This window comes from Pantoea sp. UBA7232 (genome assembly GCF_002473195.1).
Classification (GTDB): Bacteria; Pseudomonadota; Gammaproteobacteria; order Enterobacterales; family Enterobacteriaceae; genus Pantoea; species Pantoea eucrina.
Genome location: NZ_DKTK01000009.1, coordinates 56,990 through 165,748 on the forward strand (window position 1 = coordinate 56,990; position 108,759 = coordinate 165,748).

The 108,759-nt window shown below is 54.6% G+C and carries 132 protein-coding genes and 7 tRNA genes (1 of these 139 running past the window's edge); 54 read left to right on the plus strand and 85 right to left on the minus strand.

Annotated elements, in window-relative coordinates:
- Positions 1-31: 31 nt before the first annotated feature.
- The 3 genes from fadJ to B4056_RS10045 all read right to left on the minus strand — a co-directional run bounded on the left by fadJ (position 32) and on the right by B4056_RS10045 (position 3,923).
- Positions 32-2,152: a fatty acid oxidation complex subunit alpha FadJ gene (gene fadJ / locus B4056_RS10035; RefSeq protein WP_288654586.1), complete on the minus strand. Its 2,121-nt coding sequence runs from the start codon at positions 2,150-2,152 to the stop codon at positions 32-34.
- Positions 2,152-3,462: an acetyl-CoA C-acyltransferase FadI gene (fadI, locus tag B4056_RS10040; protein WP_039379155.1), complete on the minus strand. Its 1,311-nt coding sequence runs from the start codon at positions 3,460-3,462 to the stop codon at positions 2,152-2,154. Before fadI ends, fadJ begins: the two co-directional genes overlap by 1 nt.
- A gap of 164 nt (positions 3,463-3,626) precedes the next feature.
- Entirely contained in the window at positions 3,627-3,923 is a 297-nt protein-coding gene (locus B4056_RS10045) for a YfcZ/YiiS family protein (RefSeq protein ID WP_288654588.1), read from the minus strand.
- A gap of 361 nt (positions 3,924-4,284) precedes the next feature.
- Between B4056_RS10045 and fadL the strand changes: the two genes are divergently transcribed.
- Entirely contained in the window at positions 4,285-5,535 is a 1,251-nt protein-coding gene (gene fadL, locus B4056_RS10050) for a long-chain fatty acid transporter FadL (RefSeq protein WP_071668097.1), read from the plus strand.
- A 50-nt stretch (positions 5,536-5,585) separates the two neighbouring features.
- Here the strand turns inward: fadL and mlaA are convergent, their stop codons facing one another.
- From mlaA to ccmA, 10 genes are read right to left on the minus strand one after another with little or no spacing between them, the layout of a single operon-like run.
- A complete protein-coding gene (gene mlaA, locus B4056_RS10055; protein WP_094112055.1) occupies positions 5,586-6,353 on the minus strand; it encodes a phospholipid-binding lipoprotein MlaA in 768 nt (255 codons plus the stop codon).
- Between the two features lie 35 nt (positions 6,354-6,388).
- On the minus strand, positions 6,389-7,600 hold the full coding sequence (ccmI, locus tag B4056_RS10060) for a c-type cytochrome biogenesis protein CcmI (protein ID WP_113655389.1): 1,212 nt from the start codon (positions 7,598-7,600) through the stop codon (positions 6,389-6,391).
- A complete protein-coding gene (locus tag B4056_RS10065; RefSeq protein ID WP_288654591.1) occupies positions 7,600-8,058 on the minus strand; it encodes a cytochrome c-type biogenesis protein in 459 nt (152 codons plus the stop codon). The genes ccmI and B4056_RS10065 overlap by 1 nt, the downstream gene beginning before the upstream one ends.
- Positions 8,055-8,612, minus strand: coding sequence for a DsbE family thiol:disulfide interchange protein (locus B4056_RS10070; protein ID WP_039379161.1), 558 nt, complete (start codon positions 8,610-8,612; stop codon positions 8,055-8,057). Before B4056_RS10070 ends, B4056_RS10065 begins: the two co-directional genes overlap by 4 nt.
- Positions 8,609-10,567 (minus strand): heme lyase CcmF/NrfE family subunit, encoded by a 1,959-nt coding sequence (locus B4056_RS10075; RefSeq protein ID WP_113655390.1) that lies wholly within the window; start codon positions 10,565-10,567, stop codon positions 8,609-8,611. Before B4056_RS10075 ends, B4056_RS10070 begins: the two co-directional genes overlap by 4 nt.
- A complete protein-coding gene (ccmE, locus tag B4056_RS10080; protein ID WP_039379164.1) occupies positions 10,564-11,049 on the minus strand; it encodes a cytochrome c maturation protein CcmE in 486 nt (161 codons plus the stop codon). Before ccmE ends, B4056_RS10075 begins: the two co-directional genes overlap by 4 nt.
- On the minus strand, positions 11,046-11,276 hold the full coding sequence (gene ccmD, locus B4056_RS10085; protein ID WP_039379165.1) for a heme exporter protein CcmD: 231 nt from the start codon (positions 11,274-11,276) through the stop codon (positions 11,046-11,048). The genes ccmE and ccmD overlap by 4 nt, the downstream gene beginning before the upstream one ends.
- Complete coding sequence (locus tag B4056_RS10090) at positions 11,273-12,013, minus strand: heme ABC transporter permease (protein ID WP_039379166.1); 741 nt, start codon at positions 12,011-12,013, stop codon at positions 11,273-11,275. Before B4056_RS10090 ends, ccmD begins: the two co-directional genes overlap by 4 nt.
- Before the next feature lie 53 nt (positions 12,014-12,066).
- On the minus strand, positions 12,067-12,726 hold the full coding sequence (ccmB, locus tag B4056_RS10095; RefSeq protein ID WP_039379167.1) for a heme exporter protein CcmB: 660 nt from the start codon (positions 12,724-12,726) through the stop codon (positions 12,067-12,069).
- The gene (gene ccmA, locus B4056_RS10100) at positions 12,726-13,334 is read right to left on the minus strand and encodes a cytochrome c biogenesis heme-transporting ATPase CcmA (protein WP_039379169.1); all 609 of its coding nucleotides are present in this window, start codon (positions 13,332-13,334) and stop codon (positions 12,726-12,728) included. Before ccmA ends, ccmB begins: the two co-directional genes overlap by 1 nt.
- A gap of 243 nt (positions 13,335-13,577) precedes the next feature.
- On the opposite strand from ccmA, the gene B4056_RS10105 reads away from it, so the two are divergent.
- From B4056_RS10105 to B4056_RS10125, 5 genes are all read left to right on the plus strand, one after another.
- Complete coding sequence (locus B4056_RS10105) at positions 13,578-14,516, plus strand: formate/nitrite transporter family protein (RefSeq protein WP_071668068.1); 939 nt, start codon at positions 13,578-13,580, stop codon at positions 14,514-14,516.
- Between the two features lie 96 nt (positions 14,517-14,612).
- Positions 14,613-14,687: transfer RNA gene (locus tag B4056_RS10110), tRNA-Arg, on the plus strand.
- A 162-nt stretch (positions 14,688-14,849) separates the two neighbouring features.
- A complete protein-coding gene (locus tag B4056_RS10115; RefSeq protein WP_288654594.1) occupies positions 14,850-16,001 on the plus strand; it encodes a tyrosine-type recombinase/integrase in 1,152 nt (383 codons plus the stop codon).
- 379 nt (positions 16,002-16,380) lie between these two features.
- Positions 16,381-16,764 carry a hypothetical protein gene (locus B4056_RS10120; RefSeq protein ID WP_288654596.1) on the plus strand — a complete coding sequence of 128 codons (384 nt, stop codon included), beginning with the start codon at positions 16,381-16,383 and terminating at the stop codon, positions 16,762-16,764.
- On the plus strand, positions 16,757-16,882 hold the full coding sequence (locus tag B4056_RS10125; protein WP_288654597.1) for a hypothetical protein: 126 nt from the start codon (positions 16,757-16,759) through the stop codon (positions 16,880-16,882). Before B4056_RS10120 ends, B4056_RS10125 begins: the two co-directional genes overlap by 8 nt.
- Before the next feature lie 173 nt (positions 16,883-17,055).
- Here B4056_RS10125 and B4056_RS10130 read toward each other — a convergent pair whose 3' ends face one another.
- The 10 genes from B4056_RS10130 to B4056_RS10175 form a co-directional block, all read right to left on the minus strand.
- Complete coding sequence (locus tag B4056_RS10130) at positions 17,056-18,405, minus strand: hypothetical protein (protein WP_288654599.1); 1,350 nt, start codon at positions 18,403-18,405, stop codon at positions 17,056-17,058.
- 59 nt (positions 18,406-18,464) lie between these two features.
- Positions 18,465-19,541, minus strand: a complete 1,077-nt coding sequence (locus tag B4056_RS10135) for a DUF6453 family protein (protein WP_288654600.1) — start codon at positions 19,539-19,541, stop codon at positions 18,465-18,467.
- Complete coding sequence (locus B4056_RS10140; RefSeq protein ID WP_288654602.1) at positions 19,541-22,678, minus strand: host specificity protein J; 3,138 nt, start codon at positions 22,676-22,678, stop codon at positions 19,541-19,543. The genes B4056_RS10135 and B4056_RS10140 overlap by 1 nt, the downstream gene beginning before the upstream one ends.
- A 9-nt stretch (positions 22,679-22,687) precedes the next feature.
- The gene (locus B4056_RS10145) at positions 22,688-23,212 is read right to left on the minus strand and encodes a tail assembly protein (protein WP_288654603.1); all 525 of its coding nucleotides are present in this window, start codon (positions 23,210-23,212) and stop codon (positions 22,688-22,690) included.
- Complete coding sequence (locus B4056_RS10150; RefSeq protein WP_288654604.1) at positions 23,155-23,880, minus strand: C40 family peptidase; 726 nt, start codon at positions 23,878-23,880, stop codon at positions 23,155-23,157. Before B4056_RS10150 ends, B4056_RS10145 begins: the two co-directional genes overlap by 58 nt.
- Positions 23,880-24,584: a phage minor tail protein L gene (locus tag B4056_RS10155; RefSeq protein ID WP_288654606.1), complete on the minus strand. Its 705-nt coding sequence runs from the start codon at positions 24,582-24,584 to the stop codon at positions 23,880-23,882. The genes B4056_RS10150 and B4056_RS10155 overlap by 1 nt, the downstream gene beginning before the upstream one ends.
- Positions 24,581-24,934, minus strand: coding sequence for a phage tail protein (locus B4056_RS10160; RefSeq protein ID WP_288654608.1), 354 nt, complete (start codon positions 24,932-24,934; stop codon positions 24,581-24,583). Before B4056_RS10160 ends, B4056_RS10155 begins: the two co-directional genes overlap by 4 nt.
- A gap of 8 nt (positions 24,935-24,942) precedes the next feature.
- Positions 24,943-28,383 (minus strand): tape measure protein, encoded by a 3,441-nt coding sequence (locus B4056_RS10165; protein ID WP_288654610.1) that lies wholly within the window; start codon positions 28,381-28,383, stop codon positions 24,943-24,945.
- A gap of 64 nt (positions 28,384-28,447) precedes the next feature.
- Positions 28,448-28,984: a hypothetical protein gene (locus B4056_RS10170; protein WP_288654612.1), complete on the minus strand. Its 537-nt coding sequence runs from the start codon at positions 28,982-28,984 to the stop codon at positions 28,448-28,450.
- Positions 28,985-28,986: 2 nt separating this feature from the next.
- The gene (locus B4056_RS10175) at positions 28,987-29,331 is read right to left on the minus strand and encodes a hypothetical protein (protein ID WP_288654614.1); all 345 of its coding nucleotides are present in this window, start codon (positions 29,329-29,331) and stop codon (positions 28,987-28,989) included.
- 159 nt (positions 29,332-29,490) lie between these two features.
- Between B4056_RS10175 and B4056_RS10180 the strand changes: the two genes are divergently transcribed.
- Positions 29,491-30,015, plus strand: coding sequence for a hypothetical protein (locus tag B4056_RS10180; RefSeq protein ID WP_288654616.1), 525 nt, complete (start codon positions 29,491-29,493; stop codon positions 30,013-30,015).
- Between the two features lie 115 nt (positions 30,016-30,130).
- Complete coding sequence (locus B4056_RS10185; protein ID WP_288654618.1) at positions 30,131-30,313, plus strand: hypothetical protein; 183 nt, start codon at positions 30,131-30,133, stop codon at positions 30,311-30,313.
- 41 nt (positions 30,314-30,354) lie between these two features.
- Here the strand turns inward: B4056_RS10185 and B4056_RS10190 are convergent, their stop codons facing one another.
- The 15 genes from B4056_RS10190 to B4056_RS10260 all read right to left on the minus strand — a co-directional run bounded on the left by B4056_RS10190 (position 30,355) and on the right by B4056_RS10260 (position 41,174).
- Complete coding sequence (locus B4056_RS10190; RefSeq protein ID WP_288654619.1) at positions 30,355-31,029, minus strand: DUF6246 family protein; 675 nt, start codon at positions 31,027-31,029, stop codon at positions 30,355-30,357.
- A gap of 53 nt (positions 31,030-31,082) precedes the next feature.
- Complete coding sequence (locus tag B4056_RS10195; protein WP_288654621.1) at positions 31,083-31,826, minus strand: Ig-like domain-containing protein; 744 nt, start codon at positions 31,824-31,826, stop codon at positions 31,083-31,085.
- Positions 31,827-31,848: 22 nt separating this feature from the next.
- Positions 31,849-32,232, minus strand: coding sequence for a phage tail termination protein (locus tag B4056_RS10200; protein ID WP_288654623.1), 384 nt, complete (start codon positions 32,230-32,232; stop codon positions 31,849-31,851).
- Positions 32,229-32,597: an HK97 gp10 family phage protein gene (locus B4056_RS10205; RefSeq protein WP_288654625.1), complete on the minus strand. Its 369-nt coding sequence runs from the start codon at positions 32,595-32,597 to the stop codon at positions 32,229-32,231. Before B4056_RS10205 ends, B4056_RS10200 begins: the two co-directional genes overlap by 4 nt.
- A 2-nt stretch (positions 32,598-32,599) precedes the next feature.
- Entirely contained in the window at positions 32,600-32,947 is a 348-nt protein-coding gene (locus tag B4056_RS10210; protein WP_286876689.1) for a hypothetical protein, read from the minus strand.
- A gap of 168 nt (positions 32,948-33,115) precedes the next feature.
- The gene (locus tag B4056_RS10215) at positions 33,116-33,493 is read right to left on the minus strand and encodes a DUF7370 family protein (RefSeq protein WP_288654627.1); all 378 of its coding nucleotides are present in this window, start codon (positions 33,491-33,493) and stop codon (positions 33,116-33,118) included.
- Positions 33,494-33,495: 2 nt separating this feature from the next.
- On the minus strand, positions 33,496-33,864 hold the full coding sequence (locus B4056_RS10220) for a hypothetical protein (RefSeq protein WP_288654628.1): 369 nt from the start codon (positions 33,862-33,864) through the stop codon (positions 33,496-33,498).
- A 10-nt stretch (positions 33,865-33,874) separates the two neighbouring features.
- On the minus strand, positions 33,875-34,942 hold the full coding sequence (locus tag B4056_RS10225; RefSeq protein ID WP_288654630.1) for a major capsid protein: 1,068 nt from the start codon (positions 34,940-34,942) through the stop codon (positions 33,875-33,877).
- A gap of 11 nt (positions 34,943-34,953) precedes the next feature.
- Positions 34,954-35,385 carry a hypothetical protein gene (locus tag B4056_RS10230; protein WP_288654632.1) on the minus strand — a complete coding sequence of 144 codons (432 nt, stop codon included), beginning with the start codon at positions 35,383-35,385 and terminating at the stop codon, positions 34,954-34,956.
- Positions 35,386-35,388: 3 nt separating this feature from the next.
- Positions 35,389-36,585 carry a DUF2213 domain-containing protein gene (locus tag B4056_RS10235; protein ID WP_288654634.1) on the minus strand — a complete coding sequence of 399 codons (1,197 nt, stop codon included), beginning with the start codon at positions 36,583-36,585 and terminating at the stop codon, positions 35,389-35,391.
- A gap of 24 nt (positions 36,586-36,609) precedes the next feature.
- Positions 36,610-37,569, minus strand: a complete 960-nt coding sequence (locus B4056_RS10240) for a phage minor head protein (RefSeq protein ID WP_288654806.1) — start codon at positions 37,567-37,569, stop codon at positions 36,610-36,612.
- A complete protein-coding gene (locus B4056_RS10245) occupies positions 37,517-38,974 on the minus strand; it encodes an anti-CBASS protein Acb1 family protein (RefSeq protein WP_288654636.1) in 1,458 nt (485 codons plus the stop codon). Before B4056_RS10245 ends, B4056_RS10240 begins: the two co-directional genes overlap by 53 nt.
- A gap of 11 nt (positions 38,975-38,985) precedes the next feature.
- Entirely contained in the window at positions 38,986-40,458 is a 1,473-nt protein-coding gene (locus tag B4056_RS10250) for a terminase (protein WP_288654637.1), read from the minus strand.
- Positions 40,458-40,976: a hypothetical protein gene (locus B4056_RS10255; protein ID WP_288654639.1), complete on the minus strand. Its 519-nt coding sequence runs from the start codon at positions 40,974-40,976 to the stop codon at positions 40,458-40,460. Before B4056_RS10255 ends, B4056_RS10250 begins: the two co-directional genes overlap by 1 nt.
- A 3-nt stretch (positions 40,977-40,979) precedes the next feature.
- Positions 40,980-41,174: a hypothetical protein gene (locus B4056_RS10260; RefSeq protein ID WP_288654641.1), complete on the minus strand. Its 195-nt coding sequence runs from the start codon at positions 41,172-41,174 to the stop codon at positions 40,980-40,982.
- 137 nt (positions 41,175-41,311) lie between these two features.
- Here B4056_RS10260 and B4056_RS10265 point away from each other — a divergent pair, with 137 nt between their 5' ends.
- Entirely contained in the window at positions 41,312-41,443 is a 132-nt protein-coding gene (locus tag B4056_RS10265) for a hypothetical protein (RefSeq protein WP_288654643.1), read from the plus strand.
- A gap of 131 nt (positions 41,444-41,574) precedes the next feature.
- Here B4056_RS10265 and B4056_RS10270 read toward each other — a convergent pair whose 3' ends face one another.
- The 23 genes from B4056_RS10270 to B4056_RS10380 all read right to left on the minus strand — a co-directional run bounded on the left by B4056_RS10270 (position 41,575) and on the right by B4056_RS10380 (position 52,884).
- Positions 41,575-42,096: a KilA-N domain-containing protein gene (locus tag B4056_RS10270; protein ID WP_288654645.1), complete on the minus strand. Its 522-nt coding sequence runs from the start codon at positions 42,094-42,096 to the stop codon at positions 41,575-41,577.
- Positions 42,097-42,279: 183 nt separating this feature from the next.
- On the minus strand, positions 42,280-42,450 hold the full coding sequence (locus B4056_RS10275; RefSeq protein WP_288654647.1) for a hypothetical protein: 171 nt from the start codon (positions 42,448-42,450) through the stop codon (positions 42,280-42,282).
- Complete coding sequence (locus B4056_RS10280; RefSeq protein WP_288654648.1) at positions 42,447-42,824, minus strand: hypothetical protein; 378 nt, start codon at positions 42,822-42,824, stop codon at positions 42,447-42,449. Before B4056_RS10280 ends, B4056_RS10275 begins: the two co-directional genes overlap by 4 nt.
- Positions 42,811-42,972: a hypothetical protein gene (locus B4056_RS10285; RefSeq protein WP_288654649.1), complete on the minus strand. Its 162-nt coding sequence runs from the start codon at positions 42,970-42,972 to the stop codon at positions 42,811-42,813. Before B4056_RS10285 ends, B4056_RS10280 begins: the two co-directional genes overlap by 14 nt.
- Before the next feature lie 4 nt (positions 42,973-42,976).
- On the minus strand, positions 42,977-43,249 hold the full coding sequence (locus tag B4056_RS10290; RefSeq protein WP_288654651.1) for a hypothetical protein: 273 nt from the start codon (positions 43,247-43,249) through the stop codon (positions 42,977-42,979).
- A complete protein-coding gene (locus tag B4056_RS10295; protein ID WP_288654652.1) occupies positions 43,246-43,500 on the minus strand; it encodes a hypothetical protein in 255 nt (84 codons plus the stop codon). Before B4056_RS10295 ends, B4056_RS10290 begins: the two co-directional genes overlap by 4 nt.
- The gene (locus tag B4056_RS10300; RefSeq protein ID WP_288654654.1) at positions 43,500-43,973 is read right to left on the minus strand and encodes a glycoside hydrolase family protein; all 474 of its coding nucleotides are present in this window, start codon (positions 43,971-43,973) and stop codon (positions 43,500-43,502) included. The genes B4056_RS10295 and B4056_RS10300 overlap by 1 nt, the downstream gene beginning before the upstream one ends.
- Positions 43,970-44,272, minus strand: coding sequence for a hypothetical protein (locus B4056_RS10305; protein WP_039379266.1), 303 nt, complete (start codon positions 44,270-44,272; stop codon positions 43,970-43,972). The genes B4056_RS10300 and B4056_RS10305 overlap by 4 nt, the downstream gene beginning before the upstream one ends.
- Positions 44,259-44,654, minus strand: a complete 396-nt coding sequence (locus tag B4056_RS10310) for a hypothetical protein (RefSeq protein ID WP_039379268.1) — start codon at positions 44,652-44,654, stop codon at positions 44,259-44,261. Before B4056_RS10310 ends, B4056_RS10305 begins: the two co-directional genes overlap by 14 nt.
- 370 nt (positions 44,655-45,024) lie before the next feature.
- Positions 45,025-45,846 (minus strand): antitermination protein, encoded by an 822-nt coding sequence (locus tag B4056_RS10315; protein WP_113655426.1) that lies wholly within the window; start codon positions 45,844-45,846, stop codon positions 45,025-45,027.
- Positions 45,846-46,253: a hypothetical protein gene (locus B4056_RS10320; protein ID WP_158530714.1), complete on the minus strand. Its 408-nt coding sequence runs from the start codon at positions 46,251-46,253 to the stop codon at positions 45,846-45,848. Before B4056_RS10320 ends, B4056_RS10315 begins: the two co-directional genes overlap by 1 nt.
- A complete protein-coding gene (locus tag B4056_RS17005; RefSeq protein ID WP_349681704.1) occupies positions 46,222-46,368 on the minus strand; it encodes a YlcG family protein in 147 nt (48 codons plus the stop codon). Before B4056_RS17005 ends, B4056_RS10320 begins: the two co-directional genes overlap by 32 nt.
- Entirely contained in the window at positions 46,365-46,526 is a 162-nt protein-coding gene (locus B4056_RS10325) for a hypothetical protein (RefSeq protein WP_158530715.1), read from the minus strand. The genes B4056_RS17005 and B4056_RS10325 overlap by 4 nt, the downstream gene beginning before the upstream one ends.
- Positions 46,523-47,107: a recombination protein NinG gene (locus tag B4056_RS10330; protein ID WP_288654658.1), complete on the minus strand. Its 585-nt coding sequence runs from the start codon at positions 47,105-47,107 to the stop codon at positions 46,523-46,525. Before B4056_RS10330 ends, B4056_RS10325 begins: the two co-directional genes overlap by 4 nt.
- Positions 47,108-47,211: 104 nt before the next feature.
- Positions 47,212-47,616 (minus strand): phage protein NinX family protein, encoded by a 405-nt coding sequence (locus B4056_RS10340; protein ID WP_288654662.1) that lies wholly within the window; start codon positions 47,614-47,616, stop codon positions 47,212-47,214.
- A 345-nt stretch (positions 47,617-47,961) separates the two neighbouring features.
- A complete protein-coding gene (locus tag B4056_RS10345; protein WP_094111415.1) occupies positions 47,962-48,411 on the minus strand; it encodes a recombination protein NinB in 450 nt (149 codons plus the stop codon).
- Positions 48,383-48,577, minus strand: coding sequence for a hypothetical protein (locus tag B4056_RS10350; RefSeq protein WP_288654664.1), 195 nt, complete (start codon positions 48,575-48,577; stop codon positions 48,383-48,385). Before B4056_RS10350 ends, B4056_RS10345 begins: the two co-directional genes overlap by 29 nt.
- Positions 48,574-48,768: a protein NinD gene (gene ninD, locus B4056_RS10355; protein ID WP_349681705.1), complete on the minus strand. Its 195-nt coding sequence runs from the start codon at positions 48,766-48,768 to the stop codon at positions 48,574-48,576. The genes B4056_RS10350 and ninD overlap by 4 nt, the downstream gene beginning before the upstream one ends.
- Positions 48,769-48,997: 229 nt before the next feature.
- Positions 48,998-49,264 (minus strand): hypothetical protein, encoded by a 267-nt coding sequence (locus B4056_RS10360; protein WP_288654667.1) that lies wholly within the window; start codon positions 49,262-49,264, stop codon positions 48,998-49,000.
- Entirely contained in the window at positions 49,261-51,144 is a 1,884-nt protein-coding gene (locus B4056_RS10365; RefSeq protein ID WP_224144760.1) for a toprim domain-containing protein, read from the minus strand. The genes B4056_RS10360 and B4056_RS10365 overlap by 4 nt, the downstream gene beginning before the upstream one ends.
- A gap of 108 nt (positions 51,145-51,252) precedes the next feature.
- A complete protein-coding gene (locus tag B4056_RS10370) occupies positions 51,253-52,125 on the minus strand; it encodes a replication protein (protein WP_288654670.1) in 873 nt (290 codons plus the stop codon).
- 173 nt (positions 52,126-52,298) lie between these two features.
- Entirely contained in the window at positions 52,299-52,571 is a 273-nt protein-coding gene (locus B4056_RS10375; RefSeq protein ID WP_288654672.1) for a CII family transcriptional regulator, read from the minus strand.
- Positions 52,572-52,686: 115 nt separating this feature from the next.
- Positions 52,687-52,884, minus strand: coding sequence for a Cro/CI family transcriptional regulator (locus B4056_RS10380; RefSeq protein WP_288654673.1), 198 nt, complete (start codon positions 52,882-52,884; stop codon positions 52,687-52,689).
- 107 nt (positions 52,885-52,991) lie between these two features.
- Between B4056_RS10380 and B4056_RS10385 the strand changes: the two genes are divergently transcribed.
- The 19 genes from B4056_RS10385 to B4056_RS10465 all read left to right on the plus strand — a co-directional run bounded on the left by B4056_RS10385 (position 52,992) and on the right by B4056_RS10465 (position 61,825).
- Complete coding sequence (locus B4056_RS10385; protein WP_288654674.1) at positions 52,992-53,705, plus strand: LexA family protein; 714 nt, start codon at positions 52,992-52,994, stop codon at positions 53,703-53,705.
- Positions 53,706-54,069: 364 nt separating this feature from the next.
- On the plus strand, positions 54,070-54,339 hold the full coding sequence (locus B4056_RS10390) for a hypothetical protein (protein WP_288654676.1): 270 nt from the start codon (positions 54,070-54,072) through the stop codon (positions 54,337-54,339).
- Between the two features lie 3 nt (positions 54,340-54,342).
- Positions 54,343-54,654 (plus strand): hypothetical protein, encoded by a 312-nt coding sequence (locus B4056_RS10395; protein WP_288654678.1) that lies wholly within the window; start codon positions 54,343-54,345, stop codon positions 54,652-54,654.
- Positions 54,655-54,874: 220 nt separating this feature from the next.
- Complete coding sequence (locus B4056_RS17030) at positions 54,875-55,174, plus strand: HNH endonuclease (RefSeq protein ID WP_376780644.1); 300 nt, start codon at positions 54,875-54,877, stop codon at positions 55,172-55,174.
- Positions 55,175-55,273: 99 nt separating this feature from the next.
- Positions 55,274-55,435, plus strand: coding sequence for a hypothetical protein (locus tag B4056_RS10400; RefSeq protein WP_158086440.1), 162 nt, complete (start codon positions 55,274-55,276; stop codon positions 55,433-55,435).
- A 20-nt stretch (positions 55,436-55,455) separates the two neighbouring features.
- Entirely contained in the window at positions 55,456-55,635 is a 180-nt protein-coding gene (locus B4056_RS10405) for a DUF551 domain-containing protein (protein ID WP_288654681.1), read from the plus strand.
- A 98-nt stretch (positions 55,636-55,733) separates the two neighbouring features.
- Positions 55,734-55,940: a protease FtsH-inhibitory lysogeny factor CIII gene (locus B4056_RS10410; RefSeq protein WP_288654683.1), complete on the plus strand. Its 207-nt coding sequence runs from the start codon at positions 55,734-55,736 to the stop codon at positions 55,938-55,940.
- Positions 55,937-56,500 carry an NUMOD4 motif-containing HNH endonuclease gene (locus B4056_RS17035; RefSeq protein WP_376780643.1) on the plus strand — a complete coding sequence of 188 codons (564 nt, stop codon included), beginning with the start codon at positions 55,937-55,939 and terminating at the stop codon, positions 56,498-56,500. The genes B4056_RS10410 and B4056_RS17035 overlap by 4 nt, the downstream gene beginning before the upstream one ends.
- 107 nt (positions 56,501-56,607) lie before the next feature.
- Positions 56,608-57,093 (plus strand): HNH endonuclease, encoded by a 486-nt coding sequence (locus tag B4056_RS10415; protein WP_288654685.1) that lies wholly within the window; start codon positions 56,608-56,610, stop codon positions 57,091-57,093.
- Positions 57,090-57,395, plus strand: a complete 306-nt coding sequence (locus tag B4056_RS10420) for a hypothetical protein (RefSeq protein ID WP_288654687.1) — start codon at positions 57,090-57,092, stop codon at positions 57,393-57,395. Before B4056_RS10415 ends, B4056_RS10420 begins: the two co-directional genes overlap by 4 nt.
- A complete protein-coding gene (locus tag B4056_RS10425) occupies positions 57,395-58,309 on the plus strand; it encodes a recombinase RecT (protein WP_288654689.1) in 915 nt (304 codons plus the stop codon). Before B4056_RS10420 ends, B4056_RS10425 begins: the two co-directional genes overlap by 1 nt.
- Positions 58,306-58,788 carry a siphovirus Gp157 family protein gene (locus tag B4056_RS10430; RefSeq protein ID WP_288654690.1) on the plus strand — a complete coding sequence of 161 codons (483 nt, stop codon included), beginning with the start codon at positions 58,306-58,308 and terminating at the stop codon, positions 58,786-58,788. The genes B4056_RS10425 and B4056_RS10430 overlap by 4 nt, the downstream gene beginning before the upstream one ends.
- Before the next feature lie 6 nt (positions 58,789-58,794).
- Entirely contained in the window at positions 58,795-58,950 is a 156-nt protein-coding gene (locus B4056_RS10435; protein WP_288654692.1) for a DUF1317 family protein, read from the plus strand.
- A gap of 44 nt (positions 58,951-58,994) precedes the next feature.
- Positions 58,995-59,522, plus strand: a complete 528-nt coding sequence (locus B4056_RS10440) for a hypothetical protein (protein ID WP_288654694.1) — start codon at positions 58,995-58,997, stop codon at positions 59,520-59,522.
- Positions 59,519-60,076: a hypothetical protein gene (locus tag B4056_RS10445; RefSeq protein WP_288654696.1), complete on the plus strand. Its 558-nt coding sequence runs from the start codon at positions 59,519-59,521 to the stop codon at positions 60,074-60,076. Before B4056_RS10440 ends, B4056_RS10445 begins: the two co-directional genes overlap by 4 nt.
- 394 nt (positions 60,077-60,470) lie before the next feature.
- Positions 60,471-60,734, plus strand: a complete 264-nt coding sequence (locus B4056_RS10450) for a hypothetical protein (protein ID WP_288654698.1) — start codon at positions 60,471-60,473, stop codon at positions 60,732-60,734.
- Between the two features lie 51 nt (positions 60,735-60,785).
- Complete coding sequence (locus B4056_RS10455; RefSeq protein WP_288654700.1) at positions 60,786-61,028, plus strand: DNA polymerase III subunit theta; 243 nt, start codon at positions 60,786-60,788, stop codon at positions 61,026-61,028.
- A gap of 8 nt (positions 61,029-61,036) precedes the next feature.
- On the plus strand, positions 61,037-61,213 hold the full coding sequence (locus B4056_RS10460; protein ID WP_288654701.1) for a hypothetical protein: 177 nt from the start codon (positions 61,037-61,039) through the stop codon (positions 61,211-61,213).
- 417 nt (positions 61,214-61,630) lie between these two features.
- Positions 61,631-61,825, plus strand: coding sequence for a helix-turn-helix transcriptional regulator (locus B4056_RS10465; RefSeq protein WP_039379359.1), 195 nt, complete (start codon positions 61,631-61,633; stop codon positions 61,823-61,825).
- A 65-nt stretch (positions 61,826-61,890) separates the two neighbouring features.
- Here the strand turns inward: B4056_RS10465 and B4056_RS10470 are convergent, their stop codons facing one another.
- On the minus strand, positions 61,891-63,738 hold the full coding sequence (locus tag B4056_RS10470) for a 3'-5' exonuclease (RefSeq protein WP_376780642.1): 1,848 nt from the start codon (positions 63,736-63,738) through the stop codon (positions 61,891-61,893).
- A 274-nt stretch (positions 63,739-64,012) separates the two neighbouring features.
- Between B4056_RS10470 and B4056_RS10475 the strand changes: the two genes are divergently transcribed.
- Positions 64,013-64,258 (plus strand): DUF2543 family protein, encoded by a 246-nt coding sequence (locus B4056_RS10475; protein WP_039385596.1) that lies wholly within the window; start codon positions 64,013-64,015, stop codon positions 64,256-64,258.
- A 52-nt stretch (positions 64,259-64,310) separates the two neighbouring features.
- Here the strand turns inward: B4056_RS10475 and B4056_RS10480 are convergent, their stop codons facing one another.
- Genes B4056_RS10480 through B4056_RS10500 form a run of 5 tightly spaced genes read right to left on the minus strand, consistent with a single transcriptional unit; the run spans position 64,311 to position 70,451 of the window.
- Positions 64,311-65,318: a substrate-binding domain-containing protein gene (locus tag B4056_RS10480; RefSeq protein ID WP_039379361.1), complete on the minus strand. Its 1,008-nt coding sequence runs from the start codon at positions 65,316-65,318 to the stop codon at positions 64,311-64,313.
- Between the two features lie 34 nt (positions 65,319-65,352).
- Positions 65,353-66,372 (minus strand): ABC transporter permease, encoded by a 1,020-nt coding sequence (locus B4056_RS10485; RefSeq protein ID WP_369826788.1) that lies wholly within the window; start codon positions 66,370-66,372, stop codon positions 65,353-65,355.
- Between the two features lie 33 nt (positions 66,373-66,405).
- Complete coding sequence (locus B4056_RS10490) at positions 66,406-67,878, minus strand: sugar ABC transporter ATP-binding protein (RefSeq protein WP_071668099.1); 1,473 nt, start codon at positions 67,876-67,878, stop codon at positions 66,406-66,408.
- A gap of 17 nt (positions 67,879-67,895) precedes the next feature.
- Positions 67,896-69,413, minus strand: coding sequence for a xylulokinase (gene xylB / locus B4056_RS10495; protein ID WP_094112059.1), 1,518 nt, complete (start codon positions 69,411-69,413; stop codon positions 67,896-67,898).
- Positions 69,414-69,416: 3 nt separating this feature from the next.
- Entirely contained in the window at positions 69,417-70,451 is a 1,035-nt protein-coding gene (locus tag B4056_RS10500) for an NAD(P)-dependent alcohol dehydrogenase (RefSeq protein WP_113655452.1), read from the minus strand.
- Positions 70,452-70,663: 212 nt separating this feature from the next.
- Here B4056_RS10500 and B4056_RS10505 point away from each other — a divergent pair, with 212 nt between their 5' ends.
- Both B4056_RS10505 and B4056_RS10510 read left to right on the plus strand, forming a co-directional pair.
- Positions 70,664-71,206, plus strand: coding sequence for a D-lyxose/D-mannose family sugar isomerase (locus tag B4056_RS10505; RefSeq protein WP_094112061.1), 543 nt, complete (start codon positions 70,664-70,666; stop codon positions 71,204-71,206).
- 82 nt (positions 71,207-71,288) lie between these two features.
- Entirely contained in the window at positions 71,289-72,290 is a 1,002-nt protein-coding gene (locus B4056_RS10510; protein WP_039379376.1) for a LacI family DNA-binding transcriptional regulator, read from the plus strand.
- An 11-nt stretch (positions 72,291-72,301) separates the two neighbouring features.
- Here the strand turns inward: B4056_RS10510 and B4056_RS10515 are convergent, their stop codons facing one another.
- The gene (locus B4056_RS10515) at positions 72,302-73,174 is read right to left on the minus strand and encodes a helix-turn-helix domain-containing protein (protein ID WP_288654706.1); all 873 of its coding nucleotides are present in this window, start codon (positions 73,172-73,174) and stop codon (positions 72,302-72,304) included.
- Between the two features lie 182 nt (positions 73,175-73,356).
- On the opposite strand from B4056_RS10515, the gene B4056_RS10520 reads away from it, so the two are divergent.
- On the plus strand, positions 73,357-74,256 hold the full coding sequence (locus B4056_RS10520) for a DMT family transporter (protein WP_113655453.1): 900 nt from the start codon (positions 73,357-73,359) through the stop codon (positions 74,254-74,256).
- A 37-nt stretch (positions 74,257-74,293) separates the two neighbouring features.
- Here the strand turns inward: B4056_RS10520 and B4056_RS10525 are convergent, their stop codons facing one another.
- The gene (locus B4056_RS10525) at positions 74,294-74,533 is read right to left on the minus strand and encodes a hypothetical protein (protein ID WP_094112063.1); all 240 of its coding nucleotides are present in this window, start codon (positions 74,531-74,533) and stop codon (positions 74,294-74,296) included.
- Positions 74,534-74,790: 257 nt separating this feature from the next.
- Between B4056_RS10525 and B4056_RS10530 the strand changes: the two genes are divergently transcribed.
- The gene (locus tag B4056_RS10530; RefSeq protein WP_039379382.1) at positions 74,791-76,008 is read left to right on the plus strand and encodes an L-lactate MFS transporter; all 1,218 of its coding nucleotides are present in this window, start codon (positions 74,791-74,793) and stop codon (positions 76,006-76,008) included.
- A gap of 474 nt (positions 76,009-76,482) precedes the next feature.
- Here the strand turns inward: B4056_RS10530 and B4056_RS10535 are convergent, their stop codons facing one another.
- The 4 genes from B4056_RS10535 to B4056_RS10550 form a co-directional block, all read right to left on the minus strand.
- Complete coding sequence (locus B4056_RS10535) at positions 76,483-76,764, minus strand: hypothetical protein (protein WP_039379385.1); 282 nt, start codon at positions 76,762-76,764, stop codon at positions 76,483-76,485.
- A gap of 255 nt (positions 76,765-77,019) precedes the next feature.
- Positions 77,020-77,823 carry a hypothetical protein gene (locus B4056_RS10540; protein ID WP_094111912.1) on the minus strand — a complete coding sequence of 268 codons (804 nt, stop codon included), beginning with the start codon at positions 77,821-77,823 and terminating at the stop codon, positions 77,020-77,022.
- Positions 77,824-77,832: 9 nt separating this feature from the next.
- A complete protein-coding gene (locus B4056_RS10545) occupies positions 77,833-78,285 on the minus strand; it encodes a universal stress protein (RefSeq protein ID WP_039379390.1) in 453 nt (150 codons plus the stop codon).
- 6 nt (positions 78,286-78,291) lie between these two features.
- The gene (locus B4056_RS10550) at positions 78,292-79,080 is read right to left on the minus strand and encodes an IclR family transcriptional regulator (protein WP_094111913.1); all 789 of its coding nucleotides are present in this window, start codon (positions 79,078-79,080) and stop codon (positions 78,292-78,294) included.
- A gap of 152 nt (positions 79,081-79,232) precedes the next feature.
- Here B4056_RS10550 and B4056_RS10555 point away from each other — a divergent pair, with 152 nt between their 5' ends.
- The 3 genes from B4056_RS10555 to ypdK all read left to right on the plus strand — a co-directional run bounded on the left by B4056_RS10555 (position 79,233) and on the right by ypdK (position 82,139).
- The gene (locus B4056_RS10555) at positions 79,233-80,837 is read left to right on the plus strand and encodes an MFS transporter (RefSeq protein WP_094111914.1); all 1,605 of its coding nucleotides are present in this window, start codon (positions 79,233-79,235) and stop codon (positions 80,835-80,837) included.
- A gap of 1 nt (position 80,838) precedes the next feature.
- Positions 80,839-81,867 carry an HlyD family secretion protein gene (locus B4056_RS10560; protein WP_094111915.1) on the plus strand — a complete coding sequence of 343 codons (1,029 nt, stop codon included), beginning with the start codon at positions 80,839-80,841 and terminating at the stop codon, positions 81,865-81,867.
- 200 nt (positions 81,868-82,067) lie between these two features.
- Complete coding sequence (gene ypdK / locus B4056_RS10565; protein ID WP_006120362.1) at positions 82,068-82,139, plus strand: membrane protein YpdK; 72 nt, start codon at positions 82,068-82,070, stop codon at positions 82,137-82,139.
- A gap of 41 nt (positions 82,140-82,180) precedes the next feature.
- Here the strand turns inward: ypdK and alaC are convergent, their stop codons facing one another.
- Together alaC and B4056_RS10575 are read right to left on the minus strand one after the other, a co-directional pair.
- Positions 82,181-83,416 carry an alanine transaminase gene (alaC, locus tag B4056_RS10570; protein ID WP_039379399.1) on the minus strand — a complete coding sequence of 412 codons (1,236 nt, stop codon included), beginning with the start codon at positions 83,414-83,416 and terminating at the stop codon, positions 82,181-82,183.
- A gap of 119 nt (positions 83,417-83,535) precedes the next feature.
- Positions 83,536-84,060 carry a GNAT family N-acetyltransferase gene (locus B4056_RS10575; protein ID WP_039379402.1) on the minus strand — a complete coding sequence of 175 codons (525 nt, stop codon included), beginning with the start codon at positions 84,058-84,060 and terminating at the stop codon, positions 83,536-83,538.
- A gap of 213 nt (positions 84,061-84,273) precedes the next feature.
- On the opposite strand from B4056_RS10575, the gene B4056_RS10580 reads away from it, so the two are divergent.
- Positions 84,274-85,965, plus strand: coding sequence for a sensor histidine kinase (locus B4056_RS10580; protein ID WP_094111917.1), 1,692 nt, complete (start codon positions 84,274-84,276; stop codon positions 85,963-85,965).
- Positions 85,962-86,684, plus strand: a complete 723-nt coding sequence (locus B4056_RS10585) for a LytR/AlgR family response regulator transcription factor (protein ID WP_039379407.1) — start codon at positions 85,962-85,964, stop codon at positions 86,682-86,684. Before B4056_RS10580 ends, B4056_RS10585 begins: the two co-directional genes overlap by 4 nt.
- 30 nt (positions 86,685-86,714) lie before the next feature.
- Here the strand turns inward: B4056_RS10585 and glk are convergent, their stop codons facing one another.
- Both glk and B4056_RS10595 read right to left on the minus strand, forming a co-directional pair.
- On the minus strand, positions 86,715-87,680 hold the full coding sequence (gene glk / locus B4056_RS10590; protein WP_039379409.1) for a glucokinase: 966 nt from the start codon (positions 87,678-87,680) through the stop codon (positions 86,715-86,717).
- A 152-nt stretch (positions 87,681-87,832) separates the two neighbouring features.
- The gene (locus B4056_RS10595; protein WP_094111918.1) at positions 87,833-89,488 is read right to left on the minus strand and encodes an alpha-keto acid decarboxylase family protein; all 1,656 of its coding nucleotides are present in this window, start codon (positions 89,486-89,488) and stop codon (positions 87,833-87,835) included.
- 215 nt (positions 89,489-89,703) lie between these two features.
- On the opposite strand from B4056_RS10595, the gene mgrA reads away from it, so the two are divergent.
- Together mgrA and B4056_RS10605 are read left to right on the plus strand one after the other, a co-directional pair.
- A complete protein-coding gene (mgrA, locus tag B4056_RS10600; RefSeq protein WP_094111919.1) occupies positions 89,704-90,693 on the plus strand; it encodes an L-glyceraldehyde 3-phosphate reductase in 990 nt (329 codons plus the stop codon).
- Between the two features lie 148 nt (positions 90,694-90,841).
- A complete protein-coding gene (locus B4056_RS10605) occupies positions 90,842-91,237 on the plus strand; it encodes a DUF2502 domain-containing protein (protein ID WP_150034161.1) in 396 nt (131 codons plus the stop codon).
- A 34-nt stretch (positions 91,238-91,271) separates the two neighbouring features.
- Here the strand turns inward: B4056_RS10605 and B4056_RS10610 are convergent, their stop codons facing one another.
- Entirely contained in the window at positions 91,272-92,513 is a 1,242-nt protein-coding gene (locus B4056_RS10610) for an Nramp family divalent metal transporter (RefSeq protein WP_094111921.1), read from the minus strand.
- Between the two features lie 366 nt (positions 92,514-92,879).
- Here B4056_RS10610 and B4056_RS10615 point away from each other — a divergent pair, with 366 nt between their 5' ends.
- Positions 92,880-94,070 carry a NupC/NupG family nucleoside CNT transporter gene (locus B4056_RS10615; RefSeq protein ID WP_039379419.1) on the plus strand — a complete coding sequence of 397 codons (1,191 nt, stop codon included), beginning with the start codon at positions 92,880-92,882 and terminating at the stop codon, positions 94,068-94,070.
- A 235-nt stretch (positions 94,071-94,305) separates the two neighbouring features.
- Here B4056_RS10615 and B4056_RS10620 read toward each other — a convergent pair.
- Positions 94,306-94,381 (minus strand) — tRNA-Ala (locus B4056_RS10620).
- Between the two features lie 43 nt (positions 94,382-94,424).
- Positions 94,425-94,500: transfer RNA gene (locus tag B4056_RS10625), tRNA-Ala, on the minus strand.
- Positions 94,501-94,843: 343 nt separating this feature from the next.
- On the opposite strand from B4056_RS10625, the gene B4056_RS10630 reads away from it, so the two are divergent.
- On the plus strand, positions 94,844-95,632 hold the full coding sequence (locus tag B4056_RS10630; RefSeq protein WP_094111922.1) for a formate/nitrite transporter family protein: 789 nt from the start codon (positions 94,844-94,846) through the stop codon (positions 95,630-95,632).
- Between the two features lie 110 nt (positions 95,633-95,742).
- Positions 95,743-96,096, plus strand: coding sequence for a YfeC-like transcriptional regulator (locus B4056_RS10635; protein ID WP_039379424.1), 354 nt, complete (start codon positions 95,743-95,745; stop codon positions 96,094-96,096).
- A 77-nt stretch (positions 96,097-96,173) separates the two neighbouring features.
- Here B4056_RS10635 and gltX read toward each other — a convergent pair whose 3' ends face one another.
- Positions 96,174-97,595 carry a glutamate--tRNA ligase gene (gene gltX, locus B4056_RS10640; protein WP_071668079.1) on the minus strand — a complete coding sequence of 474 codons (1,422 nt, stop codon included), beginning with the start codon at positions 97,593-97,595 and terminating at the stop codon, positions 96,174-96,176.
- A gap of 273 nt (positions 97,596-97,868) precedes the next feature.
- Between gltX and B4056_RS10645 the strand changes: the two genes are divergently transcribed.
- The 5 genes from B4056_RS10645 (at position 97,869) to B4056_RS10665 (ending at position 98,907) form a co-directional block, all read left to right on the plus strand.
- Positions 97,869-97,944, plus strand: a tRNA-Val gene (locus B4056_RS10645).
- 45 nt (positions 97,945-97,989) lie between these two features.
- Positions 97,990-98,065 (plus strand) — tRNA-Val (locus B4056_RS10650).
- 38 nt (positions 98,066-98,103) lie between these two features.
- Positions 98,104-98,179: transfer RNA gene (locus tag B4056_RS10655), tRNA-Val, on the plus strand.
- A 4-nt stretch (positions 98,180-98,183) separates the two neighbouring features.
- A tRNA-Lys gene (locus B4056_RS10660) sits at positions 98,184-98,259 on the plus strand.
- A 312-nt stretch (positions 98,260-98,571) separates the two neighbouring features.
- Positions 98,572-98,907, plus strand: a complete 336-nt coding sequence (locus B4056_RS10665; protein WP_113655455.1) for a FlxA-like family protein — start codon at positions 98,572-98,574, stop codon at positions 98,905-98,907.
- Here B4056_RS10665 and B4056_RS10670 read toward each other — a convergent pair.
- Entirely contained in the window at positions 98,904-99,824 is a 921-nt protein-coding gene (locus B4056_RS10670) for a LysR family transcriptional regulator (RefSeq protein WP_094111924.1), read from the minus strand. The two genes, B4056_RS10665 and B4056_RS10670, sit on opposite strands and share 4 nt — an antisense overlap.
- Positions 99,825-99,923: 99 nt before the next feature.
- Here B4056_RS10670 and B4056_RS10675 point away from each other — a divergent pair, with 99 nt between their 5' ends.
- The gene (locus B4056_RS10675) at positions 99,924-100,922 is read left to right on the plus strand and encodes a bile acid:sodium symporter family protein (RefSeq protein ID WP_094111925.1); all 999 of its coding nucleotides are present in this window, start codon (positions 99,924-99,926) and stop codon (positions 100,920-100,922) included.
- Positions 100,923-100,944: 22 nt separating this feature from the next.
- Here B4056_RS10675 and B4056_RS10680 read toward each other — a convergent pair whose 3' ends face one another.
- The 3 genes from B4056_RS10680 to zipA form a co-directional block, all read right to left on the minus strand.
- Positions 100,945-101,169, minus strand: a complete 225-nt coding sequence (locus tag B4056_RS10680) for a DUF3820 family protein (protein ID WP_094111926.1) — start codon at positions 101,167-101,169, stop codon at positions 100,945-100,947.
- 1 nt (position 101,170) lies between these two features.
- Positions 101,171-103,189 (minus strand): NAD-dependent DNA ligase LigA, encoded by a 2,019-nt coding sequence (gene ligA, locus B4056_RS10685; protein ID WP_150034155.1) that lies wholly within the window; start codon positions 103,187-103,189, stop codon positions 101,171-101,173.
- Between the two features lie 100 nt (positions 103,190-103,289).
- Positions 103,290-104,297, minus strand: a complete 1,008-nt coding sequence (gene zipA, locus B4056_RS10690) for a cell division protein ZipA (RefSeq protein ID WP_108569469.1) — start codon at positions 104,295-104,297, stop codon at positions 103,290-103,292.
- Positions 104,298-104,514: 217 nt separating this feature from the next.
- On the opposite strand from zipA, the gene cysZ reads away from it, so the two are divergent.
- From cysZ to ptsI, 5 genes are all read left to right on the plus strand, one after another.
- Positions 104,515-105,273, plus strand: a complete 759-nt coding sequence (gene cysZ, locus B4056_RS10695) for a sulfate transporter CysZ (RefSeq protein WP_039379442.1) — start codon at positions 104,515-104,517, stop codon at positions 105,271-105,273.
- Positions 105,274-105,415: 142 nt separating this feature from the next.
- Positions 105,416-106,387 (plus strand): cysteine synthase A, encoded by a 972-nt coding sequence (cysK, locus tag B4056_RS10700; RefSeq protein WP_039379445.1) that lies wholly within the window; start codon positions 105,416-105,418, stop codon positions 106,385-106,387.
- A 16-nt stretch (positions 106,388-106,403) separates the two neighbouring features.
- Positions 106,404-106,598 (plus strand): hypothetical protein, encoded by a 195-nt coding sequence (locus tag B4056_RS10705; RefSeq protein WP_039379447.1) that lies wholly within the window; start codon positions 106,404-106,406, stop codon positions 106,596-106,598.
- 180 nt (positions 106,599-106,778) lie between these two features.
- Positions 106,779-107,036 carry a phosphocarrier protein Hpr gene (gene ptsH, locus B4056_RS10710; RefSeq protein WP_007889063.1) on the plus strand — a complete coding sequence of 86 codons (258 nt, stop codon included), beginning with the start codon at positions 106,779-106,781 and terminating at the stop codon, positions 107,034-107,036.
- Between the two features lie 157 nt (positions 107,037-107,193).
- Positions 107,194-108,759: the 5' portion of a phosphoenolpyruvate-protein phosphotransferase PtsI gene (gene ptsI / locus B4056_RS10715; protein ID WP_288654720.1), read on the plus strand. It continues 162 nt past the right edge of the window; 1,566 of the gene's 1,728 nt are visible here — the first part of the coding sequence; its start codon is at positions 107,194-107,196; its stop codon lies off the right edge, out of view.

Genomic DNA, 108,759 nt, shown 5'->3' on the forward strand with positions numbered 1-108,759 from the left:
GCTGAATATGCACCGCTCTTGCTGAATGTGATTAAATGTAAAAATCCGCGCCGCTTTCTGCCCGCTTCAGCAGCGCCTCGCACGGGGCAAAGCGATCGCCATGCTGCTGGGCGAGGGCCGTAAGTCTCTCCACAAGCGCAGCGCTGCCGTATCGATCCATATAACGGAACGGTCCGCCAAGAAAAGGTGGAAAGCCGATGCCGAATACCGCAGCAACGTCGCCATCGCGTGCCGAACGGATCACCGACTCATCCAGACAGCGCGCGGCCTCATTTAACAGCATCAGCATGCAGCGTTCAGCAATCTGCTGCTCACTCTGACGCGCCTCAGGTTTCAGAGCGAGCAGCGTATAGAGGCTGCGATCCGCTTTACGCGCGCCGGGCCAGCGTCTCTTCTCATAGTGATAAAACCCTTTCCGGTTTTTTCGTCCTTTGCGATCGTCAGCGAGAATCGCATCAACCGCGGCCTGCGGTGCGGCAAAGCGCGCGCCATAAGCCTGCTCAAGCAGCGGGCTGATTTTACTGCCAGTGTCGATACCGACTTCATCAAGCAGCTGCAACGGCCCTACCGGAAAACCCGCTTTTACCAGAGCCTGGTCAATATGTTCGACCGGTTCTCCCTCCAGCAGACAGCGCAGCGCTTCGTTGATATAGGGGGCGAGAATACGGTTAACGTAGAAGCCTGGGCGATCCGCTACCACTACTGCAGTTTTACCCTGCTTTTGCGCCAGCCGCAGCGTGGTAGCCAGCGTTTCCGCTGACGTTGCCGCATGCGGGATCACCTCAACCAGCGGCATTTTATCTACCGGACTGAAGTAGTGCAGCCCGATGATATTTTGCGGCCGCTGCGCCTGCGCGGCGATAGCGCTGATAGCGAGCGAGGATGTATTCGAGGCGAAAATGGTGTCGGGCTGACAGTGCTGCTCCATTTCCGCCACCATCTGCTGCTTCAGTGCCAGATCTTCAAATACCGCTTCAATGACCACATCGCGCCGGCTGAAGCCCTGATAGTCGGTACCGCCGCTGATGCGCGCCATCTGCTGCTGACGCTCTGCGGGTTTCAGCTGACGCCGCCTGACTTTTTTTGTCAGCAGATCCCAGCTGTAGCGCAGCGCGTGATTGATTCCGCTGAGCTGGATATCTTTGATACGCACCGGCAGTTCCGCTTTCAGCGCCGTCACGCTGGCAATCCCTCCGCCCATCAGCCCACCACCCAGTACGCCCACCTGCTGCAGCGTGCGCACTTCGCCCTCTGCGGCGGCGGCTTTTTTCAGCGCGGTGGACGCGAAAAACAGGCTGCGCAGCGCTGCCGATTCCGGCGTTAGCGCCAGCTCGCCAAACGCCTGCGCTTCAGCCTCATGTCCCGCCTGGCTACCCTGCTCCAGCCCGATGCGCACCACCTGCAGAATGCGCCCGGTCGCCGGATAGTTACCCTGAGTTTTTTTATCCGTCTGACGCTTTGCCAGCGCAAACAGCAACGGGCGCCCCGCAAAGCTCTGCATCAGGCGCGCCCGCTGTGGCAACGTCCGCGCCGCGCCCTTTCCTTTATGAACGCGCGTCACCGCCGTTGCCAGTAAAATAGCCGGCGGCACCGCATCATCGACCAGGCCCAGCTTAAGCGCCTGCCGGGCGCGCAGGGCTTTACCGCTGAGTATCAGCGACAGCGCCTGCTCTGCGCCAATCAATTGCGGCAACCGCTGTGTGCCGCCGGAACCGGGCAGCAGGCCCAGCTGAACTTCAGGCAGACCAAGCCGGGTCTTCTCATCCAGCGAACAGATGCGGGCGTCGCACGCCAGCGCCAGCTCCAGACCGCCCCCCAGACAGGCGCCGTGTATCGCCGCCACAACCGGAAACGGCAGCGCTGCAATCTCCGCCATCACCTCCTGCCCCTGCTTCGCCAGCGCCTGCGCTTCAGCTGATGAGTGGCAGCGGTCGATCATGCTGATATCAGCACCCGCAATAAAATTGTCCGCTTTGCCGGAAATCAGTACCAGACCCGCCAGCTGCGGATGCTGACGGGCTGCGGCGATCACCGCGCGGATCTGCGCGGCAAACTCAGCGCGCAGCGTATTCATTTTTTCACCCGGCACATCAATGGTGATCACACCAACATGATCCGGGCGCAGGGTTAACTCAAACGCGGTGTGCTGCATTATTCAGCCTCCAGAACCATTGCAGTGCCCAAACCGCCCGCCGCGCAGGCGGTTACCAGTCCCAGTCCGCCACCGCGCCGCCGCAGTTCATGCAGCGTCTGGGCGATCATGCGGGCACCGGTGGCGGCAAACGGATGCCCGTAGGCGATGGAGCCACCCAGCACATTAAAGCGGTCATCATCAACCTCGCCCAGCGCCTGCGGCCGGTTGAGCACCTCACGCGCAAAGCGCGCATCGCTGAACAGCTTCAGGTTGGCTAACGTCTGGGCGGCAAAGGCTTCATGCATGTCAATCAGCGTTAAATCACCCAGCGTGACGCCAGCGCGATCCAGCGCCAGCGGCGAGGCGTAAGCCGGGCCCAGCAGCATGTCGGTCTGCACATCAATGGCGGTAAACGCGTAGCTGCGCAGGTAGCCCAACGGCGCTATTCCCAGTTCGCGGGCGCGCCCTTCTCGCATCAGGATGAGGGCTGCCGCGCCGTCCGTCAGCGGCGTACTGTTTGCTGCGGTTACCGAGCCGTGACGCCGGTCAAACGCAGGCCGCAGTCGGGCATAATCGGCCGCGCTGGCGTTAAAGCGGATGGTGTTGTCCTGCTCAACCGGCGCTTTCCACGGCGGCACAAAGGCGGGCATGACCTCCTGCTGCAGTACGCCGCTCTGCCACGCCTGTGCGGCACGCTGATGTGAGCGCAGGGCAAGCGCATCCTGCTGCTCACGCGTAATACCCCAGGTTTTAGCCATCTGCTCAGCCGTATCTCCCATGCGCAGTCCGGTTGAATACTCCGCCACGGCAGGCGGCACCGGCAGCAGATCGCGCGGGCGCAGACGCCGCAGGATCTGCAGCTTTTTGCCCACTGTCCGCGCACGGTTAAGATCGACCAGCGCACGCGCCAGCGTTTTGCTGACGCCAATCGGTAACACGGAGGAGGAGTCTGCGCCGCCGGCAATTCCGGCATCGATGGTGCCCGCCATCAGGCTCTCCGCTACGTTAGCGACGGCCTGAAAGCTGGTTGCACAGGCGCGACTGACGCTGTAGGCGTCCGTGTGCACGCTCAGCCCGCTGCTCAGCACAATTTCGCGCGCAATATTTGGCGCTTCCGGCATCTGTATCACCTGACCAAACACCAGCTGATCGATCACCTCAACCGGCAGTTCGCTGCGCACCAGCAGTTCGCTGACCACCATACGCCCCAGCTCCAGCGCCGGAATGCCGTGGAAATCGCTCGCCTGCCGGACAAAAGGCGTACGCAGCCCGTGAGTAATAGCGATACGTTCGCCCTGACGCGTCAGCAACGGCTGCGCTCTGCTCATGCTTTTCCCCCTGTAACCGACGATCTGACACCATTGCCAGAGAGGTCTGACCTGATCGTCAGTGTTAACCATCCGGCGACGGCTCGCCAATAGCAAAGAGAAAAAAGTGCGAGGAAAAACACGAAAATAGCGATTCGCCGTCGCGGATTGACGGCGATGCAGAATTAACGCAGGGCGAGCTGAAAAATCAGCGCTTCAGCCTGACAGGCAAAGGTAAATTCAGCGTTCAGGCGTATACCTTTCGGCTCTGAGGTAAATTGCGACGTAATCTCACAGGGTTCAGAGGCAGTTTGCTGCGCTTTCTCCGTCAGCGTTAACAGCATCGCTTCGGCAGCTGCGCGATCGGGAAACAGCGCTGACCAGCGGGCACTGCAGTCGCTGTTATCAATCACAATGCCCGTATCCAAACAGCAGCAGGCAGCGGTCTCGCGGGCACTGCATTTATTAATGGTCTGACTCATGAGGTTTCTCCGGCTAAAAAAGCGGGCGTTATAAGGAGAGTTTTCTGTCAGAAAGTGTACGCCTGCGGGCCAATTTCCTCTATCATTGCGTCGCTAAGTGACGAATATCACAATAAAATTTGATCCAAAACAAACCTGAGCCGGTATGCTGACGGCGCAGTATAAAGAAATTGTTAAGCAGATCTGATTTTACCGATCAAGTCTGTAATATTTGAAAAACATTATTGCAACTTATACACAGGTCAGACCTATACTCGTCGCACTGGTCTGATATGTCTGTTTAATCTCAGTCCCTACAATCCGCCGTCCTTTGTTACGCGACGTGACAACGTTTAATAATAATTTTGATGAGGTTGTGGTCATGAACCATAAGAACCTGTTTGCAAAGTCAGCTGTGGCAGCTGCAGTGGCGCTCGTCTCCTCCCAGGTTTACGCCGCAGGCTTTCAACTTAACGAATTCTCAGCAATTGGATTAGGTCGCGCTTATTCAGGCGAAGGCGCGATGGGTGACACAGCAGCATCGGCCAGTCGCAACCCCGCTACCATGGCACTGATGGATAGCCCGATGTTCTCCATCGGCGCAGTCTATATCGATCCTGAAGTAGATATTAGCGGACGCAGTCCGCTCACCGGCAACAGCCTGGACGCGAATAACATTGCGCCTAATCAGTGGGTGCCAAATATTCACTACGTTCAGCCGCTTACCGATCGGTGGTGGGTGGGCGCATCCGCGACCTCAAACTATGGCCTGGCCACTGAATTTAATAATGGTTATGCCGCAGGAGGCTATGGCGGTAAAACCGATCTGATGACCGCTAACCTTAATCTCAGCACCGCCTATCGTCTGAACGAGCACCTGAGCGTTGGCGTTGGCTTTGATGCGGTTTATGCCCGCGCCAAAATTGAGCGTTATGCCGGTGAAGCTGGCCCGGCAGTGGGCTTCCCGTCCGATCTGCAGGTCGCACACCTTAAGGGCAATGAGTGGGGCTATGGCTGGAACGCCGGCGTGCTGTATGAAGTGGATAAAAATAACCGTTTCGGCTTTACCTACCGCTCTGAGGTAAAAGTCGACTTTGACGGCAATTATAAAAACGATATCCCGGCGGCGTTTGGCGGTACCGGCGGCTCAACGGTGCCCGGCTACCTGACACTGAACCTGCCGGAAATGTGGGAAGTGTCCGGCTGGCATAAAGTTGCGCCGCAGTGGGCAGTGCACTACAGCCTTGCCTATACCAGCTGGAGCCAGTTCCAGGAGCTGAAAGCGACTGGCAGCCGCGGCCAGACGCTGTTCCAGAAAGATGAGAGCTTTAAAGATGCCTATCGCATTGCGCTGGGTACCACCTACTTCTATGACGATCGCTGGACCTTCCGTACCGGTATCGCCTTCGATGACAGCCCGGTTCCGGCCGATAAACGCTCTATCTCTATTCCGGATCAGGATCGTCTGTGGCTGAGCGCCGGTGCGTCTTACGCCTTTACGCCTGAAGCGTCAGTGGATGTCGGCGTATCTTATATGCATGGTCAGCACGTTACCGTTAATGAAGCCCCTTATACCTTCAACTCAGAAGGCAAAGCCTGGCTTTACGGCGCAAGCTTTAACTATAAGTTCTGATCGCGCCTGCCGCACAAGTAATAAGGGCAACCCGGTGGGTTGCCCTTTTTTTACGGCGCGTCGATATCCTGCAAATCGTTTTGTATCGCGCTGGCGTTTGGATTCTCTTCCGGCTTCAGCTTGCCGCCGTTAGCCAGAAAATCGTTACGCTGGAAATAGGCATTGCGGATAAAAGAGTAAGGATCCTGCTGCTGTTTCAGCAGCCCGTCAGAGTCCAGCAGCTGAGCACGCGTCTCTACTCCCTCCAGCGCCCACTTACCGATCGACATCGGCCAGGTCAGCCAGCTGAGTACCGGATAGAGCGTATCCACATAGTCACCGCCATCCTGCCGTACGGTGAAGCTGCCATAGCCAGGCAGTACGACATACGGGCCGTAGCCAACGCCATAACGTCCCAGCGTGCTGCCAAAGCGATGCGGTACCTCGCGCGCCAGCACCGGATTCGCTTTGCCTGCAACATCGATAAAACCGCCCAGGCCCAGCACGGTATTCAGGAAGAAACGCGTGAAGTGGATCCCGGCCTGACGCGGCTCGCCCACCAGAATGGAGTTAACCATGCTGGCAGGTTCATTCAGGTTGCCGAGAAAATTACTCACGCCGGTACGCGCCGGTACAGGTACATAGTCGCGCCAGGCTACCGCCACCGGGCGCACCACATAAGGATCAAGTACGTTGTAATTAAAATTGAACATCGTACGGTTAAAACCTTCCAGCGGATCGCTGCGCTGCGCCGGGGCGGCGTCATCCGCCGGTTTTGAGCTGGCGCATCCCACCAGAAGTAAACTGGCCAGTGCCAGACTGGTCAGGCGGTTATTCATGTTCTTCTCCCTGTGCGGATGATAAATGTAGCGCTTCAGGGCTGCTGCTGATCGATCTCAACAGTCAGCGGCTGGTGACCCTCCCACGAGGTAATAGCACTGAGCCCGAACCAGTCCCCGGCCTGAGGATTTGCGCTGCCGTCGCGGGCAATACGCACTCTGACCTGAACCTGATGCTGCGCCGAAAGCAGGCGATCGGGCATCATAGCGTTGCTGTCATCCAGCGTAAGCGATAGCGGAAAGTGGCTAAGCGGCAGGCGCTTAACGGCCACGGGCACCGGTGAAACACCGTCAGATACAGAAATATACAACACTCCGTCCGGCGGCAACATTTTTTCTGCCTGTGGCGACAGCTTGACCCTCAGGCTCAGCGCGACCGCCTGCTGTCCGGCAGCGGTTTTTGCCTGTTCAATGCTGCGCTGAATCAGCGTGATGCGCGGATCGCCGGCAGGCAGTAATGCCAGCATGGCACGCCACGCGTCGAGCGCTTCAGTATAGTTCTGCTGCCCGGACGCGTTGAATGCCAGCAGGCTAAGCGTACGCAGATTCGCGCTGTCGCGCTTCAGCAGCGCATGCAGCAGCAGTCCCGCCTGCCGGTTATCCTGCGGATCGCCGGAGCGTGTCAGGACTTCGGCGTAATCCTGCTGCAGCTCCAGGCTGTCAGGCGCACGCTGCAGCGCGCGCTCAAACGCCTGTCCGGCAGCGGTAGCATTGTTCAGCACCATACCAAGCCGCCCCAGCATCGCCCACTCATCGGCGCTGCCGGGTGTCTGCTGCAGCGCCGTGCGCAGTCCCAGCTGCAGGCGCGCCAGCTCCTCCATCGTCAGCGGCTGCGCATCCGGATCCATTACGCGGGCGCGCAGCGCCGGATAGTCACGCTGAACGGCGAGCCAGCCCGCGAGCTGTGCGTAGCCGCCGGTTTGCAGATAGACCACGGTTGTCACCAGCAGCAGCAGGATCACGCCCGGCAGCAGGATCCAGCGGCTGCTCTGCCGCGCCGGAAGAGTCTGCCCGTCGGGTACGTCCGTCAGCAGCATCTGCTGCAGATCGCGCTCCATCTCTGCGCGGTCTGCCACCACGCCTTCCGTTTCATCACGCTGCAGCTCGCGCAGGCGTTGCTGGTAAAAGGCGGTGTTAAGCCGGTCGCGTTCGCCAGCATGGTGTTCACGCTGACGCCATCCCGCAGCCAGAAACAGCGCTACCGCAGCCGCCAGTAAGACGATCAGAGTCGTGCAAAATACAATCATTACGGCTTCCCGTTACGTTCCAGAATCGCCTCCAGGCGCTGTTGTTCATCGTCATTCAGTTCAGTCGTTTCACGCGCGCGGCGGTTACGCAGCAGGATCACCCCGCCGCCCAGCAGCACAAACAGCGCCGGACCGGCCCATAAAATCAGCGTCGCGGGCGTCAGCGGCGGATCGTAAGTGACAAAGTGACCGTAGCGCGCCACCATGTAATCCACTATCTGCTGCCGGCTCTTGCCCTGCTGCATCAGCTCATAGACTTTCAGGCGCATGTCAGCGGCAATCATGGCGTTTGAATCTGCAATGCTGTTGTTCTGGCATTTCGGGCAGCGCAGTGAGGCGGTGATCGCCCGGTACTGATCCTCCTGCTGCAGCGAGGTAAACTGCAGGCTATCTGTGGTGGTGGCCCGGACGCTGAGCGTAAGCAGCAGCGCCGTCAGCGCAATAAGCAGCCTGCTCATGCCCCCGCCTCCCGGCTATATTTTTCCCACAGCGGTTTAACCTCTTCATTCCAGACGCGCTCGTTCATATCACCGGCGTGGCGATAACGAATGATGCCGTGGCCATCAATGAGAAAGGTTTCCGGCGCACCGTAGACACCGAGGTCAAGCCCCAGCATGCCGCTGCCGTCGTAGAGGCTCAGCGCGTAAGGGTTGCCCAGCGTATTAAGCCAGTTTATCGCTTTCGTACGGTCATCTTTATAGTTGAGGCCAACCACGCGCACGCCCTGCTCCGCCAGCCGGTTCAGATAGTGATGCTCAGCGCGGCAGGTCGGACACCAGGTTGCCCAGACGTTGAGCAGCAGCGGCTGACCATCGGTAAGGATCTGCTGGCTGTAGATTTTGCCTGGCTGATCCAGCGCTTCCAGTCTGAACTGTGGCACCGGTTTGCCCGTCAGGGCTGACTCAAGCCGGGAGGGATCGTCACCCTGTGCATTACGCGACAGCTGCCACAGCAGCGCTGCCGCCAGCAGCAGAAACAGCGCCAGGGGAATAAAGAGAATTTTTTTGCTCATGCCCGCTCCTCACGCGCAACTTTTTTCCGCGCGCGATAACGCGGATCCAGCAGGCAGAGCAGGCCGCCTGCCGCCATAAACAGGCCGCCAAACCAGATCCAGCGGACAAAGGGTTTGTAGTAGAGGCGTACGGCCCAGGCGCCGTTATCCAGCTCCTCGCCGAGTGCGGCATAGAGATCGCGGGTAAATCCGCCGCTGATCGCCGCTTCGGTCATCATGGTGCGGGCAGCGGTATAAAAGCGTTTTTCCGCCCGCAGTACCGCTTCCGGTTTGCCATCGCGGGTGACATCGATGATCGCCACGCCGCCGCTGTAGTTAGGCCCCTGCAGGTTATGCACGTCGCGGAACACAAAGTGATAGCGATGAATATCGATGCTGTCGCCCGCCTTCATGCGCACATCGCGCTCAACGCTGTACTGGGTGCTGAACGCGATGCCTACTACCGTTACCGCTACGCCCAGATGCCCCAGCACCATGCCCCAGTGGCTGCGCGACAGATGCCACAGCCCTTTCAGCAGGCTATGCCGGTGAGTCGCGCGCTCATGCAGCTCCATCAGCGTCAGCAGCGTGACCCAGATCGCCATCAGCAGCCCGGTTACCGTCATCGCTTCAATGCGATCTTCCAGCAGCCACGGCAGCAGAACAGAGAGCAGCAGGGTAACCACCAGCCCGGCACTCAGCCGCTTCCACAGCTTTTGCGGCTCATCACGCCGCCAGCGCACCAGCGGACCAATACCGAGCAGCAGCGCAAACGGCGCCATCAGCCAGCTGAACAGCGTATTAAAGAAAGGTTCTCCCACTGAGATACTGCCCAGCCCCAGCTGCTTGTGCACCAGCGGCAGCAGCGTACCGAGCAGGACCACCAGCATTGCCGCAATCAGCAGCACGTTATTGCCCAGCAGAAACGATTCCCGCGACCAGATTTCACTCTGCACGCGGCTGCGTACCTGACCGCCGCGCAGCGCATAGAGCAGCAGCGAGCTGCCAATCACGATGATCAGAAAAGCGAGAATAAACATCCCGCGCGCCGGATCGGAGGCAAAGGCGTGCACCGAGACCAGCACGCCGGAGCGCACCAGAAAGGTGCCGAGCAGGCTGAGCGAAAACGTCGCGATCGCCAGCAGCACGGTCCAGGCTTTGAAGCTGCCGCGCTTTTCCGTTACCGCCAGCGAGTGCATCAGCGCGGTTCCGGCCAGCCACGGCATAAACGAGGCGTTTTCCACCGGGTCCCAGAACCACCAGCCGCCCCAGCCCAGCTCATAATAGGCCCACGCCGATCCCAGCACGATACCGATGGTCAGAAACACCCATGCGGCGGTGGTCCAGGGGCGCGACCAGCGCGCCCAGGCGGTATCCAGCCGTCCGGTCATCAGCGAGGCGATGGCAAAGGCAAAGGCGACCGAAAAACCGACATAGCCCATATAGAGCAGCGGCGGATGGAAGATCAGGCCGATATCCTGCAGCATCGGGTTAAGATCGCCGCCGTCGATGGGGAAATCAGGCAGCGTGCGGGCAAACGGGTTGGAGGTCAGCAGGATAAACAGCAGAAAGCCGGCGTTGATCATCCCCATTACCGCCAGCACGCGCGCCAGCGCATCGCGCGGCATCTCGCGGCTGAAAATTGCCACCGCCAGCGACCAGCTGCTGAGCAGCAGTACCCACAGCAGCAGCGATCCTTCATGCGCACCCCAGGTCGCGGCGACGCGGTAATAGACCGGCAGCAGCGTATTTGAATTTGTCGCGACGTAGGCAACGGTGAAATCGTTCACCACAAATGCGTGCACCAGCACCATAAAGGCGGCGGCAATGGCTAAAAACATGCCCCAGGTCAGCGGTCGCGCGAGCGTCATCAGCCGCGCATCCTGACGCGCGGCGCCCCACAGCGGGTAAACACTCAGCAGCAGCGCCAGGCCCAGCGCCAGACAGAGCAGAAAAGTTCCGATTTCCGGCATCATGGCTGATTACCCGCCGGCTGATAGCGCACTGCGGCGCGGGTATGATTGGTATTCATTGCGTCCTGAATTTCCGGCGGCGTATATTTTTCGTCGTGCTTGGCCAGCACTTCCCGGGCGCTGATAACATTACCCGCCTGCAGTACGCCCTGCGCCACAACCCCCTGCCCTTCGCGGAAGAGATCGGGCAGGATGCCGTTATAGCTGACGCTGACCACGCCTCTGGCGTCATACAGGCTGAAGGTTACCGCCAGCGACTGCGGATCGCGCCTCACGCTGCCTGGCATCACCATGCCACCCACGCGCAGACGCTGTCCCGCTTCCGGCTTCAGCTGCGCGTCGCCTTTGCCGTTGATAATCTCGCCCGGCGTATAGAACAGATCGATGTTTGAGCGCAGGGCATACATCACCAGCGCGGTCGCCAGGCCAAGGCCGGTAAGAATAGCCAGCACCACCAAAAGGCGGTTGCGACGACGGAGATTCATCCTGCCTCCCCGGCAGCGCGCGCGCGCTGTTTAGTCTGTGCCGCACGTACACGCTGCTCCCGCGCCTGACGCTGACGGATCTCCGCCAGCAGACGCCGCCGCTGCAGCAGCGTATGCAGCACCAGGCCCAGTAGCGGGATCAGGGTGCAGGCAACCGACAGCCAGACAAAAAAGGCGTAGCCGCCCATAGCAAAGAATTCACTCCATGAGGTGAAGGCCGGACTCATGCTTTTGCTCCCTGCTGTGCCAGCGCGATAGCCCACGGACGATGCCGTTCGGTCAGTAAAATCAGGTTACGCAGCCGCATCAGCGTCAGCGTGATAAACAGCAGCAGATAGCCGAGAATCGACCAGCGCAGCGGCGTGCGCATAGAGGGATCGATTGCCTGCTGCAGCAGACCGGATGAGCCCTGATGCAGCGTGTTCCACCACTGCACAGAAAAATGAATAATCGGCAGGTTCACCACGCCGACGAGGATCAGGATACCGGCGGCACGGCCCGCCGTGCGGCGATCGTCAAAGGCGAGCCAGAGCGCCATCGCGCCCATATAAAGGAACAGCAGCACCAGCTCTGAGGTGAGGCGCGCATCCCAGATCCACCAGGTTCCCCACATCGGTTTGCCCCATGCGGAGCCGGTAATCAGCGCAATAAAGGTAAAGGCGGCTCCCACCGGCGCCATCGCGGCGGCGGCCAGGTCAGCCATCTTCAGCTGCCACACCAGACCGGTAAAGGCGGCAATCGCCATGGCGGCGTAGATCCCCATTGACCACATGGCAGCGGGTACGTGCAGGTACATAATCCGGAAGCTATTGCCCTGCTGGTAATCAGCCGGAGCGAAGCCAAATCCCCATCCCCAGCCAAGCAGCAGCGCGCCGGCTGCGGCAATCGCCATGCCGGGAATAAGTCGCCCGCATAGCTGGTAAAGGCGTTCCGGCCTTGCCCACTGATGTATCCATTTCCACATTTGCATTGCTCACACTAATAATAAAGAGGGAACGGCTTCTCTGAGGAAGCGCGCTATTGCAGGCTGATCCGCAGCGCCGCAGCGGTGGCAAACGGCGACAGCGTCGCACTTACCGCCAGCATCGCGCCCAGAACCGCCAGATAGCCGCCAACTGGCAGCCCCTGCCCGGCGGCGTCGATAGCCGCACTGGCAAAAATCAGAACCGGAATGGTCAGCGGCAGCACCAGCAGGCTGAGCAGCACGCCGCCACGCCGCAATCCCGTTGTCAGGCCGGTGCCGATAGCACCAAGAAAGCTCAGCGTCGGCGTACCCAGCAGCAGCGTCAGCGCCAGCGCGCGCCAGCCGGCCATATCCAGCGACAGCAGCAGCGCCGCCAGCGGTGACAGCAGGATCAGCGGCAGGCCGGTGACCAGCCAGTGAGCAATCACTTTACCCAGCACCGTGACCGGCAGCGGCGCCGGCAACAGCAGCAGCTGCTCCAGCGATCCATCAAGGAAATCGTCGCGGAACAGGCGCTCCAGCGCCAGCAGCGAAGCCAGCAGAGCGGCGACCCAGACCACGCCGGGCGCAATGCGCGCCAGCTGCTGCGGCTCCGGACCGATGCCGAGCGGAAACAGCGTAATGACGATGAGAAAGAACCACAGCGGGTTGATCACTTCAGCCCCGCTGCGAAACGCAATTTTCAGTTCACGCCGGAGAATACGCAGCAGCATTATTGCCACTCCCCGCTCAGGCGTATTTTACGCAGCGCGGCGGCGGGCAGTTCCTGATGCGTGGTGAGGATCACCGCCCCGCCCTGGCTGGCGTGCTGGTTAAAACGCGCCATGAGTGCTTCCACACCGGCTTTATCAATGGCGGTCAGCGGTTCATCCAGGATCCACAGTCGGGCTGAGCTGAGCCAGAGGCGTGCCAGCGCGACGCGCCGCTGCTGACCCGCAGAGAGCTGCGCCACCGGCACCTCTTCATAGCCGGTCAGGCTGACCTGCTCCAGCGCCGCATACAGCGCCGTCTGGCTGCTGTCGCCGTGCCAGAAACGCAGATTTTCCAGCGGAGAGAGTACCGCTTTTACGCCAGGCTGATGGCCAAGATAAAGCAGGTTTTGTTGCCATATTTCACGCTGACGCTGCAGCGTTTCGCCCTGCCAGCGCACTTCGCCCTCTTCTGCCCGGCTAAGCCCGGCCAGCAGACGCAGCAGTGAAGTTTTACCGGCGCCGTTCGGCCCTTCTATCTGCACGAGGTCACCCGGCCGGACATGGAAGCTCAGCCCATGGAACAGCATTCGCTCATCGCGAACGCATGAGAGATTAATGACTTCGAACATAGAGGGGCGCATCACCGCAAAAAATGAGGCGGCGATAATACCACACTGTTGCAGTGCGCCGAAGAGTGTGACCGTGCTCTCATTTCGCTGCGCACCGCTGTTTCACGCCTTCAGATCCGAAAACTGTATAAAAAAGCCGCGCGGTTAAAATTTTGTTACGCTTAAAGAAATCCTTCGTAACATTTCAGGCTTGCTAAAACCGTCTACGCTTATTACGCATTGGCACTATCACCAGGAGCAAACATGAAGCCATCGCCATCAAATGCTGAACACGACAATGACGTAGACAGCGAAGAAAAAGAGCAAGGCACTGAGATTGAAGTTGATGAAGAGGCCCTGCCCTCGCGGGCAGCGGCGATTCATGAAGAGATACGGCAGGACGGGGAGAAAGAGTTAGAGCGTGACGGCATGGCGCTGCTGTGGTCAGCCATCGCCGCAGGCCTCTCAATGGGCGCGTCGCTGATGGCGAAAGGGATTTTTCAGGTTCACCTTGAAGGGGTCCCTGGCGCCTTTCTGCTGGAGAATCTCGGCTACACCTTTGGCTTTGTGATTGTGATCCTCGCGCGGCAGCAGCTGTTTACCGAGAACACCGTGACGGCGGTCCTGCCGGTCATGCATAAGCCCACCGGCAGCAATTTTATGCTGCTGCTGCGCCTGTGGGGGCTGGTGCTGCTGGGCAATCTGATTGGTACCGGGCTGGCGGCGCTGGCCTTTAACTACATGCCCATTTTTGATGAGGCGACGCGCCAGGCGTTTACGGCCATCAGTGAAAAGGTGATGGAAAATTCGCCGGGCGAGATGTTCGCTAATGCCGTGATCTCCGGCTGGATCATCGCCACTATGGTCTGGATGATCCCGCATGCGGAGAATGCCAAACTGCTGATTATCATTATGATGACGTGGCTGGTGGCGCTGGGCGATCTGGCGCATATCGTGGTCGGCTCGGTCGAAGTACTCTATCTGGTCTTTGCGGGAACGGTGCCGTGGCAGGAGTTTTTCTGGCCGTTTGCGCTGCCCACGCTGCTCGGTAACATCACCGGCGGCACGCTGATTTTTGCCCTGATCAGCCATGCGCAGATCCGCAACGACATGAGCGAAGAGGCCAAAGCGAAGGCGCGGGCAGATCACAAACGCCGTGAGAAAGCAGAAGCGAAGAACGCTGCCGGAGAGCAGACGGAGTAACCCGCTCTTCCGGGCGCGGCGCTGCTGACAGAATGAGCAATCACGCCGCGCCCGGTTAACATCCGGGAGACATACGGGTATACTGCGTTTCCGGATGTCTCCTTAGTTAAATGGATATAACGAGCCCCTCCTAAGGGCTAGTTGCAGGTTCGATTCCTGCAGGGGACGCCATATAGCAGTTCGCCACCCTCCTTACCCGTTCGCAAAACTCCCTTATATTCAGGCATCCGCTTAATCCTGCGTTCGCTGTCGTTCGCCATAGTTCGTTGACAGCCAGTTAATTGCCTGGGTAAATTCTGGGTAAATAAATTTTACCCATCCGGATTTTACCCAATGCTTACCATCAAGCAGATTGACGCTGCTAAACCCAAAGAAAAACCCTATCGCGTGGCTGACGGTAGCGGGCTATTCCTTTATGTGCCTGCATCGGGGAAAAAGGTCTGGCAGGTGCGCTATCAGTTCGACGGCAAAGAGAAAGTGCACACCATCGGTAAGTATCCGGAGATTGGGCCGGCCGATGCCCGCAACATGGCGTTTGAGCTAAAGCGCGATCTGGCGATTGGAGTGAACCCGGCAATTAAGAAGAAGCATAAAGAGAAAGAGCCGGACTCGTTCGCCACAATTTTTGAGGAATGGTACAAGCACAAGCGTCAGGTCTGGTCGGAAAACTACGCAACAGAACTTAAGCGCATGTTTGAGGCTGACATTCTCCCCTATCTGGGAAAGCTGCAGATGGATGAGATCGAGCCGATGACGCTGCTCAAGGTGCTGCGCAGGTTTGAAGAGCGTGGAGCCATGGAGCGAGCCAACAAGGCCCGCCGGCGCTGCGGTGAGGTATTCAGGTACGCCGTGGTAACCGGCCGCGCTAAATATAACCCGGCGCCCGACCTGGCTGATGCAATGAAGGGATACAGGAAGCAGAACTATCCTTTTCTGCCGGCCGAGCAGATACCGGCGTTCAACGCGGCGCTGGCCACGTACTCAGGCAGTGTTATTTCCCGGGTTGCCACGCAGGTGCTGCAGTATACCGCCATGCGCACAAAGGAAATGCGTAGCATGCAATGGGCAGACATCGATTTTGAAAACGACATGATCACCATTGCTGCCGAGGTAATGAAGAACCGCAAAATTCACGTCGTGCCGATGTCCCGCCAGGTGAAAGAGCTGCTGATGTTCCTGAAGCCTATTACCTCAATGTCATCCTTCGTTTTCCCCGGGCGCAACGATAAATCAAAGTCGATCAGCGACGCGGCTGTTCTGCTTGTGATCCGCCAGATAGGTTATGAGGGACTGGCGAGCGGCCACGGATTCCGGCACCAGTTCAGCACGGTGCTTAATGAGCATGGCTGGCCGCATGATGCTATTGAACGGCAGTTGGCGCACGTTGACCGGAACAACATCCGTGGCATCTACAACCATGCTCAGTACCTCGATAAGCGCCGAGAGATGATGCAGTGGTGGGCTGACTATATAGATGGTGTGTGATGTTAAGTGCTGCCCTGAGCGAAAGAACCTTTCTCTTTTGCAGAAGTGAGCTTTTTGCAAAAGATGAGGCCTAGAAATTTTCGGTTTTTCACTTATCGATGAAATCAGAAAAAGCGCGGATGGATTTTCCTATAAAATAGCTATACTCACTTTAGGAAAATTTTTCTGAAAGATTCTTGTAGTTTGTGATGATTCGAAAATTTCATCATAAAGTTCCTGTTCAGGGTGCCGTTATACTTGGTATAAAATGTTCATCTGAATGGTACTTCTTGGCGTGATTCGATCGCTCGGCTTTTAGCAATTAGTGCCTATCTGTTCATAAAAGATACAGCACAGATTGTAAATCGTGTTGATCGACCACACATAAGGAGTATGATTGATGTCCCATGATTTCCGAGATGCTGTAAAGTTGCCTGGAGTTGAAGCTTCTCTAGAAGAAAAGCACCTCTACAACGTGCAGCTGGCAGTTAAAGCGACAATCGATTTCGTAGTGACGAGTTTTGAACAGCTTGGCATTGACAAGTTCCATGAGCTGGTTGACCCCTCTCTTGGCGAAATTGAAGAGATTATTACAATGCTTGATACTGAAGCGAAGCGCATCGGGCAAGTAAACCTGCAGCAAATTTTGCTGGGCGCACAAATCATGATTAACGATATCAAGCAAAAGAATCCCGAGCTTTGCGCACAAGGCGCGAAGTTCCTGAAAAACGCACAAATATTCAGTTCGTTCACCACGAGCACTGAGGAGAATCCAGATGACTGATCGCCAAAAATCTATCCAGACCATGATCAAGCTAGCAAGCCGCTTAAATGCTATCGTTGCAGAGATGCAAGCGCGTAAAGATATCATGCTGGCAGAACAAGCGCGCAAAGCTGCTTAATCTGCAGAAAAGCCTAGCCTAAGCAGCTGGGCTTTTTTATGTCCCTGAAATCAAGAGCCCGCCATTCAGCGGGCTTTTTTGTGCCTGCAGCCCCCAGCGACTACCCTTACCTTACCCACCCCGTAGCCTGCTCAGATCGGCGCGGTACTGAATGCCCCGACGCCGGGGCTTTTTTAACTGCCTGACTCAGGCTCTGCATTTTCGGCAGCTTCCAGCATGGCTTTCTGCCTCAGGTTAAATATTGAGTCCTCGGGCATATCCAGGCGAACATCAATCCAGCTGCTTACCGGGACGTCAATAAGGTCTCCTTTCGCAACCTCAATATCACCATTCTCATCATTCAGCCGGTAACGTCGTTTGTAGAGGCTTATTTTCAGCCCGCCACTTTCTGTTTCTTCAGCTTCGACAATGCCCAAATCGCCTGAACCTTGGGGATCACGAGGAGGAAGAAGCTGCCAGCCTTCTTTAGCCAGTCCGGCAGAGCCTGTAAGGATATAAATGCCGGTATCAAATCGCTTAATGCTGATGCCTTCAGCCTCTGCATTCGCTGTTCCGCAGCCGCACCAATCGAAACCAGTCTCATCCACGTCAGCACGTTGAGTTGTTTCTTTGCTGGCAACGATGCGCGCTATAGGTGATGCTGCTTTGAGCGTTCCATCAGAAGCTTTAGTAGTGTTGGCAGTACTATAAACCTTATCATTTACACCCAAGACCATTGCAGTATTGCCAACCTGATCACACGCTAAAACCAGACTGCCACCATCCTGTCGGCCCATTCGCCATCCATTGAGACCTTCAGCGCGATACCAGTTTATCCAAACATTCTGAGTATTAGATGTTGTATTCCATAATGTTATAGCGTTTTGAGACAGGCTGGGAATTAGTAAATTCCCTTCTATTCGGTTGATTGTGTTGGGATCAAGTTTATTAAATGTGCCGCTAACAGTGCCGCCAGTTTTACCATCAATAGTACTTAGGCGGGCATCATCTCCACGAGCAGCTGTATCGGAGGTAACGCCATACCTTGCGATGTTTTTCCAGGCTTCAGCCTTATCTGAAACATCACTCAGATTTTTAGCCTTATCCAGCCTATTACCGATTTGAGTGTTGATGCTACTGAACTGATTTGCTATATATCCCCAGCTGGGGCCGGTATATGTCGATAAGTCCGGAAGAGTTACAGTCACCGATACTTTGTTGCTGTAAATTCCCTGCCAATTAGCCTTATCAAGGTTGTAACCGCGAATGGCTTTAGCAACGTCAGCAGCAACCTGAGCAGTGATGCCAACCAGCGCAGCATTAGGAACCGGAGTCCATGCCGAACCAGTGACTGCCGGGCCATCATATTTGGTTATCAGAGTTACATCTGAATTAGAGTTAACAGATTTGACGCCGAGGGTATAAGTCACGCCACCGACCACGGCAACGATAAAATCATTTTCCTTTAGCTCTGATGTAAAAGCGGTCCCATTTCCACTTACCGTAGTTGAGTTGTTAGTTAACGCAATAGTTCCTGCTGGCATAGCTTTCTCCGGACAATAAAAAACCCGGCTCTCTGGCCGGGCTTATAATAAGGTTAATTTCAGAAGTAGTAACTGGCATCTATGCAGGGAAGCTGACAGCCTGCCTGCACGGCTTTCGGATAGTCATATTTGGCACACTCCCACCCCGTTGTTTTGGCCCGGGCGGTCGATACTGCGTTACCGTTCATCTTCATTCCGGCATACAGCGCCTTACGGAACGTGAAGCCATCGGTACTGCGGTTATAGTCACCGGTCTGCGTCCCGATACTGCATAGCGGCACCATTGGCTGCGATACAGTGCCGGTGGGATTAACCCAGCTGAGCACCTCACCGTTTGAGCCATCGAAATTTTCGTAGGCAGCGAAGTTGTAATAAGCATCGGGCCACATGACCGGCGGGTATTTGCTGGAGTAGGTTATCTGACCTGCAGCATTACGTATCACCATGCCGTATCCGGATGCCGGCAAACCCGGCGAAAATCCACAGGAGACAATGACAATCTGGATATTTGATACCGTGCCGCCCTGCTGTGATCCGTCGATATTCCCAAACGCGGTATAGGTACGAATAGTGTTCGTGTCGCGATCAAGAAATAGCGGAACAGACGTATTCGACCACCTGGCAAATACAATGTAACTGCCCAGCGAGGTAATGCCTGAGGGAATGGTCCATGCTCCACTGACAGTGATTACTGCGCGGTATGTTACGAACCCGCAATAGCTCACGTCGCCAATCTGCATGAAGTCAGAGCCGTTACGGATGTTCACGCCATAGGTTACTGACGGGTCTGCGGCGCCAGCCACACTGAACACATCCACGTTTCCACACGCCATCTTATATCCGCCTCCAGGGCTGATGGCTCTGGAGTCGAACGTCAGCCTGTTTCCTGCGTACTGCATGGACCTGACGTATGCAATAGCCGGACCCGCAGCGTTATTACTGTCTTCAAAACTGACCAGATTGCGTGGAACAATGAGGGGTCTCGCTCCTGCCGGCAGCGCCTTCATTGTCGGTGCGGCCACAGTGTGAGTGAGCCTTGCGCTACCCAGTGAAGAGGCGTAGCGCATAGAGGCATCCAGAATGATTGCCTTTCCTCCGTCATCAGGAATGATGCGGACTCCATAAACGTCTGCCATCAGTTGAGTTTCCCTGCTTTGAAGCGCTGAACGCCATTAGCATCATAAACAGCTAGCCCGTCAGCATTAAGCACGGATCCGCCTGCGGTGCCGTTATTCCCATTTATCTGCAGCCCTCCTGATTTATCGAGTCGCCAGCCATATCGGTTTGCAGCATAGTTATTAGATTCAATGAAGTTGCCGATTTTTGCATTGTCTATAGAGCCATCCTGGATAAAAGCAGACCTGATAAATACTTGCCCGTTTACCGCAGCAAAGGCTAGCTGATAGTTCCCCGCATCGCTTCCGGTATAGATACCGAACTGGTCTGCGTTGAATGCGATTGTGGATTTATATGAGCTCCCTGATGGTTCGATGCCAATAGCCATGCCAGCACCATAGTAAACGCCACTGCGGTTTATGCCGGCACGAAGCGTATATGAGGCTTTTGCTGTCCCGTTGTCCGTGACTGTTGCTGTCAGCTTTTCATTCACTGCAGCACTGAGATCACCTATCTGGGCTTGAACCTGTATTTCGAGTTGTGCCAATGATTCTGACACCGTAGCAATTGTCGTTTTAACAATAAGGATGTCCGCTCTTACCTCTCCGTTAATGGCGAACTGATGGTCAACGATAGCGTTATTGTTGAGAGCATTCTGCAGCATTCCCTCAATGTTCGTATCGATGTTGCCAGTGAGATTTTCAAAAGCTTCTGAGTCCCGGATGGCGTCGTCAATCAGATCAATCATGCCGGGTATATCAAACGATGCTTTGCCTGAGGCCTCCACGAATGGTGAAACTCCGAAGGCGTTTCTGGTTCTGACATACATATAGTAAGTCGTATCAGCCTTCAGTCCGTGTAGGGTCCATTGTGAAGACCTGCCGAGGAATTGAGCCTCATCCTCTACCGCAGAAATGCTGCTGGCCTGTACTTCACCCGTATACCAAAACTCAAAAGAGGTATCAGTTGTAGCAGTGACATTCATTACCGGAACGATATCAGCTGAAAAGATGCCTGGCGTCCACTGAATGAAGGATGGCGCGGACGGCGCGCCGATTACCAGGCTTACCTGCATCTCTGCGCCCTTCATTCCATTCTCGTTACGGCCGCGAACTCCCAGCATGTAAATGCCGGAATTAAGTCCGTAGAAGTCATAACGGAACTGATCTGTTTCGTATTGTGCTACAACCTTGCCATCCATACTGTAGACATAGAGCTCAAAAACAATCTTTTTGGTAAGGGTCGCAGTTTCCCATGTGGCAGTAACCTGAACGGTTTCACTATTAACGTTTATAATGCGCAGGTTTTCTATATTTGGTACGCGGTAACCGTTTTGCGTGTCACCCGGCATTTCAAACACGGCGCCATTATCAACAATCGCCTGTTTATTCGGATCATGAAGTGTCGCTGAAATGCTATATACCGAATTATTCTCGTCTTCGGAAATGCCCATAATGCGAAAAAGTCGGGGGGCAACCTCATCGGTAGAAATCACAAATACCGTCCCGTCGCGCACCCATGCAGGCGTTACTTTCAAAGTAATAACCCGACCTGCCACGCTTGCGATGTCGTACTTAACGAATTTACCAGCCGCTCCCGTCAGCGATAACTTATCGCCGCTTCCTACAAGCTCTGAAACATCGGCATCCACAGTGATGCTTCTTCCGGCGTGGGTAATAATTCGCCCACCAAGCCGTGTTGCAGCGTACTGATTATCCATTACTTCAACAATGTCGCCGGGCATAAAGCGAATAGCCTCACGCGCCATTTTGAATGTGATTTTCTTTGTTTCCCGCTTGCAGGTTTCCAGCATCCATTTACCGGTTCTGAAAGCTTGTCCGCGCGACGTGCAGCCAAACGCCTCAAGCGTCGTTTCGTTGTAGCCGTAACGATCTATCATCCCATCGTCAGAGACATATTCTTTAACCTGAGACCATCCGTTATTTGGATCTGTCCATGAGACAATGACCGCATTAAATCGCTCAGAGCGCTTCATTGATGCTGATGTAAACAGGCCATCTACTACATTGGCATTAGTGATGGATGCGACTGGGTCTTGTGGGTTATCCAGCATTACAGAGAACCGCATGCCGTCCCATAACGCTATGCCACGGAACATACCTGCTATATCGTCCAGCAGATCGCGAGCACTCTTCTGCTCTGTTATATAGGCATTAAGCGTAAAGCGAGGTTCTTTACCACCAAAACCATCATCGACCAGCTGATCGCAAAACTGCGACAGCGTATACAGGCTGCCATCATCAACATCTACATAACCTGCATGCTTAGCAAGGCCATAGCGTGTGTTTTTAACCAGCGCGCGGAACAGCCAGGCAGGGTTATTGGTCCATGCAGACTTAAAGCCACCCGTCCAGATTCCGGAGTAAGTCCGCTTTATCGGGTCATAATTATCAGGAACATCCACAATAAGGCCGCGCAGGTGGTAAGTCCTCGCAGGCGTATCTGTGTACTGGTCCCGGTCAACAACACAACCAGCTACTGCGGCATACGGATAAGACAGGTTGTCATCTGTAATCTCAGTGAAGCTGTTCCAGATGGTACCGTTATTCAGCAAATCACTTGCGCTGTCGGGCGTAAGCCGGCGAAGACGGATATCAAAGGGTTTTGTCTCCGGCGCGTCAAAAAGATGCGCTTCAAGATACTCTCCAGACTGCTTGCCGGTAATCGTAACGCTTTTCTGAATCTGCCAGCCACCTGACCCTACACGCGTTTCAATGACCATGGAGACCGACGTCTGTTTCTGATTTCCTTTCTGATCCTGCAGTACCAGCGCAGAAACACCAATATTCATCCTGACTCGGTCTACATCTGTATCTGAAACTGTACGCACAAGCGGCGTGGCCTGAGTTACAGCCGCATTTACCACTGTGGTAGCTTCGATAGTGTTAAAGCCGTTTATCGGCGTCTGTGTAGCCGATCCCGGTCGCCACGCAACACTTACGCCATTAATGGTGGCTCTGCCTGACGCATCAGTAACCGGCGTTTTATTCAGCATGAAAGATGAAAGGTGAGACTGATCCACAGGGCCATAAATGGGGCCTTCGCTGATAAGGTCCAGAACCCGGAGGAATTGCTTTGATTTGAGGTTGTCGTCTATCAGTTTAGGGGTGCTGCCACCGCCGCCGCCTGAGCCCATGCTTTCACCTTAGCTAATTGAAATATTCCAGTCCTGGTTATTTGAGGTATCAATGCCAAGACTGATTACATTCGATCCAACAACCATCTCACCCAGAAGTAATGGCACTGGTCGCCCCTGACCTATGCGGTTCTCAGCGCTAGTGAATGAGTTGTTGGTAATCGAGTTAGCACTCTGGTCTGCTGCAGAGGCTGTTTTCATATGTGAGGTCATGTAGAGAGAGTAAGCGACGGATGCGACCGTTACTGCAACCATGACCCACGCGGCTGCCACGGCAGTAATAGCCCCCTCCACTAACGGAACAAATAGCACCGTGGCGCCATCGCTGATGTGGCGATTCATATGAAATTCGAGATTGTCACCAGAAATATCGCTGCCATCGATACGCAGCCGGAGCCGTGCCTGATAAAAGTCGCGCTTGAATTCAGGGCACTGAGCCAGCAACAGGCGCAAACCCTGCGAAGGGGTATCAACGTTTAAAGTGATTTGGCGGAAATGTCGTCGTAAATTCCCTGCAAATCTAAAGATGAGCATTTTTCATGCCTCCAGACTGAGTGAATAAGCGGCACATGAATTTGCCGCAATTGCTCCCGGCGGCTGAGCCGACCGTGGACTTCGTGATGCAGAACGATGTTTTCACCAAGCCAGACCATGGCGTGGCATGGGTCACACTCGGGAAATGCACGCCGGATAATCACATCGCCTGGTTGAATAGCCTTGAAGTCAACCTCGCGAAATCCATTGGAATCCATGTTCTTCAGGTAGAGGTTTTCACCGCGCACCCACCAGCCGCTTGTTCTCTCAAAATCGGGCAAATCAATGCCGCACAAGTGGTAGGCGTCGCGGAAAAGCGTGTAGCAGTCCATTACGCCATGCTCGAACCTGCGCCCCAGCAGATGCGGTACAGGCCGGAACTTGCGCAGTTCCCCCGCGCTCGCCAGCCACCAGTGGATGCTGGTTGCCAGCTGCGCAGTGCGATCAGCAGCTGACAGCACCAGTTTTGGCGCTGGATGGGAATGAAAAACGGCGGTGATTTCTCCCGCCGCTTCTGCATTTAGCCAGTCTTTTTCATCAATCCGGAAATTGCATCCCGGATCAGGGTGAGTGTTGCTGCAGCGCCATAACTGCCTCCCGTCGATTATTAATCCGCATACTTCATCGCTGGATGTGCTGGCATAAGCCAGGCATTCGGATTCAATCATCAGGACACCTTAGAAGAGCCAGGGTAACCGCCGTATGGCAACGGTTTGGGCTTGGGGAAGCGCATGCGACATCCGCTGCGATGCTTTGAGCATTTGTCTCGTGACATATCAGATGTGGGATTGTCTTTCTCATCTGCCACTGGCCCGCCTGAGTAACCACAGCCATCGCCGCGGTAAACCCACTGGCACACATCCGCGAGAATGGTGCGAGCCGGTATAATCGCGTTATCACAGTCAACCGGCGTAGCGAGGTTGTACGTGACAGTCTCGAAAGTCTCTTCGACCATCTCTTCGATAACATAGCGCGACACCGCTTCCATAGTGGGATCTGCATCAGCGTTGCCATTCGGGAAGTTCACCGCATCCAGATGCTTAACCAGCACCTGGCGGCGCGTCACTACCGCACCAAGCGCATCTTCGAAATCGTGGTTAATGCCGGTAATCAGGCCAGTGATGTTCGCTACCTTCATCGTTGGCCGTGAATACGTTCCCTCTGACTTCACCTCGAACCCTTCAACGGCAATGGGATAGGCCGAATAGGCTCTTCCCTGCCAGATAACATTGTTGTAATAACCATTGGTGCCTGCGTGGAAGCGGATGACATCACCGCCGAATGACTGCAGGTCTACTTCAAACAGGTCGAGCATCGCCCCGACACCGGAATCAACGCTTTCGATTATGAGTTCTGCTGGTATATCTCTCATCGCGGCACCTGTTCAAACGTCGCTGTTAGCTGGCTAAGGCTTCCCGTTTTCTGCAGTGACCATGATCGGCACACATACAGTCCCTGAACGGCTGTATCAGATGGCGTCCAGTAAAAAGACTCAACTGCCATGCGTGCCTTAAGGAATGCATCGGCGGCTTTGGCCACGTTTGGACGACTGCACTTCGAGTCGTCATAGCCAATAAATGTCAGCGAGTATTTGCCCATGAGCGGGTTGATACCTTTAACTTGGCGCTGTTCGTAACCATCGCCCAACTTCACGACAGCTACATCAGGCGTACGCTCGCCCGTGAATCCCGCCTGCGGGCTCCATTTGAAAGTTTCTGGCATGGGATGACCTATTTAGTTTTGCTGAGAAGACCGCGTGGGCGCTGCTGGTCCTGAATGGTTCGAATAGCTACGGTCTGCATCATTCGAGCCATCTGCTTCTGCGTGGCTTCATCAATGCCGCCAGTCGTCTGAATATCGAACTGGAACGTCATTGATATCCCGCCAGCGCCAGAGCTCATCCCGCCCAAATCGCTATTACTGATAACCTTGCCATTATCGCCAGGGATCATGTACTGACTGCCGTTGCTGGCTTTGAAGATTTCAGGCTTGCCGCCTTCACCTACCCGGTACATAGAGCTGCCGCTTACAGGGCCTCCATGCTCGCGCCCACCACCATAGGAGATACTGCCTATAGTGGACAGCAATGAGCCGCCGGCCGCAGCAATCTGCGCATAGCCAGCAATCTTCTGGCCTGTGGTGAGTTTTGTCGGGTCAGCCAGCGCCTGAGAGAGCGCCAGCTGCAGGTTGAGGCCTGCCTGCGCCACTGCGAATCCCTTACTCAGTGCGAACATGGCCTGATAGGCGCCGCTGCTTCTTCCTGCCGCGCCGGCCGCCAGATTGGCTAGGCCATCAAAACCCTGAGATACAGAGCCGACTATCGAGGATATCGCCTGCGCCTGCATGTTGGCTTCGTTCACTGCAATCTGCTTGCGCTCGTTAGCTGCCTGTCGCTGAATGGCTGTTTTGGCCTCTTCATACAGCTGCGCGTTCTGAAGATCGAGCGCCTGATATTTTGCCAGTGCATCCAGCTTCTGCTTCTCACGCAGATTAATTTCTGCCTCAGGGTCCTCCACGGCGCCGCTCAGTGCATCAGGCATTACCTTAGCCGCGGCGATCTCCTGCGTGGCGTACTTCCTGCCCTGCTCTGCTTGCGCCAAATCACGCACGGCTTTCGCTGTATCAAAGATTTTTGCACCATACTCGCCAGCCAGCCGGATCTGCTCCTCAGTTGCGCTCTTTCCGAGGGACTCCTGCGCACGAAGGATTGCCTTTTCTCTGGTAAGCTCCTGCGTGGACTCCGCAACAAGGTCTGATTGCTCTTTGAGCTTAGCAAGTTTTTGAGCCACTGACTCAGATGATGTTGCCGAACGCTTAGCTTGCGACTCAGCTTCTGAGGCTGCTTTCTTCCTGGCATCCTCAGACTTCTGCAGGTCATAGTTCTCACCGGCTAAGCGCTTAGCTGCTTCAATCTGATTAGGGTTGCTTGTTACCTTGGCTTGTTCCATGCCGGCTTTAGTAACAGCTCTTAAGCGCTCATCCTGAATTTTAAGCAGCTCATTTTGCTGCTCAAGGTTCAGGATCGCCTCGTCACCTTTAGGCGTGGCAGGTGAAACCTGCATTGATTTGGGGTTATAGCCCTGACCGGCCTGATTGGCACGGTTTATCTCATCCGCAGTAGTTCCAAATGCCTTTGCAACTGCGCCCTGCACCCGCTCCAGCGTCGTTCCACGCTCTATTAATTTGTCATGAATTCCCATGGCCGCGAGCATATTGTTGCTTAACGTCACCTGCGCGTCATCGCGCAGTTTTGTAGTATTTTCGAGCTTGCTCTCAGTGGACTCCAGATCGCGTTGCTTTTGGTTGATCTGGTCAGTTAGCTGCGCGGCACGCTGTAGTAGTCCATTCCCTTGTTCAATTGTTGTGCCGTACTTTCTGCCGCTAGCTTCGGCCTCATCTCGCTCTTTAGTCAGCGCAGCTATCTCACTTTTAAGATCTGAAACAACATCCTGCTGCCCTCGAAGCGCGGTATTGGCATCTGCGATAGTGCCTCGTAATGAAGTGTTACTCATAGCCTTAAGCGAGTCAGTCAGGCGATCTACGCCATCAGCAAATGATACCGCTTCTTGTTTGGCTTGCTGCGCTTGTTGCCAGAAATAGAAAATTGCAGCGCCGGCGATCATCGCCACGCCAGCAGGACCGCCTACAAGGCCCATTGCGCTTCGTAGCAATCCAAGGGACGTAGATGCGGCGCGGGTCGCTATTACAGTTGCCTCTTGGGACGCCTTATAAGCACCGTTAGCAGCAGTTGCTATCCCAGTGGCGTCTGCTGTTGCAAGCCTTGCTGAGCTGACCTGCGCTTCGGCTGTAGTTATAGCAGTAGCACGAGCCTGAGCGGTCGCAACTTCTGCCGATGCTAAACGCTGATTCAATACGACTGAAGCTTGTTGCAGCTGCGCCATTCGGGTTGCAGTAGCGATGCGACCTTGTTCTGTTATTTGCGATTTCATTCTTTGCACTTCCAGAGCCTTTTCTGACTCTATCTGTGCAACCGTTGTTCTAATTGAAGACGCCTCTGCTTCGGCTAATCGCACCTCAGAAACGACTGAAGCATTAGTAGCCTTAAGCGTTGCCAGCCTTCCTTGTGCAAGCTGCAAGGTTTGGACTGCGGCTGCCTTTTCTACCTCTGCCAAACGAAGTTTCGAACCTGCCTCTAATTCTGCATCTTTCGCTGCTACTGCTGATGCCTTTGCTGAGGCAATTGTGGCTGCCGTGTCTTTAATCTTTGCTGCGGTAGACATTGCCAGAGCGCCCGCAAAGCGGCTACCCATCACAGCTGTTAGAGCGACCAAGGCTGTGCTGATGATGTCCAGATTTTGCGACAGTGAAATAATGCCTGTATTGAATGCTTTGATGCCAGTCGAGACAGTTGAGCTTTCACCGACAAACTTGACGATGTTGTTTGTCGCGATGTTCACCGCCTGGCCCATTGTCATGGCGGTGTTAGAGAATTCCTTCGCGATCTTATCGCTCTGTTGCAGCAACCCATTCACAACCACTTCGGTTGTCAGCTTACCCTGCGCAGCCATCGCGCGAAGTTGACCAATTGTCACGCCGAGAGAGTCAGCCAGTGCTACAGCAAGGCGGCTACCGTTTTCGGAAATAGAGTTAAATTCTTCGCCACGCAGAACTCCAGAGGCGAGAGCCTGCGACAGCTGAATCATCGTCGAGCTGGCTTCTTCAGTCGTCGCGCCGGAAACAACCAGTCCTTTGTTAATTGTGGATGTCAGCTTTATCAGGTCTTCTGTGCTGGTACCGGCGCTGCGGGTTGCGCGCTCCAGTCGGCCATATAACGTGGCCGTTGCCTGCAGACCGCTCATAGTATTCTGGGAGATATCGAATACGCGCTGAGTGACGTCTGCCAGTTGCTCGGTAGACCGCACTGAGTTAGCGAGCTTATTGTTTACAGTTACCCACTCATTTCCCCACTCTGTAACCTGCTGGATCGACAAAGCAGCCGCAAGGCCTTTTGCAACGCCTGTCAGGCTGGAAAAACTGCTTTGCATTGAATTAACAGACCGCTCAGTGCGAGTCACGCTGGCTTCAAGCCTACCCATATTTCCAGACAGGCCATTGAGAGCAGCATCCACTTCACGGCGTGCTGCCAGAAGTTTAGTGGTGTCCATATCAACTTCATAAATGATGCTACCAGCGTTAAGATTGCCTGCCATTTCTTATCTCCGGGCGAAAAAAAACCCGCATTAAGCGGGCTATCTTTAATTCTTCCTCTGAATTTTATTGCTTCAGAGCTTCCTTTATTTCGTCAGTGTCAAACATTAGAGTAGTGGTGCCATCACCAGATGAGACCATCGCGCTCACATTATTTTTCCTGAATACCGAGTACTTTTGTGTAGGGCATGAGCTTTGCTTAACGCATCCGTACGGGATTTTGTTAACCGCTGATGAGTCAGAAATACCTTCATTGGTGGCAACAGGATCACCAAGTTTAGATTTAGCGTACTCAACTGCCCCTTTGTAAAGTGAACTCTGGGAATCATCAATACTTCCTCGAACTCCGATCACCTTACCGTTTGCCGAGTTCACTGTGTAGTCAGCTGCATCACCCAGCGCTGGGTCTGGCGCTTTAGTGAGCTGAAGCTCCAGGAAGTGCTGCTTGGAAGGAATAAGATTTGCTCGTTTAACCAAATCATCTTTTTTCAACTGCTCGGATTTACTATCAAGTTTGATACCAAATGCATCCACAGCATCGTTACACCCAGTTAGCAGGCTAGCAATGAATAGCCCAAATATGATTTTCTTCAACTCACTCATCCTCATGATTCAGCCCAACCTTCAGAACGTTTTTTCATTTCGATTCTCTCCAACTCATCAAAAGATTTTTGCCGCTTGAGAATAATTGAGTATTGCCGATAACCGTGGTGCGCTGGCGCATGGAACTCACCATTAGAATACATATGAGGGTTTTGTTTCATTGCCTGCATGGCAAGCGGGGCTAAAGCAATTTGCTGCTCACAAAGGGCTATCGCTTTCTTTAAATGCTTAGGGTCAGCACGGAGTTTATAGTGTTTTTTTATCTGTTCCTGTAGGCCAAAGTGAGACTGCAGTATTTGATCGTGGCTGAGATGGCGCAGGCCATCAAGCCATTCCTCTTCGGTCATATCCCTATCCCCACCAGCAATTGATGGGATTAATCCTAACATGGAGCGGGCGCAAGATGGTGCAAAGAATTTAGCTAAAGTATAAGTAAATCTTGCCGATGCTATGTACTGAGGATGAGGTCATGATATTCTTTCGCCCTCACAAACCGGAGGCTGCAAATGAATTTGGAACAGATAGGTAGCTCAGTTTTAGCTAACCTTCAGCTACTGATTGATAGTGCGGGCATACCGTTGGCGGTAGGCGCTATCACTGATGAGGATTATCAGTGGCTCTCTTCTCAATTTGTTGAGCTAAACTGGGATTTCGCGTTTGCTGAATTTGGTAATCATGACAATAAGTTTGAGATGACAGTTAAGCTGGTCTCATCGGAAAGCGGAATTCCAGCGGGTGCGGCAATTTGCACCTACAATACAGAAGCGAAGAGTTTTGACATCCAGTTTGTAGAGAGCTTTGTCAGGCATGTTCCGGAGCATCCCTTGCATGGCAAAATGCTCAAAATAACGTTAATTGCCGCATATCTCTTTTGCTCGGCTGTTGAATGTTCTACCGTCAATGTGATAGAACCTGATACCCAAGACCTCATGAATCTATACGGTTCTTTTGGATTCAGTGGCGATGACACGCTAATGACCGCATCTATCGCTGAGATAGAGCATGTGATTATGTCTATACTTGATGTCTAGGTAGACAATCACAATATTAAAAGTATAATCCTTGGCCCATCACGGTCGTGGTTTGTGAAATGGTCCACCGCGTGTTCCGTAGATATTGCCTGTAGTTGCAGGCACAGGAGAGCTCATGAAACATATCCATCAAAGTAAAGCTGCAGAAGTTCAAATCCGTACGTCTGATGCGTTTGCACGCATGGGTGTAGCCATGGAGAACATGCTTGCCGCTGCACCTAAGTTTCTGGCTGCAAACACTATTGATGGTACTAAAGAGTGTCATGGTAAGAGAAAGAGCGCCAAGCAAGCCGCTTAACTCCCTTGCACTTTCCAAGCCCGGCTCAGATGCCGGGTTTTTTATTTCTGTTTTCCCTGCTTTCTCGCCTGCTTAGCAAGGAAAGCATCTTCTGCAGCTTCGTACTCTTCTCTGGTGAAGCCTTTCTGCTCAGGATATTTAGCTGCTAACAGGAGCTGGAAATCAGTCATCGTCAGCTGCTCAGCCTCTTCACGGCTCATCCCTAGGTGAGTGCGTGCTGCACTGATGTACTCGAAAGCATTGAACTCAGTAGATGCTTCTGCGCCTTCGTGGCGCTGAAGCCTGCGGACTTTAGCTTTGCCGACAATACCGTGCGCCATCAGCGACCGCGATACGATAATCATCTCTTCGGGTGTCATGTGCCCTTTGCGGTAGACGAAGGTCCACTTGCCTGAGCGCCCTGGGACTACTTCACCGGTCAGGCTAGTGACGTTCTGATCAGAGCACGCCTGTAACACTGTCATCGCAGCCACAGTAGCCTTTTTGCTGTACTGCGGTGATATACAGTGATCTGCAATCCACGCAGGAAGATAGCCCAAGGCAACAGTAGCCTTTCTCATCAACTCGGCTGCCTCGTCGTTATGCAGATCATACAGCGCTTGTACGATTTCCTCTGGCTCGCCAATCCGTGTCATGTTAATGAACGATGGCCGGAAAAAATAATCTTCCTCACCCACCGTAATCAGCACTTCTCCTATCTCTTTAAGTGGCGTCATATCTCCTCCATAACCATTATCGAGGGGCTGTTAATGCTGCCCCTCTGTAATGGTTACGCTGAAGTCACAGTCACTGCAGTGGTGCCGGTAAAGCCGCCATCAGTTGAAGTGAATGTGATGGTTGCTGAGCCTGCCGCCACACCTGTAACAAGCCCGGTGCTGCTTACTGTCGCTTTAGTTGCATCGGAAGTTGTCCATGCACCTGTGCGGTCAGTTGCATCGGAAGGCTGCACCGCACCAGTAAGCTGACGTGTCGCGCCTACAGCGATAGATGCAGTGGCCGGAGTAACGGTTACGCCAGTGGCGCGCACTGCTTCTTCGGTATCCAGCACCTGAATGGTAGAGGCATCACCAACCTTGAACTCGGTGGTAACAGTGACGATATCGTTAGTCCCTCCATCCGAGCTCAGTGCGGTGACAACCATGTACCCCATGAAGGTAATTTCGCCGTACTCCATGCGAACCCAGATACCCGGCTGACGTCGGGCTTTAAGTTCGCCAGCGAAGTATTTTATGAAGCGGCCGATGCCATACTGGTCCAGCTTACCTCTTTTGCGCACTTCACCTTCAAAGCTGATAGTGAAGTCAGAGTTAGTGATGATGCTTTCGACAAAGCCGCCACCATCATCTGCGTCAGAGGTCACTGTGTTAGGCGAGAAGTCCCACCCCTTACTGGTGCCGGCGGCCAGAGCTTTCCACTCAGACTCCTGCGGCACCTGATCCGGGCAACCGTCGGCTACTTCAAGCACGACGGCGCCACCGAACAAACGTTCGTTGCTGTTCTGGCATTCAGCCATATTTAATTCCCCTTTGAGTTTTCTATGCGCCGAATGTGGCGACAAACTGGAGTCGATAGACCAGGCGGCCTTCGCTTGTCAGAACGGGGGCGGGAATGCCACCGAGGTTTTCCAGATAACCTACGCACTCGTCGGTCATCGGGTTTTGCTGGACGTAATCAATAATGCTCTGAACCCGCTCATCGACCGCTCCGTTTCCTGATTTGGCACCTATTACATCCAGCAGAATGTAATATTCTCCACCCAGCTGATTTCGGATCGAGCCTCCACCGTTCGGGCGAAAAACCATAAACCGCTCGCTTAGGTTGCCAGTGTCACTCCACATGAGTAGCTGGGTCGTAAAACCTGCAGTAAGGTTGGCGCCATTGAAATAATTACGTACTCGCGTATGCATAGGAGGTGTCAAAGCGTCATCTCCCTATGTATCACGCGCTCAATCGCATCCCGGCTTTCTTCAAATCCTTTCGTCAGGAACTCTTTCTGTGCGGTGGACCGGCGGAAGCGCTGAGGAATGGCCGGGTCATGCACGTAAGCGGCATAACTCGCCGTGTAGCCTACTCTGCCAGTTATAAGCGCGCCATTGACGACAATCTCCCGGAACTGGCTGTTAAGCAGATACGAGGTATCGATTGGGGTATAAAGTGCCGCCTGCGCCGCACCAACAATCATCGCCCCTGTCAGTGCACGAATGACGCGTCGGTCCTGAATGCTGTCGATAGCCCGATTAACGCTCCTGCTGACCTTGCTCACGCCCTTTACTTTCACGCCCATGGTTATGCTCCGGTTATGATGGCAAAGTCGTCAGCAAGCCGCTCAAAGGTGTCCGCATAGCGAATAGCCTGCATTACCTCATCCGCACCTGCGGCGATCGGGTCAGGCTCAGCAGAAACTCCTATCAGAATGTAATCGCCTGTATCCGCCAGCGCATACTCGGTCCAGATCGTGTTTTTGACCACCCGCTCCGTACCAATGTCACCCAGCCGTTTTGCCAGCCCGCCCTGATAATCACAGGCGATAACGACAGGCGCATCAAACACCGGGTCACCGTAATCATTGCTGGCCCCGGAGCGCCTCCAGACCGTCGCCTGCGCGGTGTATGACCAGTTAGCAAGTGACGACATATCAGACCCTCCAGCCGATTACAGCAGGCTTCTCAGCCGCTATGCGCTTGCAGTTAAACACCCATTCACTGCTGCTGTTGACGTAGCCGGTTGTCTGCCGACCATCTGAGGTTTTCAGCCAGACGCGCTCAAATGCCTTTGGCTTCGTTTCGGGTGATTGCCAGTTCATCAGCAGCCTCCCACGACGTCAAAGAAGCCAACAGTCAGGCCAGATATCGGCAGACTGCCAAGACAGCCATTGGTATCCCACGCCAGAATCTGCTTATACAGATGATCTGTGCCGGCACTGTCATAGGTGAACGAGCGGGACGCGCCAGAAGGAGCAGACTGTGATGATATTTTACGGGCGCCGGACAGGGCGGCTAATCGCGCGGCTGCATAGATGAGCAATAGCTTTTGCAGGCTTTCGGAGTAGCCCGCCCCGTCCATACAGGCCGAAGCAGCACTGACCTGTTCAATCAACAGCTGCAGAACGGCGTCAGGAACCGTGAAGCCCAACTCAGCCATCAGCGGCTTTACGTCATCCAGCGTGATTTGGGCTGCCATGATTACTTATCCTTTTTGGTTGCCGCCGCCAGCGCTGCCTCTGCATCATCAGCGCGCTTGTTAGCCGCCGCCAGTGCATCAGCGTGCTCTTTGTCTTTCGCTTCAGCCGCATCCTGCGAGGCTTTCAGCTGCTCCAGCGCATCATTCAGTTTCGACTCCAGCACAGAGTTGTCTTTGCTGACCGGAGCAGACGGCGTTGCCACTTCAAATGACAGCTTCTCGCCGCCCTTCTCTTTGGATGTTTCAGCCTTACCCTGCTCAACCCACTTCTCAGCGATCGCGCTGTCAACGTCATAAACTTTACCAACCTCCAGTTTCTGGAAGTTGGCACCGGCAAAGAGGTTTGAAGCCATAATCTTTACGAGTGCCATTAGCTGCTCCTTAAGAGGCGTGGATGACGGAGTATTTGTTATTGATGTCCTGCTTAACCATCAGGCCCATCGCACCCCATGTGCGCCAGATGTAATCGCTGTTGTAGAACGGGCGCGGATCCGCAACGGTGCCAATTGCCTGGCCAACAACCGGCGCGATAACACCCGCGGTCAGCGGAACAATCAGGATTTCATTACCGGAAAGCTGCGCATCTTCTTTGATGGCCGCGATGCCTGACAGCTTAAGGAGCTCTTCCAGCACAGTGCGGGTCGCGTTCACGTCGAAATAACGCTCAAGATTCGACATAATCTCAGCAGAGACATACCAGGTTTGCGGCGCATACTGGCTGTTAGTTACACGAACCACGTCGCGCAGCGCGATAGCATTGGTGCGCAGCGCAACCGGATCGGTACTGGTAGCAAAGTTGAAGGTCAGCGTTACCTGAGCCACGCGCTCATCTTCCTTCAGGCCTTTCCATGTCAGGCCGTCGAACTTAACGTAATTGCCCTCTGAGTCACGGAAGCCGTTGAACATGTAGTCAACGTACTGACGCTGCACATCCTCTACAGAGCCGCGCTGTGCATCAGCCTGCGACTGAAGCGCTGACAGACTGTTGAAGATCGGATCACGCCAGGTGAACTTGAAGCCGGAGTCATGGATAGGAACCATGGTGCCGTCGAAGGTGTAGGACTTCGCATCCAGCGCCGCGCCAATCTGGCCGCTCATGGATGTGTGAGCCCAGCCACGACCGCCGGTGCGAGCGTAGTCGTAGCGCGACTGCTCGATGCGCACAGAGCGAGCCAGTGGCATCAGGTCATTCAGCAGAGTGAACTGAGTGGTTGGCTCAAACTGAGCCAGAACGGTGGTATCAAATGCGCGATACAGGCGGCGGATATCGTCAACGGCGTTGACAGCATCCAGTCGGCCGGCATCTTCACGAATGCCACGAACGCGACCGAGAAAATCGGCGGCGGCCTGAGCACCTTCGTTACGCGCCATCTGCAGCTCAGCGAATTGCGCCTGGTTAACTTCAAGGTTTCCGGTGCGCTCGCCAATGGAACGAGAAAATACAAACATTCAGGTGCTCCTTACTTGATCACGACACGCAGCAGATCGCCTGCAGCAGTGGTGTACGCTTTATCTTCTTCGACGAAGCAGCGGATTGATTCGCCGTCGGCCTGTGCTTTCACCTGTCCGTCAGCGATTGAAAGTGGCTGGCCTTTTTTATAGGTCCCTGCCGCTGCGCGTACGTTCAGGAACATGCCCTGCATTGGCTGAATGCCAACGACCAGCTCGCCAGCAGGAATGCTGTCATCTACCGTCAGGCAGCGCAGATAGTCGTAGTTGGCGACATAAAGAATCGCTTCTTCATTACCATCAGCCGATGCAGTGAACTTTCCTGCATCAAAGAAGCCGATGGTGCCGGGCTTAGTTGCAGCGGCTGCTGCGCCTTCACGGTTGAGCAGCGGATTAGGGAACACGCCGCCAGCGTGAATTACATGCTTTCCATCTTTAGCCATTATTTACTCCGGCATTTCGCTGAGGGATTGGGTATTTACCTGATGACGCATGCCGCCATTCAGGCCTACAGATGACTGACATTGTGCGTACATGCCATCCAGCGCCGCGCCGTCCAGGCCGTTAACCACCAGATCGCCCAGGCCAAACTTCGCCTTAACTGCAGCGCGTTTTTCGCCCTTCTCTTTGTCAGCGTTTACCGCTAGGCCGCTTTCAATGGTGTTCAGCTTGTCAGCAAACGGCTTAAACCATGCTGGCGCTTCTTCACTGTTGGTCGCGGTCTCCTTGGCCTTCTTATCAGCCTCTTCTTTCTCTTTTTTGGCCTTCTCATCGGCATCAGCTTTCGCCTTCGCTTCATCGGCTGCCATCTGGTTATAAGCGTCCATCAGCTCAGCATCAGACTTGCCTTCAACGTCGATGCCTTTCGCTTTCAGCGCATTGGTGATGAGTTCTTTCATCTGGTTTGCTTCCTCTTTGACGGGATTGCTGTTGGCGCTGAAAAACGCCTTTAGCTGTGAAAAAAATGATTTGAGTACGGGGTCTTGCGGTGATTCCTCATCCGGAGACGAGCTATCTGACAGGTTTACAACTTCGAGTTCCTGCTCTTCACCATCAGAGTTAACGAAGATGCCAACGCCTTCATCTGGTGTTCCGGCGCCCGGCTCATCCAGAAGCACCGCCACATGGTCAAACATCATGTTGGTGGCGATCTCGTTGTACTTTTTCCCTTTCGACTCGCCGTTTGCAGCGATGCCGGAATACAACAGGCCGGTTGAGATGTGGATCGGCTCGGCGTTGGTGCCGGCGGCCATTTCATCCAGGCGGTTAATCAGGCGCTTACCCTTGTCGCTGGATTCGGCGTATCGGCGGTCAACGTACATGTCGCCGGTTACCTTGCCGTCGGTGTGACTCACGTTCTGCAGCCATGCCCCGACGTGATAGTTGTTTACTGCCCTGACATCGCGCGCCGATACGTGCTTGCCGTCTACCTTTGGATGGCCCAGCGGCATCGGATTGCGCTCCAGCGTGTTATACGCTTTGCCGATTTCTGCTGCCGGGTACAACTTCCGGTTCATCACAATATCGTCGACGACAGGCGTGATGCCGCGAACCACGATATGTGGCTTGCCGTCGATGGTTTCAGTGGTGATGTTTGAAGCGGAGTTGACGACGGTCAGCACGTTAACGCGATTGCGTTTCATGCTCTGTCCTCATGGGATGGATAGTTAAGCGGCCTGCTGCCACTCTCTGCGCTCTGCGGCTAATCTCTCTGCGAGTCCGGGATTAACGATCTGGCTTTTTTCATCAAGAATCACGGGGATTTGACTACAGTAGCAGTGGTACCGGTTGCCGCTCACCGAATAGAAAGCCTCAACCTCTTCAGTGGTGTAAACCCGGCCATGGCGCGCCGCGTGCCATGCCCTGGTTGTAGGCTTAAGCGCTGACAGCCACATCACGGCCGTATTGAGCCCAAGCCTTTCGCGTGCCCAGTCTGTTTCCAGCCACTGGGCTTTCCGCAAAGCGCCAACCTGCTCGGTCTGAGCGATGTTCTTTGCCTGCGCCATCGACACATCAAGCCGCTTGCTGATGATGCGAGCCGTTTCACGCGGGTTAACGCCACGACCTATTGAATCGGATATGACGTTAGCCAGGTCAGCACGGGCAGCATCACTGATGCCCTTCCAGTCGCTGTAGGTGGAGACGTAAGCCGCGGCGATCTGATTCTGATATGCCGGACTGCTCAGCAGCTGCGCCAGCGTAGTCTGCTGCTCATACACAGCCGATTGCACTGACAGATTGGTGAATGCCTGGCGAGTGCCGCGCTCATATTCAGCAGCAACGTAGGTCAGCGCCCATAGATTCTGGCTGCCACCGTCAAGAAGATGATCGTCGAGAATCAACTGTACGCGTTGCAGCAGGTCCGCCAGCTGTGCGGCTGTCATGTCGTAGATGTAGGTGCCGGCATTCACCTGGTAAATAACATCGCCGTATACAGCATGCGATGCGTTACCAATGCGCTCAGTGCCGCTCATCCGCTCATCGAGCAACTGCTTCAGATGCAGCTTTATCCGGTAGTAGCGGTCATCAATATCGCGATACATCCGACCCACCTGCCGGGCAGATTGCGTCGGATCAGCTTTGTTGCGGGGTATTATTGGCGTCCCGATCCGGGTTCTCGCTGGCATCGTCGTCATTCAGCGGGTCCTTATCGTTTAGCTTTTTGTTCGGGTCTGGAGTGGATGGAGCCTTGCGTGGCTCAAGCTCTCCCACGGTACGCACTTCGTTTTCATCAACGGCCGATGTTCCAAATGCCTGCTGCGTGTCTTTGGCTACAGAGGCCATTGCCTGCATGTTGGCAATTTTGTCCTTCTCGCTTGGTGCGAGCAGGTCAGACCATGCCAGTGTGACCTCACCCGACTGTGGGGCATCGATAACCCCCAGCGTCCAGAAACGCTCCAGAACGGATTTAATTGCAGCCGTCATGAATCCCCACCGACGACCGTTACAGCGCTTCGCCCAGTCTGCTTTATCCTCATCGGATGCCAGGCGGCCGGTTTGCTGTCCAAACAGGATGGTGAACGGGCACTGAATCGACGATGAAAACTCATTCGCAGTTACCGTCCATGAGGGGGACGGGTCAGCCGCAGCCACAGACAGCACAGAAGGCGTGCCGGCCTGCATGACCAGCGCAGCATCGGTACCACGGTTCATCCTGGCGATTTTATCGTTCATCGCCTCGCCGATATTGGCGTAACCGGCCTCTTTAGCCTGAGCAGCAATGGTGGCCATGTCTGTCGTTGAGTCGAAGGCGATCCCCAGCTGGCGACTGGCGTTTTTCAGAAACCCTTCAGCGCTGCCGCCGGAAATCTTCTCAAGGTCGAGCAACTTGTTGTAGCCGGCGCGCAGATAAGGGACGCCAGACAGCATGTTTTCATCCTCTGAGCCTTCACACAGAATGATGACCCGATCGGGATGCACTGTAACGCTACGAACGGGCCCGTATGTGCCGTCGTCACCAACAGGTTGCTCGTTGAACTGGTAACTCACCGGTTCACCGTAGGTTTCCGACATGGTGTCTGTGTCGAAATTGCCGGGCTTAATCTGCGACTCCCATGCCGGGATGAGCTTAACAACCGCCCGGTCACCCAGCCGCTTAATCACGGTGCTGTCTACGGCCTCTTTCCACTCTCGCCCATCACGGAACTGAATCAGCAGCGCGGAGTATTTACCGATCAGGTTGCGCCTGTCAGCGTCTTTAATCTTCGGCCAGTGCCGCGCCAGCAGCTTTGTTGCCGCAGCCTCCCATGCCGTTGTGGTAGTCGATTCTTTTTTCTCGTCACCGTCGATTATGACAGGCCGGTCCACCCAGCAGGAGTCCAGCAACTTATGCACGGCAGCGTAAGCTACCGGGTTGCGCTCATAGGCACGGTAGTAGCGGTCAAAATCCAGATCGTTGGGGTAACCGAACTCTTCATAAAGCTTTGTTCGCTTGGTGTTGCCCTGATGACCACCATACAAAATGCGCTGACGGCCCATAGCATCAGCAAGGGCATTAACGAGGAATGTGACCTCGTTGCTTTGTTCACTCACTGATGAGCTCCTTAAAAGAAGATTGCGCCGGTCTGTTTGTGGTTCGTTTTCGCTACGGCGAAGTAGCGGAAGGCATCAGCACCGTGCGATGTAAAGTCGTGCAGGGGTTTATCTTTCCAGCAGCCGCGCTTGTCGTCCCACTCTTTGCGGTAACCTTCAAGATGAGAGATGCCCAGCTCGCATTTAGCAGAGTCAAAGGCGCATCGCGGGAGGATTTCACGCACTGAATCGATACCGGTATCAACGCCCAGCTTTGGCGCAACCTTGAATCTGATGGAGTAGACCTGCCCGTCTATCTCAAAGCCTTCAGCTGCTATCTGCTTACGGCTTTTGCCGTCGCCAGCAAACTCCCGGTTGTCGATATCGTGTGGCGCCCAGTGATCGCCATATTCATAGCCGCGGTCTTTCAGCACCTTCATGTAATGGCGGAGGCCTTCGCCGCTGTTCTCGTAGTAGTCGATAACGTGGAATTCATCGCCCACCTCACGAACAAACCAGATTGCAGTGGAGTCGCCCACGCCGATATCCCAGAAGGTGTGAACGAGCTGATGTGAATTGTCCGGCAGCTCTCCAACGCGCTTGTTGGTGTAAAGCCAGCGGAATTGCTTGGCATAGTAGGCACCTTCAACAGACTGCTCAAAGGCTTCAGCCGGTATCGATGGATACTCGCGCTTCATGTCGTCGCCGAGTGTTTTCTCTTTAGCGTAATACCAGGCTTTCTGACGCTCACTAAGGCTTACACCATGCTTGGCCTCAATGTCGTAGAAATAATCCATCAGGCGCTGCGGCAGAGCTTCTACCGGGTCGATTGCGTAGAGTGGGTTCTTCCACCACGAGAAGAAGAAGAACTTCCAGTCGAGGTTAGACAGCGGCTTGCCCTGCAGCTGCGCTTTCTCAGCTGTCTGGCAGTAGTCAAAGAAGTAACTGGCGCGACCCTCAGCAGTGCTCTCAATTGTGGTAAAGCAGTCGCTTGATACCGCCTCAAACGCACCAGTGACAATCTCACGGGCTTTATCGGGGAACTTAGCGCATATCTTCCCGAACTCGGAAACGTGCAGGAAACGCAGTGTGCCGCCACGGAATGATGTGCTGACGTAGATTGATCCGCCCTTTCTGAAAACCAGCTCACCTGCAGAATCATTGCTCGCCGGGTTGGCCGCTCTGATTTCTGCCGGCAGCCGGTCATAGGCGTATTTCACCTTTTCGCGGAACAGACGTTTGGCATCGTTCAGGGTGTGGGCTATCAGGGCGCATTTTGCTGACTCGAACAAAGCGGCGTCCAGCTGGATAATGCAGACCTCGGTGGTGAATCCCAACTGGCGAGCCTTGAGAATGATATTGCGGGTATGCATGCCCTCGAAGTATTCGAGCTGCTCCGGCGTCATCCTGAATCTTACAGGCTTGCCCTCTTTGTCGGTGATCCAGTATAGGTTGTTCAGGCGCCAGAGCTTGTCAGCCAGCAGTTTAAAATGCTCAGGTTTCATCAAGCCCCCTGAGACAATGAATCCATGAGATCAGAAATACTGTCGGTGACGTTGTTCTTCTCACCACTGTCGATGTTAAACGCCTCGCGCTCAGCTTTGATGATCTTCACCTGCGCATCGACACCGGCAACCAGAGAACGGGAAAGAGATGCATGGTTATCTTCGGTAAACTCAACGTCATCCAGAAAGTCACCGAGCTTGTTTGCTATTCGGCGCCAGCGAGCCAAGTCTACTCTGTGCTCAATAACAACGCCGGCAGCTTCATCTGCAGCTTCGTCGACAATCTCTTCATCGGTTCGCACATGTTCGCGCGAACTGTCATTGCGAACTTCTTTGCGAACTAACTTCTGCCTAGTGGCTTTTTGCACCTGCTCAGTCAGGTCTCGCTGCCACCCGTTCTGTGTTGCACGTTTACGGATAGCGGTATCACTTACGCCATGCTTATCAGCTATAGCGCGGATAGACAACGAACCAGCCCGGTAAGCCGATTCGATGGCCTCCCAATCTGGTTTCGCCATGTTTTATTCCTTTTGTGTTCCCGCCTCTGGCACGTACTCCATCTTGAGCACATCATCAGGCGCCAGATAGACCCAGCCACCATCTTCACGGGCAATGCCGATGAAGCCGTTAACGATTTCAGGCTGCGATCGGTTCATCAGGCCTTCATGCGTCTCGCCGGATTTGGTGGTAACTGTGATTCGATAGGTGTCTGGCATGATCGCTCCCTTCAATAAAATTTATCGGAACCATAAACAGGCATCCGCGAATGAAATATCGATGTAACTCACTAAAGGGGAAGCGATCTGTCCCCTATTACAGCTAGATACACATCAATTCATCAACGGAGGCTCTTATGAATCACGCAGACATTATTCTGCTCGCTATCGCTTACTCTGATTCGGTCAACCATATCGTTGGCATGATCTGCGCTATAACTGCTGCCTATGTTAACAAGCGGATTCGCAACGCTTCACAGCGTGGCTAACCGTTATCCCTTGTCGGAGAGATTCATCATCAGGCGCTCTGGTTAGAAAGCGCCTTGTGATGAAAGCCGTTGTGAAAGTGACTTTCTTTAACTTCCTGTTTTCCCAGCAAAGCGCAAAATTGCGCCTGGCATCAAACGGCAATGTCCAGTGTCAGCTGAAGTTGCTCTCTCCAGTATTCGACATTAGCTTCAACCATCTGCTTATCCCATCTCCAGCGAGCCATCTCTCTGGCTCCGTTACTGGCTTTCGATTTCCGGTCATCGCGGATACGGCAAGCCTGCTCAAATTTCTGCTGCTCGGTCAGCTCACCACGAAGCAGGCTATCAATATGGAGGTCGCACCAGACAGCAAATCGGGCATCACACCAACGGGCGAACGCAACTGAAAGCTTTGGATGCAGCCAGGTTCCGCCGCCCCTGTCCTTACGGGCTCGGCTTGTTTTTACATACCTCGATTGTGAGGGATGTAAAATCTGTGACTCTTCGCCGGTTAGCGCTTCGTCTAATGCCCGGATGTATTCAAGAGTTTCTGCCAGGCGCATCCAGTTATCGATGCGCTTGCTAAATCGCTCTGCTACTCCAGTAACGTTGATCCATCCTTCGGTATTAAAGCGGACAGCTTCGCCTTTGTAGTTCAATGGGACAATGTTCATATGGTAGTTACCTTATAGAAACGAGCCTTGTTGCCCAGAAACGCCAGCGCATAGAGACGGCTACCGGCCTAAACCAGCATTTCTCCAAGGCTTGTTTCTGTAAGACTCTATGCTTTTGAATGCGCCGGGCATGGCGCGGGATTTACTGCAGGTACAAAAAAGCCCCGCTATTGCGAGGCTCTGTTACTTCCTGATGCTCTGCTTTACTTCGGCTACGATTCGTTCCTGCAGCCTGGTTAGTTCACTGCGGTGCCGGCGCTCCTGCCGCTGGTGAATCCAGAATCCGACCCACGTTGCGATGAGGGCGCCGATGCAGATACCTGAGAAGATGTTGTAAATCTGATAGGCGCTCATTTCGCTTCCTGCTGGATATGTGGCAGAAAAGCGCTAAACATTCTGTCCAGCAGGTAACAGTAAGTTTCGTTTGGCTGGTCCGTTCGTATTGAAACACCTACATCGCTGCAACAATAAAACGTGGCATGCGCACACTCGTGGACCAGAGTTGATATAGATTGATCAAATACACCAATCAGATAGAGGTTTTCACCGGTCGACTCATTGCAAAAATGCATCGTGCGCCCGTTAGAAAATGAAAGATTTTGCTCAGGCTGATTGAGGTTGGAGATAGCCTGCTGCCATTCATCTTTAGTGACACACAGGTAAATGTTCGCGCAGTGAAAAAGCGGAACAAAAAATCGAGGAAGCTTGGGCCACTTAGTTTTTGCCATTATTTGCCGCCTTACCAGTCTGGCTGTCGCAGTTGGCTTTCCATGTCTTGTTATGCGTCAGGATGGCCCGCTTGGTGCGCTCATCCATCGTCATGATGTCCGCCTCAGTCACCAGGATAGGCTTTACCCAGTTACAGGCGGTGTCCACGACTTCAATTCTTGTTAAGCCAGTCTGTGCGCAGCTCGTCGTCAACAGCGCTGCCAGGCATACGGGAAACGCTTTCCTGAACATCTGCAGCTCCTTTTGAGGTTTCTGTCTGACGCTGTGAGGCGGCCTGCTGGGAATCGATAGCAGCTTTGGTTTCGCGATCGGCAGCTGCCTGCTCTGCTTTGGCTTTACCCTTGGAGTGACCAATGCCGAATGCGCCAGCCACTGCAGCGATTGCCACACCGATTACAGTGAACATCAGTTCGATGGTCGTCATGGCCTATTCTCCGGATCAAGACCAGCGTCAATCTTCTTCCCTTCAATATCTTTATCAGTGGCGATTTTCTTTGCCCCGATATAACCCGCAGTGGCGAAGCCGAAGAACAGACCGAATGTGACATCTGACAGCGTCCCTTTGTAGGCCTGCCAGCCAACTACGCCGCAGCAGACGAGAAATGCGAGAGCGGCCTGCGTGCGGCTCAGAGAGATATTGCCGCTGCTGCCACGGAGAACGCTGAACATGTCCATCAGATGAGGCCCCGGTAAATGTCATAGCTGCCGGTGCGCATTACATCTGCATGGCGTTTGGCGCGGTTGGGCGTTTGCTTCGCCCACAGGCTGTTGAGCATGCCATCAGCTGCAGCGCTGAAGTTACCGTCTGCAATCAGCTTCAGAGTGTTCTTGAATCCTGCCAGCCCGTCAGCACCCATCTGGTAGGCCATGCTAATCAGGATGTCCCGGCGCGGTGGGTTACAGGCTGCCAGAGCCGCTGCAATGCTTGGCCGCTGGCTCATCTCGTTAACTTTCTGGTCAACGATAACCTGCTTCCATACATCGCCCACTGTACGCGGTACGCGGAAGGTATAATTACTCAGGCTGGCGCCCTTTGGCCCAATGCGGATACCGCCGGCAACGGTCGGATATCCCTGCGTATCGAGGTAGGGCGCCTCTTTGTACCCCTCCTCTACATTCAGGATCGGGATGATTTTACTTTCGGTCATTTGCTCTCATCCTCTTTCACAACCTGCTTAACCTTGTCGGCTGTTTTGTTTGCTGTGCGGTCCGGTATGTTGTCCACTTTCTTCTGCAGCTCTCCGACCTGTTCAGCCAGGCGAACAACTTTTGCATCACGACGATCGGCAATCCTGCGGTAGTCATCGCGGATGACATCAATCTTCTGGTTAGCGTCATTGCTGACGTAAACGAACATGCAGGTCATGGCGATGCAGATAAGCGTCAGTACGGTAAGAACGCCGCCAATAATCAGGCTTCGTTTGTGATTCGGTTTAGTTGGTGCCATCGCTGTCGGTCTCCAGATTGGCGATCAGCCTGTTTACTTCGGTTCTGAATCGCTCATTGCCCACAGCGTTACTGGCCTCTGACATAGCCAACAGGATTCCCAGCGCGTTTTTAATCAGCTTGAGGTCCGTCTCCAGTGTGGATATCCGGCGAAGATTCTTATCGTGCCTCTCCCGAAGCTCGTCGTTCTCTTCACGAAGCAGGTTATTGCTCTCCTTCAGCAGCTGAACCTGCTCCTTGTAGTTGGAGATGATCTCACCGCCCGCCCTGTTGCTGATGCCCAGCGAAAGGAGGCTTGCTGCTAATGGCTTCCAGAGAACTGCGACTGCCCCGCCGCCAAATATGAGGCCGAGAACGCCAGTGATGATGCTGTTTTCACCCATGCTTAACCTCACGGGCGCTGTTTGATGTGCTGTTCATAGCCGTCTCCGGCATTGCCCGGAGGTATCCGGCCGTTTGCTGTGAAAAGTCGCCTGCTGCCACATAGGGGAAATCCATGAGGTCGCTTTGATTGGCAGAGGCGAAAACGAGAAAACCCAGCTCTGCGGCTGGGCTTTTTAATTGGGTGCAGAAATGCAAAAAGCCCTCGCGGATGGTGAGTCCGGAGGGCTTTCTAATTATCACAGAGTGATGGAACTTGTGTTTTTCAGCGCACCTAACAACAGCGCGCAACTTCAACTGTTGGAAATCATATCCCCAGATTCCTGAAAAGTAAATAGCTCACGATAAAATAATGAGCTATTTAACTTGTTTCTACGCAGTTACCTTATTCAGCGCAGCGTTCGCCCATGACTCCTCGGTTTCAAGCTTCCCGATCAGCTGGTCGTAGAATGGCTTGCCGCTACGATCCCACGTTGCCAGACTCACGCTCTCCGTAACTGCGGAGATAGCACGATAAGCCTCCGCTGCCGGAATGCGCTCATACCCGCGCCCGCAGCAGCGCTTGCAGTCACCCATCACCGGCACGCCCTGCTTTTCCGTCTCTGCTTTCATCACTGCCCGCCCGCGACCGCTGCAGTCACGGCACGCAGTCGAAACCACACCCCTGCCGCAACAATGCTTACACAGTACACGCTCCGTCTCACGTACCTGATAGCTGACGTTATCCGGTAGAGCTTCATCAAGGCGTTTGATGTCAGCCACCGCCATCGGCCTTTGCGTGCCAAATCGTGACTTCGTGGTAAACACATCAGCCTCAATAAACCCTTTAGCTCCACAGCAATCGCAGGGCTTCACACTGGCGGCGCTGCGGCAGTAATCCATATAGGCATAAGTTGCGAGTGTTTGCATAACGGCTGGTTTAATATCAGCGCCAAGTTTGCGAAAGGCTGGAACCCTGTCGCAGGTTTGAAGTGCATATTCAGTTAACAGGGATACGGCGCGTGCGGCGTCGTTCTCACTTACTCCCACCTTTCCCATGAAAGCGCTGTAGCCAAGCGGAGCACGACTCTGCGTCATTCCCATAGCAGCGATATAATCAGTGCCTGTGAGCGTGTCAGGCGACGTCTGCGGCGCTGTTCCGCTGAAGTTCTGCCCTTTCGGAAAATGAAATTTTACTGTGGCTTCTAAGCTCATTACCAAACCTCCGAGATATCCAGATCTTTCCCTGTACGGCGATACACTTCATGCCGCTTCATTTGTGCAAAGTGCATGCACTCCCTGCAGGCATCAAACATGGCATTAGGGTTCGTTTCGATGCTCTTGATGGCTTTGGAGCTCCTGACGGTGTATGTACCACATACGCAGCGGACCACCCATTTGCCCTTTCCTTCTGCCATGAGGCCTATAACCTTCAGTCGTCCTTTTTGCCTGCCAGTGAGGTCGATAAAGCTGGGTGACTTGGGCAAAAGGTGCCGGGGTATCATCTTCGGCGGTCCGATAAACTCTGGCGTCTGTATTTTGCAGTTCATTTCATAGTGAACGCCTTTAGATACGACCAGCGCCGCTGTTTTATTGACTGGCGATAACGCTGCTACTGGCATGCTTAACCCCCATGATTTTGGCTGTGTGCTTGATGATCCGATAATCGACCGGGAAGGTATTGCGTGTGCGGTACATACGCAGGTGTAGCCATTTCCGTTTGAGGTATTCAGTCATGCTAACCACCAATTCAGGATGCGCTGGCTCAATGGCAGTCGGCGCGGAGGTTGATACTGGACGCGCTCAATCTTGGCGTTCACTTCATCAAGGCGCTGCTGCAGCAGGTTTCTGGTATGCAGATACATCGATAATCGGTAGTGATCGAGTGGCTTCATGCTGCTTCTCTCTCTTTAACCAATGCACGCAGCAAAGCCCTGTAACACGCTCTGATGCGCTCCAGTTCCTCTCTGGTGTATCGGTGTGGTTGATTGCTAGATTCGAGCGCCTCGACGCGCTGAAGGCCAATTTTGGTGATGAGGTTGATGCGGTATGGTCCGATGTTGCCGGAGTGGTGTGTATTACAGGATGCACACTGGCTATGTACGTTGTCCTCGTTGAAGCGTAACTGTGATGCCGCCGCTGTTGTCCTGTAGTGTCCGGCGTGGTAGCTGACCGCCGTTGTGCTGCCGCAGCTGATGCAGATATCCCCGTCCCGCGCCCTGATGTAGTCATTGAATGCCCGCTGGGTCATGTTCATCCAGTGGCTTAACGGCTTCACATCTGCTTTGCGCTTATTCCAGGCTGCACGCTGCTCTTTCTCCTGACGCTTTTGCTTGCGCTCGGCTAGCAGGGTTGCGAGTTGGATTGCACATCTGGGAGAGCAGACTGTCTGGAGGCTATTGCGGGGGATAAACTTCTCAGGACAACATTTGCACTTCTTCGGTTTCGGCGGCTTGGGCTTGGTGCCTTTAGCCATCGCTATCCTCCATTGCTCCGTTAGGATCGCACTCTATGAAGAACTCATCGAGGCAGCTGGCGCAGCAGTAAACCTCATCAGGTTTGAGTGGTTCGCCGCAGTTGTTACACATTGCTGGCCTCCTGCATCATCAGGAATGCAATCATGGCTGCGCGAAGAGGGTTTCGATTTGTCTCCCCGCTAATTTGCCACTCAGCGCCATCAACAAAGTACGCATCTGAGTCAGCAACCCACTCACTCCCGTCAAATGCAATTGTGATTCTTTCTTTCTCAATAATCGGCCCGGCATCAGCCCATGAGTTGCAGGGATTAAAGCAGTTGCCATTAGATACCCGATAGCCATTTACCATGTGTTTCTCGGACTGCCAGATTGGTCCTCTATCGCTAGGCTCAATGCCCTCGCAGAAATCACCTTCCGACTTTGAAAAGAAAAATGCATGTGACATGCCCATAGCCCGTGCCACTGCGCAGTTAATTTCAAAATCTGTCATTTCGCTGTAATTCATCATCTGCTCCAGATTGGTTGTTCGTATTGCCGGCTGGGTTTAGGTTCGTATCTGCTTTCTGGTAGCAGCGCTGATACCGTCCAGAATTTTGGGTCGAATGCCAGCGTCTTTTTTGCTGTGACCTGCCGTGCGGCATATAGGGACAGCAGGCTGTCAGCTGTGATGGAGTCCATGGGCTCCGGGTGAGTGAACCAGGTAGTTTTCATCGCGCCCTCTTCGCAAGGTTTTGGCACGTTCCGGTAGGCAACCCGGTTCGTGCACTGATGATGGACCATGCCAGTCCCTGACTGCGGAGGTGTGCAATGCGGTTACAGAATTCCTGTGAGTGAGAAAAGTGTCTGCCATGTTTCATGATTGACTCCCGTACATTTGGGCCCATTCGATTTCACGCCGGGCTTCGTCGCTGAATTTCACGTTCTGCTCTGTGCCAAACCAGTAAATCGCCTCGATGACCTCGACCATTTCGCTCACCCGCATTTTGCTTGTCCGGGATCCGAACATGACGACGCCGCCGCCGATACCGGGTGCGGTGCGTTGCTGTTCGTTTTTGGATTTCGCAACGAGTGCGGTGATAAGGTCTTTCCAGTCGTCTGGGCTGTACTTCTGCCCGTACCATTCAACCTGCCGGGACAGGTCGTGCAAAAGCGGCCACATACGGCGGTTCTGATCCGCGCTGCGCTTGCGTTCCTGAATGACTATTTCGACTGGCTTGTTGCTATCGGTGGGGAGTTGCTGGATGGCGGTGATGCAGTTCTGTCTGATGCTGTTGTCACGCAACAGGTAGCGTTGTGTCTCCATTGGGTTTATCTCGCTTTAAAGCGTCATTAACGCGCTTGCTGATAACCTCTCGCAGGCAGCCGAAGTCATGATATTTACGGGAAATATCTGCGAGGTCGTTTACCAGTTCGCGGAGTTCATGCTCGGGGATAAGATGCTTTGGCCTGAGGGGGATTACGTTGTTCATGGTTTCCTCCGGTGTTCATCTGTTTCCGGAATCGGGAACTGCCCTACAGGAGATGCTTCGCAGCGAATGCACCACTTGTTCCACCATGACTGCCCTTCTCGGTATCTCTCAGGTGGCTTCTTCATTCCGCAGCGATCACAGCGGTAATGTCGCTCATGATTCATCCCCCCTCCTTGCCGAGATACATCCATTCAGCGTGACGACGCTTGAGATTCTCCCAGTGATATCGCATAACGTGCTCATTGAAGAAATCACTCATCTTTCACCCCAGCGTTATCGACACGACCATCAGTGCCATTCTCCTTCTGCTCCAGTACTGGCAGCGCAATCTCAAGGGCTTGCATGTATAGCTCTGAATCCATAGCCAGTCCAAATACACGCCGATTGCGTTTAAGTGACGCGATGCGGTCACGGCATCTGTCAGCGGTTAGCTTGTTCATTGGTGGCTCCTTTTGCTTCTGGTGGCAGGCTTTCGCAGTAAGCCATGATGCCGAAGTGCGTAATGACATAACCCTTGAAAGTGATGCCTCTGTCAGTGAATTCGACATATTCCAGATAGCCATCATCAGCCAGTTTCTGTGCCACCTTCGAGCTGGTCTGGATTATTGGGTAAGGCGTCTCTCTCAGTGCATGGTCTATCTCTGCTCCCCACGCACGCTCAAGGATATCCAGTTGCTTTTTGTTCATGCATACTCCGTAACGTTTTCACTTGCCCATGCCTGGTCGTATTCGTCTGACGGCATATTGGCGATGTAGTTGTAAGGTGTCGCACCTTCCATCATCAGAAACTGGTGCGACTGTTCGTGCAGGTAAAGCGGGATCCCACCTTCCCAGCCCTCTCCGTTTCGCTGCTTCTCAAGCATTAGCACAGACGCTGGCGATGACAGCGCGGCCTGCTCTTTGTCACTGAGATGCTCTCCTGCGTGCTGCTTCTGCAGGGCCCTCTCCCTGACCTTATTGCGCCAGATGATGAACAGGTTATCGGTCAGGTCGGTGATGGCACTGGTACCCTTGACGTCCATCTTTCCGGTAGGCTTCTCTTCGCTTTCTGCCTTGCGGCTGTGAGTAACCATGATGACGTGGCTGTTGGTGCGGTTTTTGAAGTCGCAGATTGCGTCAACAAATGCTTTCTGGCTGTTGTAATCGTCCTCGCCAATGCCGCATTTCATCAAACTGTCGATGATGAACAGCTGGATACCGTACCGGCGATTTGCATACTCAAATATCTCCAGAAGCCTGTCTGCTTTCGCCGTACCCGTCAGACCGAAAAGCCAGAGCCGGTCGTCGTAGAAATTGAAAGCTGCTTCTATTTCCAGTGCTGGCGGCAGCTTCAGGCAGGTTGCCTGCCGGGTGAGCCGCTTCAGTAAGCCGCCGGGTTTAAGCTCCAGAGATGCCACACACGCCCGGACTCCCTGCCTCATAGCCTCAAGAACCATGTGACCAACCACTTCGGTTTTACCGTGCCCGTTCACCCCATTCACTATGGTCAGCTCTGCGTCTCTGAAAGCAAAGTTGTGGTTCAGCATTTCCCACGGGCTGCGAAACATACATTGCTCTTTGCCGTAGAAGGCGTTGATGGTGTCCTGATAAAACTCGCGGGCACTGTAAAGCTCCTCCGGATCGAAGTAAGCAGCACGCTCAAGTACATCAATCACCTGGTCGCTGGTCATGCCTGCCTGCAGGCACTCGTTGATATCCTTGTGAGGTAGGTTAACCAGCCGGCAGCGGTGCTCCCCCAGCCGGGATGCGATTTCTTTTGCGGCAGCCTGGCCTACTTCGTCTGAGTCCATGGAAATCCAGATTTCGTCGAAGCGGTCAAGGTTGTGATACTCAAACTCTATCCACTGCTGCTTGGCACCTTTGCCACCACCAAACGGGACGGACAGCGCCGGCAGTCCGTACTGGTGATAGGTCATGCAGTCAATCTCACCTTCGCACAGCACAACAATCCGGATGTTTTTTGGCATTGCCTGCCAGCCGAACAAGCACGGCTCACAGTCTCCCTCAGCCATAATCGCCTTTTTTCCGCCCGGACGTTCAGTGCTGATGCGTTTCACCTGCAGCAGCTCACCATCACGCTTGTAAGGGAACGCCAGCGCGTCAAGCTCTCGCTCTCCGTTCCAGACCTTTGCAGCAGCAACCTCGAATGTCTTTGCTGTCTCAGCGGTGATGCCTCGGGTAGCGAGGTACTCTATGTGCTTTTCAGTTTTGGTGAGGTACTTACTGACTTTTTTCCGGTCGGGGCGGGAAAATTTTTTCTGCTGCTTCGATGCAAAGTGATGGTCGTTATCTTTGATTCCGAGAAACTCTTTCGCTTCGGTCATTGCCTGATGCAGGCTGCAGTCCTTCACGCCGACCCATAAATCCAGCAAATCACCCCCGATCCCCTCTGCAAAATCTGACCAGACTTTTTTACCTGCGAGGTTTATTTTCAGAGACTTACCTGACTCACCATGCAGGGATCCGGCTACCCACTCGTGCGATTCTTTTTTGCCGTTCGGCAACAGGTATTTCGCTACCCTGTCAACATGGTTCCAGAGCATGTCGCTCAGTTCAGATGGTGTCATGATTCCCTCAGATGCAGTGTTTCAAACCAGTACCGCACAAAACCATCGCTCAACAGACCGTGGTTATATCCGGCAATCAGCAGCGTTTTAATTCGTGGTTTCATGCAGTCACCTGTCGATAAACACGTAGCCGGATTTGGATGCCGTTACGGGCGATCGGTGTCCGCCAGAAGATGGCTGTGGGGCGGAAGGCTTATCATCCAGCCAGCGCTGACCGTTCAGGTACGTAGCCGGAAGCAGGCGATCAAAACCGAACTGACCACCGCCTATGCGGGCTGCGATGTCTTCTGCCAGCATGACTGCAAATTGCTCTGCGGTTCCCTTTGTCACTGACCGCCACTCTTTGAACTGAGTCCGGAAAGCTGATGCAGCGCTTTTCTTGCCGCCCTTGCGCATTCCTGCACACCAGAAAATTGACTCGAAGGCTTGGTCTGTTTCCTGATTTTTATTTGCAGGCTGAGAGGACTTTTCACACTTCGTCTGAACCTGTTCGGACAAAGTGTTTTTAATGTCTTTCTTGTCTTTTGTAATATTGTCTTTTGTGGTTACCTGATTCGGGTAAGAGCGATTACCTGATTCGGGTAAACATTCCTTACCTGATTCGGGTAAATTTACCTGATTCGGGTTACCTGCTTTTTCCCAGTCTCCAATCGCCTTGTTGATGCCTGTAAGACGACCGTTCTGACTGAGAATTTTGCGCTTAACGAGAGCGCTTTTTGCTGCTGAGCATTTATGCGGCAACATCCCTGTCAGCTTTGACAGCTGCTCATTGCTGATCCAGTCAACCTTCTTGTTGAAGCCGTATGTTTTGCGCATGACGGCCATGAATACCAGAAGCTGGTGCTGGGTTAGTCCTGCAAGCATGACAGCCTCCAGTAGCTCATTGGCGATGCGCGTAAACCCATCTTCAATTTCTGCCACGCGACGCTCTCTTGCCTCAATATGAGGCTGTAGATCATGAACTTCTGCGAGATTACTCATTGCCCTTCTCCCTCGACTTATGCGTTTCCAGAATCTCCCTCAGCTTCGGCGCGATTGCCGGATTGCACTTGGTGAGAAAGTCGAGCCGGAGAAGGTTTTTATGCACACCAGTGTGGCGATAAGACTGCTTTTTCATGTATAATTACTCCGTTGAAATTGCTTACATTTCGATATCAGGCCGAGAATGAGTTCCCGCTCATCTCGGTCTTTTCTTTTCCCATCGCAGCAGCTACCGCTTGTCTGGCCACCTCTGCAATCAGGCTCGTTTCCCAGACCTTTTCCAGCAGCACAAACACTGTCGCCATGTCGCGCAGGTTTAAGCGGCTTACCTTCGATTCATGCCATCCGGCTTCATTAGCCAGAACGCGTTGCCCTTTATGGGTCAGGCGGGATCGGAGTTCTGTTTCCACTTCATTGATTAACTTGCTATTTCTTGCGTGCTGCATTGCGTATATTTCCTGTCATTAAAAAATTGCGTGACGTTGCGATCGGCAACTCACCGTGTGTTTTGCTCCAGCATTGCGGCGGGAGCGGAGTAAGATTTTTAAAGAGCGATGCCGCTTATGCTGCGGCAGTTTTACTGCTTGGGAATGGGCGGTGTTCTTCTGCTACTACACGGCCATCTGGCAGCGTGGTGATGAAGATTTTCCGGCCAACCCTTACTGCTTTACTGATTGCCGTCTGGTGAACCCCGAGAATGTCGGCGGCTTTTGCCTGTCCGTTCTCCGTGACGTAATCAGCGAGAGTTACCTTTTTCATCGGTTTCCTCCGAGTGATTACCGATACAACAATAATACTACGAGTATTAATTTAATCAATACCTGCGGTATTTCATTTTTTAATAACTGAGGTATTAGAATCAGGGAATGAAAAACACGAAGCTGTTGACGCCGGATCAGCTGGAAGACGCAAAGCGCCTGAAGGCCCTGTACGAGTCTAAAAAGAAAGAGCTGAGGATTACTCAGCAAGATATTGCGGACGCTCTGGACATCACACAGGGCGCGGTAGGCCATTACCTTAACGGGAGAAACGCGCTAAACCTCAGCGCTGCCTTAACATTTTCTCGTCTTTTGAAAGCACCAGTATCAGACTTTAGTCCCACGTTAGCCAAAGAAGTAGACAGCGCTTCAGCACCCCGGCTCGATAAAAACGTGACTTATGATGGACCATATGAGCCAAAAGGAAGGTATCCTATGTTAAGTTGGGTTAGCGCCGGACTTTGGGATGAAGCGATGGAACCCTATTCGATCAGTGAGATAAATGAATGGTATGAGTCTGATGTCCCAATTCAGGGCAGCGGATTCTGGTTGCGCGTGGAAGGAGATTCCATGACTGCGCCCGCTGGACCTAGCATTCCGGAAGGTCATCATGTCTTGGTAGACACCGGCAGAGAGCCAAAGAATGGATCTCTTGTTGTCGCAAAGTTGACTGATGCAAACGAAGCCACGTTTAAGAAACTCATAATAGACGGCGGGCAGAAATACCTTAAAGGGCTCAACCCAGCATGGCCGATGGTGCCAATCAACGGCAACTGCCGCATCATCGGAGTCGTAGTAGAAGCAAAGATAAGATTTGTGTGATAACCCCCTCAAATGAGCCGCCATCGAGCGGCTTTTTTATTACCTGCAAAAAATAAATTCCCTTCCCAATCATCAATATAATACTTTTCGTATTATTTTTAATACTTGGGGTATTGCCTGATATTAATACCTAGAGTATTGTTTATCCCATCAGCACGAAGCACAGCAACAAACGGCAGGATGCCGACGCTCTTTAACATTGATGGGGTTTTTCTCCGCAGAGATGCGGGGAACCAAAGAGAAGTTGGCTTTGGGGTGAATTGTCTAGCCAAGGACGTAACGAGCAGGTTCGCGAAAGCACCGCTGCTGCCAGTGTGATGTCGGAATTCAATTCACCACCTAAGCCAATTACCGGAGGTACACCATGACAGTAGTCATCACAATTCTGGCTTCCGATAACGCCAGAAATCGCCGCAGAGCACGCCGTGCCGCTCAGCAGGAACAGCAGCAAGCCGATACCCGCTTAGCGAGAAAGATTGCCGTAGCGAGCGCCGGGTGCAGCTTAAACGTAGCCCGCGCCACATCAGCGCCCAGTCTGCGTGAGAAGCATGAGAGCACAGCTATGTGCTTACCACAGGTAGCCATCTTCAGTGCGGGCTATCGCAAATCTAAAGACATCGTAACGGCGAGGTAACTTATGGCGCTGGACCACGGTACGTTAAATATCCCGCTGGATAAGCGTGGCAATTTCCATAAGGAACTGGATGAGCACCTGGCAGCCGAGAAGCGCAGGAAAGAGGATGAACTCTTCGTCCGGAAGACTGCTTTCAACGATGCCAAATCACGGGCGCAGCAGCTTTACCTACAGCTGGACAATGCCTTAGTGAAGGCCGAAGCAAAGCGGCGCGGCATGAAGATTGGAGAGTTTAGAGAGGTTCTGAAAGACATCAGAGATTTCAGACCAAAGCAGGCGACAGTGGCGTTTGCACCATTTATCAAGGCTGCCTAACCCGCAGCCTTTTTTATTGGGGGGATTATGTCCGTAATCCATGAAGTAATTGCAGTTCTAAATTATGACCCTTCTTCAGGGCTATTAACATGGAAAAAAGACATAAGGGGAGGAAAGAAAGCGGGCCAGATCGCAGGATGTGCGGACAAGCTTGGGTACTTAGTTGTCAAGGTTGGTGGGAGGAGCTTCAAGGGACACCGACTGGCATGGATGATTCATTATGGAGTTGAGGCCCCCCCAATTCATCGACCACATAAATGGTGACCCATCGGACAATAGAATTAAAAACCTTAGAGCCTCAACGCATCAGCAAAATATGTGTAATCGAAAGATTAGAAAGGATAACAGTTCAGGCTTCCCTGGAGTGTGTGCTCATCGGTCTACAGGAAAATGGCAAGCCAGCATTAGGGTCAATGGTAAGAGGATGCACCTGGGTACCTATAAAACACCGGAAGAAGCTCACCAAAAATACGCTGAAGCAGCAAGGCTCTATCACGGTGAGTTTGTTCGTGAATTTTGAAAACATCTGGAGGCACCATGATAAGAGACGTTGATTACTACTGCGGTTGGTTAGTGTTTATCGTGCTGATGGTGCTGGGGTTTATAGCAGGAGGTTGAGATGAGTGAAGATTTAAAAATTAAGCCAGAAGAAGCCGAAGTGCTCGTGCAGTTTATCGACGATACCGGAATTGAATACTTGGCCGAAAGCTGCGAAGACCGCGGACTGAGTGTGCAGGAGTTGATAGAAAAGTTAGTCCGCATCGCCCATCGGGGCCAGTAACCACTACAGGAGAGAGAAGGATGGAGTGGATTAAGTGCAGTGAGCGGATGCCAGATGATTATCAGGATGTTTTGGTAACCAATGGCACGGAGATAGATTTGCAGTTTACGGTCAAGGGCGACTGGATTTTGCCAGGCTTCGGATATAAAGACGTGAAGATATCTCACTGGATGCCCCTGCCTGCTCCGCCTGCTGAGTGACACCGCAATGCCGTTACGTGTGACGGCATGACGATGCATTCTGCATCACCGCTTGAAAGGTTACGAATAACCAGAACGTTTCACCCTTAGGCGCCGCAATGGCGCCTTTCTTTTTAACACCAGTAAACAACCATATTTTAGGAGCAATACCCATGATGAGCTTTTCCATCGCGGGCGGCGTCAGCATGGGCGCTGCTCAATTAAACGAGTCACAACTCGACCGCATTATCGGTTTCATCCGTACCAGTGTTAAGAAAATCTGGCGCTCTACTGTCCACACCCTGAATCAAGGGGGTGCACTGTGATTGAGACTTGGCTACCGGTTAAAGGATATGAAGGCATAGCTGAAGTTTCCAATTTTGGCTCAGTGCGAACAGTTGACAGGGTTATTAGTTCAGGGCGCAGGCTCAAGGGAAAGTTGTTGGCTCTGCAAATAAACAAGTGCGGATATCCGACTGTTAGCCTGTGTCGCGAATGCAAGCCAAAAACATTTCAGGTTCATCGCCTTGTTGCTCTGGCATTCGTGGCTGGCAGTGGCCCACAGGTAAATCACATCAATGGTATTAAAACTGACAATCGCCCTGAAAATCTCGAATGGTGTAGCGCTTCGCATAACCAAAAGCACGCCTTCAGGATTGGACTTAATAAGTCTCGGCCCAGCCCTAAGTTTGGAAGCGAACACGGCAAGTTTGGAGGATTCATTATTGCCACTGAAATTGCCACAGGGTTAGAGCAGGTGCTGGAGGGTAGATCAGATATGGAATCGAAAGGATTCACTCAGACCTGCGTAACAAGATGCCTTCGAGGAGAGAGCCCCGCCCATAGAGGTCACACTTTCAGGCTTATGAAGGGAATATGTCCATGAAATCACGCTACTTCACGAAAGCACAGGAGCTTTCCAGAGAGGCCCATCTCTACAGCGACAAAGCGAAGTGGGCTATGGCAATGCGGTTACTACGGAGGGCACTTTAAATGAGCGAATTAACTCAAGCAGATGTAAAAAGACGATATTTTTATGACCCCGCATGCGGACACCTTTTCCATTTAATAGGCAGAAGGAAGGGTAAGCAAGTCGGGTATATAAAACATCAGGGCTACATCCAAGTATCAATTGGCAACAAAAAATACCAAGAACATCGTTTGATATGGCTCTATTTCAATGGATATCTGCCTGATTTGCTTGACCATATAAACTGCTGCAAGAGCGATAACCGCATTGAAAATCTACGTCCAGCCAGCCATCAACAAAACGCCGCAAATAGAAACCTGACGATAAAAAACAGTAGTGGATATAAGGGTGTAACTCAACTCCCAAATGGCAGGTACCAAGCACAAGCAATGGTGAATGGTACTTATTACTACTTAGGAGTGCATGAGTCGCCTGAAATCGCGCATGAGGCATTCAAAAAGGTTTCAAAACCACTGAACGGTGAGTTTTTCAATGGAGGCATAAAATGAGCCGATTCACACTGAAAGCACGCGACAGAGAAGAGGTTCAGAGCATTGCAGACGCACTGCCTGATAGCGAGCAGCGTGCCGTGGCTGATTACGTGGACGACTGGCAGCGCCGGAACCACGTTAACCCGCTGATGATGGCCGCCCTCGCCTTTCTGAATCAGCACTATGACGGTCAGGCTGTTGCCATGCTCGACCATGACGACGACTGGCACATAAAGCTGGATGAGGTGCTGCGGGAGCTGATGATAGATACCGGCACCCGTGAGCGCGGCGTAAACGTGATTATCAACAAGGTGGCGTGATGAGCTTTGACCTGGTCGAATTCGTAAAGCAGCAGGAACCGCTGTTCGTGGGAGCACTGACGGACCCGTCAGTGACGTGGGCAAAGGAATGCCAGTTTGCCATCCAGCACTTTCAGAAGAATGACTTTCTGGCAAAAACGGCTATCGGCAATCCCATCAGCGCACAGAACGCGATCGTCAACGTAGCCGCCATTGGCATCAGCCTAAACCCGGCGAGCAAGCTGGCCTATCTGGTGCCGCGTGACGGCCTTGTGTGCCTTGATATCAGTTATATGGGCCTACTCCATATCGCACAGGCTTCAGGCGTAATCAGGTGGGGCCAGTGCAAGCTGGTTCACGCCAACGATACGTATGAAAGCAACGGGCTGGATAAAGCCCCCATTCACAAATACAGCCCTTTCGTAACGCCTGATGAACGAGGCGCGGTTATTGGCGGTTACTGCACAGTCAAGACTGCAGACGGCGACTATCTCACTGAAGAAATGAGCCTGGCAGAAATTGAGGACATCAGGAAGGTCAGTAAGGCTGGCACTTCACCAAAAGGCCCGTGGGTTAATTTCTGGTCTGAAATGGCTCGCAAAACGATTGTGAAGCGTGCCAGTAAGTACTGGCCCCGGGCTGAGCGGCTCGATAACGCAACTGAAATGCTCAATGAAACAGAGGGCGTATTCACAGAGCCTGTCATGCCTTACACACCTGAAAGCGAGGTGATCGCTGCAGAGCATAAGCAGAAAGAAGAACTGCATCAGAAGGTCAGCGCCCTGTGCGACAGCATGGAGGCATCTGAAAGCATGGATGACCTGAAGCAGCACTTTGCCGAAGCATTCAAGCTGACGCGAGGCATGAAGCTGCAGCAAAACGTCCAGGCCATTTACGCAGAGTGCAAAGCCAAATTTGATGAGGTGCCGCAATGACCGCCCTTTACAAAATAGCGAATGAGTTTGCAGCGCTTAGTGAGTCCGGTATGGAGCCGGACATGATTGCCGATACTCTGGACGGCATCCAGTGGGAGCTGGAAAGCAAGGTTGAGCAGTGTCTGGCTATCTGCAAAAACGAGCAGGCATACGCTGAGGCTTTACGTGAAGAAAGCAACCGCCTGTTAGAACGCGCCCGGGCTGCTGAGAATCGCGTCATGCGCATAAAGGAGTATGTGGCTACTTCACTGGAAACCACCGGCAAGAAAACGCTTCAGGCAGGCATACATCAGGTGACGGTGAGAGAGCCAGCCAAATCAGTCGAGATTACCGACGCGGGTTCTATACCCCCTCAGTTTGTCGATTACGAGACAACCATCAAGCCGAACAAGCTGGAAATTCGCCAGCAGATAGAGGCTGGAATTCCCATCCCCGGGGCGCATTTAAAGCTCGGGAAGCCATCACTGATTATCAGGTAGGCAACCATGAAAGCACCAGACGATCCCATTACTGTCGGCCGCATAACGCTCCCATACAGCCACATGCGGAAAGGCTGGAAGCACCCTGACGGCACACTGATTAAAAACCCACTCAAGGCTCAGCGAATTGCTGAGCTTTTGAATAATGAGAAGCATAACTGACAGTGCTGGCCTGTACCCGGCTGGCATTGCATAAGGGGAAAGAGATGGAACATAGCGATATCGAACACATGGCGCAGGGGTTACCACCCTCGCATATTGGCAAAGATCATGAAGAGGTTGCCACTGAACTGGCAAAGCACGCCTTAGAACTGCAGCAAAAGCTGGATGCGGTGGTGGCGGAGAATGCGGCATTATTGATTCAAATAAGCCGTATTATCGACATTGTTAGCAAAGCAGATAATAGCTACTGCATGTGCGGGGAAAGCATGGAAAGCCATGTTATTGGTGGTTGCGGCTCACCAACAGGAATGCTTGACTACCATTTCGGAAAATTGACTGAAGAAAAAGCGCAAACCCCAGCCACTGATGCCCTGTTGAACGCGGTGCGGGCGGAGGGCATTGAGATTCTGACGAGTAGGCTACAACAGCTAATTGATGAAGGAGTGTTTGACGCCAAAGAAATTGGCGTGGCTGCCGGAGCCGTTTATGAAGGGGCTCAAATCGCCTCCCAACTCCGCGCCGAAACCGACACCACCCCTTCCCAATATGAATCACTGGCAGGTGGCAAATGAAAGAGCTGAATGAGCTGATCGATCGATATGACGTTAGTTGTCACTGCGGCGCTGTATACGTAAGGCCTAAGCAAGATGGGCATCTGGTTATGTATTCGGACTATGCATCGCTGGCGCAGCGGGCCGAAGCAGCAGAGGCGGCGCTGGAAGAAGAAAAGCGCATTAACTCAAAGCTGCGTGAGGACCGTGCTGGCCTGGCACGTGAATGCAATGATTTAGAGGCGAAGCTGGCAGAGCTGAATAAGCAGGAGCCAGTGGCGTACACAGATGCAGAAGAGCTGGAGAGTATGCGGAAAGCTACATATGCCGATATGTTTACGCCGAACGATTACTACAAAGCCGATCATCAATGGATACCGCTATTCACCCGCCCCGTGCCCGCCGTCAGCCTGTCGGATCTGGTGCCACATATCGGGTCCAGTCAGGTTAATGATGCCGCGTGGGTGCTACACGACCGTCTGGGTGAATACGGGGCACTGACAGGCGGGCAATTCAACAACATTAAGGGCTGCTTTTACGATGCGCTGAAAGTATGCATGGGGGTGAAGCCATGAGCACTCGCGGCAAGATGTGGGCTGTTATGTGGGTAGCGTGCACAATCTTCTGGACGGGGATGGCTTATGCAATATGAGATGCCGGCCATCTCTCCGGAACTGCAGGCGCAGGTGTTGCGATACCTAAAAATGAAGCCGGGTAAGCGTGAGAAACTGCACGAGGTGGAGCGGACGCTGATGCAGGCTCTAACAGAGCGCATAACTCTATCCGTACTGACAAGCTGGCCGGAGGCACCATGCTTATCGGCTTCGTCATCGTAATAGTTTCTGCCCTTCCCGCTCCGGTGTCGGAGCGAATCTACCCAACCATTGAAGCCTGCGAGCAGGTAAAGGCCCGACTGCATGAGCGCCGGCCTTTGGCTCATCTTGTGTGTGGTGAGGTAAGGAGATAAATATGAAGCAACAGGTTCTTTTTGATGGCGGGAAAGCGTCAATTGCCATGGTATGCGATAGCAAAGGTAAAGACCATTATTTCCGGCTTGATGAAGTGAGTGCAATTTCTCAACGTCTCTATTCACTTGAAGATAATCTTGAGGCTGTAGAGGTTGTGTGTGGCGGTGTATCACATAGCTTCTGTCTTAACTGCGACCTGTGTGATGACCTTCTGCGGGCATGGTTTTTCGCTAGCGGCGATAATCGACCATCCAGTAAATTCTGACCAATAGAGACCCGCCCGAATAGGCGTATACTCCAGTCAGGAGGTATCGCTATGTCACACAATCTCGCAGCACGCAGTAAAGAAGAGCGCGATAAGGTTAATGTCGATCTGGCCGCATCAGGCGTCGCCTACAAAGAGCGCATGAACATGCCGGTTATCGCCATGGAAGTAGAGTTGCAGCAGCCGGAGAGCCAGCGGGAGTATTTCCGCGAGCGCCTGCAGCATTACAGGAACGCCGCCCTGCAGTTCCCGCGCGGTACAGACCCGGTTTATCAAAAGGAGGAGGGTAAGTGAGTAGATTCATGCAAATTGACCGCGCCATAACTGTTAATGGTAAACACTACGTAGTTCGTGTTCAGGAGTATCCTGGTGGCAAGTGGCGGGTGTTTGATTTAGAGCATGAAATTCATATCTCCGATGTTGATAAAGAGACAGCCTTCGATAGATGGAAAGAGAAAGCCGAGCAAATTTTTAAGTGAAGCAAGAATATCTAAGCAACCTCGCCCCGGCGGGGTTTTTTATTGCCTGTTATCTGGAGAATCACTATGTGCGACATTGCAGACGATGCGTCAGACCTTGAGATACTCAATACAGAAATCGCCCTGGCTAACCGGCCTCGCCCGGAGCCGCGGTCGCCAATCTGCCGTAATGGCGATTGCGGGGAACCTTCCCGCGATGGATGCAGTTACTGCAGCTGCGAGTGCAGAGAAGACCATGAAAAGGTTATCTGGGCAGAGAAGAACCGGAGGACGGCATAGTCGGCCGGCAGACACCGCATGATCACCCCACTCCACCTAATCATCACCATCGCAGCAATCATCGTAATCAAAATTATCTTCAGCTACCTGTGAAGTGACAGCGTCATGTCACAGGTAAACCATCGCCCGGAGGCAACCATGGAAATTCGCGAGGATACGCTCGTTGACCTGAAGTTCATCATGGCCGATACTGGTTTCGGCAAGACCTACATCTACGACCGCATCAAAGACGGCACCCTATGCCAGCCCATCAAAATAAGCGGACGTTCCCGCTGGAAATATCGTGACCACCTAGAATTCAAAAACAAGCTGATTTCCGGCTGCAATGGGTAAATTGCTGGGTAAAATTTTAACCCACTACAGTAAAAGCTATATGGCGCAACAACTTGAATGCCATGTTAGACGTTTGCAGGGGACGCCACAGACATCTCTCCCTCATCCTGCAGATCCATACCGGCAAATTTCGACAGCTGCTGACTGATGCTATTTTCTTTGTAGCAGGTGACCAGTAACGCCTGGGTTGCGCGCGTAAACGCCACATACAGCGCCGGGATAGCTTCAGACTCATCTTCAGCCCCTTTATGAACAAATGATGCATTGATCACGGCAACGTAAGGGAATTCAAGCCCTTTGCTGCTCTGAAAGGTCAGCAGATGAACCACATCCTCCCGATGCGAATAGCGTTTTTTATCTTCCGTGGTGAAGCTGACGGCGGCGGGGATCGCATGCTGCTGCAGCAGGTCGATGAGTTTGTCTGCTGAAAAATGCGTAGGACAAAGCACCGCCATGTCGCCCCAGCGGCCCGCAGCCGCATATTTCTCTCGCAGCCAGGCCACAACGCGCCGGGCTTCATCGACCGCAGAGTGACACTGTTCGATATCGGGAATGTCGCTGTTCTCTTCGCCGCAGGCTTCCGGCAGCACCAGCGGAAGCTCCTGATTATGGTGCCGGTCAAAGTAGTCGCGTGAAAAAGCGTAGGCAAAATTGAGAATGCGCCGCGGATTGCGATAATTCACCCGAAGAATAGAGGTGCGCCCCTGAGCCTGAATACCCACGCTCGCCAGCGAAAAGTTCAGCGCTTTCTCGCGCCGGTACAGAGACTGGGCGTCGTCGTACATCAGCAGCAGCGAGCGGCGGGTGTTATCAAACAGCCGGGCTATCAGTGAAAGCCAGCGCCGGTCGAAGTCATGTCCTTCATCCACCAGCACCGCATCATACCCCGCATCCCCGACAGTGCCGCTATCAACCGCATTTTCCAGCGCCGCAAAGCAGTTATCATAATAGCGCCCTTCCCCGCTCATCTTCAGCTTAAAGGTCCGGGCTGCCGTCGCGCACCAGTCATGAAAATGATAGACGTGTACTTTATGCGATAGTCCTCTGGCCGCGATGCATTCACGGATATAGTTAGCCAGAATGATATTAAAACAGAGCACCAGCACAGGGCGTGTGGTGGTCTCGGAAAGGTATAAACAGCGGTAGAGTAAAATCAGCGTTTTACCGGAACCGGCTACGCCATGAATAACACGATGCCCTTCGCCGAGATTGCGTGCCAGCACCTCCTGCTGCAGATCCATTACCCGGTAAATATTACTGCGCTTATTTTTTACCGTAATGGCGATCTCCGGAAAAAGATGCCGGCGCAGAATATCCCGCACAGCCGGCGTTATTGCAGGCCTGAAACGGGTGGTAAAGAGTCCGGAAACTTTAGCGCGAAACGCAGAAACAGAGACAGACTCGGTCATTTCATCCTGACAAATCGTCAGCGCCTGTGGAAATATAGATTCAACCACGCCATCGGCTGAGAGTGATGTCAGCTGCTGACGGGTAATATTAGTAAACACCACACCATAAGCCCAGGCGATATTCAGCTTTCCTTTATACAGGCCTGTTTTTTGCTGCAGTTTCGGATCCTGAGATAACAGGTCAACGGTCGCACAGGCATACTCCCTGACCTGCAGCAGCGGATTTTGCGCCTGCGTTTCGCCCTGAGCATGTCTCAGCGTTACCGTCTGCGGGTCCGCATGCTGAAATGTACTTAGCTTCCAGTCTTTGACCTCAAGGAAAATAAGCCCGTTGGCAGGATCGATAATAACAAAATCGGGATGCCTGTACTGGCGCCCGACCGGAATGTCATACCAGATAAGACAATCATCGCCGAGATGCGATTCAAGCCGCTGGGCGACGCGTCGTTCCCCGTGCGTCATTCGCCCTGAACAGAGCGTCAGGGAGGTCATTAATTTCGCCATAAAACAGTATCCACGTATATAAAGTACATCAGCGCAACACCACGATAACATCGCTATTAAAACTTTAGAATACGATGTTATGCCACTTAACCCTGTCCTGTTTATTATGTTGCCGGCATGCTGATAATACCGGCCCGGTACCAGGTTCATGATGACAATAATAGCGCGATGTCTTTGCCTTTTCCGGCAGGCGGGAAAAAGCTGGCAGGAGTGGTATGATTTACGTTAAATGATGCCGCTGGCATCTGACCCCTTCCCGTTTCCGGAGCGCACTATGAAACATGAGATTGATCTGAAGTATTACGATATCGCTGACGCCTACGCTGAAGAGTGTGAAAAACCGGTGAGCGAAGCCGAGCGCGACCCGCTGGCGCACTACTTCCAGCTGCTGATCACCCGCCTGAATAACCATCAGGAGATCAGTGAAGAAGCGCAGCATGAGATGGCGCGCGAGGCGGGAATTGCTGACGCGCGCATTGATGATGTGGCGAACTTTCTGAATGAGTGGGGCAACGAGTAAACGGCTTTGGCAGGCTGTCTGCTGGCAGACAGCCTGCCCGCCGTCGCGTTGATTACTTACGCGCGTCCAGCAGCTGCTGCGCATTATCCGCAGTAACCGTGGTCCACGGAATGTAATAGTGTTTTTTCGTGCCGCCATCCCAGGCGAGATCTTTGGCATACTGCTGCCAGATGTCAGACTGCGGCTGATAACCTGCGCCTTTTACCGCACGCAGCGCGACATCAATAGCGCCCTGCATCTGGCCTTTCGCATCCTGCAGAATAGAGACCATTTCACCCGCCTGAACGGCATGAATCGCATCAGACACCCCATCCACACCCGCAATGGCGAAGTCGTTCACGTTCAGCCCGGCGCCCTTAATCGCTTCAATGGCTCCCAGCGCCATCTCATCGTTTTGCCCAATCACCCCGTTGATTTTGCCGCGATGCTTCTGCAGCCAGTTCTCCATCAGCGGCTGTGCTTCAGCGCGTGACCAGTTGGCCGTTTTTCTCTCCAGTACGGTAACCTGGCCCGGACCACACTCCGCTATCGCTTTATCATTGCCTTTGCCGCGCTGGATCTCACCGCTGCCGCCCTTCGGCCCTTCAATAATGACGACATTGACCTTTTTGGTTTTGCACTGCAGCTTATCCAGTACCGCTTTGGCTTCCAGATAGCCGCCCAGCTCATCATTAGAGACCACTTCGGACGTCATCTCTTCCGTATTCAGGCGGGCGTTGGTGACCACCACCGGAATTTTAGCCTCTTTAGCATTGGTCACAATATCGATGTTGGCTTCATAATCCATCGGGTTCACGATAATCGCGTCGGCACGCGTCTGGATAGCGGTCGCCGCCTGGTCATTCTGCACCGACGCGTCATAACGACCATCATAAAAGGTGAGCACGGCTTCGCCACTTTTTACTGCCGGATGCGCTTTACCGTAGCGCTCCATCAGCTGAACGAACTCCGCCTTATTGCCATACATCAGCACAGCGATTTTTACGGGGGCAGCCTGCGCTATGCTAATCGCGCCCAGCGTCAGGGCTGAGGTTAACAGAGCGATAGATCTTATTTTCATTGTTCTCTCCTGGCAGGGTTTATCTATTCAGAGGTTAATCGCGCTGTTGTTTACGCGACGGGTCGAGCAGTACAGCCACTACAATCAGAGCGCCTTTGATGATCTGCTGGTAGTAAGACTGCACCCCCAGTAAATCCAGGCCGTTATTCATTACGCCGATGATCAGCACGCCAAAAAAGGTGCCGACAAGCGTACCGACACCGCCAGCCATACTGGTGCCGCCAATCACTACCGCAGCAATCGCATCAAGTTCATAGCCTGCGCCCGCGTTGGTCTGTGCCGATCCGGTGCGTGCGGTGAGGATCAGCCCGGCGATTCCGGCCAGCGCGGCGCACAGGGTGTAGACCATGACTTTTATTCCGACGACGCTGATCCCTGACGTGCGGGCACTTTTCGGGTTGCCGCCAACGGCATAGACGTAGCGCCCGAGCAAAGTTTTATTGAGCAGCAGCCACGCGAGACCAAACAGTACGACAAAGATAATGACCGGTACGGGTATGCCGGCTATGTAGCCGTTGCCGAGCCAGCGAAAATCGCTGTTAAGCTGCGAAACCGGGTTGCCGCCGGTGGTCAGCATCGTGAGTCCGCGCGCAGCGGAGAGCATGCCCATGGTGACGATAAACGGCTGCAGCCGGTAACGCGCCAGCACGGTACCGTTGATCAGGCCGCAGACAATGCCAATTCCCAGCGCGATAATCATCGGGACCATCACCGCATGTGCCGTATCCCCAATTGCCATACCGCTGTTGTTCGTGGCGAAACGTGCAGCAACAATGCCGCTCAGCGCCAGCACCGATCCTACCGACAGATCGACGCCGGCAGTGATAATCACAAAGGTCATGCCGATCGCTAAAATGCCGTTGATAGAGACCTGGCGCAGCACAATCAGCATATTTTCATTACTGAGAAAATAGTTACTGCTCCAGGCGCCATTAGCGACCTGCAGCTCGCCGACGGCAGCCACAATCAGGCAAAGCACAAAGAACGCGATGATGATGCCGTATTTGTGCATACGTCTTTTGTTGCGCGTAAAAAATGAGATGCCGGAAGGCATGGAATGTGTGGTGTTCATAACGTGATCTCTCTGTTAAACCGCCAGCTTCATCAGTTCACTCTGCGTTGCCTGAGCCGCACTTAATTCTCCCGCCAGCTGCCCGTCGCGGAACACCAGAATGCGATCGCTCATGCCGATGATCTCTGACAGCTCTGAGGAGACCATCACGATCCCCTTGTTTTTCAAAGCAAACTCGGACATAAAGCGGTAAATCTCTTTTTTCGCGCCGACATCAATACCGCGGGTAGGCTCATCCAGCAGCAGTACTTCCGGGTCCAGTAACGCCCAGCGTCCCAGCACGACTTTCTGCTGATTACCGCCGCTGAGGTTGCCCACCAGCTGTTCGGCATCCGGCGTTCTGACGTTAAAGCGTTTGATCATCTCCAGGCTGCGCTGCTGCTCCTGCTTCTCACTGATAAAACCGGCGCGGGAGATAGCGCCAAATGAGGCGATGTTGATGTTTTCGCGAATCGAACGGCAGAGCACCAGCCCGGTTGCTTTGCGATCTTCTGTGACATAAGCGATGCCGTGCCGGATCGACTCTTTCGGTGAGTGGCGGCCCAGCACCACCTCGCCGAGGCGAATGGTTCCGCTGTCTGCGTGTTCAATCCCAAACAGTAAATCGAGAAACTCGCTGCGCCCGGAGCCAACCAGCCCGTAAATGCCGAGGATTTCGCCCCGCTTCAGGTGCAGGCTGATATCGTTGATTTTATTGCGCCAGCGCAGGTTTTTTACCTCCATCATCACCTCATTACCCGGCTGATTAAACTTGGCAAATTCACTCTCATATTCTCCGCCAATAATCTGCTCAATCAGCTGCTCGCGCGTGATATCGGCCAGCATGCCCTCCTGCACCCAGGCGCCATCGCGAAAGATGGTATAGCTGTCGGCAATCTGGAAAATCTCGGAGAGGCGATGGGAGACATAAATAATGCCTTTGCCCTTTTGCGCCAGCCGGGTCAGGGTCTGAAAGATTTTTTGCGCATCCTCCTCGCCAATCGCTGAGGTTGGCTCATCCATGATGATGATGTCAGCATTCGCGTGCGAGAGCGCTTTGGCGATCTCCACCAGCTGCTGCCCGGCAACGCTGAGGTTACGCATCTTTTCAGTAGCAGAGATGTCAAAATCGAGCTCTGCCAGCAGCGCGCGGGTACGCTGATTGAGCGTGGCAAAGTCAACAAAACCAAAGCGGCGCGGTTCGCGTCCCAGCCAGATATTTTCAGCCACCGTCAGGTCCGGAATTGCGCTCAGCTCCTGCTGAACAATCGCGATACCGGCGGCCAGCGCGTCCCGCGGATGGGCAAAGCTGCAGCGCCTGCCGCGAATAAATATCTCTCCGGCGTCGGGCTGGATAAACCCCATTAAGATGCTGAGAAAGGTCGACTTTCCGGCACCGTTGCCGCCGCACAGCGCGTGAATGGAGCCGGGGCGCAGCGCAAATTCGGCGTTTTTCAGCGCCACAACCGGACCAAACGCTTTGCGGATCCCCGTGACTTCCAGCAGCATCTCCTGGTTATTTCTGGTCACAATGCCACCTCCGGATAAGTCGTGCTGAGACGCTTCAGATAGCGCTGATAGTGCGTTTCATAGGTCTGATGGCGCGCGGCATCGGGCACGGCGCGGGTACTTTCATCCGGCGTGACAAAGCGCTGGCACAGCGACTGCAGTAACGCATCCGGCTGCTGTGCCGGGTTATCCAGCAGCGCGCTGGCCCACATCGCCTGAATTGCCGCACCCAGCGCGGCGGTTTCCGGAATACGCAAAGAGACCACCGGGCAGTTCATGACGTCAGCCACAATTTGTCGCCAGCCAGCGCTGCGCGCGCCGCCGCCGGTAAGGCGGATCTCCTGCGCGCTGATGCCCTGCTGCCGGAACAGATCAAGTCCGTAACGTAATCCGTAAGTGGCACTCTCCACGGCGGCGCGGCAGAGGTTAGCGCGGGTAAAATTCACGGCGTTCAGGTTGTGCAGACTCGCCTGCGCGTGGGGCAGCGCCGGCGTGCGCTCGCCATTAAAAAACGGCAGCATCTCAACGCCCTCAGCCCCCGGCTCTGCCTGGTTCAGCAGCTGATTAAAGCCGGTAAGATCCTCTGCCAGCAGCGTCTGGATCAGCGTGGTCGCCGAGGTGACATTCATGGTGCAGATCAGCGGCAGCCAGCAATTAGTGCTGGAGCAGAAGCTGGCAATCAGGCCGTTTTTGTCAGTCACCGGCGTCTCGCTGCAGGCGAACAGCGTGCCGGATGTTCCCAGGCTGAGCGTCACCGTGCCAGGCGCAATATTGCCGGACCCGATGGCGGCCATCATATTATCGCCGCCGCCTGTCGCGACCCGCACCGTGCGGCGTAGTCCCAGCCGCTGCGCCGCTTCCGGCTGCAGGGTGCCGATACACTTTTGCGCGGCAGCCAGCGGCGGCAGCGCCTGCCACAGCCGGCCGTCAGGATCGATAAGCTCCACCGTATGCCGATCCCAGCTGCGGCTGCGGATATCCAGCAGTCCGGTGCCGGAGGCGTCGCCATACTCCATAACCCGTTCGCCGGTCAGCCAGAAGTTAAGATAATCGTGCGGCAACAACACGGTATGTAAACGCGCCCACAGCGCCGGATGCTGCTGCTTCAGCCAGAGAATTTTTGAGGCGGTGTAGCCGGTAGCCGGAACAATCCCGGGCTGTGCCAGCGCACCGCTAACCCCTCCCAGCTGCTGCAGCAGCCAGCTGTTCTGTGCATCGGTGGCGGTATCGCACCACAGCTTTACCGGATGCAGCACCGCTCCGGCTTCATCCAGCGCCACAAAGCCGTGCTGCTGGCCGGAGACGCTGAGCGCAGTAATCTGCTGTGTATCAATAGCGGCGTCTGAGGCTGCCTGATGGAATGCCGTGACCAGCGCGTCGATCCAGTCGCTGGCATGCTGTTCACGGGCGCCATCCGCCCCGCTCTGCAGCCGGTGCGGCGCGCTGCCTTCGCCGACGATCGTCCCCCGCTCGCTCTCCACGATAACCACGCGCGTTCCCTGCGTGCCGCAATCTATGCCTGCATAGAGCGCCATGCGTCACTCCATCTCCAGCATGATTTTGATATCCGCCGCATGGCCCGCGGCTGCGCGGTCAAACGCTTCAACGCTGTCGGCGAATTTATAGGTGTGGCTGATCAGCGGCTCTACCCGCAGCTTGCCGCTGCTTAACAGGCGCAGCGTGCGGGGATACATATTGGCGTAGCGAAAAATCGTTTTGAAGGTCAGCTCTTTGGCCTGTGCCGCAACAATATCCATTGGCGCGGCGTCCACCGGCATGCCCACCAGAATGACGGTAGCACCCGGCGCCGCGTGTTCCGCCAGCGTGGCAATAGCAGGTTTGGCTCCGCTGCACTCAAACACCACATCCGCGCCGTTACCGCTGGTCAGTTCTGAGACTTTACCGGCCAGATCGCCGGTTTTGATGTTAACGGCGTGCAGCCCTTCATACGCTGCCGCCACGGCAAGCTTTTCATCAAACATGTCGCAGATGATGACATCGGAACAGCCGCCTGCCAGCGCCGCCAGCGCCGTGACCACGCCGATCGGACCGGCCCCCAGCACCAGGCCGATATCGCCAGGTTTGATGCCGGCTTTGGTCGCGGCCTGCATCGCCACCGCCAGCGGCTCCACCATGGCCCCTTCGCGGAAGCTGACATTTTCCGGCAGCTTAAACGTGAACGCCGCAGGATGAATGACCGTTTCACGCAGGCAGCCATGTACCGGCGGCGTTGCCCAGAAGCGCACGGCGGGATCGAGATTGTAGAGACCGGCGCGCGACTGATCGGAGTGCATATCCGGGATCCCTGGCTCCATACAGACGCGATCGCCCGCCTTCAGGTGCGTCACGTTTTTACCGGTCTCCAGCACAATGCCAGCGGCTTCATGACCCAGCACCATCGGTGCCTCCACCACAAACGGACCAATCCGGCCATGTTTGTAGTAGTGAACATCGCTGCCGCAAATCCCTACCGAGTGAATTTTAATTTTGACATCGTTATCACCCAGCACTTCATCAAATTCCCGATCTTCAATCGCAATGTGGCCTGCCTGAGTCAGAACTAACGCTTTCATTTACGCCCCCGGATTCATTTTAATGGTATCGATATCATTTCAATGCGGCGATACTGACCTAAAAAAAACGTGAAAACTGTGATGCAAGCTGAATAATATCGATCTGCAGTAGCGCAATTTAGCCCTGTTGCAGCGAATTGCGGATCGGGATCACAGAAGATCACAAGCGGAACACGCTTTAATGGTATCGATATCATTACAGGAGAAACCGTATGACCGATTATCCGCAGGCGATTCAGCGCACCCTGACCTTTTTAGAGCAGGCGAATATTGTTCTCACCCCTGCAGAGCAGAAGAAGATTGAGATTGCTACTTTCGGCCTGGACGATTACCCCGCCTCAGGTTTGCAGCTGTTAACCTATATCAACGAACCGCGCTATTGCGCTAAAGAACTGGTGCTGTTTCCCCGCCAGACCTGTCCTGAACATCGGCATCCGCCGTTTAACGGCACGCCAGGCAAGCAGGAAACCTTTCGCTGCCGCTGGGGCGAGGTCTATCTGTTTGTCGATGATGAACAGCTTACGCCAAACGATGCGACCGGCACTCCGCGCTGTCAGGTGCCTGCCGGCAGTGAAACCGCCTATACCTGCAGCCGCTATATCCTGCTGCGTCCGGGCGAACAGTACACCATTAAACCCGATACGCGGCACTGGTTTCAGGCGGGCGAACACGGGGCCGTTATCTCTGAATTTTCGTCAGAAAGTCGCGACGATCTGGATATTTTCACCGACCCGCGCGTCAGGCGACTCGCCTAGCGCAGCGAGATCGCTTAACGCGGTACGATCTGCCATGATTGACTCATGATACAAAATGACAGGGTTGATTAAGGAGCCAGACTTGGCAGCAGGACGGGGACGCAAGGCAACGCTGGCAAGCGTTGCTGCCCAGGCAAACGTAAGCAAAATTACCGCCTCGCGCGCTTTTTCACAGCCGGAGAAAGTGCATCCGGAGACGCTGCAGCGCATTCACGCTACCGCAGAGCAGTTGGGCTATGTGATGAATACGGCTGCGCGCAGCCTGCGGGCGAAAAGCAGTAAAACCATCGGGATCGTCAACCCCGATATGGCAAACCCCTTCTTTGGCGGCCTGACGCGTCTGATGACGCTGGAGGCGAACAAGCTGGGCTACGATACGCTGGTTTTTGACTCCTGTGAGTCGCAGGAGAATGAGAACCGTATTATCGATAAGCTGATTGGGTATAACGTTGATGCCATTATTCTGTCGGTGATCTCCAACGATCTCCACTATCACCCGGCCTATATGAGACGGCTGGAGACGCTGAATATACCGGTAGTGCTGGTCGACCGCGAGCTGCAGGTTTCCCACTGCAGCGGCGTCTATATTGATAACCTCGACTGCGGCCTGCAGACCGGTCGCTGGCTGGCGGAACAGGGGGCGCAGCGTATTGTCGTGGTCTCCGGCCCGGAAAAGTCGAACGTTGCGCGTGAGCGCGTGCTCGGCCTGCAGGCCGCGCTGCAGGGAAAAGCTGCCTCGCTTGAGGTGCTCTATGCCGACTTTTTTATGGATGCGGCCTGGCAGGAGACCCGGCGCTGGCTGAAACAGCACCCCGCCCCTGATTACTTCGTGGGGTGTAACAATCAGATCTCACTCGGCATTATCAAAGCCTGTATCGAACACAAACTCAGTCTGCAGCAGCAGGTAAAGCTGTTCAGCATTGATGAGGTCACGCAGGCGGATATTTATGGCTTTCACTTTCCCTGCATCGCGCACGATCTGCAGAGCATCGCCTGGCAGGCGCTGAATCTGGCGCTCCGGCGTATTAACGAAAGCGACAGCAAGCCGGGCAAAGTTATCGTGCGGGGTGAAGTGCTTCCCTGACGACGCGCTTTTTACCGGCTAAAGTCCTGCCGCCACGCGGAGGGCGCCACGCCGTGCAGCTGGCGGAACCGGTTACTGAAATGGCTGGCGGAGTGAAAACCGCAGCGCAGTGCAATCTCCGTTAGCGGCAGGGTGCTGTGCATCAGTAGCTCTTTCGCCACCGCCATACGGCGCTGCATCACATATTGGTGCGGCGCGCTGCCGGTGCTGCTGCGAAACATACGCGCAAAATGATATTCGCTGAGCGCAGCTTCTGCGGCCAGCCGCGCCAGCGTCAGCGGCTGATCGAGCTGCGCATCAATCAGGGCAATGATCCGGCGCAGCACGGCGGGTGCCAGGCCGCCCCGCACGGCGGGCAGCTGCCACTGCACATCGCTGTAGCGATGCAGCAGATGCGTCAGCAGCAGCGTCGATGCGCTGCTCAGCATCAGCTGATTGGCGGGCTGCTGCCAGCTGACGCTGAGCAAAAAATGGCGATAGAGCTGCGTAATGCGATCGTCATCAGCAAAAATCTTCTCCTGCAGATTCAGACTGGCTGGCGTGCGATCCCAGATCTGTTCGCCAAGCTGGCGTAAATGGGTATCGGTGCAGTAGAGGTGCACGAATGCGAGGTCGGCTCGCAGATCCCAGGTGGACTCCATACCGGACGGCATCAGGCAGAAACGATCCGGGGCGCCACCGTTGCGCCACCCGTGCGCGGTTTTATGCCAGGTATCATACCCCTCTTCGATATAGAGGCTCAGGGTATGGTGATCGCTGTGGTTGGTTACGCGGTCGCCGCTATTAAACCAGGCTGCCAGCCGGATCCCGCCTGAAAGCGTTACGCTATCACGCAGCTGAGCCTTTCGGTTTTTTAGCATAGTAAAGGTCTGGTAATCGGACATTGCGCACATCACATCGGCAGCGGTTAACCAGCAGTTTACCCGTCCGGACGATGGAAAACAGCGCGGCAGTCGGTGTGAGAATGAAAAAAGCGCAAGTTTTTGCAAGTGCTGCGCAATCGGGTGCAAGCGCCCGCCCGCGCCTGCGCGGATACTGTCGTCCTGTCTCTGCCGGAGTATTAACGATGAATGTAGTGCTGTATCTGAGCGTGGTGCTGATCTGGGGCACCACCTGGCTGGCGATCTTTCTGCAGCAGGACGCAGCCGCCACGCCGGTCTATGTGGCTGTTTTCTGGCGCTTTCTCTTCGCCTCGCTGCTGATGCTGGCGCTGCTGACGCTGTGCCGCCGTCTGCGATCGCTGGACAGGCGCGATCATCTGTTTTGTCTGCTGCAGGGAGGCTGTGTTTTTGGCTTCAACTTTGTCTGCTTTTATCATGCAGCAGCCTGGATCAGCACCGGTCTGGAGTCGGTGATTTTTTCCATGGCGGTGATCTTTAACGCGCTCAACGGCTGGCTCTTTTTTGGCCAGCGTCCGCCGCTGCGCCTGGTGCCTGCCGCGCTGCTCGGTATGGGCGGTATCGTCGCGCTCTTCTGGAGCGATATTCGCGCGGCGCATCCTTCGCCGCAGCTGTTATGGGGCGCGGGCCTGAGTGCGCTGGGCACCTTTGGCTTTTCGCTGGGTAATATGATTTCAGCCCGGCATCAGCGCCGCCAGCGCGATATTCTCACCACTAACAGTTACGCCATGCTCTACGGCGCGCTGATCATGGCGGTAATGGCATGGCTTAACGGTGATGCGCTGCAGCTGCCGCGCAATCTGCAGTGGCTGGGCGCGATGAGTTATCTGGCGCTGTTTGGTTCTGTGATTGGATTTGGCGCTTACTTCACGCTGGTGGGTCGCATCGGTGCCAGTCAGGCGGCCTACAGTACGCTACTTTTTCCGCTGGTTGCGCTGACGCTCTCGACAATTTATGAAGGCTATCAGTGGCACGCTAATGCCGTGGCGGGACTGACGCTGATTTTGCTGGGCAACCTGGTGATGTTTATGCGCTGGCCGGTGCGCCGCGCACTGCGGCTGGCCTGACAGCAGAAGCGGGCGTGCAGCCCGCTCTGCTCATCCTCTAACGCCAGCCACCTGCGCCGGACTGAAGCTGCTGCGGCTGATTAAGGGCTTTTCTGGCGATCCAGTAAAGCATTACCCGCTCATCATCCCTGTCACGATCGGCCATAGCCAGCAGCTTTAACGACAGCGTGGCTTTGTTGACAGGCTGATGTTCATCGCTCAATTCGATCACCGCCTGACCGATAAGACAGCAGACTTCATCTCCACTGGATACGGATTCATATGCTCGGTCTTCCATATTTCCTCCCGTTGGTTGAAATATAAGCCTGGCAAACATCCCGGACTCTGCAGCAAAATCGCCTCGCTTAACATACCTGGTTACATATGCTCATCGCAGGACATACCGGGACGTGAATTGTCACGCTGCTGCCATTCATACCGGAAAAACGGCATTTCATTCTGTTTCTCTGACCGCTGAAGCGGGATCCGGCCGCGGCTACGCGCGTGCGCGCTAAGCTGCCAGCAGACTCCATATTCCCGGACGGGAGAATCACCATGACCACAGCCTCAACGGCGCACTACCAGCGTACCCGCATACTGACTCTGATCGGCACTGTCATTACCCAGCTTGCGCTGGGGTCAGTGTATACCTGGAGCCTCTTTAACGGCGCGCTGGCGCATAAACTGCACGAATCAGTCAGTCAGGTTGCTTTCTCCTTTGGGTTGCTCAGCCTGGGGCTGGCTATCGCCTCCTCGCTGGCAGGCAAGCTGCAGGAGCGTTTTGGCGTGCGTAATGTGACTATCGGAGCCGGCATCCTGATGGCAGCCGGATTCTGGCTGACCGCGCAGGCTGATAACCTGATGATGCTTTATCTGAGCGCCGGTATTCTGGTGGGCCTGGCAGATGGTGCGGGCTACCTGATGACGCTATCCAACTGTGTAAAGTGGTTTCCTGAGCGCAAAGGCCTTATCTCCGCCTGTTCAATCGGCGCCTACGGTCTGGGGAGTCTCGGCTTCAAATTTATCTGCGGCACCCTGCTGGATGCTGTTGGCCTGGAGAACACCTTCATGATCTGGGGCGTGCTGGCGATGAGCATGATGTTCTGCGGCGCGCTGCTGATGCGCGATGCGCCGGTGCGCGCTGCCAGCAACAATCCACAGCATGCCGGACGCGACTTTACGCTGGCACAGGCGGTTCGCCTGCCGCAATACTGGATGCTGGCGCTGATGTTCCTCACCGCCTGTATGAGCGGCCTGTATGTGATCGGCGTAGCGAAAGATATTGGCGAAGGAATGGTGCACCTTACGCCGCAGATAGCCGCCAGTGCCGTAACGGTTATCGCCATTGCTAACCTTAGCGGCCGGTTAACGCTGGGGGTACTGTCAGACAAAATGGCCCGTATCCGGGTGATCTCACTGGCGCAATGTATTGCGCTCGCGGGCATGAGTATTTTGCTGTTTACCCGTATGAATGAAACCACTTTTTTTGTCTCGCTGGCCTGCGTAGCCTTTAGCTTCGGTGGCACAATCACCGTTTTCCCGGCGCTGATCAGCGACTTCTTTGGCCTGAACAATCTGACAAAAAATTACGGGCTGATCTACCTCGGGTTTGGTATTGGCAGCGTGCTCGGCTCGCTGGTCGCCTCCCTGTTCGGTGGCTTTACCGTTACCTTTAGTCTGATCATGACGCTGCTGGTTATTTCGCTGCTGCTTTCACTGAGCGTTCGTCAGCCGCGCCGTCAGGCAATTAACAGGCCTGCACTGCATAATTAACTTACAGGCGAGCGCTGTTATCCTGAGCGCTCGCATTTTTATTTTTCATCCGCAGGCGCGAATTATTGTCTTTCAGAATTATCGCGCTAATATAGCCTGCTATTCAGCTTATTCTGATTCAAATAGAAAAACCCGCTTTCCCGATCTTTTATTTAGACACATCTGGCAATATTTATCTAAATAACTCTACATTTGCTGCATCTTCACTCCACTATTCCGGCGTAATCTGACCTTACTGGAAAAGAGGAGGTCTTTCCATGAAAAAGCTTATTTCGTTAACGTCGATAGCGGTTATGGTCAGTTTGCTCAGCGGATGTATTATTGAGCACGACCGTGGCCGCGGCGCTGGCTGGGGTCATGACCGCGGCTGGCATCATGGCCACCATGGGCATCGTCACGGATAATCGGGCAAAGCGCACACAGCACTAATAAAAAAACAAAAAAACCAGGGCGGGAATATATCCCGCCCTTTTTTTAGCTTTTAATCGCGTAATTACACTGATACCAGGCTTTCTTTAATCCTGGCAGATGACTGTCCTGAGCAGGCAGAGAATCCACTTTATCAAAACCCCGCTCGCTGCAGTAATTTGCCAGGTCAACATTCATGGCATCCCGATTAAGGCTATGCGGATCGTAACGATATTGAACGGTGTTGGACGTATTATCTTCATCTACACGTTCAAATCCGCCAGGCTGATTAACGCTGCAGCCCGCCAGCATAATAAGCGCTAACGCGCCGGTAACGATATTTTTCATTCAGGTGTCCTCTTCAGGCGTCGAAGTGTAAACAACGATGCCACCGCGCGCCTATAGGAAAACGCGCGAAACAGTGTTAAGACCAGTGTTTTTGCCAATTGAATCAATAAAACCAAACGGCTTTTCTTATCATATGACAACTGCGATAGTGCAGTCAGACCACACGATGTCTGCTCCACACCAGGTAATATCAATAATAAGAAGATGTAACAAAGTGACCTTTGTGCCCGCGCTGAGCGGGCTTTTTTTCACCGGTTAGCCGTTGCTGTGCACCATATTACGTAAAAGGCCGGCGGCGCGCTTAGCAGGCAATGCGAGAATGGCGCTGTAGAGATCGATAGACATAGCACACAGCGCGCTGCGATCGACGGCGGTATCAGCCGGCTGATTAAGCTGCTGAAGTTTATTGCCCCATTTCCCATAAAGCCTGTCAACTATCTCACGCAGATCGCGGCGGGCCAGCGTCTGGTCGGTCTGCTGCTCTGCCCCCTGGCTGCTCAGCAGCAGGGCTTCAAGCGCATGACCGTCGCGCTGATAGAGTGCCGGAGTGAGCACCTCCTGCAGATTGATGCCGCCGCTGACCTGCGGATAGAGGAACTGGAAACAGCGCTGCGGACTCTGCTGCTGCAGCGCCTGCATCTCTTCCACCGACACCTGAACATAGGCGATCACTGCATCATCGCTGGCGCGGGTCATACGTTTATTGACGATATCAGTCAGCCAGCCCCGCAGGTCGCCCAGCGCCTGTTCGGCGGAAACGCCCTGCTGCAGCTTATGCCGCAGTTCACGATTCAGTAATTGCCACAGCTCCGGCTCCTGAACCCTAAGCAGGCGATAGCCTGGCGCCGCGCTGAGCTGCTGCGCAACCGCCTCCATCTGTATCTTCTGTGCCTGACGCGGATGCAGCCAGCTAAACCAGATCAGATTAGCTGCCACAAGCGGCAGGATAAACAGCAGCACCCCCTGCCAGGCTCGCAGCGCCGTGGTGCGTACCAGCATCACAATCACCAGCGCCAGCAGTGCAAAAGCGGCCAGCACCGAAATAAAAAGCAGCGTCATAATACGGCGTTAATCCTTACGCACGTCCAGCAGAACCGGACAGGTCGCGCGTTCGATCACTGCCGCGCTGACCGAGCCTTTCAGCAGCCGGTTAAGCGGCGAGAGGTGCCGGCGTCCCATGATAATCATACTGGCGCGCAGTGCCGCAGCCTGCGCCACAATGGTTTCAGCGGCTTCACCCGCCAGGATGACGCCTCTGGCATTCACACCCGCCCGCAGCAGCGGAGCCAGCGCATGACGCACCACCATCTCGGCGGTGTTCTGCTCATCTTTTGCCGCGACAAAATCATCCGGATCTTCACCGGCGTCAATTTCGATAGGCTGGCTGCAGGCTGAATAGGCGGGATCGATACAGCATAGCACCGTGACCGGGGCGTTGAGCGCCAGCGCCTGTTCAAGGGTCAGCGCAATCACTTTCTCCGCGACCGGTGAGTTATCGATAGCCATTAACAACATTTTCATGAGTCGTTACCTCTTCTCCACAGCGGTTATTTTGCCAATTTCGCGCAGCAGCGCCTCTTTACAGGTGATGATCTCTTTGCGATAGCGCGCTTCATGTTGCGCAAAGCGCGCGCCGGGAACCAGCAGCGAGATAGAGAAACGTCCGAACAGTGTGTCAATGGCGACCGCCAGGGTGGTGATCCCTTCAAGCGTTTCACCGCGATCGATCGCCAGGCCACTGCTGCGTACTTCAGCAATCAGCGCCATCAGCTGCGGCAGCGTTTTTACCGTTTTATCCGTGAGTTCCTGCCAGGCATCGCCCACCAGCAGCTGTACATCTTCATCGCTCTCCAGCGCCAGCAGCGCCCGGCCGCCGGAGGTACTGTAGAGCGGCAGATTAAGCCCCATCCGCGGTACGACCCGCAGCTCGCGCGGCGCCACGACATAATGCACGATCGCCAGCTGCGTCCCGCTGGCGCGCGCCAGCGAGACAGTTTCATTAACCGTTGCTGAGAGCTGTTCCAGCAGCGGACGCGCCAGCTCCACCACATCTGTATGGACGCTGGAGATCAGTTTCAGCAGAGCTGGCCCCAGCCTGAGCCCCCCTGCCCCGCTACTGCGCACCAGCTGAGCGTTGTCGAGCGCTGCCACAATACGCTGTACCGTGGAGCGCGGCAGGTTCACCACCTGCGCAATTTCGCCCAGACTCATACCGCCGGGATGTTCACCCAGCGCATGTAAAATTTTTGCCGCACGCGCAATGACCTGAATGCCACCCGCTTTTTCATCCTCACGGCCTGAGGCAGATCCCACCATAATGCGTTCCTTATGAGCCTGCTTTACTGTAGCGCGAATGATCGCACTTTTGTACCTGCGTATCACATTGCAATACATCATACCGGCATGTAAGATGCGCGTCCTGTATCACATCGTAATACACTGCATCATAATTTCATGAGAGTTCTGCTATGACCGCTTCGCCCGCTGCTCCGCCAGCTCCGCACCCGTTTACATTGCGCCTGGCTCTTGGGCTGGCGGGCGTGCTGATCGCGGCGCTGACGTCAGGGCTCAACGATCGGGTCACGGATATTGCGCTGGCAGATATCCGCGCCGCTATCGGTATCAGTCACGATCGCGGCAGCTGGATTGTCTCCGGCTATCAGGCGGCTGAAGTCGCCGCAATGATGATCGCGCCCTGGTTCGCCGTCACCTTTTCTCTGCGCCGCTTTGCCCTGGTGGTTTCTGCCGGCTTTATGCTGTGCGGCCTGGTGCTGCCGCTGACGCAGGATGCGACGCTGTTTATTGCGCTGCGCGTGCTGCAGGGTATCTTTGGCGGCGCGCTGCCGCCCTTGCTGATGACAGTGGCGCTGCGCTTTCTGCCGCCGCCGATCAAACTCTATGGCCTGGGCGCCTATGCGCTCACCGCCACCTTTGGCCCCAATATGGCGGCCTCGCTGGCGGCGTTCTGGACCGATGAAGTGGGCTGGACGTTTGTGTTCTGGCAGGTAGTCCCGGCCATGCTGCTGGCAATGACGCTGATTGCCTGGGGACTGCCGCAGGATCCGCTGCGCCTGGAGCGCTTTCGGCAGATCGACCTGTTTGGCATGCTTACCGGCTGCGCCGGCATGGCGCTGCTGATTCTGGCCCTGACTCAGGGGGAACGGCTGGACTGGCTCAGCTCACCGCTGTTTACCGCCATGCTGCTGAGTGCGCTGGCGCTGCTGACGGTGTTTCTGATTAACGAGTGGTTTCATCCGCTGCCGCTGTTCAGGCTGCAGATGCTGCGCCGTTCCAACCTGGCGCACGGCCTGCTGGCGCTGATGGCGGTGCTGATTCTGGCACTCTCCGGTTCAGCGCTGCCTTCGCTCTATTTTGGTCAGGTAGAGGGATTTCGCACGCTGCAGTTTGCGCCGCTGGCGCTGACCGTGGGCCTGCCGCAGCTGCTGATTGCCCCGCTGATCGCCGCTTTGCTGAACATTCGCCGGGTCGATTGCCGCTGGGTGTTGTGCTGCGGCGTGCTGCTGCTGGTCACCGCCTGCCTGCTGGGAACGCAGATTACCACTGACTGGGCGCGGCAGAATTTCTGGCTGATGCAGATCCTGCAGGCGTTCGGACAGCCGATGGTGATCCTGCCGGTGCTGATGAGTGCCACCAGCGTTGTGGCGCCGCCGGAGGGCCCTTTTGCTTCCGCCATGTTTAACACCGTGCGCGGTTTTTCCAGCATCGCGGCCAGCACGCTGGTGGAGTGGTTTATCAGCCATCGCGAACAGTTCCACTCGCATGTGCTGGTGGATCAGGCGGCCAGCCGCAGCTGGCTGATGACCGCGACCAGCAGCGCGCAGGCAAACAGCAGCACTCCCCTGCTGCCGGACGGCAGCGCCAGTAGCGTGCAGAACCTGAGCGGATTTGCCGCCCTGCTGAAACATCAGGCGCTGGTACTCAGCCTGAGCGACGCCTGGCTGATGCTGACCACCTTTGGCGCCCTGCTGCTGCTGCTGACGCTCTGTCTGGCGCACCGCGTCTGGCCGCCTCAAACATTGATTCAACCTGTTACGCCACGTCGGGAAAACTGATATGCAACTCTCTGCTGTAAAAAGAACGGCGCTGCTAAGCGCCCTGTTAGTGCTGCTGCTCGCGCTCGCCTTTCTCCTCTGGCGTGCGATGACCACCAACGATCATCGCACCGATGATGCCTGGGTTAATGCGGATTACACGCTGGTCGCCCCCAAAGTTTCAGGCTATATCGCCCGGGTCAGCGTGCAGGATAACCAGCACGTCCGGGCGGGCGATCTGCTGGCAACGCTTGACGATCGCGATTTTCGCGTGGCGCTGGAAACCGCGCGCGCTTCGCTGCAGGTCAGCGAGGCTAAGCGGCTAAGCACCCAGGCGCAGCTGGCGCAGCAGCAGGCGACGATTAATCAGGCAAAAGCGACGCTGGCGGCCAGTGAGGCAGCGGCCCGCTACGCCGGCCAGAACGCCGCACGTTATAATCAGCTTTATAAAAGTGGCACCATTGCGGCTGACGATCAGCAAAAAGCGGATACTAACCAGCGTTCCGCTTCGGCGACGGTACGACAGAGTGAGGCGGCGCTGGACGCGGCGCTTAAGCAGGTTAATGTCCTGCAGGCGGCCGTGCGTCAGGCGGAAGCGGATGTCGCAGTCGCGCAGGCGAATGTCGACCAGGCGCAGCTTAATCTCTCTTATACCCGCATTGTTGCGCCGGTAGAGGGCACGGTCGGCCAGCGTACCGTACGTCCGGGCGCCTATGTCAGCGCCGGCAGCCGCCTGCTGGCAGTGGTGCCGCTGCAGCAGCTCTACATTACGGCTAACTATCTGGAAACCCAGCTGACCGACGTGCGGCCAGGGCAAAAGGTCAGCGTTACTGTTGATGCGCTACCGGGTAAAACTTTTACCGGGCGTATCGACAGCATTGCGCCGGCAACAGGGGCAACCTTCTCGGCAATTTCACCTGATAATGCAACGGGTAACTACACTAAAGTGGTTCAGCGTCTGCCGGTAAAGATTGTGCTTGATGCGGGTCAGCCCGATCTGGCGCAGCTGCGCGTCGGCATGTCGGCGATCCCGCACATTCAGACCCAATAAATTGTGAGCAATATCTCAGAACCGGCCTATTTATTTCTGGATCGATTCCGCGTAAATTAGCGCCCGATCCTGTTCCGGTCTGGCCGGGACCACCTGAGTAGAAAGCGTGTAGCGTTAATGAACTCCACCTTTCTCTTATTCTGTTCGGGTTACGCTGGTCTGGGATCGCCATCACGGTAACCGCACAGAGGAGTTATGTTGTGAAATACGCTTTGATGGGCATCTCTTTTTTCGTGTTGCTTTGGGTCGGCACCTTTGTGCTGATGCTCTGAGTACCGGACGGGGCGACCATACCAGTCGCCCCGACGCACGCTTAACGCGTCTCTTCTGCTTCTTTTACCGCTCCCGGTAAGATACCGTCGGCGCGGAACATCGCCTTAATTCCCCGCACCGCCTGACGAATGCGATCGCTGTTTTCAATCAGCGCAAAGCGCACGTGTGTATCACCATATTCACCAAAACCGATGCCCGGCGACACGCAGACTTTGGCCTCCTGCAGCAGCAGTTTGGCAAACTCCAGCGAGCCAAGATGCGCGTAGCGTTCCGGGATTTTTGCCCAGACGTACATCGATGCCTTAGGCAGATCCACCATCCAGCCCGCTTCATGCAGCCCTTTTACCAGCACATCACGCCGGCGCTTATACTGCTCAGCGATATCGCGCACGCACTGCTGATCGCCCTCCAGCGCGGCAATGGCTGCCACCTGTAGCGGCGTGAATGTCCCGTAATCGTGATAGCTTTTGATGCGCGCCAGCGCCGCTACCAGCTCTTTGTTTCCTGTCATGAAACCGATACGCCATCCCGCCATATTGTAGCTTTTGGAGAGCGTAAAGAACTCTACCGCTACGTCGCGCGCACCCGGCACCTGCATGATTGAGGGCGCTTTCCAGCCGTCGTAGGTGATGTCAGCGTAGGCGAGATCGTGGATCACCAGCACGTTATACTGTTTTGCCAGCGCAATAACCCGTTCAAAAAAGTCGAGTTCGACGCACTGAGCGGTGGGATTAGAAGGGAAGCCGAGGATCATCATTTTCGGCTTTGGATAGCTTTCGCGAATTGCACGCTCCAGCTCAGTAAAGAAATCCACGCCCGCGACCAGCGGCACGGAGCGAACCTGCGCCCCGGCGATCACCGCGCCATAAATATGGATAGGATAGCTGGGGTTGGGCACCAGCACGGTGTCACCGTGATCGAGCGTGGCGAGCATCAGGTGCGCCAGTCCCTCTTTGGAGCCGATAGTCACAATCGCTTCTGACTCCGGATCGATATCCACCTGATAGCGCTCAGCGTACCAGCGCGAAATCGCCCGGCGCAGGCGCGGAATACCTTTTGAGGTGGAGTAGCCGTGCGTATCTTCACGCTGCGCCACCTGACAGAGCTTTTCCACAATATGCGGCGGCGTAGCGCCATCCGGATTCCCCATTGAAAAGTCGATAATATCTTCGCCGCGCCGACGCGCAGCCATCTTCAGTTCAGCGGTGATGTTGAATACGTATGGGGGAAGGCGTTCTATACGCGAGAAACGACGGGGTATGCTGTTATCAGCCATGATGTCCTCAGGATTACGTGAGCTCCCGGACCGTCCGAGCGACGCGGATCACTTGCTGTGACCTCACCCCGAACATAACGCGCTGTGACCTGCGCTGTCGAGAGCAGCAGAAAATTTTTTTATTTTTCGGGATTCAGGCAGCCAAACACCCAATCGTTTACCCACTCTCCGTTTAGCAGATAATTATCCCGCAGAGTCCCCTCCAGCATAAAATTATTCTTTTCCAGAATGCGTCGGGATGGCCAGTTACCCTCAATCACCAGCGCTTTCAGCTTATGAAATTCTGCGCTGAACAGAAAGTGAACCAGCGCCGCCAGCGCTTCGCTACCGTAGCCCTGCCCGATGTGGCTATGGCGCAGCATATAGCCAACTTCCGCCTGGCGATAAGGGTGCCACTCGGCGCTGCAGCCAAACAGGCCTATCGGTTCCTGATTTGTTTGCAGGCGCGCCACCAGGCACAGCATATGAAAGCTGGCGGGCTGCCACGGCGCCAGGCGTTCATTGAAACGCTGACGAATGTCGTTTTCATCGGGAATTTCGCTTACCCAGGTCATAGTGGCAGCGTCTTCATGTACCGCTTTGAAGATCTGCCAGTCCTCCGGCTGCAACCGGCTCAGGGTTAATCGCGGGGTCTGAAGTTGCATGGCGGCGCTCCGCTACGGGGAATAGTGCAACATAGCAAACTGCCGCAGCGACAGCCAGGGCGCCATTAATGGCGCCCCTACGCGCCTCCGCACGGGCCGCATTTATGCGGCCCGTTAAACCCGGAGCGCTATGCTGGCGCATTGCGCGCGCATTTTTTATTATGACGCCACCGATATTCTGTCCCGGAAATGCCTGTGCCCTTCCATTTTGACATGCTGCTGGCGGTATTCGATCGCGCAGCGCTGATGCTCATCTGCCTCTTTTTTCTCACCCGCACCCGGGTATTGCGCCAGCTGCTGCAGAAAGATGAACACACGCTGAGCGAGAAAGCGATCGTCACCGTGATTTTCTCGCTGTTTGCGCTGTTCAGCACCTGGTCCGGCGTGGCGGTGGATGGCTCGCTGCTGAATGTCCGCGTCATTGCGGTGATGGCGGGCGGCATTCTGTTTGGCCCCTGGGTGGGCGTGACGACCGGCGTCATTGCCGGGCTGCACCGCTTCCTGATCGACATAGATGGCGTCACGTCAGTACCCTGCCTGATCACCAGCATTGTGGCCGGTATCGCCTCTGGCGTAATTAATCGCCGGGTCAGCAAAGAGCAGCGCTGGGGGGCCGGCATAGTGGGCGGCATGCTGTGCGAGGCGCTGACTATGCTGCTGATCCTGTTATGGGCAAAGCCTGCAGCGCTCGGCCTGACGATTGTCTCGGAAATCGCCCTGCCGATGATTCTGGGTGCCTCCAGTATCGGACTGATTGTGCTGCTGGTGCAGAGCGTAGAGGGAGAAAAAGAGGCGATCGCCGCCCGGCAGGCCAAACTTGCGCTGGAGATAGCGAATAAAACGCTGCCGCTGTTTCGGCAGGTAAACAGCGATGCGCTGCGCGAAGTGTGCGATATTATCCGGCGCGACATCCACGCTGATGCGGTTGCCATTACCAATACGCAGCAGATTCAGGCGTATGTCGGCTATGGTGAACAGAACTACCATAATGGCGATGATGGCATCAGCCCCACTACCGCACAGGCGATTGCCAGCGGAAAAATCATCATCAAAAACAACGACGAAGCGCATCGCACGCGCGATATTCACTCGATGCTGGTGATCCCGCTCTGGGAGCAGGGTCAGGTGACCGGGACGCTGAAAATTTACTATCGCCGGGCGCATCGCATTACCGGCTCGCTGAAAGAGATGGCTATCGGGCTGTCGCAGATTATCTCGACCCAGCTGGAGGTATCGCGCGCTGAGCAGCTGCGTGAAATGGCCAATAAGGCGGAACTTCGAGCCCTGCAGAGCAAAATCAACCCTCACTTTTTGTTTAATGCCCTGAACGCTATCTCTGCCTCAATCCGGATGAATCCCGATACTGCCCGTCAGCTGGTTATCAACCTGTCGCGCTACCTGCGCTACAACCTTGAACTCAATGAGGATGAGCTGATCGATATCAAGAAAGAGCTGTGGCAGGTAAAAGATTATATTGCCATTGAGCAGGCTCGCTTCGGCGATAAGCTGTCAATGATCTACGATATCGACGACGATCTGCACTTTACTCTGCCCAGCCTGCTGATTCAGCCGCTGGTGGAAAATGCTATCGTGCACGGCATTCAGCCATGCCGGGGCAAAGGCGTGGTGACGCTCAGCGTGAAAGATCTGGGCGATCGGGTGCGTATCGCCGTACGCGACACCGGACCGGGGATCAGCGACGAGGTGATGCGCCGCGTTGCGCGCAATGAGATGCCAGGCAATAAAATTGGCCTGCTGAACGTTCACCATCGTGTCAGACTGCTGACCGGCCAGGGGCTGATTATCATGCGTCACCAGCCGGGAACGGAAATCGCCTTTAGCCTGCCGAAAAACAGCCAGCCTCTCCCTGCCGCGCTCAGCGTTCAACCGGAAATAACAGTATGAAAGCCATAATAGTGGAAGATGAATTTCTGGCGCGCCAGGAGCTCAGCTGGATGATTCAGCAGCATAGTCAGATCACGGTTGAAGCAAGCTTTGATGACGGGCTGGATGTGCTGAAATATCTGCAGACGCACCGGGTCGACGTGATTTTCCTCGATATTAATATTCCGTCGCTCGATGGCATGCTGCTGGCGCAGAATATTCATCAGTTTACCCACAAGCCCCTGATTGTTTTTATCACTGCCTGGAAAGATTATGCGGTGGAGGCGTTTGAACTCGACGCGTTTGACTACATCCTCAAGCCCTATCATGAGGCGCGCATCATCACCATGCTAAACAAGCTGGAGGCCACCACGCAGCCGCCGCCGCCGCAGAACAGCCCGGCTGTTGCGCCGCAGACGGTGAATCTGCAGAAAGATGAGCGCATCATCGTTACCGATATCAACGATATTTATTATGTAGAAGCGCATGAAAAGCTGACGTTTGTGTATACGCGGCGGGAAGCCTACGTGATGTCAGTGGCCATCAGTGAGTTCTGCAGCCGGCTGCCGGAGGCGCTGTTTTTTCGCTGTCATCGCTCTTACTGTGTGAACCTGAGTAAAATTCGCGAGATAGAGCCGTGGTTTAATAATACCTATCTGGTGAAGCTGCGCGATCTGGAAGCGCAGGTGCCGGTAAGCCGCAGCAAAGCCAGACCGTTCCGGCAGCTGATGCGGCTGTAAGGCGGACGACCCGCGCCGTCCGCCGCTGTGTCAGAGCACGCGGCCCAGCGCCTGACGCAGATGCGCGCCGGCACCCAGCAGGCCGGGCTGATCGTGCGTGATCATATACACCGGAATATCGACCAGATAGTCGCGGAAACGTCCCTTATCTTCAAACGCTGCGCGAAAACCGGAGGCTTTGAAAAAGTCGAGGAAGCGCGGCACGATGCCGCCCGCAATATAAACGCCACCAAAGGTGCCGAGGTTCAGCGCCAGGTTGCCGCCAAAGCGTCCCATGATCACGCAGAACAGCGTCAGCGCGCGACGGCAGTCGATACAGGTATCCTGCAGTGCCCGCTCGGTCACATCTTTGGGCTTGAGATTTTGCGGCTCGCGCGCGTCAGATTTCACAATCGCGCGGTAAAGGTTGACCAGTCCGGCTCCTGACAGCACGCGCTCGGCAGAAACGTGGCCCATCTCTGCACGCAGCACTTCGAGGATCTGATCTTCCTCTTCGCTGTTCGGCGCGAAATCGACGTGGCCGCCCTCACCCGGCAGACTGACCCAGCGCTGATTGACGTGTACCAGATGACTGACGCCCAGTCCGGTGCCCGCACCGTAGATAGCGATCGGCTTATCTTTAACCGGCGCTTTGCCGCCAAACTGGATCACTTCGTTTTCCGTCAGCATCGGAATCGCCATAGAGACGGCGGTGAAGTCGTTGATAATTTCCAGCGTGCTGAAGCCCAGATTCTGTTTCATCTGGCGCGTTGAGAATGCCCAGTCGTGGTTGGTCATCTCGACCCAGTCTTCGGTGATCGGACAGGCGATAGCGATACAGCCATCAGTCACTGCCTGCTGCTGTTCCGCCAGATAGAAACGGATAACGGCTTCAAGATTGTCGTAGTCTGATGTGGAGAATGTTTTGGCGTGTGAGATGGCGCCGGTCTCTACCTCACACAGCGCGAGACGAGCGTTAGTACCGCCCACATCGCCGACCAGGGCGTATTTTGTCATTCTTCTGCTGCTCCGCTTGGGTCATAAATAGTGGCAAACACTATAGAAGCCTGCCAATAAAACAACAACGCCCGCCGGTGAGGCGGACGCTGTTAATCCAGTGTGATGCACAGCCTGGCGATTGTCAGGCCATCTGTATAGAGGCAACTTTCTTAAACTGCACCACTATTACGCTGATGCAGGGCGGCGGTAACTTTGCGCAGCAGCGGCGGCAGATCCTGTTTTTCCATTACCACTTCAATCAGCGACAAACGCGCGGTTTTGCTGACCACCGCCATCGCCGCCTCCAGCTGCGCGGTTTCGCTGACCCGCCAGCTCTGCGCCGCCCCTTCCAGGCTCATCGCCTGCGGCAGTGCGGTCCAGTTCCAGCGCGCAATGTCATTATAACGCTGTTCCGGACCGTGAATGGCGCGCTCTACGGTATAGCCGTCGTTATTGAGCAGGAAAATCACCGGGCGCTGGCCGTCACGCTGCATGGAGCCCAGCTCCTGAATAGTCAGCTGTGCTGAGCCATCGCCAATGATCAGGATCACCCGGCTGTCGGGCCGCGCCGTCTGCGCACCAAACGCCGCCGGCAGCGTATAGCCAATCGATCCCCACAGCGGCTGTACCAGCAGCTGCGCCCCCTCCGGCAGCTGCAGGGCCGCTGCGCCAAATGCCGCCGTACCCTGATCGGCAAGGATAATATCACCCGGCAGCAGGAAGTGCTGCATTGCCTGCCAGAATGCCTGCTGAGTGATTATCCCTGCAGCAATCTGATGATTTTCCTCGCACTGCATGCTCTCTCCGGTCGGCCAGCGCGGGCAGTGACGCTGATAAACCGGCTGCAGCGCCGCCAGCGCCGCCTTCATTGGCAGCGCAAAGCGCTCGCCCGCCACACAGCTGTGAAACGGCTGGATATCGATAACGCGTTCAGCGGAGAGCTGCTGGGTGAAGCCAGCGGTCAGCGTGTCGGTAAAGCGCACGCCCGCGCACAGCGTCACATCCGTCTCCTCAATCGCCCTGCGGATAGCGATGCTGCTGCCCGCCGCCGCGTAAGTGCCGACAAAACCAGGCTGCTGTTCATTGAGCACGCCTTTGCCCATCAGCAGCGTCGCTGACGGGATCGCGCGCAGCTCACGCAGTCCGGCCAGCTGTGCGGCAGCCCCCCAGCGTGCGGCGAGAAAATCAGCCAGCAGCGCCACGCGCTGTGCCGGTGCCAGCAGACGCTCAGCCGCCGCCGCAAAGGCTGCAGCGGCATCTGCGTTTTCGCTGTGCGGCTCAGCGCGGGCTGACGGCGGGGTTATCGCTGCCGCGGCCACATCCACCGCCAGCAGCAGGTAGCCCGGCCGATGCTCATGCAGTGCAGTGCTTACCACGCGATCGATCTCCGCCGCGGCGTTCTCTGCGGTAAGCACCGCTGTCGCGGCGTTGACCTCCTGCGCCATGCGCAGAAAATGGTGAAAATCACCGTCGCCCAGCGAATGGTGCACGCACTCCCCCTGCTGCTGCACCGTCAGCGCCGGCGCACCGACAATCTGGATCACCGGCACATACTCGGCATAGCTGCCGGCGATGCCGTTAATCGCGCTCAGCTCACCCACGCCAAAGGTGGTCAGCAGCGCTGCCGCGCCCTGACAGCGGCCATAGCCGTCAGCGGCATAGGCGGCGTTAAGCTCGTTGGCACAGCCGACCCAGGCGATCGCCGGATGCGCGATCACGCTGTCGAGAAACTGCAGATTATAATCGCCCGGCACCCCAAACAGGTGACGGATGCCAGCCTGTTCCAGCCGCTGTAACAGATAGTCGCTTACGGTGAACGTCTTCATCTGATGCTCCTTCCAGGGGGAATGTTCTGGAGTATCAGTGATGGGTCTGAAATGAAGCGACTTTTTCATCGCGATTGCGCCGGGCGCAATGGCAAGCATTCGTTACGGCATGATATCTCTCTGCAGAATGGGATCTTTCACGCTTTTTAGCGCAGTGTAAACGCATACACTGAGCGGCCAGAATACGCTTTTTTATTACAGGATAACCTCAAGCCATGCCTGTTTTTCCTCATCCCGATCGTTATCAGCAGATGCACTATCGTCGCAGTGGCCAGAGCGGCCTGAAACTGCCCGCTATTTCACTGGGACTCTGGCACAACTTTGGTGATGCGACGCGCGTTGATACCAGTCGCGAACTGCTGCGTCACGCCTTTAACTGCGGTATTACCCATTTCGATTTGGCCAATAACTATGGTCCGCCGCCCGGCTCAGCAGAGAGTAACTTTGGCCGTATTTTACGGGAGGATTTTTCCGGTCTGCGCGATGAGCTGGTGATTTCGACTAAAGCGGGATACACCATGTGGGATGGCCCCTATGGTGACTGGGGGTCGCGTAAATACCTGATTGCCAGTCTCGATCAGAGCCTGAAACGCATGGGTCTGGAGTATGTGGATATCTTTTATCATCATCGTCCCGATCCGCATACGCCGCTGGAAGAGACGATGCGCGCGCTCGATCATTGCGTGCGTCAGGGGAAAGCGCTCTACGTTGCGCTTTCTAATTATCCGGCTGAGCAGGCCGCACGCGCCATAGCGCTGCTGCGTGAACTGGGCACGCCGTGTCTGATTCATCAGCCACGTTATTCTCTGTTTGAACGCGGTCCTGAACAGGGTCTGCTGGATGTGCTGGGCGAACAGGGAACCGGCTGCATCGCCTTTTCGCCGCTGGCGGGCGGCATACTGACCGATCGCTATTTACAGGGTGTTCCGCAGGATTCACGCGCCGCCAGCGGCAGTAAATTTCTGAATGAGGACCAGCTTACCGCAGATAAAATGGAAAGAGTCCGGCAGTTGCAGGCGCTGGCGCAGCAGCGCGGGCAGAAGCTGGCGCAGATGGCGCTTAGCTGGGTATTACGCGATCCACGCATCACTTCTGTGCTGATTGGTGCCAGCAAAACCGCGCAGATTGACGATGCAGTAGCGATGCTGAGCCAGCCGGCGCTTACCTCCGAAGAGCTGCAGTCCATTGATCAGATCCTGATGTAACCGCTCTCTTTTACGGCAGCAGAGACTATTAACAGCCCACATAATCTGCTGCCGTCGTGTTTTTTCAGACTAAATCTCAAGGCTAAGCTGGTCCGATGTGGCACACTGGCCTGACGGCAGCAGTGATAAGCTGTCGCAAGGAGATAACATGAAATCTGCACTTTTCGTTGCCGTTTTGCTGGCAACATTATCGCCGCTGGTGCCACACACAGCCCATGCTACCAGCGCTACCATCAATCTTGCTCCCGGCGTCAGTTTACAGCTGGGTGAACGCGACCGTCGCGGCTATTACTGGGATGGCGGGAACTGGCGCGAACCGCGCTGGTGGAACGACCGCTACCAGTATAATGAACATCGCTGGTGGCGCCATGAAGAGTGGAAACGTCATAAAGCGTGGGAGCGCGACCGCGAACATGAACGACGCCGGCACGAGCGGGAGCGCTGGCGTGAACAGGATCGTCATCATGAACGGGAACGTCGCGCGCACTGGCGACACGGTGGCCCGCCGCATCATCATCATGATCATCATGACCACCATCACTGATCCCTCTCCCGGCGCTTTGGCGCCGGCTTTTACGCTACCAGCCGAGCGCCTCCCCCACCAGTAAATAGATGTTCAGTGCCACCACCAGCATCACAATCAGCCGGCCGGTGTTCTGCATCAGGCGGGAGTTCACCAGTTCATCTCCCATCAGTTCACGATTACCGGTAAATGCCAGCAGCGGGATCAGCGCCAGCGCGATGCCAAAGCTCAGCAGCACCTGACTCATCACCAGAATGCGCGTCGGGTCCCAGCCAGCCCAGATAACAATAAACGAGGGCAGCATGGTAATTACCCGCCGGACCCACAGCGGAATATGAAACCGGATAAAGCCCTGCATCACCACCTGCCCTGCCAGGGTGCCGACCACAGTGGAAGAGAGTCCGGCCGCCACCAGGCTCAGCCCAAAGACAATTGCCGCGGCCTGCCCGAGCAGCGGTTCCAGCGTCAGGTACGCCTGATCGAGATCAACAATGGAGGTGTGTCCGCTGAAGTGAAACGCCGCCGCTGCCGTAGCCATCATCGCCAGGTTAACGAAACCGGCAATGGTCATGGCGATCGCCACATCCAGCTTGGTAGAGGAGTAACGTTCTGCTTTAGTGCCTTTATTACCGTGCTGAGTCAGCGCTGAATGCAGATAGATAACGTGCGGCATAATGGTGGCACCCAGTACACCGGCTGCCAGAAATACCGCATCAGAGCCCGGCAGCGAAGGCAGGGCCATCCCGGTAACGAGCTGGCTGACGCTGGGCTGGGAGAAAAAGAGCTCAACGATATAGGCCGCGGCAACAAACAGCAGCAGGCCACCAATCACCCGCTCCAGCGGTTTCTGTCCGCGGCTTTGCAGCATCAGGATCAAAAAGGTCGCAATGCCGGTCAGTACGGCGCCCTGCAGCAGTGAGATGCCAAGCAGCAGCTTAAAGCCCAGCGCGGCACCGATAAACTCTGCCAGGTCGGTCGCCATCGCGATGATTTCGGCCTGCACCCAGTAAAACCAGACGGCGGGACGCGGGAAACGGTCGCGTATGTGCTCCGCCAGGTTTTTACCGGTTGCGATCCCCAGTTTGGCTGACATCAGCTGGATCAGCATCGCCATGATGTTTGCCCAGACCACTACCCACAGCAGCTTATAGCCATAGGCGGCTCCTGCCTGAATGTTGGTGGCAAAGTTACCCGGATCGATATAACCGATAGCGGCGATAAACGCAGGCCCCAGCAGGGCGAGCTTGAGTTTTCTGGCTCCGCGGGCGGCGCGCTCTGCGGTGCGGCTTTCTGACATAGTGTGATCCTGTCCTGACGCGTGTAGACCCGCTGAGTTTAAGGGGCCTTACAGGCAAGTGAAATCTGGTTATATTTATCGCAGTAATAGATAGTGCTATAAAGTATAGCCAATGCTATACATCAACGCAAAGATCGGCCTCTGACAAAGCATAGAACGGATTTACTCTACGCCCGGAACAAATTATAAACAATCTCTGTGTGGATAAATTGTGTGAGCGGTTTGTTACGGTGATGTGAGCAGGCAGAGTTATCCGCAAAAAATTGCGATACTGAATACTTATAATGCGGGTTTGATCTCGTTTTTAAGTAACGTGTTACATAGAATACGCAGCAAAATACAACCCTCCTCAAATTTGGAGCCGATATGTCCCATATTTTGCATTTCCTTTTAGCACTGGTGGTCGTCGGCGTGCTGGCCCTGCTGGTCAGTCACGACCGTAAAAGTATTCGCTTTCGCTATATCGCACAGCTTTTAGTGATTGAACTCCTGCTGGCGTGGTTTTTCCTGACCTCTGAGGCGGGACTGGGCTTTGTTAAGGGCTTTGCCAGCATGTTTGATTACCTGCTGAAATATGCAGGTGAAGGCACCAATTTTGTGTTTGGCGGCATGAACGAAAAGGGACTCGCCTTCTTCTTCCTTAATGTTTTATGCCCTATCGTCTTTATTTCTGCGCTGATCGGTATTTTGCAGCATTTCCGCATTCTGCCGTGGATCATCCGCGGTATCGGAACCGTGCTGTCAAAAGTGAACGGCATGGGCAAGCTGGAGTCTTTTAACGCCGTCAGTTCTCTGATTCTGGGACAGTCAGAAAACTTCATCGCGTATAAAGATATTCTCGGCAAAATGTCGCAGCGTCGTATGTACACCATGGCGGCCACCGCTATGTCGACCGTATCGATGTCCATTGTTGGCGCCTACATGACCATGCTGCAGCCAAAGTATGTGGTTGCCGCACTGGTGCTAAATATGTTCAGTACCTTTATCGTTCTGTCGCTGATCAACCCTTACCGCGTAGAGAACGAAGAAGATCTGCAGCTGCAGGATCTGCATAAAGGTCAGAGCTTCTTTGAGATGCTGGGTGAATATATTCTTGCCGGATTTAAAGTGGCGATTATCGTTGCGGCTATGCTGATTGGCTTTATTGCCCTGATCTCCGGTCTGAATGCGCTGTTTGACCTGATTTTTGGTATCAGCTTCCAGGGCGTGCTGGGCTATGTATTCTATCCGTTTGCCTGGGTGATGGGTGTTCCGGCTCATGAAGCGCTGCAGGTAGGCAGTATCATGGCCACCAAACTGGTCTCTAACGAATTTGTGGCGATGATGGATCTGCAGAAAGTTGCAGGCCAGCTGTCACCTAACGCAGAGGGCATTCTTTCGGTGTTCCTGGTATCGTTCGCTAACTTTTCATCCATCGGGATTGTGGCTGGCGCGATTAAAGGACTGCATGAAGAACAGGGCAACGTGGTATCACGCTTTGGCCTGAAACTGCTCTACGGTTCAACGCTGGTCAGCGTGCTCTCAGCTGCCATTGCCGGTCTGGTACTCGCTTTCTGATTATCAGGGCGGGCTTCGGCTCGCCCTGCTCTCCTGCTCAGCCGTTACGCCTTCAGCACCACGCTTCCCGCTTTTTTCTGCGCTTTCTGCGCTTTCTGCACATCACTGATTTTCATCAACGGAATAGCTGCCGCTATAAAGCGTGCGTTGCAGGGAGCAGAACTGACAGAAAAAGGTCATTCAGGAAGAGATTTATCGCAGTAACGGGAAGATATTCAGAACAACAACGAAGATTTGGTGGAGATAAGCGGGATCGAACCGCTGACCTCTTGCATGCCATGCAAGCGCTCTCCCAGCTGAGCTATACCCCCACATCTGGAATCATTCTTTCGGTTCAAACCGTTGGGAGCGGTTTGGTGGAGCTAAGCGGGATCGAACCGCTGACCTCTTGCATGCCATGCAAGCGCTCTCCCAGCTGAGCTATAGCCCCGTACCGAAAAAACTGCCGGGCAGACCCGACGGACGGCATAATATGAAACCACTCTGAGTGTGTCAACGGCAAATTCTCGTTCTGTGTGCAATCGCTGAAAAAGACGGCAAACCCGTGTTGTAGTGACCTTTTTTTCACCACTTATGCTCCTCCTGCTGCTTATGGTGGCCAAAAAGCAGCGCGCTGGCGGGTTAAATTCAGGTTAAAGATGTTAGCGCCAGACTTGTTTTCGTTAATGGTCCGTGTAAAACTTCGCACGCTAATTAACCGGTTGACCTGCCAGGGTTAGCTCCTTAATAACCGGTAAAATCATCCCTTTTTTTAATAAAAGAAAAAGAGAATTATGTCACTACATACTCCTAAAGAGATCGCCCAGCTGGCGATTCAGGCTGGCGTGGCTAAAAGCCGCCTGCCCGTTTCAACCTTATTAATCCTTGGCTTTATGGCCGGTGCCTTTATCGCTACCGGCTTCCTGCTTGATCTGCACGTCATTAACCAGCTGCCTGCTGAATGGGGCTCATTCTCCAGCTTCCTGGGCGCTGCCGTATTCCCGGTCGGTCTGATTCTGACCGTGCTGGCTGGCGGTGAGCTGCTGACGGGCAATATGATGACGCTGCCGGTGGCGTGGTTTGCCCGCCGTATCAGCGCTCTGAGCGTCCTGCGTAACTGGTTCTGGGTTACGGTTGCGAACTTTATTGGTAGCGTCGCCGTCGCCTGGTTCTTTGGGCATATGCTGGGCATGACGGAAGGTGACTACCTGAAAAAAACCGTTGCGATTGCGCACGCTAAAGTCAGCGCCGATTTCCTGCATGCCTTTATCTCTGGCGTAGGCTGTAACTGGCTGGTCTGCCTGGCGGTATGGCTGGCGTTTGCCAGTAAAGATATGGTGGGCAAAATCATGGGGATGTGGTTCCCGGTGATGGCGTTCGTGGCCATTGGTTTCCAGCACGTCGTGGCGAACATGTTTATTGTGCCGGCGGCTATCTTTGCGGGTCAGATGAGCTGGGCCGAGTTTGCGCCTAACGTAATTGCCGTGTTCCTCGGCAACGCCGTAGGGGGGGCCATTTTCGTCGGTCTGACCTATTTCCTGGCGTTCCGCCCTGAACAGGCAGTTGCTCGCGAAGCCTCGTAACCTATTAATGTCTTTTATTGGTCGTAAAAAGCATTTTCTGTCCGGATTACTTTTCCCAGTAACGTTTTGTTGTAATATGTAGAGCTAATGTATTCAACAGGGACAGCATCGTGAAAAAGGAATGGCTAACCCCCGAAGAGCTCGCGCTTGAAACGGGCTACAGTCGGCAGACGGTGAACAAATGGATCAAACGCGAAAACTGGACCACCACGCCTAAGCCCGGCGTACAGGGCGGCAAAGCGCGTTTGATCCATATCGATGAGCGGGTGAAAAGCTTTATTCAGTCCACCCGCCACGCGAGTGAACCGGCAGCGAATTACGCCGCTCAGCAGAATACGTTACCTGCGTTATTAATAAATTCTGTCCAGCAAATGACGCAGACAGAACAGGACCAGCTCGCCGCCCTGTTACTGCGTGAAGGGATCCGCGGTGTTCTGGAAAGACTGGGTATTCAGGATGCATAAAAAAGCCGGAGGCAATTGCTTCCGGCTTTTTTGTTGTACCTGATAACGCTCCCGCGGCGTGCGAGAGCGATAAGCTATCAGGCGTTAGCTTCGCGCTCAGCAATAAATGCCAGCGCTTTATCAATCCGCGCAACGCTGCGGCTGCGGCCAATCGCTTCCACGGTCACATCCAGCGCCGGCGACTGCCCTGCTCCGGTAACGGCAACACGCAGCGGCATGCCCACTTTCCCCATACCCAGCTCAAGTTCATCCGCCGCGCTCTGAATCGCATGGTGAATCTGCTCTGCATTCCAGTCGCTGTCGCTCAGTGCAGCCAGCTTGTCACGCACCCGCTCCAGCGGCTGACGCGCAACCGGACGCAGATGCTTCTTCGCGGCATCCGCATCAAAGGCGTCAAACTCTTCATAGAAGTAGCGGCAGGAAGCGGCAATCTCCACCAGCGTTTTGCAGCGGTCGCCCAGCAGCGTCACCAGTTTTGCCAGTTCAGGCCCGGTGCGGGTATCGATCTGCTGCTGTTCAATGTGCCACTGCAGATGCGTCGCCACATACTCTGGCGGCAGCGTAGTAATATAGTGGTGATTCAGCCACTGCAGTTTTTCAGTGTTGAAAGCGCTGGCTGATTTACTGACCGCATCCAGCGTAAACAGCGATTTCATCTCAGGAATGCTGAAGATCTCCTGATCGCCATGAGACCAGCCCAGACGAACCAGATAATTAAGCAGCGCCTCCGGCAGATAGCCATCGTCGCGATACTGCATCACGCCTACCGCGCCGTGACGCTTGGAGAGTTTTTTACCATCATCACCGAGGATCATGGAGACGTGCGCATAGACAGGAACCTGCGCGCCAATCGCTTTCAGGATGTTGATCTGACGCGGTGTGTTATTGATGTGATCTTCACCACGGATAACGTGCGTGATCCCCATGTCCCAGTCATCCACCACTACGCAGAAGTTGTAGGTCGGTGAACCATCGGTACGACGAATGATCAGGTCGTCCAGCTCCTGATTGCTGAATTCAATCGGGCCGCGGATCTGATCGTCAAAGATGACAGAGCCATCCTGCGGATTACGGAAACGGACCACGCACGGCTCATCAGCAGCGTGATGTTCATGGCTGTCGCGGCAGCGACCGTCATAGCGTGGCTTTTCACCGTTAGCCATCTGCTCTTCACGCAGTGCATCAAGACGCTCGCGGGAGCAGTAGCACCTGTAGGCGGTGCCCGCTTCCAGCATCTCATCAATGACGTCGTTATAGCGGTCAAAACGTTTGGTCTGATAGTAAGGACCTTCATCCCAGTCAAGGCTCAGCCAGTTCATACCATCCATAATGGCTTCGATCGCTTCCGGCGTGGAGCGCTCCAGGTCAGTGTCCTCAATACGCAGGACAAACTCGCCTTCGTAATGACGTGCAAAAAGCCAGGAGTAAAGCGCGGTGCGGGCGCCTCCAACGTGCAGATAGCCGGTCGGGCTGGGGGCGAAGCGGGTTTTAATTTTCATTCAGCATTGCCTTAGATGCGCAGGTTTTCTTGTCTGGATGACAAAAAAACGGGTTAACGCGAAAAAACAGTGCGCACATTCTAGCAGGTGGAGACGATTCCTCAATCACTCTCACCGCCGCTGCCGCAGCGCAAACGGCTTTTTCTGCTAATAAAACCAGCACATTGGCTAAAACCCCTTCAGGGTGACTATTTTTAAAGCGAACAAACATTTTAATTTTAAAAAGCGTTGACTCACTTCGAAGGATCCCTATAATGCGACTCCACACAGCGGGGGTGATTAGCTCAGTTGGTAGAGCATCTCCCTTACAAGGAGGGGGTCGGCGGTTCGAACCCGTCATCACCCACCACTCTTAAGGTGGCCCGCAGTGAACAGGTAGTAAGAGATAAGATATGGGTGATTAGCTCAGTTGGTAGAGCATCTCCCTTACAAGGAGGGGGTCGGCGGTTCGAACCCGTCATCACCCACCATATCTTAGCCCGGCAGCCTGTTAAAGAAGTACCGAAGTGGGTGATTAGCTCAGTTGGTAGAGCATCTCCCTTACAAGGAGGGGGTCGGCGGTTCGAACCCGTCATCACCCACCACTTCGGGTCGTTAGCTCAGTTGGTAGAGCAGTTGACTTTTAATCAATTGGTCGCAGGTTCGAATCCTGCACGACCCACCAAATTCAGAAAAAAGCGCCCTATGGGCGCTTTTTTTGTTTCTTTTGGGCGGCATTAGCATCCGGGCGCCATTAATGACGCCCCTGCAAACAAACCACGCTGATCGCACCTGCAGGGGCCGCATTCATGCGGCCCTGTTTTATGCGATATACCCGACCCAGGGCGGCATTAATGCCGCCCCTACGGTTTCATGATACGCAGGGGCCGCATTTATGCGGCCCTGAAATCAGCGCGGCCTCAACATCCGGGCGGCACACCTGAAGCTTTTGCTGCTGCTGCCGATAACCTTCAGGGTCTATGGCAAGGAGAAAATCATGACAGCAATATCAGGTATCAGCAGCATCGGAACAGGTGGCAGCAGCGGGGGCGGAGCAGCCTCCGAGATTGCCGGGATTAATAAACAGATCGCCGCGATTACCAGCCAGCTCAAATCTCTGGCAGACGATCATACGCTGACGCAGGAGCAAAAATCAGAACAGCAGCAGATGCTGGAGAATCAGATTCAGATGCTCTTTGCACAGATTGCTCAGATTCAGCAGCGCGAAGCGGAAAAGGCAGAACAGCAGCAGCAGACTGAGCAGCCGGTGAGCGCCCGGGCTGATGGCATTAACCGGCCAACGCCAGATAATCAGATCGACGTCTATATCTAAAACGCCGGATAGAGTGAGCGCGTCTGCGTCAGCAGTTCAGCCTGCTGACGCACTTCCTGCCAGACCGCCTCCGCAGCGGGCGTAAGCGAACGGTTTTTACGTTTGATCAGCATCAGACTGCGGTTCATCTCCGGATAAAGCCGGCGTACCACCAGCTTACGTCCCGAAGGCAGCGGCAGCGCCAGGGCCGGTAAAATACTGATGCCGATGCCCGCTTCCACCATCGGGTAGAGCGTAGCCGGATGACCAATCTCCTGTACCACATTCACACTGACAGCCAGCTGCTGCAATATCGCATCAACCAGCATCCGGCTGCCTGATGCATAATCCTGCAATACCATATTGCGATCTGTCAGCATCGCCCAGGTCACTGTCTCTGTTTGCGCCAGCGCGTCATTCTGGTGACACAGCAGCAGAAAAGGCTCCTGCAGGATCTCTTCGGCATCAAACTCTGCGTCACCCAGTGGGCCAATCACAATGCCAAAATCAACTTCTGCATTGCGCACGCTTTGTAGCACCGCCTGCTGCACCCTGTCGTGCAGGATCACGCGGATATCGGGATAGTGCTGCTGCGTGCTGGCCAGACATTGCGGCATCAGATGCGCAGACGGCGTCTGGCTGGCTGCAACCCGCACGGTGCCGCTGCGCTGCTCGCCGTAACTGCGCACATCCAGCAGCGTAGTATTCAGCTCTTCCAGCAGGCGCGTCAGCCGGGTTGCCAGCTGCTGCCCTGCCCCGGTGAGTAATACTTCACGCGTCGTGCGGTCCAGCAGGCGCACGCCTATTTCCGCCTCCAGCTCTTTCACGCTATGGCTTACCGCCGACTGGCTTAACCCTATCAGCTGCCCCGCCTGGCTAAAGCTTCCCTGTCGGGCAACAGCAACAAAAGTACGCAGCTGGCGTAACGTATAATTCATCGATTCTTCTCATAGATTAATGCAATAAATCAATTTTATTTCTAAACGCGCTTAGCGCACAATCTCTGCCAGACTTTTTCTTTTAACCGGACGTTAACAATGGGCTTTTTACGACTCGATCCAATGATGATCAAACTCATCATTACCGTACTGCTGGCCAGCTTTCTGCCGGCACGCGGCGGTTTTGTCGACTTTTTTGAATACCTCACTACGGCCGCTATCGCCCTGCTCTTCTTTATGCACGGTGCCAAACTGTCGCGCGAGAAGATTATTGCCGGCAGCAGCCACTGGCGTCTGCATCTGTGGATTATGTGCAGCACGTTTGTGATTTTTCCGGCGCTCGGGCTGCTGCTGGTCTGGTGGCACCCGGTTAACGTCGGGCCTGAAATCTATACCGGCTTCCTCTACCTCTGCATTCTGCCTGCCACCGTACAATCCTCTATCGCCTTTACCTCTATGGCAGGCGGGAATGTTGCGGCGGCGGTCTGCGCTGCGTCAGCGTCCAGCCTGCTGGGCGTGTTCATCTCTCCCTTACTGGTCAATCTGGTGATGAACGTCCACAGTGCGGCACCGGGTAACGGTCTGGAGCAGATTGGTAAGATTATGATGCAGCTGCTGGTGCCGTTTGTTATTGGTCACCTCTCCCGCCGCTGGATTGGCGGCTGGGTGGAAAAGCATCGCAGCCTGATTGGCAAAACCGATCAAACCTCGATTCTGCTGGTTGTCTATTCAGCCTTCAGTGAGGCCGTGGTAAATGGCATCTGGCATCGCGTGGGCGTCGATACCCTGCTGTGGATTCTGGCAGGCAGCCTGCTGCTGCTGCTGATTGCGCTGGCAATCAATATCGGTGCCTCACGGCTGTTTGGTTTCAGCCGGGCTGATGAGATTGTGGTGCTGTTCTGCGGTTCGAAAAAGAGCCTGGCGAACGGCGTGCCGATGGCTAATATTCTTTTCCCGGCCAGTGCGGTGGGCATTATTGTGCTGCCGCTGATGATCTTTCATCAGGTACAGCTGATGATCTGCTCGTTCATTGCCCAGCGCTATAAAGCAGGGAATGAAAAGCAGCTGGCGCAGCAGCCAGAAGCGCAGAAATCGTAATAAAAAGCCCGCGCAAGCGGGCTTATTTATTTGGGGCTCGCCTGAGCGGTGTGACCAGTCCCTGCAACCCCTCAATTTTAATCGCCAGCGTCAGCTGCATCAGCTCACCCAGCGTACCTGCCGGGAACGCGTTTTTACGTGCAAACCAAAGCAAATACTCTTCCGGCAGATCGATCAGCAGCCGCCCCTGATATTTACCAAATGGCATCACCGTGCTGGCAATGGCCAGCAGCTGCTGTTTATCCATCTTACACGTCCAGCAGGCGGATCATCTCCGCTTCGTCGATGACCGGAATACCCAGCTCCTGCGCCTTCGCCAGCTTGGAGCCCGCCGCTTCGCCAGCGATCAGCAGATCGGTTTTCTTTGATACGCTGCCGCTGACTTTAGCACCCAGCGCCGCGAGACGCGCTTTCGCATCATCGCGGTTCATCTGCGACAGAGAGCCGGTAAGCACTACCGTTTTACCGGCAAACGGACTGTCGATCTCTTCAGCTTTGATCACCGCGACCGCAGGCCAGTGAACACCTATCTCTTCTGTCAGCTCGCGGATCACCTCACGATTGCTCTCTTCTTCCATAAAATTGCGTACGTGGGCGGCCACAACCTTACCCACATCCGGCACCGCAATCAGCGCGTCGAGATCGGCATTCATCACCCGCTCCAGCTCGCCAAAGTGACGGGCGAGGTTAGCCGCCGTGGCTTCACCCACCTCGCGGATCCCCAGCGCATACAGGAACCGCGGCAGCGTGGTCAGCTTTGCTTTCTCCAGCGCGGCCACCACGTTTTGCGCCGATTTTGGCCCCATGCGATCCAGTCCGGTCAGTTTGCCTGCCGTCAGGCGAAACAGATCGGCAGGCGTTTTCACATACTCTTTCTCAACCAGCTGATCGATGATTTTATCACCCATGCCATCCACATCCATGGCGCGGCGCGAGACAAAATGCTTCAGTGCCTCTTTACGCTGGGCACCGCAGATCAGCCCTCCGGTACAGCGCGTCACCGCTTCACCCTCTACCCGCTCCACGTCAGAGCCGCATACCGGGCAGTGCTGCGGAAACACAATTTCACGCGCGTCAGCCGGCCGGTCAGACTCTACCACGCTGACCACCTGCGGGATCACGTCGCCAGCGCGGCGAATCGCTACGCGGTCGCCGATGCGCAGGCCGAGACGGGCGATCTCATCAGCGTTGTGCAGGGTGGCATTACTCACTATCACGCCTGCAACCTGTACCGGCTCCAGGCGCGCGACCGGCGTAATGGCACCGGTGCGTCCAACCTGAAACTCAACGTCGCGCACTACGGTGAGCTGCTCCTGTGCCGGGAATTTAAAAGCGATCGCCCAGCGCGGCGCGCGCGCCACAAAACCGAGCCGCTCCTGCAGCGTCTGTGAATCGACTTTAATTACCACGCCATCAATATCAAAACCGAGTGCCGGTCGTTCCTGCTCAATATGATGATAAAACGCCAGCGCTTCATCAGCGGTATGAACCAGCTTGATGCGCTCACTGACCGGTAAACCCCAGGCTTTGAACTGCTGCAGGCGTGCCCAGTGGCTGGCCGGCATTTCGCCGCCCTCCAGCAGACCAAAACCGTAGCAGAAGAAAGTCAGCGGGCGTCTGGCAGTGATACGGGGATCGAGCTGACGCAGCGAGCCGGCTGCTGCGTTGCGCGGATTCGCAAAGACTTTACCACCGGTACGTCGCGCTTCTTCATTGAGCTTTTCAAAACCGCTTTCAGTCATAAACACTTCACCACGCACTTCCAGCCGCGCCGGGATATTGTCGCCCCGCAGCCGCAGCGGAATCGCCCGGACGGTGCGCACGTTAGCCGTGATATTTTCGCCGGTTGTGCCGTCGCCGCGGGTAGCGGCCCGCACCAGTAAGCCGTTTTCATACAGCAGGCTGACCGCCAGACCATCAAGTTTGAGTTCACAGCAGTAGGTCAGCTCATCGCTGCTCTTAAGCCGATCCTGTACGCGTTTGTTAAAGGCGCGGAACCCTGCCTCATCAAAGGTATTATCCAGCGACAGCATCGGCACTTCATGCCGCACCTGCTCAAAAGCGGTCAGCGGCGCCGCGCCGACCCGCTGCGTAGGTGAATCGGGCGTAATCAGATCGGGATGCGCACGCTCCAGCTCGCGCAGCTGATTCATCAGCCTGTCATATTCAGCATCCGGAACTTCCGGCGCATCCATCACGTGGTAGAGATACTCATGATGACGCAGCGTGGTACTGAGCGCTGCGATCTGCTCCTGAACTGATTTCATAGTGTTTATCCGATAAAAAACCCCCGGCTGGCGGGGGTTGAGAGTGACTCTGTTTCACGCTGCAAATGGCGGGCGTAAACATGTAATACTGCCGTAGCGGTTAGCCGCCAACCACCTCGCGAATGCGGGCTTTGTAAGTCTCAAGCTTCTGCGGCGTCATCATGCGACGCTCATCATCAAGCACCACGCCGCCGACGTCATCGGCAATACGCTGGGCTGACTGCAGCATCAGCTTAAAGTTCTGATGCGCGTCGCCGTAGGATGGCACCATCATAAACATCGAGACGCCAGGTGTCGTGAAGTCGCCCATGGTGTCAGGGTTGAAGGAACCCGGCTTCACCATGTTAGCAAGACTGAACAGAACAGGGCCGCTGCCGGCCGGACTCAGATGGCGGTGAAAAATGTTCATCTCGCCAAACTGGAAACCCGCCTGTAACACGCCCTGCAGCAGCGCTTCACCGTTGAGCGCACCGCCTGCATGAGCGGCAACGTGCAGAACCAGTACCGTCTCTTTTTTACTGCCAGGCGCTGCAGGCTGCGGTTCCTGCGGGGCCGGCGTCGCTTCACGCTCAGGTACGGCTTCAGGCTCAGGTGCAGCGCTGAATTCCGGAGCGGGCTGTACCGCTGGAAGAGGTTCGTTATCCAGCAGCGGATCGGCCTGTACCGGCGCAGGCTGCGGTTTCGCAACCGGCTGCGGCGCAGCAGGCTGCTGCACAGGCGGCGGAGAAACAGGCTGCTGCGGCGCGGAGTGCGCAGGCGCAGGCTTGCTGTCCAGCAGCGGATCGCCCGTCAGCGGGGTTTCATGCTGTGTGAAAGGCTGGCGTGCCGGCTCCGGCGCTCGCGGCGCGGCCGGTTTGGCTGGCGGCGCGGTGAACACAGGTTCATCACTGTCGTCATGCTGACGATGGACGCGCACTTCACCGACGCCATCCTCTTCATCACTCAGCAGATCGTCATCCGCGTCATCGCGCTGTTTGAGACGTTTGTGCGGGCGATCGCGAAATACGGACGAACGCTCTTTACGACTGGTCCACAGTCCGTGAAGAAGCAGCGCTATTATGGCGATCGCGCCAACAACGATTAATATCAGACGCAAATCCTGCATCATTGTATTCTCTGTTGTTCCAATACCTTGCCACCACGGCAAACTTTATCCTCTAACTGTATTTGCCCTGCTACACAAGTGCAAGTCTGCGCACTATTTTCTGACAAATAAGATAGCCAGCCGACGCTTTTTCGCTGTTTTTTCGCACAAAGCAGGCCAGCTCACCGGGAAAAGCCAGGGTATGATGTTGATGCCGCTACTTACAGGAGAAAGGCTTGTTATGCCCGCAGAGAATTCGGTCTCATCATTTAATGGTCTTCACTACTTTGCCCGCGGCTGGAACCTGGTGCATATGCGGGGGATCCGCCGCTATGTCATTGTGCCGCTGCTGGTGAATGTGCTGCTGCTCGGCGGCGCGTTTTACTGGCTGTTCCGGCGGCTGGGAGAGTGGATCCCTCAGCTGCTTTCACACGTGCCCGACTGGCTGCAGTGGCTGAGCTATCTCATCTGGCCGCTCTCAGTGATTTCAATCGTGCTGGTGTTTGGCTATTTTTTTTCCACGCTCGCCAACCTGATTGCCGCTCCCTTTTGCGGCCTGCTGGCTGAACAGCTGGAGGGACAACTCACCGGCAGGCCGCTGCCTGACAGTGGCTGGATGGGCCTGCTTAAAGATCTGCCGCGCATTATGAAACGTGAACTGCAGAAGCTGGGTTACTACCTGCCGCGTGCGCTGGGCCTGCTGCTGCTCTATTTTATCCCTGGCTTTGGTCAGATAGTGGCGCCGGTATTGTGGTTTCTGTTCAGCGCATGGATGCTTTCTGTCCAGTACTGCGACTATCCTTTTGACAACCATAAGGTCAGCTTTCCGCATATGCGCACTGCCCTGCGGCGGCATAAAGTCGCCAATATGCAGTTTGGCGCGATGGTCAGCCTGTTTACCATGATACCCATTCTGAATCTGGTGATTATGCCGGTGGCCGTATGCGGGGCGACCGCGATGTGGGTCGATCGCTATCGTGCTGATTTAGCTCGTCATTAACCGCAGCGATCCAGGCTTATGCATTTTTCCGCACGGCTTATGGTCAGGGGCTATATAGATATACTATTTCTTTCCTTCCGCGCGGAGACAGAACAGGTATCCTCAAAGGGTTCCCAATATTTCATACAGTTAAGGACGGGCAATGAGTAAGATCTACGAAGACAACTCGCTGACAATTGGTCATACGCCGCTGGTTCGACTGAACCGCATCGGTAACGGACGTATTCTGGCGAAGGTCGAGTCGCGTAACCCGAGCTTCAGCATCAAGTGCCGTATCGGTGCCAATATGATTTGGGATGCAGAAAAACGCGGAATTCTGAAGCCTGGCGTAGAACTGGTTGAGCCGACCAGCGGTAACACGGGCATCGCCCTGGCATACGTCGCCGCTGCACGCGGCTACAAGCTAACGCTGACCATGCCAGAGACGATGTCAATTGAGCGTCGTAAGCTGCTGAAAGCGCTGGGTGCCAATCTGGTGCTGACCGAAGGGCCAAAAGGCATGAAAGGCGCCATCGCCAAAGCGGAAGAGATTGTTGCCAGCGATCCGGATAAGTATGTTCTGCTGCAGCAGTTCAGCAACCCGGCTAACCCGGAGATTCATGAAAAAACCACCGGGCCGGAAATCTGGGAAGACACCGATGGCGAAGTTGATGTCTTTATTGCCGGTGTAGGAACCGGCGGCACCCTGACCGGCGTAAGTCGCTATATCAAGAATACCAAAGGCAAAAAAGAGCTAATTACCGTGGCGGTAGAACCTACCGACTCGCCGGTTATCGCACAGGCGATGGCGGGTGAAGAGATCAAACCGGGTCCGCATAAAATTCAGGGCATCGGCGCAGGCTTCATTCCCGGTAACCTTGATCTGCAGCTGGTCGATCGGGTTATTGCCATCACCAACGATGAAGCGATCAGCACGGCGCGTCAGCTGATGGAAGAAGAAGGTATTCTTGCCGGCATCTCATCGGGTGCGGCGGTGGCTGCTGCGCTGAAGCTGCAGGAAGATGAAGCCTTCGCAAACAAGAATATTGTGGTGATCCTGCCCTCTTCCGGCGAACGCTATCTCAGCACCGCACTGTTTGCCGATCTGTTCACGGAAAAAGAGCTGCAGCAGTAATCGTCAAAGTCTTAAAGTGTCGAAAAAAGCACCCCTTCGGGTGCTTTTTTGTGGCGCAGATCTCACTTTCATCACCGGGCAGATTGATTTCAGTGATGCCGCTCTGGTATTTAAGCTGCCAATTATTTCGGTGCCTGAAATTAATCTGCCCTTGAAGTGGATCAAGCTGAATCGATTTACTGATTTGGCGAAATGGCGAATCACGGCATAATTAACCCGGTGACGAACAAACGCAGTTGTTGATCCGTCATTGCAAAAATGGCTTATTCATCAGAGCGTCCTTTTCTGGTCAGCATGATGCCATACCAGCGTACCTACACAGGCTAAAGTTACGGCTCCAGGCTAGACTTTAGATCCATAACACCAAACCTGAAAAAGTTGGGGAAATAGCATGTTCCAGCAAGAAGTTACCATTACCGCACCAAACGGTCTGCACACGCGTCCTGCTGCACAGTTCGTCAAAGAAGCTAAGGCGTTCCAGTCAGAAATCACTGTGACTTCCAACGGCAAATCTGCCAGCGCAAAAAGCCTGTTTAAGCTGCAGACGCTGGGTCTGACCCAGGGAACCGTAGTCACGCTCTCTGCTGAAGGTGAAGATGAGCAGCAGGCAGTTGAACATCTGGTTAAGCTGATGGCCGAGCTCGAGTAACTTCGCGCGGTCACCACCAAATCGACTCCTTTGCCCCATTGAGTGCAACTATCTTGATCGCGGACAACCTGTCCGCGATATCGCTTCACTAGAGTACTGCTCCACGACAATGGCAATGCATCGGGTCAACGAGCCATCGTGATAAAAAGGTAGGGTTATGATTTCAGGCATTTTAGCATCACCGGGTATCGCTTTCGGCAAAGCACTGCTGCTGAAAGAAGATGAGATCGTCATCAACCGTAAAAAGATTACAGACGACCAGGTTGATCAGGAAGTTCAGCGCTTCCTTGATGGACGTAGCAAAGCAGCAGAACAGCTTCAGGCGATCTGCGTCAAAGCCGGTGAAACCTTCGGTGAAGAGAAAGCGGCGATCTTTGAAGGTCACATCATGCTGCTGGAAGACGAAGAGCTTGAGCAGGAAATCATTGACCTGATTAAAAAAGATCATGTCACCGCTGACGCTGCGGCTCACTCTGTGGTTGAAGGCCAGGCTAAAGCGCTGGAAGAGCTCGATGATGAGTATCTGAAAGAGCGCGCAGCGGACGTACGTGATATCGGTAAGCGCCTGCTGCAGAACATTCTTGGCCTGCATATGGTCGATCTCGGCTCTATTGCTGAAGAAGCGATTCTGGTCGCAAAAGATCTGACTCCATCAGAGACTGCGCAGCTTAACCTGAAAAAGGTGCTGGGCTTTATCACCGATCTGGGTGGACGCACCTCGCACACCTCAATCATGGCGCGCTCGCTGGAACTGCCTGCGATTGTCGGCACCGGTAGCGTGACTACCACCGTTAAAAACGGTGATTTTCTGATTCTGGATGGCGTAAACAACAAAATTTATGTCAATCCAACTGAAGCGGAACAGGAAGAGCTGAAAGCGATTCAGACTCAGTACCTTTCTGAGAAACATGAGCTGGCCAAGCTGAAAGATCTGCCTGCCATTACGCTGGATGGTCATCAGGTTGAAGTCTGCGCCAACATCGGTACCGTTCGCGACGTGGCGGGTGCAGAGCGTAATGGTGCAGAAGGCGTGGGCCTCTATCGTACCGAATTCCTGTTTATGGACCGTGATTCGCTGCCTTCAGAAGAGGAGCAGTTCCAGGCCTATAAAGCCGTCGCAGAGGCCGTAGGTTCTCAGGCGGTTATCGTGCGCACGATGGATATCGGCGGCGATAAAGATCTGCCTTACATGAACCTGCCGAAAGAAGAGAACCCGTTCCTCGGCTGGCGTGCAATTCGTATCGCAATGGATCGTAAAGAGATCCTGCATGCCCAGCTGCGCGCCATTCTGCGCGCCTCCTCTTTTGGCAAGCTGCGTATCATGTTCCCGATGATTATTTCGGTGGAAGAAGTGCGCTTCCTGAAAGCGGAGCTGGAGACCCTGAAAGCGCAGCTGCGTGAAGAGGGCAAAGCCTTTGATGAGTCCATTGAAATGGGCATCATGGTGGAAACCCCGGCTTCAGCCGTTATCGCCCGTCATCTGGCGAAAGAAGTCGACTTCTTTAGTATTGGGACAAATGACCTGACGCAGTATACTCTGGCGGTCGATCGTGGTAATGATTTGATTTCACACCTCTATAACCCAATGACGCCATCTGTACTTGGCCTCATTAAGCAAGTGATCGACGCATCACATGCCGAAGGGAAATGGACCGGCATGTGTGGTGAGCTGGCGGGTGATGAACGTGCTACACTACTGTTACTGGGAATGGGGCTGGACGAA

Coding starts and splice junctions, on each gene's coding strand:
- alaC (WP_039379399.1), bottom strand. CDS start 83,416: ATGGCTGATAACAGCATACCCCGTCGTTTCTCGCGTATAGAACGCCTT.
- B4056_RS10045 (WP_288654588.1), bottom strand. CDS start 3,923: ATGAGTCAGACCATTAATAAATGCAGTGCCCGCGAGACCGCTGCCTGC.
- B4056_RS10380 (WP_288654673.1), bottom strand. CDS start 52,884: ATGAAAAAGGTAACTCTCGCTGATTACGTCACGGAGAACGGACAGGCA.
- B4056_RS10195 (WP_288654621.1), bottom strand. CDS start 31,826: ATGGCTGAATGCCAGAACAGCAACGAACGTTTGTTCGGTGGCGCCGTC.
- cysZ (WP_039379442.1), top strand. CDS start 104,515: ATGCCCGCAGAGAATTCGGTCTCATCATTTAATGGTCTTCACTACTTT.
- B4056_RS10530 (WP_039379382.1), top strand. CDS start 74,791: ATGACCACAGCCTCAACGGCGCACTACCAGCGTACCCGCATACTGACT.
- B4056_RS10430 (WP_288654690.1), top strand. CDS start 58,306: ATGACCGCCCTTTACAAAATAGCGAATGAGTTTGCAGCGCTTAGTGAG.
- B4056_RS10290 (WP_288654651.1), bottom strand. CDS start 43,249: ATGACGACCATCGAACTGATGTTCACTGTAATCGGTGTGGCAATCGCT.
- B4056_RS10375 (WP_288654672.1), bottom strand. CDS start 52,571: ATGCAGCACGCAAGAAATAGCAAGTTAATCAATGAAGTGGAAACAGAA.
- xylB (WP_094112059.1), bottom strand. CDS start 69,413: ATGGCGCTCTATGCAGGCATAGATTGCGGCACGCAGGGAACGCGCGTG.
- B4056_RS17005 (WP_349681704.1), bottom strand. CDS start 46,368: ATGACTGAATACCTCAAACGGAAATGGCTACACCTGCGTATGTACCGC.
- B4056_RS10345 (WP_094111415.1), bottom strand. CDS start 48,411: ATGGAGACACAACGCTACCTGTTGCGTGACAACAGCATCAGACAGAAC.
- B4056_RS10240 (WP_288654806.1), bottom strand. CDS start 37,569: ATGCCAGCGAGAACCCGGATCGGGACGCCAATAATACCCCGCAACAAA.
- B4056_RS10420 (WP_288654687.1), top strand. CDS start 57,090: ATGAGCCGATTCACACTGAAAGCACGCGACAGAGAAGAGGTTCAGAGC.
- B4056_RS10610 (WP_094111921.1), bottom strand. CDS start 92,513: ATGTCAGAAAGCCGCACCGCAGAGCGCGCCGCCCGCGGAGCCAGAAAA.
- B4056_RS10585 (WP_039379407.1), top strand. CDS start 85,962: ATGAAAGCCATAATAGTGGAAGATGAATTTCTGGCGCGCCAGGAGCTC.
- B4056_RS10425 (WP_288654689.1), top strand. CDS start 57,395: ATGAGCTTTGACCTGGTCGAATTCGTAAAGCAGCAGGAACCGCTGTTC.
- B4056_RS10370 (WP_288654670.1), bottom strand. CDS start 52,125: ATGAGTAATCTCGCAGAAGTTCATGATCTACAGCCTCATATTGAGGCA.
- B4056_RS10230 (WP_288654632.1), bottom strand. CDS start 35,385: ATGGCTAAAGATGGAAAGCATGTAATTCACGCTGGCGGCGTGTTCCCT.
- B4056_RS10395 (WP_288654678.1), top strand. CDS start 54,343: ATGGCGCTGGACCACGGTACGTTAAATATCCCGCTGGATAAGCGTGGC.
- ninD (WP_349681705.1), bottom strand. CDS start 48,768: ATGGATGTATCTCGGCAAGGAGGGGGGATGAATCATGAGCGACATTAC.
- B4056_RS10255 (WP_288654639.1), bottom strand. CDS start 40,976: ATGGCGAAACCAGATTGGGAGGCCATCGAATCGGCTTACCGGGCTGGT.
- B4056_RS10105 (WP_071668068.1), top strand. CDS start 13,578: ATGAAGCCATCGCCATCAAATGCTGAACACGACAATGACGTAGACAGC.
- B4056_RS10280 (WP_288654648.1), bottom strand. CDS start 42,824: ATGGCAAAAACTAAGTGGCCCAAGCTTCCTCGATTTTTTGTTCCGCTT.
- B4056_RS10310 (WP_039379268.1), bottom strand. CDS start 44,654: ATGGGTGAAAACAGCATCATCACTGGCGTTCTCGGCCTCATATTTGGC.
- B4056_RS10485 (WP_369826788.1), bottom strand. CDS start 66,372: ATGCCTTCCGGCATCTCATTTTTTACGCGCAACAAAAGACGTATGCAC.
- B4056_RS10295 (WP_288654652.1), bottom strand. CDS start 43,500: ATGGACATGTTCAGCGTTCTCCGTGGCAGCAGCGGCAATATCTCTCTG.
- B4056_RS10250 (WP_288654637.1), bottom strand. CDS start 40,458: ATGAAACCTGAGCATTTTAAACTGCTGGCTGACAAGCTCTGGCGCCTG.
- ccmA (WP_039379169.1), bottom strand. CDS start 13,334: ATGTTCGAAGTCATTAATCTCTCATGCGTTCGCGATGAGCGAATGCTG.
- B4056_RS10160 (WP_288654608.1), bottom strand. CDS start 24,934: ATGCCAGAAACTTTCAAATGGAGCCCGCAGGCGGGATTCACGGGCGAG.
- ccmE (WP_039379164.1), bottom strand. CDS start 11,049: ATGAATCTCCGTCGTCGCAACCGCCTTTTGGTGGTGCTGGCTATTCTT.
- B4056_RS10440 (WP_288654694.1), top strand. CDS start 58,995: ATGGAACATAGCGATATCGAACACATGGCGCAGGGGTTACCACCCTCG.
- B4056_RS10155 (WP_288654606.1), bottom strand. CDS start 24,584: ATGAGAGATATACCAGCAGAACTCATAATCGAAAGCGTTGATTCCGGT.
- fadI (WP_039379155.1), bottom strand. CDS start 3,462: ATGAGCAGAGCGCAGCCGTTGCTGACGCGTCAGGGCGAACGTATCGCT.
- B4056_RS10145 (WP_288654603.1), bottom strand. CDS start 23,212: ATGCTCATCTTTAGATTTGCAGGGAATTTACGACGACATTTCCGCCAA.
- B4056_RS10215 (WP_288654627.1), bottom strand. CDS start 33,493: ATGGCAGCCCAAATCACGCTGGATGACGTAAAGCCGCTGATGGCTGAG.
- B4056_RS10545 (WP_039379390.1), bottom strand. CDS start 78,285: ATGAAAATGTTGTTAATGGCTATCGATAACTCACCGGTCGCGGAGAAA.
- B4056_RS10305 (WP_039379266.1), bottom strand. CDS start 44,272: ATGGCACCAACTAAACCGAATCACAAACGAAGCCTGATTATTGGCGGC.
- B4056_RS10175 (WP_288654614.1), bottom strand. CDS start 29,331: ATGACCGAAGAGGAATGGCTTGATGGCCTGCGCCATCTCAGCCACGAT.
- mlaA (WP_094112055.1), bottom strand. CDS start 6,353: ATGAATAACCGCCTGACCAGTCTGGCACTGGCCAGTTTACTTCTGGTG.
- B4056_RS10235 (WP_288654634.1), bottom strand. CDS start 36,585: ATGAAACGCAATCGCGTTAACGTGCTGACCGTCGTCAACTCCGCTTCA.
- B4056_RS10575 (WP_039379402.1), bottom strand. CDS start 84,060: ATGCAACTTCAGACCCCGCGATTAACCCTGAGCCGGTTGCAGCCGGAG.
- B4056_RS10465 (WP_039379359.1), top strand. CDS start 61,631: ATGGAAATTCGCGAGGATACGCTCGTTGACCTGAAGTTCATCATGGCC.
- B4056_RS10065 (WP_288654591.1), bottom strand. CDS start 8,058: ATGAGCAGGCTGCTTATTGCGCTGACGGCGCTGCTGCTTACGCTCAGC.
- B4056_RS10090 (WP_039379166.1), bottom strand. CDS start 12,013: ATGTGGAAATGGATACATCAGTGGGCAAGGCCGGAACGCCTTTACCAG.
- B4056_RS10190 (WP_288654619.1), bottom strand. CDS start 31,029: ATGACGCCACTTAAAGAGATAGGAGAAGTGCTGATTACGGTGGGTGAG.
- B4056_RS10525 (WP_094112063.1), bottom strand. CDS start 74,533: ATGGAAGACCGAGCATATGAATCCGTATCCAGTGGAGATGAAGTCTGC.
- B4056_RS10560 (WP_094111915.1), top strand. CDS start 80,839: ATGCAACTCTCTGCTGTAAAAAGAACGGCGCTGCTAAGCGCCCTGTTA.
- cysK (WP_039379445.1), top strand. CDS start 105,416: ATGAGTAAGATCTACGAAGACAACTCGCTGACAATTGGTCATACGCCG.
- B4056_RS10540 (WP_094111912.1), bottom strand. CDS start 77,823: ATGACGCTGCTTTTTATTTCGGTGCTGGCCGCTTTTGCACTGCTGGCG.
- B4056_RS10075 (WP_113655390.1), bottom strand. CDS start 10,567: ATGATGCCGGAAATCGGAACTTTTCTGCTCTGTCTGGCGCTGGGCCTG.
- B4056_RS10120 (WP_288654596.1), top strand. CDS start 16,381: ATGTCCCATGATTTCCGAGATGCTGTAAAGTTGCCTGGAGTTGAAGCT.
- B4056_RS10670 (WP_094111924.1), bottom strand. CDS start 99,824: ATGAATTATACGTTACGCCAGCTGCGTACTTTTGTTGCTGTTGCCCGA.
- fadJ (WP_288654586.1), bottom strand. CDS start 2,152: ATGCAGCACACCGCGTTTGAGTTAACCCTGCGCCCGGATCATGTTGGT.
- B4056_RS10480 (WP_039379361.1), bottom strand. CDS start 65,318: ATGAAAATAAGATCTATCGCTCTGTTAACCTCAGCCCTGACGCTGGGC.
- B4056_RS10140 (WP_288654602.1), bottom strand. CDS start 22,678: ATGGGCTCAGGCGGCGGCGGTGGCAGCACCCCTAAACTGATAGACGAC.
- B4056_RS17030 (WP_376780644.1), top strand. CDS start 54,875: ATGGAGTTGAGGCCCCCCCAATTCATCGACCACATAAATGGTGACCCA.
- B4056_RS10350 (WP_288654664.1), bottom strand. CDS start 48,577: ATGAACAACGTAATCCCCCTCAGGCCAAAGCATCTTATCCCCGAGCAT.
- B4056_RS10130 (WP_288654599.1), bottom strand. CDS start 18,405: ATGCCAGCAGGAACTATTGCGTTAACTAACAACTCAACTACGGTAAGT.
- B4056_RS10445 (WP_288654696.1), top strand. CDS start 59,519: ATGAAAGAGCTGAATGAGCTGATCGATCGATATGACGTTAGTTGTCAC.
- B4056_RS10490 (WP_071668099.1), bottom strand. CDS start 67,878: ATGCTGCTGGAAGTCACGGGGATCCGCAAAGCGTTTGGTCCGGTTGTG.
- gltX (WP_071668079.1), bottom strand. CDS start 97,595: ATGAAAATTAAAACCCGCTTCGCCCCCAGCCCGACCGGCTATCTGCAC.
- B4056_RS10315 (WP_113655426.1), bottom strand. CDS start 45,846: ATGAGCTTAGAAGCCACAGTAAAATTTCATTTTCCGAAAGGGCAGAAC.
- B4056_RS10500 (WP_113655452.1), bottom strand. CDS start 70,451: ATGAAAGCGTTAGTTCTGACTCAGGCAGGCCACATTGCGATTGAAGAT.
- B4056_RS10070 (WP_039379161.1), bottom strand. CDS start 8,612: ATGAGCAAAAAAATTCTCTTTATTCCCCTGGCGCTGTTTCTGCTGCTG.
- B4056_RS10455 (WP_288654700.1), top strand. CDS start 60,786: ATGTCACACAATCTCGCAGCACGCAGTAAAGAAGAGCGCGATAAGGTT.
- B4056_RS10470 (WP_376780642.1), bottom strand. CDS start 63,738: ATGGCGAAATTAATGACCTCCCTGACGCTCTGTTCAGGGCGAATGACG.
- B4056_RS10550 (WP_094111913.1), bottom strand. CDS start 79,080: ATGGTGGGATCTGCCTCAGGCCGTGAGGATGAAAAAGCGGGTGGCATT.
- B4056_RS10390 (WP_288654676.1), top strand. CDS start 54,070: ATGACAGTAGTCATCACAATTCTGGCTTCCGATAACGCCAGAAATCGC.
- ccmD (WP_039379165.1), bottom strand. CDS start 11,276: ATGAGTCCGGCCTTCACCTCATGGAGTGAATTCTTTGCTATGGGCGGC.
- B4056_RS10405 (WP_288654681.1), top strand. CDS start 55,456: ATGGAGTGGATTAAGTGCAGTGAGCGGATGCCAGATGATTATCAGGAT.
- B4056_RS10260 (WP_288654641.1), bottom strand. CDS start 41,174: ATGCCAGACACCTATCGAATCACAGTTACCACCAAATCCGGCGAGACG.
- B4056_RS10185 (WP_288654618.1), top strand. CDS start 30,131: ATGAAACATATCCATCAAAGTAAAGCTGCAGAAGTTCAAATCCGTACG.
- ligA (WP_150034155.1), bottom strand. CDS start 103,189: ATGAAATCAGTTCAGGAGCAGATCGCAGCGCTCAGTACCACGCTGCGT.
- B4056_RS10435 (WP_288654692.1), top strand. CDS start 58,795: ATGAAAGCACCAGACGATCCCATTACTGTCGGCCGCATAACGCTCCCA.
- ccmI (WP_113655389.1), bottom strand. CDS start 7,600: ATGATTGTATTTTGCACGACTCTGATCGTCTTACTGGCGGCTGCGGTA.
- B4056_RS10180 (WP_288654616.1), top strand. CDS start 29,491: ATGAATTTGGAACAGATAGGTAGCTCAGTTTTAGCTAACCTTCAGCTA.
- B4056_RS10415 (WP_288654685.1), top strand. CDS start 56,608: ATGAGCGAATTAACTCAAGCAGATGTAAAAAGACGATATTTTTATGAC.
- B4056_RS10115 (WP_288654594.1), top strand. CDS start 14,850: ATGCTTACCATCAAGCAGATTGACGCTGCTAAACCCAAAGAAAAACCC.
- B4056_RS10220 (WP_288654628.1), bottom strand. CDS start 33,864: ATGGCACTCGTAAAGATTATGGCTTCAAACCTCTTTGCCGGTGCCAAC.
- B4056_RS10520 (WP_113655453.1), top strand. CDS start 73,357: ATGAATGTAGTGCTGTATCTGAGCGTGGTGCTGATCTGGGGCACCACC.
- B4056_RS10665 (WP_113655455.1), top strand. CDS start 98,572: ATGACAGCAATATCAGGTATCAGCAGCATCGGAACAGGTGGCAGCAGC.
- B4056_RS10630 (WP_094111922.1), top strand. CDS start 94,844: ATGTCACTACATACTCCTAAAGAGATCGCCCAGCTGGCGATTCAGGCT.
- B4056_RS10605 (WP_150034161.1), top strand. CDS start 90,842: ATGAAATCTGCACTTTTCGTTGCCGTTTTGCTGGCAACATTATCGCCG.
- B4056_RS10595 (WP_094111918.1), bottom strand. CDS start 89,488: ATGAAGACGTTCACCGTAAGCGACTATCTGTTACAGCGGCTGGAACAG.
- ccmB (WP_039379167.1), bottom strand. CDS start 12,726: ATGCTGCTGCGTATTCTCCGGCGTGAACTGAAAATTGCGTTTCGCAGC.
- glk (WP_039379409.1), bottom strand. CDS start 87,680: ATGACAAAATACGCCCTGGTCGGCGATGTGGGCGGTACTAACGCTCGT.
- B4056_RS10300 (WP_288654654.1), bottom strand. CDS start 43,973: ATGACCGAAAGTAAAATCATCCCGATCCTGAATGTAGAGGAGGGGTAC.
- B4056_RS10680 (WP_094111926.1), bottom strand. CDS start 101,169: ATGGATAAACAGCAGCTGCTGGCCATTGCCAGCACGGTGATGCCATTT.
- B4056_RS10555 (WP_094111914.1), top strand. CDS start 79,233: ATGACCGCTTCGCCCGCTGCTCCGCCAGCTCCGCACCCGTTTACATTG.
- B4056_RS10460 (WP_288654701.1), top strand. CDS start 61,037: ATGCAAATTGACCGCGCCATAACTGTTAATGGTAAACACTACGTAGTT.
- B4056_RS10135 (WP_288654600.1), bottom strand. CDS start 19,541: ATGGCAGACGTTTATGGAGTCCGCATCATTCCTGATGACGGAGGAAAG.
- B4056_RS10165 (WP_288654610.1), bottom strand. CDS start 28,383: ATGGCAGGCAATCTTAACGCTGGTAGCATCATTTATGAAGTTGATATG.
- B4056_RS10340 (WP_288654662.1), bottom strand. CDS start 47,616: ATGATGAATTACAGCGAAATGACAGATTTTGAAATTAACTGCGCAGTG.
- ptsH (WP_007889063.1), top strand. CDS start 106,779: ATGTTCCAGCAAGAAGTTACCATTACCGCACCAAACGGTCTGCACACG.
- B4056_RS10205 (WP_288654625.1), bottom strand. CDS start 32,597: ATGGGCGTGAAAGTAAAGGGCGTGAGCAAGGTCAGCAGGAGCGTTAAT.
- B4056_RS10360 (WP_288654667.1), bottom strand. CDS start 49,264: ATGAACAAAAAGCAACTGGATATCCTTGAGCGTGCGTGGGGAGCAGAG.
- zipA (WP_108569469.1), bottom strand. CDS start 104,297: ATGATGCAGGATTTGCGTCTGATATTAATCGTTGTTGGCGCGATCGCC.
- B4056_RS10615 (WP_039379419.1), top strand. CDS start 92,880: ATGTCCCATATTTTGCATTTCCTTTTAGCACTGGTGGTCGTCGGCGTG.
- B4056_RS10385 (WP_288654674.1), top strand. CDS start 52,992: ATGAAAAACACGAAGCTGTTGACGCCGGATCAGCTGGAAGACGCAAAG.
- B4056_RS10320 (WP_158530714.1), bottom strand. CDS start 46,253: ATGCCAGTAGCAGCGTTATCGCCAGTCAATAAAACAGCGGCGCTGGTC.
- B4056_RS10275 (WP_288654647.1), bottom strand. CDS start 42,450: ATGAGCGCCTATCAGATTTACAACATCTTCTCAGGTATCTGCATCGGC.
- B4056_RS10225 (WP_288654630.1), bottom strand. CDS start 34,942: ATGTTTGTATTTTCTCGTTCCATTGGCGAGCGCACCGGAAACCTTGAA.
- B4056_RS10170 (WP_288654612.1), bottom strand. CDS start 28,984: ATGAGTGAGTTGAAGAAAATCATATTTGGGCTATTCATTGCTAGCCTG.
- B4056_RS10675 (WP_094111925.1), top strand. CDS start 99,924: ATGGGCTTTTTACGACTCGATCCAATGATGATCAAACTCATCATTACC.
- B4056_RS10365 (WP_224144760.1), bottom strand. CDS start 51,144: ATGACACCATCTGAACTGAGCGACATGCTCTGGAACCATGTTGACAGG.
- mgrA (WP_094111919.1), top strand. CDS start 89,704: ATGCCTGTTTTTCCTCATCCCGATCGTTATCAGCAGATGCACTATCGT.
- B4056_RS10150 (WP_288654604.1), bottom strand. CDS start 23,880: ATGATTGAATCCGAATGCCTGGCTTATGCCAGCACATCCAGCGATGAA.
- B4056_RS10210 (WP_286876689.1), bottom strand. CDS start 32,947: ATGTCGTCACTTGCTAACTGGTCATACACCGCGCAGGCGACGGTCTGG.
- B4056_RS10125 (WP_288654597.1), top strand. CDS start 16,757: ATGACTGATCGCCAAAAATCTATCCAGACCATGATCAAGCTAGCAAGC.
- B4056_RS10535 (WP_039379385.1), bottom strand. CDS start 76,764: ATGAAAAATATCGTTACCGGCGCGTTAGCGCTTATTATGCTGGCGGGC.
- B4056_RS10475 (WP_039385596.1), top strand. CDS start 64,013: ATGAAACATGAGATTGATCTGAAGTATTACGATATCGCTGACGCCTAC.
- fadL (WP_071668097.1), top strand. CDS start 4,285: ATGAACCATAAGAACCTGTTTGCAAAGTCAGCTGTGGCAGCTGCAGTG.
- B4056_RS10410 (WP_288654683.1), top strand. CDS start 55,734: ATGGCGCCTTTCTTTTTAACACCAGTAAACAACCATATTTTAGGAGCA.
- B4056_RS10450 (WP_288654698.1), top strand. CDS start 60,471: ATGAAGCAACAGGTTCTTTTTGATGGCGGGAAAGCGTCAATTGCCATG.
- B4056_RS10400 (WP_158086440.1), top strand. CDS start 55,274: ATGAGTGAAGATTTAAAAATTAAGCCAGAAGAAGCCGAAGTGCTCGTG.
- B4056_RS10325 (WP_158530715.1), bottom strand. CDS start 46,526: ATGAAGCCACTCGATCACTACCGATTATCGATGTATCTGCATACCAGA.
- B4056_RS10270 (WP_288654645.1), bottom strand. CDS start 42,096: ATGAACATTGTCCCATTGAACTACAAAGGCGAAGCTGTCCGCTTTAAT.
- B4056_RS10515 (WP_288654706.1), bottom strand. CDS start 73,174: ATGTCCGATTACCAGACCTTTACTATGCTAAAAAACCGAAAGGCTCAG.
- B4056_RS10330 (WP_288654658.1), bottom strand. CDS start 47,107: ATGGCTAAAGGCACCAAGCCCAAGCCGCCGAAACCGAAGAAGTGCAAA.
- B4056_RS10265 (WP_288654643.1), top strand. CDS start 41,312: ATGAATCACGCAGACATTATTCTGCTCGCTATCGCTTACTCTGATTCG.
- B4056_RS10580 (WP_094111917.1), top strand. CDS start 84,274: ATGCTGCTGGCGGTATTCGATCGCGCAGCGCTGATGCTCATCTGCCTC.
- B4056_RS10505 (WP_094112061.1), top strand. CDS start 70,664: ATGACCGATTATCCGCAGGCGATTCAGCGCACCCTGACCTTTTTAGAG.